General features: G+C 67.3%; 103 protein-coding genes and 1 pseudogene (1 of these 104 only partly in view). 54 read left to right on the top strand and 50 right to left on the bottom strand.

Features of this window, described 5'->3' with window-relative positions; genetic code table 11:
• Positions 1-302 precede the first annotated feature (302 nt).
• The gene (locus NS1_RS22820; RefSeq protein WP_170112103.1) at positions 303-719 is read right to left on the bottom strand and encodes a DUF5318 domain-containing protein; all 417 of its coding nucleotides are present in this window, start codon (positions 717-719) and stop codon (positions 303-305) included.
• Between the two features lie 123 nt (positions 720-842).
• Here NS1_RS22820 and NS1_RS40895 point away from each other — a divergent pair, with 123 nt between their 5' ends.
• From NS1_RS40895 to NS1_RS22840, 4 genes are all read left to right on the top strand, one after another.
• Positions 843-1901, top strand: coding sequence for a DUF1707 SHOCT-like domain-containing protein (locus NS1_RS40895; protein WP_062987604.1), 1059 nt, complete (start codon positions 843-845; stop codon positions 1899-1901).
• Positions 1902-1909: 8 nt separating this feature from the next.
• Positions 1910-2692, top strand: a complete 783-nt coding sequence (locus NS1_RS22830) for a DUF1707 SHOCT-like domain-containing protein (protein ID WP_063816237.1) — start codon at positions 1910-1912, stop codon at positions 2690-2692.
• A 147-nt stretch (positions 2693-2839) separates the two neighbouring features.
• Positions 2840-3397: a PadR family transcriptional regulator gene (locus NS1_RS22835; protein ID WP_056823890.1), complete on the top strand. Its 558-nt coding sequence runs from the start codon at positions 2840-2842 to the stop codon at positions 3395-3397.
• Complete coding sequence (locus NS1_RS22840) at positions 3390-4499, top strand: inositol-3-phosphate synthase (RefSeq protein ID WP_062987608.1); 1110 nt, start codon at positions 3390-3392, stop codon at positions 4497-4499. The genes NS1_RS22835 and NS1_RS22840 overlap by 8 nt, the downstream gene beginning before the upstream one ends.
• Positions 4500-4556: 57 nt before the next feature.
• On the opposite strand, the gene NS1_RS22845 is transcribed toward NS1_RS22840, so the two are convergent.
• The 6 genes from NS1_RS22845 to NS1_RS22870 form a co-directional block, all read right to left on the bottom strand.
• Positions 4557-4988 (bottom strand): GyrI-like domain-containing protein, encoded by a 432-nt coding sequence (locus NS1_RS22845; RefSeq protein WP_235569908.1) that lies wholly within the window; start codon positions 4986-4988, stop codon positions 4557-4559.
• On the bottom strand, positions 4988-5443 hold the full coding sequence (locus tag NS1_RS22850; protein WP_056823884.1) for a GyrI-like domain-containing protein: 456 nt from the start codon (positions 5441-5443) through the stop codon (positions 4988-4990). The genes NS1_RS22845 and NS1_RS22850 overlap by 1 nt, the downstream gene beginning before the upstream one ends.
• A 177-nt stretch (positions 5444-5620) precedes the next feature.
• Positions 5621-7942, bottom strand: a complete 2322-nt coding sequence (locus tag NS1_RS22855; RefSeq protein ID WP_062987610.1) for a transglycosylase domain-containing protein — start codon at positions 7940-7942, stop codon at positions 5621-5623.
• A 97-nt stretch (positions 7943-8039) separates the two neighbouring features.
• A complete protein-coding gene (locus tag NS1_RS22860; RefSeq protein ID WP_255284648.1) occupies positions 8040-8939 on the bottom strand; it encodes a carbohydrate ABC transporter permease in 900 nt (299 codons plus the stop codon).
• On the bottom strand, positions 8939-9916 hold the full coding sequence (locus NS1_RS22865) for a carbohydrate ABC transporter permease (protein WP_062987612.1): 978 nt from the start codon (positions 9914-9916) through the stop codon (positions 8939-8941). The genes NS1_RS22860 and NS1_RS22865 overlap by 1 nt, the downstream gene beginning before the upstream one ends.
• A 45-nt stretch (positions 9917-9961) precedes the next feature.
• Positions 9962-11239, bottom strand: coding sequence for an ABC transporter substrate-binding protein (locus tag NS1_RS22870; RefSeq protein WP_062987614.1), 1278 nt, complete (start codon positions 11237-11239; stop codon positions 9962-9964).
• Between the two features lie 197 nt (positions 11240-11436).
• Here NS1_RS22870 and NS1_RS22875 point away from each other — a divergent pair, with 197 nt between their 5' ends.
• Together NS1_RS22875 and NS1_RS22880 are read left to right on the top strand one after the other, a co-directional pair.
• Entirely contained in the window at positions 11437-12237 is an 801-nt protein-coding gene (locus NS1_RS22875; protein ID WP_062987616.1) for a DUF2786 domain-containing protein, read from the top strand.
• Positions 12238-12240: 3 nt separating this feature from the next.
• Positions 12241-12771, top strand: coding sequence for a TIGR04338 family metallohydrolase (locus NS1_RS22880; RefSeq protein ID WP_062987618.1), 531 nt, complete (start codon positions 12241-12243; stop codon positions 12769-12771).
• On the opposite strand, the gene NS1_RS22885 is transcribed toward NS1_RS22880, so the two are convergent.
• The gene (locus NS1_RS22885; protein ID WP_255284649.1) at positions 12768-13733 is read right to left on the bottom strand and encodes an o-succinylbenzoate synthase; all 966 of its coding nucleotides are present in this window, start codon (positions 13731-13733) and stop codon (positions 12768-12770) included. The two genes, NS1_RS22880 and NS1_RS22885, sit on opposite strands and share 4 nt — an antisense overlap.
• A gap of 80 nt (positions 13734-13813) precedes the next feature.
• Positions 13814-14983 carry a thiolase family protein gene (locus NS1_RS22890; RefSeq protein ID WP_062987620.1) on the bottom strand — a complete coding sequence of 390 codons (1170 nt, stop codon included), beginning with the start codon at positions 14981-14983 and terminating at the stop codon, positions 13814-13816.
• 84 nt (positions 14984-15067) lie between these two features.
• Between NS1_RS22890 and NS1_RS22895 the strand changes: the two genes are divergently transcribed.
• Positions 15068-15598: a winged helix-turn-helix transcriptional regulator gene (locus NS1_RS22895; RefSeq protein WP_062987622.1), complete on the top strand. Its 531-nt coding sequence runs from the start codon at positions 15068-15070 to the stop codon at positions 15596-15598.
• Here the strand turns inward: NS1_RS22895 and NS1_RS22900 are convergent.
• The gene (locus tag NS1_RS22900) at positions 15595-16242 is read right to left on the bottom strand and encodes an NADPH-dependent F420 reductase (RefSeq protein ID WP_062987624.1); all 648 of its coding nucleotides are present in this window, start codon (positions 16240-16242) and stop codon (positions 15595-15597) included. The two genes, NS1_RS22895 and NS1_RS22900, sit on opposite strands and share 4 nt — an antisense overlap.
• A 146-nt stretch (positions 16243-16388) precedes the next feature.
• The gene (locus tag NS1_RS22905; RefSeq protein WP_056823862.1) at positions 16389-17468 is read right to left on the bottom strand and encodes an ABC transporter ATP-binding protein; all 1080 of its coding nucleotides are present in this window, start codon (positions 17466-17468) and stop codon (positions 16389-16391) included.
• 136 nt (positions 17469-17604) lie between these two features.
• Between NS1_RS22905 and NS1_RS22910 the strand changes: the two genes are divergently transcribed.
• The 5 genes from NS1_RS22910 (at position 17605) to NS1_RS22930 (ending at position 22634) form a co-directional block, all read left to right on the top strand.
• Positions 17605-18399: an LLM class F420-dependent oxidoreductase gene (locus NS1_RS22910; RefSeq protein WP_062987626.1), complete on the top strand. Its 795-nt coding sequence runs from the start codon at positions 17605-17607 to the stop codon at positions 18397-18399.
• 114 nt (positions 18400-18513) lie between these two features.
• Entirely contained in the window at positions 18514-20295 is a 1782-nt protein-coding gene (locus NS1_RS22915; RefSeq protein ID WP_062987628.1) for an ABC transporter substrate-binding protein/permease, read from the top strand.
• Entirely contained in the window at positions 20292-21017 is a 726-nt protein-coding gene (locus NS1_RS22920) for an amino acid ABC transporter ATP-binding protein (RefSeq protein ID WP_056823853.1), read from the top strand. Before NS1_RS22915 ends, NS1_RS22920 begins: the two co-directional genes overlap by 4 nt.
• 111 nt (positions 21018-21128) lie before the next feature.
• On the top strand, positions 21129-21425 hold the full coding sequence (locus NS1_RS22925) for a hypothetical protein (RefSeq protein WP_056823850.1): 297 nt from the start codon (positions 21129-21131) through the stop codon (positions 21423-21425).
• Between the two features lie 141 nt (positions 21426-21566).
• Positions 21567-22634, top strand: coding sequence for an alpha/beta hydrolase (locus tag NS1_RS22930; RefSeq protein WP_084503926.1), 1068 nt, complete (start codon positions 21567-21569; stop codon positions 22632-22634).
• Between the two features lie 11 nt (positions 22635-22645).
• Here the strand turns inward: NS1_RS22930 and NS1_RS22935 are convergent, their stop codons facing one another.
• The 4 genes from NS1_RS22935 to NS1_RS22950 are packed head-to-tail and all read right to left on the bottom strand — an operon-like array spanning position 22646 to position 27760.
• On the bottom strand, positions 22646-23863 hold the full coding sequence (locus NS1_RS22935) for a CHAT domain-containing protein (protein WP_062987822.1): 1218 nt from the start codon (positions 23861-23863) through the stop codon (positions 22646-22648).
• Between the two features lie 35 nt (positions 23864-23898).
• Positions 23899-25413, bottom strand: coding sequence for a tetratricopeptide repeat protein (locus NS1_RS22940; RefSeq protein ID WP_062987632.1), 1515 nt, complete (start codon positions 25411-25413; stop codon positions 23899-23901).
• Positions 25413-26444 carry a hypothetical protein gene (locus NS1_RS22945; RefSeq protein WP_062987634.1) on the bottom strand — a complete coding sequence of 344 codons (1032 nt, stop codon included), beginning with the start codon at positions 26442-26444 and terminating at the stop codon, positions 25413-25415. The genes NS1_RS22940 and NS1_RS22945 overlap by 1 nt, the downstream gene beginning before the upstream one ends.
• Positions 26444-27760 carry a hypothetical protein gene (locus NS1_RS22950; protein WP_062987636.1) on the bottom strand — a complete coding sequence of 439 codons (1317 nt, stop codon included), beginning with the start codon at positions 27758-27760 and terminating at the stop codon, positions 26444-26446. The genes NS1_RS22945 and NS1_RS22950 overlap by 1 nt, the downstream gene beginning before the upstream one ends.
• Positions 27761-27917: 157 nt before the next feature.
• On the opposite strand from NS1_RS22950, the gene NS1_RS22955 reads away from it, so the two are divergent.
• The 3 genes from NS1_RS22955 (at position 27918) to NS1_RS22965 (ending at position 31486) form a co-directional block, all read left to right on the top strand.
• Positions 27918-28433, top strand: coding sequence for a lipoprotein LpqH (locus NS1_RS22955; protein ID WP_062987638.1), 516 nt, complete (start codon positions 27918-27920; stop codon positions 28431-28433).
• A 38-nt stretch (positions 28434-28471) separates the two neighbouring features.
• A complete protein-coding gene (locus NS1_RS22960) occupies positions 28472-29272 on the top strand; it encodes a hypothetical protein (RefSeq protein ID WP_062987640.1) in 801 nt (266 codons plus the stop codon).
• A gap of 156 nt (positions 29273-29428) precedes the next feature.
• Complete coding sequence (locus NS1_RS22965) at positions 29429-31486, top strand: PhoX family protein (protein ID WP_062987643.1); 2058 nt, start codon at positions 29429-29431, stop codon at positions 31484-31486.
• Positions 31487-31546: 60 nt separating this feature from the next.
• Here the strand turns inward: NS1_RS22965 and NS1_RS22970 are convergent, their stop codons facing one another.
• Positions 31547-32281, bottom strand: coding sequence for a glycoside hydrolase family 25 protein (locus NS1_RS22970; RefSeq protein ID WP_056823826.1), 735 nt, complete (start codon positions 32279-32281; stop codon positions 31547-31549).
• A 132-nt stretch (positions 32282-32413) separates the two neighbouring features.
• Here NS1_RS22970 and NS1_RS22975 point away from each other — a divergent pair, with 132 nt between their 5' ends.
• Entirely contained in the window at positions 32414-33100 is a 687-nt protein-coding gene (locus NS1_RS22975) for a pentapeptide repeat-containing protein (RefSeq protein WP_062987645.1), read from the top strand.
• Here the strand turns inward: NS1_RS22975 and ggh are convergent.
• Both ggh and NS1_RS22985 read right to left on the bottom strand, forming a co-directional pair.
• Positions 33097-34437, bottom strand: a complete 1341-nt coding sequence (ggh, locus tag NS1_RS22980; protein ID WP_056823820.1) for a glucosylglycerate hydrolase — start codon at positions 34435-34437, stop codon at positions 33097-33099. The genes NS1_RS22975 and ggh overlap by 4 nt on opposite strands.
• A 54-nt stretch (positions 34438-34491) precedes the next feature.
• Entirely contained in the window at positions 34492-35034 is a 543-nt protein-coding gene (locus NS1_RS22985) for a DUF6069 family protein (RefSeq protein WP_062987647.1), read from the bottom strand.
• An 85-nt stretch (positions 35035-35119) separates the two neighbouring features.
• Here NS1_RS22985 and NS1_RS22990 point away from each other — a divergent pair, with 85 nt between their 5' ends.
• Together NS1_RS22990 and NS1_RS22995 are read left to right on the top strand one after the other, a co-directional pair.
• Positions 35120-35809 (top strand): SDR family oxidoreductase, encoded by a 690-nt coding sequence (locus NS1_RS22990; RefSeq protein WP_062987649.1) that lies wholly within the window; start codon positions 35120-35122, stop codon positions 35807-35809.
• 193 nt (positions 35810-36002) lie between these two features.
• Positions 36003-36791 carry a polysaccharide deacetylase family protein gene (locus NS1_RS22995; protein ID WP_062987651.1) on the top strand — a complete coding sequence of 263 codons (789 nt, stop codon included), beginning with the start codon at positions 36003-36005 and terminating at the stop codon, positions 36789-36791.
• A 70-nt stretch (positions 36792-36861) separates the two neighbouring features.
• On the opposite strand, the gene leuS is transcribed toward NS1_RS22995, so the two are convergent.
• Positions 36862-39702: a leucine--tRNA ligase gene (leuS, locus tag NS1_RS23000; protein ID WP_062987653.1), complete on the bottom strand. Its 2841-nt coding sequence runs from the start codon at positions 39700-39702 to the stop codon at positions 36862-36864.
• Between the two features lie 95 nt (positions 39703-39797).
• On the opposite strand from leuS, the gene NS1_RS39225 reads away from it, so the two are divergent.
• The 3 genes from NS1_RS39225 (at position 39798) to NS1_RS40200 (ending at position 42180) form a co-directional block, all read left to right on the top strand.
• Positions 39798-41216, top strand: coding sequence for an RNA-guided endonuclease InsQ/TnpB family protein (locus tag NS1_RS39225; protein WP_084503937.1), 1419 nt, complete (start codon positions 39798-39800; stop codon positions 41214-41216).
• A 158-nt stretch (positions 41217-41374) separates the two neighbouring features.
• Entirely contained in the window at positions 41375-41782 is a 408-nt protein-coding gene (locus NS1_RS23005; protein WP_062987654.1) for an SdpI family protein, read from the top strand.
• Positions 41783-41844: 62 nt separating this feature from the next.
• Positions 41845-42180, top strand: a complete 336-nt coding sequence (locus NS1_RS40200) for a hypothetical protein (protein ID WP_176580391.1) — start codon at positions 41845-41847, stop codon at positions 42178-42180.
• Between the two features lie 260 nt (positions 42181-42440).
• Here NS1_RS40200 and NS1_RS41190 read toward each other — a convergent pair whose 3' ends face one another.
• From NS1_RS41190 to NS1_RS23035, 5 genes are all read right to left on the bottom strand, one after another.
• The gene (locus NS1_RS41190) at positions 42441-42671 is read right to left on the bottom strand and encodes a hypothetical protein (RefSeq protein ID WP_157125349.1); all 231 of its coding nucleotides are present in this window, start codon (positions 42669-42671) and stop codon (positions 42441-42443) included.
• 519 nt (positions 42672-43190) lie between these two features.
• Entirely contained in the window at positions 43191-44219 is a 1029-nt protein-coding gene (locus NS1_RS23020; RefSeq protein ID WP_062987658.1) for an aminotransferase class I/II-fold pyridoxal phosphate-dependent enzyme, read from the bottom strand.
• Positions 44216-45229, bottom strand: coding sequence for a 3-oxoacyl-ACP synthase III family protein (locus NS1_RS23025; RefSeq protein ID WP_062987660.1), 1014 nt, complete (start codon positions 45227-45229; stop codon positions 44216-44218). The genes NS1_RS23020 and NS1_RS23025 overlap by 4 nt, the downstream gene beginning before the upstream one ends.
• Positions 45230-45231: 2 nt before the next feature.
• Positions 45232-45891, bottom strand: coding sequence for a hypothetical protein (locus tag NS1_RS23030; RefSeq protein ID WP_062987662.1), 660 nt, complete (start codon positions 45889-45891; stop codon positions 45232-45234).
• A complete protein-coding gene (locus NS1_RS23035; protein WP_062987664.1) occupies positions 45888-47600 on the bottom strand; it encodes a thiamine pyrophosphate-binding protein in 1713 nt (570 codons plus the stop codon). Before NS1_RS23035 ends, NS1_RS23030 begins: the two co-directional genes overlap by 4 nt.
• A gap of 141 nt (positions 47601-47741) precedes the next feature.
• Between NS1_RS23035 and NS1_RS23040 the strand changes: the two genes are divergently transcribed.
• From NS1_RS23040 to NS1_RS23050, 3 genes are all read left to right on the top strand, one after another.
• Positions 47742-48269 carry an EXLDI protein gene (locus NS1_RS23040; RefSeq protein WP_062987666.1) on the top strand — a complete coding sequence of 176 codons (528 nt, stop codon included), beginning with the start codon at positions 47742-47744 and terminating at the stop codon, positions 48267-48269.
• Between the two features lie 81 nt (positions 48270-48350).
• Positions 48351-49415: an ATP-binding cassette domain-containing protein gene (locus NS1_RS23045; protein ID WP_255284650.1), complete on the top strand. Its 1065-nt coding sequence runs from the start codon at positions 48351-48353 to the stop codon at positions 49413-49415.
• Entirely contained in the window at positions 49412-50194 is a 783-nt protein-coding gene (locus NS1_RS23050; RefSeq protein WP_062987668.1) for an ABC transporter permease, read from the top strand. The genes NS1_RS23045 and NS1_RS23050 overlap by 4 nt, the downstream gene beginning before the upstream one ends.
• A 53-nt stretch (positions 50195-50247) precedes the next feature.
• Here the strand turns inward: NS1_RS23050 and NS1_RS23055 are convergent, their stop codons facing one another.
• From NS1_RS23055 to NS1_RS23065, 3 genes are all read right to left on the bottom strand, one after another.
• Entirely contained in the window at positions 50248-50946 is a 699-nt protein-coding gene (locus NS1_RS23055; protein ID WP_062987670.1) for an anti-sigma factor family protein, read from the bottom strand.
• Complete coding sequence (locus tag NS1_RS23060) at positions 50943-51452, bottom strand: sigma-70 family RNA polymerase sigma factor (protein ID WP_056823775.1); 510 nt, start codon at positions 51450-51452, stop codon at positions 50943-50945. The genes NS1_RS23055 and NS1_RS23060 overlap by 4 nt, the downstream gene beginning before the upstream one ends.
• Before the next feature lie 66 nt (positions 51453-51518).
• On the bottom strand, positions 51519-52157 hold the full coding sequence (locus NS1_RS23065; protein WP_084503928.1) for a YqgE/AlgH family protein: 639 nt from the start codon (positions 52155-52157) through the stop codon (positions 51519-51521).
• Between the two features lie 107 nt (positions 52158-52264).
• Here NS1_RS23065 and NS1_RS23070 point away from each other — a divergent pair, with 107 nt between their 5' ends.
• Positions 52265-53023 carry a lysophospholipid acyltransferase family protein gene (locus NS1_RS23070; protein WP_062987674.1) on the top strand — a complete coding sequence of 253 codons (759 nt, stop codon included), beginning with the start codon at positions 52265-52267 and terminating at the stop codon, positions 53021-53023.
• On the opposite strand, the gene NS1_RS23075 is transcribed toward NS1_RS23070, so the two are convergent.
• Entirely contained in the window at positions 53017-53328 is a 312-nt protein-coding gene (locus NS1_RS23075; RefSeq protein ID WP_062987677.1) for a GNAT family N-acetyltransferase, read from the bottom strand. The two genes, NS1_RS23070 and NS1_RS23075, sit on opposite strands and share 7 nt — an antisense overlap.
• Before the next feature lie 149 nt (positions 53329-53477).
• Between NS1_RS23075 and NS1_RS23080 the strand changes: the two genes are divergently transcribed.
• Positions 53478-54605, top strand: coding sequence for a glycerate kinase (locus NS1_RS23080; RefSeq protein WP_062987679.1), 1128 nt, complete (start codon positions 53478-53480; stop codon positions 54603-54605).
• Positions 54606-54642: 37 nt separating this feature from the next.
• Here NS1_RS23080 and NS1_RS23085 read toward each other — a convergent pair whose 3' ends face one another.
• On the bottom strand, positions 54643-55020 hold the full coding sequence (locus NS1_RS23085; protein ID WP_062987680.1) for a winged helix-turn-helix transcriptional regulator: 378 nt from the start codon (positions 55018-55020) through the stop codon (positions 54643-54645).
• Positions 55021-55163: 143 nt separating this feature from the next.
• Between NS1_RS23085 and NS1_RS23090 the strand changes: the two genes are divergently transcribed.
• A complete protein-coding gene (locus tag NS1_RS23090; protein WP_062987682.1) occupies positions 55164-56045 on the top strand; it encodes an NAD(P)-dependent oxidoreductase in 882 nt (293 codons plus the stop codon).
• 44 nt (positions 56046-56089) lie between these two features.
• Here the strand turns inward: NS1_RS23090 and NS1_RS23095 are convergent, their stop codons facing one another.
• The 3 genes from NS1_RS23095 to NS1_RS23105 are packed head-to-tail and all read right to left on the bottom strand — an operon-like array spanning position 56090 to position 58096.
• Complete coding sequence (locus NS1_RS23095; RefSeq protein WP_056823747.1) at positions 56090-56332, bottom strand: helix-turn-helix transcriptional regulator; 243 nt, start codon at positions 56330-56332, stop codon at positions 56090-56092.
• Positions 56322-57170: an ABC transporter permease gene (locus tag NS1_RS23100; RefSeq protein ID WP_062987684.1), complete on the bottom strand. Its 849-nt coding sequence runs from the start codon at positions 57168-57170 to the stop codon at positions 56322-56324. Before NS1_RS23100 ends, NS1_RS23095 begins: the two co-directional genes overlap by 11 nt.
• Positions 57167-58096, bottom strand: coding sequence for an ABC transporter ATP-binding protein (locus NS1_RS23105; RefSeq protein ID WP_062987686.1), 930 nt, complete (start codon positions 58094-58096; stop codon positions 57167-57169). Before NS1_RS23105 ends, NS1_RS23100 begins: the two co-directional genes overlap by 4 nt.
• A 180-nt stretch (positions 58097-58276) precedes the next feature.
• Between NS1_RS23105 and NS1_RS23110 the strand changes: the two genes are divergently transcribed.
• A complete protein-coding gene (locus NS1_RS23110) occupies positions 58277-58723 on the top strand; it encodes a nitroreductase/quinone reductase family protein (protein WP_062987827.1) in 447 nt (148 codons plus the stop codon).
• A 20-nt stretch (positions 58724-58743) separates the two neighbouring features.
• On the opposite strand, the gene aroQ is transcribed toward NS1_RS23110, so the two are convergent.
• Positions 58744-59190: a type II 3-dehydroquinate dehydratase gene (aroQ, locus tag NS1_RS23115; protein ID WP_062987688.1), complete on the bottom strand. Its 447-nt coding sequence runs from the start codon at positions 59188-59190 to the stop codon at positions 58744-58746.
• A gap of 15 nt (positions 59191-59205) precedes the next feature.
• Complete coding sequence (gene abmR, locus NS1_RS23120; RefSeq protein ID WP_062987691.1) at positions 59206-59766, bottom strand: ATP-binding transcription factor AbmR; 561 nt, start codon at positions 59764-59766, stop codon at positions 59206-59208.
• A 397-nt stretch (positions 59767-60163) separates the two neighbouring features.
• On the opposite strand from abmR, the gene NS1_RS23125 reads away from it, so the two are divergent.
• A complete protein-coding gene (locus NS1_RS23125) occupies positions 60164-61843 on the top strand; it encodes an NTF2-like N-terminal transpeptidase domain-containing protein (protein WP_245661674.1) in 1680 nt (559 codons plus the stop codon).
• 73 nt (positions 61844-61916) lie between these two features.
• A complete protein-coding gene (locus NS1_RS23130; RefSeq protein WP_062987695.1) occupies positions 61917-62273 on the top strand; it encodes a DUF3054 domain-containing protein in 357 nt (118 codons plus the stop codon).
• 43 nt (positions 62274-62316) lie between these two features.
• On the opposite strand, the gene NS1_RS23135 is transcribed toward NS1_RS23130, so the two are convergent.
• Both NS1_RS23135 and NS1_RS23140 read right to left on the bottom strand, forming a co-directional pair.
• Positions 62317-63450 carry a lysylphosphatidylglycerol synthase transmembrane domain-containing protein gene (locus NS1_RS23135; protein WP_062987697.1) on the bottom strand — a complete coding sequence of 378 codons (1134 nt, stop codon included), beginning with the start codon at positions 63448-63450 and terminating at the stop codon, positions 62317-62319.
• 4 nt (positions 63451-63454) lie between these two features.
• Positions 63455-65008 carry an adenylate/guanylate cyclase domain-containing protein gene (locus NS1_RS23140; RefSeq protein WP_444980734.1) on the bottom strand — a complete coding sequence of 518 codons (1554 nt, stop codon included), beginning with the start codon at positions 65006-65008 and terminating at the stop codon, positions 63455-63457.
• Between the two features lie 416 nt (positions 65009-65424).
• On the opposite strand from NS1_RS23140, the gene NS1_RS23145 reads away from it, so the two are divergent.
• The 5 genes from NS1_RS23145 to NS1_RS23165 all read left to right on the top strand — a co-directional run bounded on the left by NS1_RS23145 (position 65425) and on the right by NS1_RS23165 (position 71704).
• Entirely contained in the window at positions 65425-66666 is a 1242-nt protein-coding gene (locus tag NS1_RS23145) for an AI-2E family transporter (protein ID WP_062987699.1), read from the top strand.
• Positions 66647-67825, top strand: coding sequence for a MacS family sensor histidine kinase (macS, locus tag NS1_RS23150; protein ID WP_056823720.1), 1179 nt, complete (start codon positions 66647-66649; stop codon positions 67823-67825). Before NS1_RS23145 ends, macS begins: the two co-directional genes overlap by 20 nt.
• A gap of 16 nt (positions 67826-67841) precedes the next feature.
• A complete protein-coding gene (locus NS1_RS23155; protein ID WP_062987701.1) occupies positions 67842-68492 on the top strand; it encodes a response regulator in 651 nt (216 codons plus the stop codon).
• Positions 68493-68554: 62 nt separating this feature from the next.
• A complete protein-coding gene (locus NS1_RS23160; protein ID WP_062987703.1) occupies positions 68555-69226 on the top strand; it encodes a DUF1707 SHOCT-like domain-containing protein in 672 nt (223 codons plus the stop codon).
• A 651-nt stretch (positions 69227-69877) separates the two neighbouring features.
• Positions 69878-71704, top strand: coding sequence for a DUF2339 domain-containing protein (locus NS1_RS23165; protein WP_255284651.1), 1827 nt, complete (start codon positions 69878-69880; stop codon positions 71702-71704).
• Positions 71705-73364: 1660 nt separating this feature from the next.
• On the opposite strand, the pseudogene NS1_RS42655 reads toward NS1_RS23165, so the two are convergent.
• The 3 genes and pseudogenes from NS1_RS42655 to trmB all read right to left on the bottom strand — a co-directional run.
• Positions 73365-75953 (bottom strand): annotated as a pseudogene (locus NS1_RS42655) (MMPL family transporter); the annotation flags it as partial.
• Positions 75954-76670, bottom strand: a complete 717-nt coding sequence (locus NS1_RS23175; protein WP_082844190.1) for an NYN domain-containing protein — start codon at positions 76668-76670, stop codon at positions 75954-75956. It lies immediately after the preceding pseudogene.
• Positions 76667-77470, bottom strand: a complete 804-nt coding sequence (trmB, locus tag NS1_RS23180) for a tRNA (guanosine(46)-N7)-methyltransferase TrmB (protein WP_062987705.1) — start codon at positions 77468-77470, stop codon at positions 76667-76669. The genes NS1_RS23175 and trmB overlap by 4 nt, the downstream gene beginning before the upstream one ends.
• Before the next feature lie 133 nt (positions 77471-77603).
• Here trmB and NS1_RS23185 point away from each other — a divergent pair, with 133 nt between their 5' ends.
• From NS1_RS23185 to NS1_RS23200, 4 genes are all read left to right on the top strand, one after another.
• On the top strand, positions 77604-78713 hold the full coding sequence (locus NS1_RS23185) for a hypothetical protein (RefSeq protein ID WP_062987707.1): 1110 nt from the start codon (positions 77604-77606) through the stop codon (positions 78711-78713).
• Entirely contained in the window at positions 78700-80181 is a 1482-nt protein-coding gene (locus tag NS1_RS23190) for a hypothetical protein (protein ID WP_062987709.1), read from the top strand. Before NS1_RS23185 ends, NS1_RS23190 begins: the two co-directional genes overlap by 14 nt.
• Positions 80182-80430: 249 nt before the next feature.
• Positions 80431-82260, top strand: a complete 1830-nt coding sequence (locus tag NS1_RS23195) for a phosphoenolpyruvate carboxykinase (GTP) (protein ID WP_056823705.1) — start codon at positions 80431-80433, stop codon at positions 82258-82260.
• A 347-nt stretch (positions 82261-82607) separates the two neighbouring features.
• Entirely contained in the window at positions 82608-82787 is a 180-nt protein-coding gene (locus NS1_RS23200) for a hypothetical protein (RefSeq protein WP_062987711.1), read from the top strand.
• Between the two features lie 27 nt (positions 82788-82814).
• Here the strand turns inward: NS1_RS23200 and NS1_RS23205 are convergent, their stop codons facing one another.
• The gene (locus NS1_RS23205) at positions 82815-84263 is read right to left on the bottom strand and encodes an aldehyde dehydrogenase (RefSeq protein ID WP_056823700.1); all 1449 of its coding nucleotides are present in this window, start codon (positions 84261-84263) and stop codon (positions 82815-82817) included.
• A gap of 211 nt (positions 84264-84474) precedes the next feature.
• On the opposite strand from NS1_RS23205, the gene NS1_RS23210 reads away from it, so the two are divergent.
• Positions 84475-84771 carry a hypothetical protein gene (locus NS1_RS23210; protein ID WP_056823697.1) on the top strand — a complete coding sequence of 99 codons (297 nt, stop codon included), beginning with the start codon at positions 84475-84477 and terminating at the stop codon, positions 84769-84771.
• Here NS1_RS23210 and NS1_RS23215 read toward each other — a convergent pair whose 3' ends face one another.
• Positions 84772-85557, bottom strand: a complete 786-nt coding sequence (locus tag NS1_RS23215; protein WP_062987831.1) for a class I SAM-dependent methyltransferase — start codon at positions 85555-85557, stop codon at positions 84772-84774. It lies immediately after the preceding gene.
• Positions 85558-85864: 307 nt separating this feature from the next.
• Here NS1_RS23215 and NS1_RS23220 point away from each other — a divergent pair, with 307 nt between their 5' ends.
• A complete protein-coding gene (locus NS1_RS23220) occupies positions 85865-87028 on the top strand; it encodes a glycosyltransferase family 4 protein (protein WP_062987713.1) in 1164 nt (387 codons plus the stop codon).
• Positions 87029-87049: 21 nt separating this feature from the next.
• Here the strand turns inward: NS1_RS23220 and NS1_RS23225 are convergent, their stop codons facing one another.
• Positions 87050-88789: an MmpA family trehalose lipid delivery protein gene (locus tag NS1_RS23225; protein WP_062987833.1), complete on the bottom strand. Its 1740-nt coding sequence runs from the start codon at positions 88787-88789 to the stop codon at positions 87050-87052.
• 211 nt (positions 88790-89000) lie between these two features.
• Between NS1_RS23225 and NS1_RS23230 the strand changes: the two genes are divergently transcribed.
• The gene (locus NS1_RS23230; protein ID WP_062987715.1) at positions 89001-90209 is read left to right on the top strand and encodes a hypothetical protein; all 1209 of its coding nucleotides are present in this window, start codon (positions 89001-89003) and stop codon (positions 90207-90209) included.
• A gap of 90 nt (positions 90210-90299) precedes the next feature.
• Here the strand turns inward: NS1_RS23230 and pgfA are convergent, their stop codons facing one another.
• Complete coding sequence (gene pgfA, locus NS1_RS23235) at positions 90300-91490, bottom strand: cell envelope lipid trafficking protein PgfA (protein WP_062987717.1); 1191 nt, start codon at positions 91488-91490, stop codon at positions 90300-90302.
• Positions 91491-91636: 146 nt separating this feature from the next.
• On the opposite strand from pgfA, the gene NS1_RS23240 reads away from it, so the two are divergent.
• A complete protein-coding gene (locus NS1_RS23240) occupies positions 91637-92827 on the top strand; it encodes an acyltransferase family protein (protein ID WP_062987835.1) in 1191 nt (396 codons plus the stop codon).
• Between the two features lie 7 nt (positions 92828-92834).
• Here the strand turns inward: NS1_RS23240 and NS1_RS23245 are convergent, their stop codons facing one another.
• The 4 genes from NS1_RS23245 to NS1_RS23255 form a co-directional block, all read right to left on the bottom strand.
• On the bottom strand, positions 92835-97109 hold the full coding sequence (locus NS1_RS23245) for an alpha-(1->3)-arabinofuranosyltransferase (RefSeq protein ID WP_084503940.1): 4275 nt from the start codon (positions 97107-97109) through the stop codon (positions 92835-92837).
• Positions 97090-97260: a DUF2613 domain-containing protein gene (locus tag NS1_RS39240; RefSeq protein WP_022566695.1), complete on the bottom strand. Its 171-nt coding sequence runs from the start codon at positions 97258-97260 to the stop codon at positions 97090-97092. Before NS1_RS39240 ends, NS1_RS23245 begins: the two co-directional genes overlap by 20 nt.
• 67 nt (positions 97261-97327) lie before the next feature.
• A complete protein-coding gene (locus tag NS1_RS23250) occupies positions 97328-98425 on the bottom strand; it encodes an isochorismate synthase (RefSeq protein ID WP_062987721.1) in 1098 nt (365 codons plus the stop codon).
• A 57-nt stretch (positions 98426-98482) separates the two neighbouring features.
• On the bottom strand, positions 98483-98950 hold the full coding sequence (locus NS1_RS23255) for a universal stress protein (RefSeq protein ID WP_062987723.1): 468 nt from the start codon (positions 98948-98950) through the stop codon (positions 98483-98485).
• A gap of 114 nt (positions 98951-99064) precedes the next feature.
• On the opposite strand from NS1_RS23255, the gene NS1_RS23260 reads away from it, so the two are divergent.
• The 3 genes from NS1_RS23260 (at position 99065) to NS1_RS23270 (ending at position 102192) form a co-directional block, all read left to right on the top strand.
• Complete coding sequence (locus NS1_RS23260) at positions 99065-100243, top strand: glycoside hydrolase family 3 N-terminal domain-containing protein (RefSeq protein ID WP_062987725.1); 1179 nt, start codon at positions 99065-99067, stop codon at positions 100241-100243.
• A gap of 86 nt (positions 100244-100329) precedes the next feature.
• Entirely contained in the window at positions 100330-100929 is a 600-nt protein-coding gene (locus NS1_RS23265; RefSeq protein ID WP_056823668.1) for a TetR/AcrR family transcriptional regulator, read from the top strand.
• A gap of 60 nt (positions 100930-100989) precedes the next feature.
• The gene (locus NS1_RS23270; protein WP_255284652.1) at positions 100990-102192 is read left to right on the top strand and encodes a DUF5685 family protein; all 1203 of its coding nucleotides are present in this window, start codon (positions 100990-100992) and stop codon (positions 102190-102192) included.
• Between the two features lie 60 nt (positions 102193-102252).
• Here NS1_RS23270 and NS1_RS23275 read toward each other — a convergent pair whose 3' ends face one another.
• A complete protein-coding gene (locus NS1_RS23275) occupies positions 102253-104112 on the bottom strand; it encodes a VanW family protein (RefSeq protein WP_062987729.1) in 1860 nt (619 codons plus the stop codon).
• Positions 104113-104419: 307 nt separating this feature from the next.
• Here NS1_RS23275 and gnd point away from each other — a divergent pair, with 307 nt between their 5' ends.
• From gnd to NS1_RS23295, 4 genes are all read left to right on the top strand, one after another.
• Positions 104420-105451: a phosphogluconate dehydrogenase (NAD(+)-dependent, decarboxylating) gene (gnd, locus tag NS1_RS23280; RefSeq protein WP_062987732.1), complete on the top strand. Its 1032-nt coding sequence runs from the start codon at positions 104420-104422 to the stop codon at positions 105449-105451.
• 328 nt (positions 105452-105779) lie between these two features.
• On the top strand, positions 105780-106478 hold the full coding sequence (locus NS1_RS23285; protein WP_062987733.1) for a hypothetical protein: 699 nt from the start codon (positions 105780-105782) through the stop codon (positions 106476-106478).
• Between the two features lie 106 nt (positions 106479-106584).
• Positions 106585-107562 carry an alpha/beta hydrolase gene (locus NS1_RS23290; protein WP_062987735.1) on the top strand — a complete coding sequence of 326 codons (978 nt, stop codon included), beginning with the start codon at positions 106585-106587 and terminating at the stop codon, positions 107560-107562.
• Positions 107563-107713: 151 nt separating this feature from the next.
• Positions 107714-107929: a hypothetical protein gene (locus NS1_RS23295; protein WP_062987737.1), complete on the top strand. Its 216-nt coding sequence runs from the start codon at positions 107714-107716 to the stop codon at positions 107927-107929.
• Positions 107930-108002: 73 nt separating this feature from the next.
• On the opposite strand, the gene NS1_RS23300 is transcribed toward NS1_RS23295, so the two are convergent.
• A complete protein-coding gene (locus NS1_RS23300; RefSeq protein ID WP_056823644.1) occupies positions 108003-109349 on the bottom strand; it encodes an acetyl-CoA C-acetyltransferase in 1347 nt (448 codons plus the stop codon).
• A 205-nt stretch (positions 109350-109554) separates the two neighbouring features.
• Here NS1_RS23300 and NS1_RS23305 point away from each other — a divergent pair, with 205 nt between their 5' ends.
• From NS1_RS23305 to NS1_RS23315, 3 genes are all read left to right on the top strand, one after another.
• Positions 109555-110910: a 3-oxoacyl-ACP reductase gene (locus NS1_RS23305; protein ID WP_056823641.1), complete on the top strand. Its 1356-nt coding sequence runs from the start codon at positions 109555-109557 to the stop codon at positions 110908-110910.
• Positions 110910-111779: a MaoC family dehydratase gene (locus NS1_RS23310; protein ID WP_062987739.1), complete on the top strand. Its 870-nt coding sequence runs from the start codon at positions 110910-110912 to the stop codon at positions 111777-111779. Before NS1_RS23305 ends, NS1_RS23310 begins: the two co-directional genes overlap by 1 nt.
• A gap of 483 nt (positions 111780-112262) precedes the next feature.
• The gene (locus NS1_RS23315) at positions 112263-112790 is read left to right on the top strand and encodes a hypothetical protein (protein WP_062987741.1); all 528 of its coding nucleotides are present in this window, start codon (positions 112263-112265) and stop codon (positions 112788-112790) included.
• A gap of 177 nt (positions 112791-112967) precedes the next feature.
• On the opposite strand, the gene NS1_RS23320 is transcribed toward NS1_RS23315, so the two are convergent.
• Positions 112968-113549 carry a cysteine hydrolase family protein gene (locus NS1_RS23320; protein ID WP_062987743.1) on the bottom strand — a complete coding sequence of 194 codons (582 nt, stop codon included), beginning with the start codon at positions 113547-113549 and terminating at the stop codon, positions 112968-112970.
• A 74-nt stretch (positions 113550-113623) separates the two neighbouring features.
• Between NS1_RS23320 and NS1_RS23325 the strand changes: the two genes are divergently transcribed.
• On the top strand, positions 113624-114138 hold the 5' portion of the coding sequence (locus NS1_RS23325; RefSeq protein ID WP_255284653.1) for a GlxA family transcriptional regulator. Its footprint extends 460 nt past the window's final position; the window shows 515 of its 975 coding nt (coding positions 1-515); the start codon lies at positions 113624-113626; its stop codon lies off the right edge, out of view.

Below are 114138 nucleotides of genomic sequence, written 5' to 3' on the forward strand. Positions count from 1 at the left end.
CCGGCGGGCGGCATCGGCCGACGCGGCGGAGGACCGCCGGGGCGATCACCCGACTGCGGGGGGAGACCCGATTGCGCACCCCGAGCCGGACGACCGCCGCGCGGATCATCGCCGTGGGGGGAGGACTCGTAGGGCGAACTCACTGACCAGATCTCCATAACTTGTAAGGTTCGGACACACAACATCCGCGCCGGAGTACCGGCGCGGAGAGGGTGCACCCCGAACAGTGGCGCATCACGCGGTGGCCACCATTACTTGTGCGGGCAGCCCGTTACTCGGCAGCCCCGTCGCTCGACAAGCCATCATTCGGCAGCAGAGCGCCGGGCTCGCGAACTCGTCCGTCGCCTGGCAGGCGCGGGAGCCGTGCCGAGCACGTACGACTGCACCAGATGATTCCAGCTGCACGAGCGGCATACCTCGACGACATGCACCGAGAATTCTTCGTTCGACTCGGCCATCCGAATCAGTTCCTCGGGCGTCCGCGCCGACCCGGCCGCTTGGCCGAGCCCATCGCCGAACACCCACGAAACCAACGTCAGCTGCTCTTTTCGACAGATCGGACAGGTCGCCTCGCTGCCTCGGCCATGGAACTTCGCGGCCCTGAGCAGATAGGGATTCGCGTCGCACACCTCGGCGACGCCGACCCGCCCCGCGTAGACATCGGCCAGCAGGGACCTGCGCCGAAGCGCATAGTCCACCACCTGCCGCTGAATTCGCACGATCACCAGAGTAGCGGGGTTCGGATTCACGTGCCCACGGCATCGTTTGATCCGACTTTGCCGATTAAACTCCCGATACCGGGGTTCATCCGGATGTTTTCGCAGGTGAGGTGACCCACGGCCATGGCTGATTCCGGGCAGCGACGGGCCGCCGTCGATTCGGTGCTGCGCGCACGTGACATCGATCGCGCACAGGTGTCGACCGTGCTTGACGCGGCCTACGCCGAGGGCCAACTCGGCGCGCAGGAGCACCACGACCGCGTCGCGTCGGCGAGCAGCGCGCGCACCGTCGGCGAGCTCGCCCGCCTGACCGCAGACCTGCAATCACCTGCGGTTTTCGGCGAAGACGCCCCCGTCGAACGCCCCCGCCGCCGTACCCCCGACCAGTACCCGGCCCGCACCAGAGCGAGGTCGACCGATCGCGCGACGACCGTCGCCGCCCTCGACACCGCCCACGCCGACGGCCAACTGGATTCCGACGAACACGCCGCAATGGTCGAATTAGCCGCAGAAGCACGAACATTGGGCGATTTGTCCACCTTGGTGGCCGAACTCCACCAGCGCCCGGCCGCGCCGGCCAAACCGCGCGCCCGCCGAGACCGCACCCGCACGGTCGTCATCGCGCTCGCGGTGGTCACCGCGACAGCCGGATTCGCCGTCACTGTTCGCGATCGTGCCGAGGCCCGTCCGGTGACCGTCTTCGACACCGCCGCCCCCCTGGTCATCCCGACCCCCGCCCCGACGACCATCGCGGGATTCCTCCATATCCGTGCTCTGCTCGAAGCGAAGTTCGGCAACGCTGTGGTCGATCAGATCTCTTTCCATCCAGACAGCGCCGACCTGCGTCGCGAAGTCACCGGCCAAGGCGCGTTCTCGGCCGACTACCAGTACCGCGGCGGCATAGAGCCCAAGTCGGCGGTGATCACCGCTCGCAAGCGCGACACCGTCGCGATCGACCTCGGCCAGGTGAACACCGACGCCCTCGGCTCGGCGCTGGCGAAGGCGGTGACCGAATTGCGCGTCCCCGACGGCAAGATCCAGCACTTCTCGATCGACGCCGACACCTCGACCAAGCAACCGACCATCAGCATCTATGTGGGCAACGAGCGCTCCCAGTCCGGGTGGTCGACGATGACGCTGTCGGGCGAACTGATCCGCGCCCACCCCTACGAAGAGAAGTAGCCGCGGCGATGTCGAAGAAACCAGCTCCATTGCGCGCCCGTGACAGCGACCGCGCCGACGTCTGCGCCGTGATCGACGCGGCACTCGCCGACGGCCAACTCACCGCGAGCGAACACCTCGCGCGCTCCGACAAAGCCATGCGCGCCGAAACGTTCGCAGTCCTCGACCGCCTGATCGATGATCTGCAAACTACCGACGACTTCGCCGCCACGCCCATCGCCCGCGGCGTCGACGGCGCGGCACGTCGCAGGTGGATTCCGGTGGCCGCGATCCTCGCCGCGGGAGTCGTCGGCCTAGCCACCGGCTTGCTCGGCCGCACGATCCTCGACGCGTCCGAACCGCTGCCCGACCTCACCACCGCCGACGGCCTCGCCTACTTCGTCGCCGAATACCACGCCGAGTTCGGCACCACTGTCATCGACGAAGCCACCGTGCACCCCGGCCACGTCTCGGTCTCGCGCGCCGGCGCTCCCGGAAGCAGGGACAGCTACACCTTCCGCGGCGATTTCGACGCTGGAAACTCCCCTCGTGCACGCCCCGTCGATGCCCCCACTCTCGACCTCGCGACGCTCGACCTGGCTCGCTATGCCCGGATCATCGCAGGTGCCCCGCAGACGATCCGCCTCCCCGACGGCCGGATCTCCCACGTTCTCATCGACTTCCGCGCGGGAACGACAAAGGATGCGGTGCCTGAGGTCACCATCTACGTCAGTAACGACCGCAACCAGTCCGGGCACCTCAAAATCGCCCTCGACGGCGAACCTCTCTCGGTCTACCCCTACAGGCCCTAGCTCGGACATATCCCTGACCTGCGTCGATGACGCATGCGTCACATTCGACTGTGCGTAGATGTATCGCTCCGATATAGTTGGAACTCGCATCCACGGTTAGGTCCGTTCGGCCTGTCAGGTCGACATAGTCAGGGAGTGAGGTCGGCAGTGCTCGAATTGGCGATTCTCGGCCTGCTCCTCGACGCGCCCATGCACGGTTACGAGCTGCGCAAGCGGTTGACGGGCCTGCTCGGAGCGTTCCGGGCCTTCTCCTACGGTTCGCTCTACCCGACGCTGCGCAGGATGCAGGCCGACGGGTTGATCGCCGAGGAGCTTCCGGACGGCGCGCTCGCGCGTCGTGCGCGCCGCGTCTACCGGCTCACACCGGTAGGCCGGGAACGGTTCTCCGAACTCCTTGCCGACACCGGTCCGCAGAACTACACCGATGACGGCTTCGGCGTTCACCTCGCCTTCTTCAGCCGCACTCCCGCCGAGGCGAGAATGCGGATCCTGGAGGGCAGGCGTCGTCAGGTCGAGGAGCGCCGAGAGGGTCTGCGGGAAGCGATCAAGAAGGCCAGCGGGTCACTGGATCGCTATACCAAGCAGCTCCACCAGCTCGGATTGGAATCAAGCGAGCGCGAAGTGCGCTGGCTCAACGAGTTGATTGCGGCGGAGCAATCGACGAAGGCGGCACCACAGAAAGAGGGAAAGAGCGGCCATGAGTGATGTCAACAAGGTTGGATCCGGCGAAGTTCGCGTCGCGATCGTCGGTGTGGGCAACTGCGCATCGTCGCTGGTGCAGGGCGTGCAGTACTACAAGGATGCCGACGAGAACCAGGTCGTTCCCGGCCTCATGCACGTCAAGTTCGGTACCTATCACGTACGCGACGTGAAGTTCGTGGCCGCGTTCGATGTCGACGCCAAGAAGGTCGGCTTCGACCTGGCCGAGGCCATCTTCGCCAGCGAGAACAACACCATCAAGATCTCCGACGTGCCGCCGACCGATGTGACGGTCCTGCGTGGCCCGACCCTCGACGGCATCGGCAAGTACTACGCCGAGACCATCGAGCAGTCCGAGGCGCCCGCGGTCGACGTGGTCAAGGCGCTCGAGGATGCTCAGGTCGACGTGCTGGTCTCGTACCTGCCCGTCGGTTCCGAAGAGGCCGACAAGTTCTACGCGCAGTGCGCGATCGACGCGAACGTCGCCTTCGTCAACGCGCTGCCGGTCTTCATCGCCTCAGACCCGGTCTGGGCGCAGAAGTTCGTCGACGCCGGTGTGCCGATCGTCGGCGACGACATCAAGTCGCAGGTCGGCGCGACCATCACCCACCGGGTGATGGCCAAGCTGTTCGAAGACCGCGGCGTGGTGCTCGACCGCACCTACCAGCTCAATGTCGGCGGCAACATGGACTTCAAGAACATGCTCGAGCGTGAGCGTCTCGAGTCGAAGAAGGTCTCCAAGACCCAGGCCGTCACGTCGAACCTCACCGGTGCGCTCGCGGGCAAGGTCCACGACCGCAACGTCCACATCGGTCCCTCGGACTACGTGGAGTGGCTCGACGACCGCAAGTGGGCCTACGTGCGTCTCGAGGGTCGTGCGTTCGGCGATGCTCCGCTGAACCTGGAGTACAAGCTCGAGGTGTGGGACTCGCCGAACTCGGCGGGCATCATCATCGACGCTGTCCGCGCGGCGAAGATCGCCAAGGACCGCGGCATCGGCGGACCCGTCATCCCGGCCTCGGCCTACCTGATGAAGTCCCCGCCGGTGCAGATCGCCGACGATGTCGCGCGCACTCAGCTCGAGGCGTTCATCATCGGTGCCGAGTAGTCACTGAACGAAAAGAGCCGGTGCGCACGAACTTCGTGCACACCGGCTCTTCTTGTCTCAGTCCAGGGAGACGTAGACCTCGACCGAGGTCGGACCGGTGTAGCGCTCCAACTCCGCCGTGTGCGAGCGGGTGATGGTGCCCGCGTTCTCGGCTTTGATCACCTGTGCCCACGCGGTGCGCAGCAGATCGTAGGGCTTGTCCGAGACCACGAACTTGGCGTAGCGGCCCGCGGGAATGCGGGTGAGCACGTCACCTTCGTCGATGTCCTCCAGCCCGGCCACCTCGTAGCCGAGCACGGCCACCGCGTGATCGTTCTGGCCGATATAGGCAGCCGCGCGGGGAACCGTCTTCTCCCGCGACAGATACCGATCCCAGGTGAAATTCACCAGATCAAGATCACGAGCGGTCACCTCACGGCCGGCCAACGGCACGGTGAGACCCGCGACCAAGCCGTCGTCGAGGGTGACGATTTCGAAATCCACGGCCATCAGCTGTCCTTCTCCTCGGTCAGCGAAACGAAGATCTCGACCGTGCGCTCGTCGGGATACTGCTCGCAATCGCCGGTATAGGCGCGCACGAATTCGCCCGCGGCCTCCGCGTCCCACACCTGGCGCCACAGCCCGACGATGGTGTCGCCGAGGTTGTCGCCGCTGGCCACGAATCGCGCGTAGCGCCCCGCCGGAATCCGGCCGAGCACGTCGCCTGGCTGCAGGTCGGCGAGGGTTTTGCACTCGTATCCGACGATGTGAGTCAGGTAGGAGTTGATCTCCGGCGCGAAATCGACATAGCCCGTCGCGACCGGCCCCGGTAACGTCCTCGCCCGCAGGTGCGCCCACGCCTCGACCACTTTGGCGCGGCGCGGCCCCTCGACGGCGAGCGCCGGGCTGCGAAGCACCGTGCCCGCGATCAGCGTCTCGGGACGGTCAACGACATTGAAATCCACCTGCGTAGCCCCTATGTCTAGTGTCGTCGCATGTCGGTACCGACCGCACATCCTCCCGTATCGGTCCGACAGGTTCCGCGCCGGGATCATTCGACCCCTGGTCGGGCGGTTCGCGCTCTGGGCAACGATGTTGCCATGTCGCCAGGGTAGTCGGGTCCGGGTGCGCCAACTCGTGATCTAGCGCGGCCCTTGGCCACCGAGCCCGGGGAACAATTCACCCGATGTCGACGGGTTCGGCGCGGGCGGAATGACGATCAACGGCGGCGGCGCGGGGCGCGGTGAGCTCGTCGGCGGACCGAAGATGTCGAAGCCGCCGCCCGGCGTCGGCGCCACACCGGTACCCGGGGTCGGTATCAGCGGCGGATTGGACAGCGGTGGCACCTCGAATTGTTCGACCGGCGTTCCGGCCAGCGCCGTGTCCATCGTCTGCTTCCAGATGTCGGCGGGCAGCCCCGAACCCCAGACGGCCCCACCGCGTCCCGTGCGCAACGGCTGCGGGTGCTCGGTGCCCACCCACACCGCGGTGGACAGGGAGGGCGTGTACCCGACCATCCACGCGTCCTTGTTGTCCTTGCTCTCGCCGAGCTGAGTGGTTCCCGTCTTGCTCGCCGACTGCCTGCCGCCTGCGAGCCCGTGGCCGTTGGAGTAGTTGGCGATCGGCACCATCGCCGACGTGGTGGCATCGGCGATCTCGGCGGAGATCCGCTGCTCGGGCTCTGAATGTCTCTTGCCCGTCGCGGTTTCCCAGCTGCGGTCGAGCAACACCCGCCCGTCCCCGGTGCTCACCTTCTGCACGAAGTACGGCTGGTGGTAAACCCCGGACGCGGCCAGCGTCGCGTACGCCGACGCCATGTCGAGGGGGCGCACCAGATACTGGCCGAGCACGATGCCGTTGAGCGGATAACCGTCCGGCTCCGCGAGGCTCACGCCGTCGACGCCGGGAATGTACTCGGGGATGCCGGCCAGGTGCGCGGCCTCGGCGATCGAGCGCGGACCGTCGGCCATCGTCATGGTGAGCCGGTAGAAGCTGGTGTTCAGCGAGCGTTTGAGCGCCTCGGCGAGCGAGCATCGCCCGCACGAGTCGCCCTCGACATTGGTGATCTCGGTTCCGCGGTCGGTGATGGGTGCGCTGTCGATCGCCCGCGAGATGGGAATGCCTTGCAGTTGGGCGGCGACGAGGGCGAAAACCTTGAACGCGGAGCCTGTCTGGAGCGGCGCCTGCGCGAAATCGAACCCGGTCCCGTCCTCACCGCCGTAATAGGCGCGCACCGCCCCGCTGCGCGGATCGATCGACACCACCGCCGAGCGCAGTTCCGGCGGCTGCCACGACAACCGCTCACGCACCGAATCCACCGCGCCCGCCTGCGCCGCGGCATCGATGGTGGTGGTGATCTGCAGTGCGCCCGTATTGATGTCGGCGTCGTCGAGACCGGCGGCGCGCAATTCGCGCAGTACCTGGGTGCGGATATGCCCTTCCGGTCCGAGCGCGACGGCTTCGGCGGGCACATCGTCGAGCGGGATGATCGCCGGGAACTCCGTCGCGTCGCGGTCGCCCGGCGCGAGCGCGGTCATCTCGACCATCCCGTTGAGCACGTACTGCCAGCGCGCCCGCAACTGATCGAGATGGTTCTCCGGATCCAGCACCGAGGGTGAGCGGATCACCGCCGCGAGCACCGCGCCCTCGGCGAGGGTCAACTCCGGCACCGGCTTGTCGAAATAGGCCTTCGACGCGGCGGCGATCCCGTATGCCCCACGCCCGAAGTAGATGGTGTTGAGATAGGCGGACAGGATCTCGTCCTTGCTCCACTGCCGTGCCATCTTGGCCGCGATGATCAGCTCCCGCATCTTGCGGGTGACGGTGCGTTCAGAACTGAGGAAGGCGTTCTTCACGTACTGCTGGGTGATCGTCGAGCCGCCGCCCGCGTTGTCCTGTCCGCTCACATTGTCGCGAGCGGCCCGCAGGAAGCCGCTGGTCGAGTACCCGGCGTTGGTATAGAAGGTGCGGTCTTCGGCCGCCAGCACGGCGTCGCGCACCGGATACGGCACATCGGTGAGCGGAATGGGAATCCGATTGCCCTGTGGCGGAATGAATTTCGTCAGCACCGTGGTGCCGTCGGCGGCCAGCACGGTGGCGGGCTGCTCGACCGCGACCTCGGCCGGTTCGGGGATCTCCGAACTCCAGTACACCGCGACGAACAGCAGCGCGGGCACACACACGAAGATCACGAACAACGCGAGCAGCAGCCGCCGGATGCGTTGACCCCTGGTGCGCGGCTTACGTTCCGAGGGCTGTTCGTCGGTGCCGAGCCGGGCGGCCTGTTCCCGTCGTGCGCGACCCTTGTCGCTGGGCCCGTCGGTCTCGGCCAATCGTGCTGCCTGTGCCCGTCGCGCCGCACCCTTGCTCGGCTTCTGGTCCTTCGCCAGTGGATCGCGGAACCCGGCTATCGAGGTATACGGCACGTCATCATCGGAACGCCCGCGCCCGCGCTGGGAGGCCACACCATCTCCTTTCGGAGCGAGGACAAGAACTCACCTGCACCGATGTCGATATCGGTGCAGGCGACTCTACCCGGCGGTGGCGGCAGAACCCGGCAGGTCAGCTCTTGACGCCGCCCGCGGTGAGACCGGAGATGATGCGACGCTGGAAAATCAGCACCATGATCACCAGCGGCACGGTGACGATCACGCCCGCCGCCATGATGGCCGCGTACGGCTGCACCAGCGGGTCGTTGCCCGAGAAGCTCGCGATCGCGACCGTCACCGGTTTGGTGTCGTCGCCCGACAGCAACCTGGCCAGCAGGTACTCGTTGATCGAGGCGATGAAGGCCAGGATCGCGGTGGTGAACACCGCGGGCGCGGCCAGCGGCAGCATGATCAACCGGAAGGCCTGGAACTTGCTCGCGCCGTCGATGCGCGCGGCCTCTTCGAGCTCCCACGGCAGTTCGGCGAAGAACGAGGCCAGGATGTAGACCGTCATCGGCAGCACGAACGAGATGTTCGGGATGATCATCGCCTGGTACTGGCCGATCCAGCCGATATCGGTGAACAGCTGGAACAGCGGCGTCACCAGCACGACGGCCGGGAACATCGACGCCGACAGGATCAGCCCCGAGACCAGGTACTTGCCCGCGAAGGCCATCCGCGCCAGCGCGTAGGCCGCGAGGACACCGAGGATCAGCGCCACGGCGGTGGTCGCCGATCCGATGATCACGCTGTTGAGCAGTGCCTTGCCGAAGTTGTTGCCGCGGCTGGTGTCGAAGGCGTTGCGGAAGTTCTCCAGCGTCACGTGGGTCGGCCACGGGGTGCTGTCGAAGGTGTGGGCCGGGTCGCGGAACGCCACCACGGCCATCCAGTAGAACGGGCCGAGGCCCCACACCAGCACGATGGCGACACCGAGGTAGAGCCGCACCGTGCCGATCCGCTTGCGCCACGACACCGGCTGCACCGGCAGTGTCTTCGACTCGACGGCAGGTTCTTTCATCGTCGAAATGCTCATCAGTTCGCCTTCCGCTGATCTTCTTGCGTGCGAACAGCGTTGGCGCCCAGCACCTTCACCAGGATGAACGCGATCGCGAAGACGAGCAGGAAGGTGATCACCGACAGTGCCGCGGCGCTGTTGGGACCTTGGCGCACCTGCTCGACCACCAGGATCGACAGCGTGTTCGTCGACGGGTTGCCCAGCGTCATGATCGCGGGCAGGTCGTAGATGCGCAGCGTGTCCATGGTGCGGAACAGGACCGCGACCAGCAGTGCGGGCTTGAGCAGCGGCAACGTGATGTGGAGGAACCGCTGCCAGGCGGTCGCGCCGTCGACTTTGGCTGCCTCGTACACGTCGGCCGGAATCACTTGCAGCCCAGCCAGAATCAACAAGGCCATGAACGGCGTCGTCTTCCACACATCGGCCGCGATCACCGCGAACCGCGAGGCCCACATGTCCGAGGTCCACAGGATGTGCGTGCCGAGCACCCGGTTCACCACGCCGTCGTACTGGAACATGAACTCCCACAACCGCGCTGTGACCGCGGTGGGAATCGCCCACGGGATCAGCACGGCGGCGCGCAACAGCGCCCGACCGCGGAAGGTCTTGCCCATCACCATGGCCATGCCGAGCCCGAGCAGGGCCTCGATCGACACCATCACCACGGTGAAGAACAGGGTGATCCCGACCGCCGACCAGAACTGCGAGCCGAGGGTGCCGGTGGGGCACGACACCGTGCCGCTCAGCGACCCACACTGCTGCAGCAGCCAGTGCGTGTAGTTGCTGAATCCGGCGCTGCCGCCCTCGACGAACATCCCGGTGGCCGGGTCGATGCCGGAGTCCTTCGAGAAGGACATCCAGATCGCCTCGACCACCGGATATCCGATGACCACGGCCAGTGCGACGAGCACGGGCGCGACGAACAGCCACGCCTTGCCGGATTGTCGCAGTTCCAGCGCTAGCCCGCGCTGCTTGGCTCCCGAAGGATCCGACACCGTTACTACTCTCCTACGGTCTGGTCGGGTCCGCTGCGCGTACCGCTACGAACCGGCGGTCTCGATGCCCTTTTGCATGCCGGCGACTGCGTCGTCGACGGACTTCGTGCCGTTGAGGGCAGCATAGGCGTTGTCCTGGATAGCCTTCGACACCGCGGGATAGAACGGGGTCACCGGACGCGGCACGGCGCTGGCGATGGATTCCTTCAGCGTGGGCAGGTACGGCATCTTCGCGATCAGGGCCGGGTCGTCGTAGAGCGAGGAGCGCACCGAGGGCAGCGAGCCCGAGGCGATGATCTGCTGCGCCTCTTCGCTGATCAGGTAGCGAACGAAATCGGCGGCAGTGGCCTTGTTCTTGGAGAACGCGCTGATCGCGGCGTTGTAGCCACCGAGGGTGGAGGCGCCGACGCCTTTGTCGCCCGGCAGCGGGGCGACGCCGAACTTGTCCTTCACCGCGGAGCCCTCGGCGGATGCCTGGGCGAACAGGTAGGGCCAGTTGCGCAGGAACAGCAGCTTGCCCGACTCGAACGCGCTGGCGCTCTCGCCTTCCTTGAAGGTGATGGCTTCCTTGGGGATGTCACCGTTCTTGTAGGCGTCGACGAGGACCTTCAGGCCCGCCTTGGACTCCGGGCTGTTCACGGTGGGGGTCTTGCCGTCGGCACCGACGAAGCTGCCGCCGAAGGCGTTGATGACCTCGGAGGTGTTCACGGTCAGGCCCTCGTAGGGGGCGAGCTGACCGGCGTAGCAACCGATGTTGTTGTCCCGAGCCACCTGGCACTGACCGAGCATCTCGCCCCAAGTCTTCGGCGGGTTGGGCACCAGGTCCTTGCGGTAGTACAGCAGGCCGCCGTTGGTGTTCTTCGGTGCCGCGTACAGCTTGCCGTTGTAGGTGGCGCTGGCCACGGTCGGCGCGAGCAGCGGCGCGGTGTCGATCGCGAAGCTGTCCTCGAGCGGCTGGATCCAGCCCTTGGCCGCGAACTCGGCGGTGTTCGGCACGTCGAGGGCGACCACGTCGTAGCCGTCCTGCTTGGCGCGGAAGTGCTCGGCGAGGTCGTCGTGCTGCTGGGTGCCGTCGGCGGACTGCTCCTTGAACGTCACCTGCTCGTTCGGGTGCGCGGCGTTCCAGCGGTCGATGAGCTGTTTGACCACACCGGTCTCGGTGGTGTCCTTGCCTTCGACGTAGGTGATCGGGCCGCGGCCCGTCAGGTTCTGGTCGAGTGCGTTGCCACCGCTGTCACTGGAGCAACCACTGGCGAACGTTGCGGTGAGCAATGCGATCGAGGCAGCAGCCATCGTCGCTCTGGGGACAAACTTCAAGGCCATCGCAGACACTCCAGGGTCAAGACGTGAGCAGCAGCACACCGTGCGGTGCAACAGGCAACATACATGGTGAGAGGTCCCCGCGTCCGATCGTCCTGGTCTTGGGCTTACTTCCCGGTCAGTTCGCTTACGATTCGCTGTCGGTGCCGTGCCCTACCCTCGACACTGTGACCAGTCCACCGCCGTCGACGCCCGATCGGATGCTCACCCGCATCGGTGGTTTGCTGCGTAAAGCCGAGTCCACCGACAATGCTCACGAGGCCGAAGCCTTCCTCGCCGCGGCACAACGGCTGGCGACGAAATCTTCGATCGATCTGGCCGTGGCGCGCTCGCATGTGGCCTCGCGTGAGCGCAGGTCGGTCCCTGTTCAGCGGATTGTTCCGATCGGCGAACCGGGCCGAAAGGGCCTGCGCACCTACGTTCAGCTGTTCGTCGCGATCGCGGGCGCCAACGACGTTCGCTGCGATGTCGCCCGTACCTCCGCCCAGGTCTACGCCTACGGCTTCGCCGCCGACATCGATACCTGCGAAGCGCTCTACGCGAGCCTGCTCATCCAGATGGTCCGGGCGTCGGACCACTACATCAAATCCGGCTCCTACCGCGAGGCGACGGTCAGCAAGATCGTCACCGAGAAGCGCCTCGGTCGTACCGTGCGCCGCAAGGTGGAGGTCCCGGTGGCAGGCGTCACCGCCCGCCTGAACTTCCAGATGGCCTTCGCCGCCCGGATCGGCGCCCGCCTGGCCGAGGTGAAAGCCGAGGTCGTCGCCGAGGAATCGGTCGTCGAATCGACGGGAACCGCCCTGGCCTTGCGCGACAAAGAGGTCGCGCTCACCGATTTCTACACAGCCACCTCCGAGGCTCGCGGAACCTGGCGAGGCCCGCAAACCTCCACCGGTCACTCCGCGGCGGCGCGGCGGGCAGGCGACCGAGCGGGCCGTACCGCCCGCCTCGGCACCGCACCGGAACTCCCTGCCGCACGCGGGAAGCTGTCGGGTCGATGAGCTGTGTCGCCGGGTAGTTCTGAACGGCCGCGGCGTGACAGTCAGCGCGCCAAGGTCTACGACGGTGAGCAGTTGGTGCGTGGGGTGTTCGATCGTGCCGACGAGTTCGGGCATCGGACGGTCGATGTCTACGGCTCGCAACTGACCTTGCCGGTGGAGCGGCGCTTCGCCTCTGTGGAGTCGGTGCAGAGTTATGCCGACAAGGTGCTGGCGCTGAATTGGGTTCGCGCGAAATGGGAGCGGGCCGCGGTATCGATCAGGGTCCGCGCCCGTGGTGGTGCCGCGGCCGCGCACTACGAGCCGGAGACCGCCGTCCTCGCCGTCCCGCTGCACACCGGTTCCACCGCATGGGCGCTTCGCGAATTGGTGGTCCTGCACGAACTCGCCCACCACCTGTCGCCCGATTCGGCGGCAGCACCGCACGGGCCCGAATTCTGTAGCCGCTATGTCGAATTGGTCGACGGTGTGATCGGCCCGGAGGCCGCCTTGCTGATTCGAACTACGTTGACCGGGTGCGGTGTTCGTTTCGGCTAGCCGCGCTCGAGCAGTGCGCTGACTCGCTCGTAGCGCCGCAACCACCAGTCGACCCGCTCGGGATCGGGGTGTCGGTACTTGTCCAGCAATGCGAGGTCGGGCTCCGGCGGCGAAGTCGGGACCGGCAACCAGCCGTCGACCGGCAGCAACGACTCCGCGACGAGATCACCTTCGAACAGTGCGAGCGTGCCAAGACCACAGGCGAATTCGAGCTCGGGCAGCGCGCCCGCCAGCGCCAGCTGCGCCGCCAAGCCGACGCTGGTCTCGAGCGCCGACGAGACCACAGTCGGCAGCCCGGCCGCCCCGGCGACCGCCAACGCTCGTCGTACCCCGCCCAACGGCGTGCACTTGAGCACCGCCACATCAGCGGCCCCCGCCACCGCCACCCGCATCGGATCCTCGGCCCGCCGAATCGACTCGTCTGCCGCGATCGGCACCGAAACGCGGCGGCGTACCTCGGCCAATTCCGCGACGGTCCGGCACGGCTGTTCTACGTATTCCAAACCCCCGGCGGCCTTATCGATCTCCTCGATATGCCGAACAGCGGTCTCCACGTCCCACACCGCGTTCGCGTCGACCCGCACAGCCCCGGATTCCCCGATCGCCTCCCGCACCGCCGCCACCCGAGCCACATCCTCGGCCAGCGAGTCGGGGTGATCCGCCACCTTCACTTTCGCGGTCGCACAACCGGATTCCCGAACGATCCGGCCAGCTCGCTCGGCATCCACCGCGGGCACAGTGCAATTCACGGGAATGTGATCGCGCACCGGCGCCGGCCACCCCACTGTCACCTGCTCGACAGCGGTAGCCAACCACCCAGCCGCTTCGCGATCGTCATACTCGGGAAACGCGCAGAATTCCCCCCAGCCCAACTCCCCGCGAATCAACATCCCCTCGCGCACGGTGATCCCCCGAAACCGTGTCCGCAACGGAATCGCATAGACAAAGAGGTCGGCGCTCACCGGACCGATCGTAGAGGTTGCGGCCCGGCCCGAGGCTCGAGCCGGACGGCGGCGCTCGCGGTGAGCGCCGCCGTCGCGCGTCACAGCCGTTCGATGATGGTGGCGTTGGCCAGGCCACCCGCTTCGCACATGGTCTGCAAACCGTAGCGCGCCCCACGCTGCTGCATCGCGTGCACCAGCGTGGTCATCAACCGCGCCCCGGACGCGCCGAGCGGATGCCCGAGCGCGATCGCCCCACCGTTGACGTTGACCCGGCTCATATCCACACCGGTCTCCTTCGCCCATGCCAGCACAACCGGCGAAAACGCCTCGTTGATCTCGAACAGGTCGATGTCGGCGATCTCCAGACCCGCCCGTCGCAGCACCTTCTCGGTGGCCGGGATGACCGCGGTGAGCATCAGCAACGGGTCGTCGCCCGCGACGGAGAAGCTGTGGAGCCGGGCCAACGGCCGCAGCCCGAGTTGCTCGGCGCGTTCGCCGGACATGATCAGCACCGCGGAACTTCCGTCGCTGACCTGGCTGGCCGAGGCGGCGGTGATCTCCCAGCCGATCTGCGGGAACCGCGCCGCCATCGCGGGGTCGTAATAGGCGGGCTTCAGTTTCGCGAGGGTGTCGATGGTGCTGCCGACCCTGATTCCCTCGTCGGTGTTCAATCCGTTGATCGGCGCGAGTTCATCGGCGAAGAGTCCGTCTTTGGTTGCCCGAGCGGCCTTTTCATGACTGCCGAGGGCGAATTCGTCGAGCTGGGTTCGCGTCAGGCCCCACTTCGCGGCGATGAGCTCGGCGCTGATTCCCTGCGGGACGAGATCGTCGGGATAGCGCTGCGCGAAGGCGATGCCGGACAGATCGGTGGCACCGAGCACGCTGGCGCCCATGGGAACTCGTCCCATCGATTCCACGCCCGCTGCCACGACGATGTCATAGGCCCCTGCGATCACCCCCTGCGCCGCGAAGTGGATCGCCTGCTGGCTGCTGCCGCACTGCCGGTCCACCGTCGTGGCGGGCACAGATTCCGGATACCCGGCGGCCAGTGCGGCCCGCCGGGTCATGTTCGCCCCTTGTTCGCCGACCTGGGTGACGATGCCGCCGATCACATCGTCGATCAGCACCGGATCGATCCCGCTGCGCTCGACCACCGCGCGCAGGCTGTGCGCCAGCAGATCAACCGGATGAACGTCGTGAAGTGCGCCGTTCGGCTTACCCCGCCCGATCGGGGTGCGTACCGCTTCGACGATGACCGCGTCTCGCATGGGAGTCCTCTTTCGACAACGCTGGCTCTATCTAACAATAGCCAGCGTAGCTGCTAACTATCATCGACTCAAGTCAGATTCGCTATGATGTCCCTCATGGCAGCCGTGATGGAAGGACCCCTGGCCGATCTCAGCAAATGGGAAACGGCAGGCTGTTCCATCGCCAGGGCCATGGACCTCATCGGCACCCGCTCCGCGATGCTCATCCTGCGCGAGGCCTACTACGGCACCCGCCGCTTCGACGGCTTCGCCCGCCGCGTCGGCATCACCGACGCCGCCGCTGCGGGCCAACTCCGCAAACTCACCGCCGCCGGCCTCCTGGAAAAACGCCCCTACCAGGAAGAAGGCAAGCGGACCCGGCACGAGTACGTCCTCACCCAGATGGGCCGAGACCTACTCCCCGCGGTAGTGGCCCTCTGGCAGTGGGGCGACGCCTACCTCCAGCCCGGCCCCGCGCCCTTGCTTCGGGTGGACACCGAGACCGGCGAGCCGGTCCGCGTCGACCTCCGCACCCCCGACGGCACCGAGATCCCCCTCGAGCGCCTGGCTGTCCGGGTCAATGAGGACTATCTCCGAGACCGCGCCGAGCGCCGGAAGAAGAAGTCGGACGACTAGGCGCTGAACACGCCGATGGTCACGTCCTCGGTGCCGAGGGCTTGGAACAGGCTGACCCACAGCAGGACGACCGGTTCGGTGCTGCGAGCGGTGTTCAGGGCGCCGAGGTCGACCAGCTGCTCGTCGGCCCAGCCGAAGGAGTTCAGCAACTGCGCCACCTCCTTCTTGGCGTCGGTGTCGTCGCCGCTGAGGAAGATATTGTGCTGTCCGGGAATTCGGGTCGGGTCGACCATCACCTGATTGTTGGTGGTGTTGAGCGTCTTCACCACGCGGGTTGTGGGGAAGGCCTGCTGGATTTCCTCGGCGACGCTGCCCGCTTCGGGGACAACGAGTTTCGGCGGGAAGCCCTGCGAGAAGTCGAGTGCGTTGGAGACGTCGACAATGATCTTGCCCGCGAGGTTGTCCGTGCCTGCCGCGGTGAGGGCGGCCACCGAGACCGTGCCCGACGTGGCGTTCACGATCAGCTCGGCAGCGCCCGCCGCATCGGCGAAAGTGCCGTGTGTTCCCCCGGTTTCGGCGGCCCAGGCTGCCGCGTCGGCATTGTCGGCGGTTCGCGACCCCATCGTCACCGTGTGCCCGACCTCGATGAGCTTGCTCGCCAGCCGTCGACCCACCTGGCCGGTGCCGAGTACTGCTATGCGCATGTCACTACCTCATGTCGACAGATCTGCCCGGCGATCACCGGCGGTGAGCATCAGCATAGGCCGGACCAGGCATCGAGCCGAGCGTCTACGCGCACAGCGCAATCGGGCGCGGGCGACTCGATCGACGAGCCGCCCGCGCATCCGAATCAGCGCAGGCGGCGGCCGTCGACGCTGAAGAAGTACACGTGTTCGGAGTCGGTGGTGAGGCGGAGACGATCGCCCCTGCGCGGCGGGTTTCGCCAATCTACGCGCGCCACAATGGTTTCGCCGGTCTGACCGTTGATGCCGGTGGACAGGGCGCGGCCGTACACGTACGCGTCGGAGCCGAGTTCCTCCACCACGTCGACCTCCATCTCGAGGCCGCCGTCGCCCACCTCGAGGTGTTCGGGGCGGATGCCGAGCACCACGAAACCCTCACCCGCGTCGGACACCGCACGCGGCACCCGGACGGGATACCCACCGATGGTGACGGTTCCGTTCTCGACGGGCAGCGTGAACAGGTTCATCGCGGGCGAACCCATGAACCCGGCCACGAACATGTTCGCCGGATCGCGGTAGAGGTCGCGCGGCGACGCGCACTGCTGGAGCAGGCCGTCCTTGAGGACAGCGACCCGGTCGCCCATCGTCATCGCCTCGACCTGGTCGTGGGTGACGTAGACCGTGGTGGTCCCGAGCCGCCGCTGCAACTGCGCGATCTGGGTACGGGTCTGCACGCGCAGCTTGGCGTCGAGGTTCGACAGCGGCTCGTCCATCAGGAACACCCGCGGCTGCCGCACGATCGCGCGGCCCATCGCCACGCGCTGCCGCTGCCCGCCCGACAGCGCCTTCGGCTTGCGGTCGAGGTACTGCTCGAGGTCGAGGAGCTTGGCCGCCTCGAGCACCCGCTCGTCGCGCTCGGCCTTGGACACTTTGGCCAGTTTCAGCGCGAAGCCCATGTTCTCCGCGACCGACATGTGCGGGTAGAGCGCGTAGTTCTGGAACACCATCGCGATATCGCGATCCTTGGGTTCGGCGTTGGTCACGTCTTTGTCGCCGATCCGGATGCACCCGCCGTTGACCTCCTCGAGGCCGGCCAGCATCCGCAGCGAGGTCGATTTGCCACACCCGGAGGGTCCGACGAGCACCAGGAATTCGCCGTCGGCGATCTCCAGGTCGAGTGCGTCGACCGCGGGTTTGGTGGCGCCGGCGTAGAGCCGGGTAGCGCGGTCGAAAGTCACGGTAGCCATGCGTAGATCAACTTCCCATCCCGGCAGGAACGTGCCGGACGATCCGAGTAGTGGGTCGCTGGGGATCGTAGCGGCCGACAACGGCGCCGGGTAGCCTCGGTCGCGGAGCCAACCGAGCTATCGAGGAGCCAACGATATGAGTCGTCCGGTCCGTATCGGAGTCCAGCTTCAACCGCAGCACGCGCCCGATTACGGACTCATCCGTGACGCGGTGTTGCGGGCAGAGGACGCCGGGGTCGACATCGTCTTCAACTGGGACCACTTCTATCCGCTCACCGGCGACCCGGCGGGCGCGCATTTCGAATGCTGGACGATGCTCGGCGCGTGGGCGGAGCAGACCGAGCGGGTCGAGCTCGGCGCGCTGGTCACCGGCGGCGGCTACCGCAATCCCGACCTGCTCGCCGATATGGCGCGCACGGTCGACAACATCAGCGGCGGCAGGCTGATCCTCGGCATCGGCGCGGGCTGGTTCGAGCGTGACTACGACGAGTACGGCTACGAGTTCGGCACGCCGGGCACCAGGCTGAACTTGTTGAAGGACAGCATGTCTCGCCTCACCTCCCGGCTGGCGAAGCTGAACCCGCCGCCGGTGCGGGAGCTTCCGATTCTCATCGGCGGTGGTGGGGAGCGCAAGACGCTGCGCCTGGTCGCCGAGTACGCCGACATCTGGCACTCCTTCGCCGACGTGTCGACGCTGGCGCACAAGAACAAGGTGCTGGCAGAGCATGCGGCGGCGGTCGGCACCGACGAGTCGCGGATCGAACGCTCGGTGCAGTGGCAGGGGCGCGACAACGCGAAGGCGCTGCACGACGCGGGTGTGACTCTGTTCACCGTGGGCGTCTCCGGTCCCGCTTACGACCTGACCGAAGTGCGTCGCGCGATCGAATGGCGCGATGAGGTGAACCCCGAGGTGCTCGAAGGTCTCGCCTGAGTCCGGCGCGGCGACCCGGTGTAGCCGCCGCAGTGCCACGTCGCACGGTCGACGGCGGATACGCCTCGCGTGCGTAATCCTCGGTATGCAAGGTTGCGGCTAGGGTCTATCGGCATGGCAGGTGTACGAACTCGAGCGCGGATCGCTGCCCTCTTGCTCCTCGTCGGCGTCGCGGCGACCGGGTGCGGTGGCTCGGACACCAGCACCGCGAGCGATCTGTGTTCCCCACCGGGGCCATCGGCCGCCGCCGCCGCGCCCACCAACTTGGCCGCGGGCGAGACCGCGGGCGCCGATCGCTACACCACCGCGACGACGGCGCCGGTCGACTCGATCGACACCACGAAACTCGGCCTGCTCAATCCGGGCACCCTGAGCGTCGGCACCTTGTCCGACGCCCCGCCGAGCATCTGCGTCAACAGCGAGGGCGACTTCACCGGCTTCGACAACGAACTCCTCACCGCGATCGCCGAGAAACTCGGTTTGCGCGTGGAGTTCTCCGGCACCGAGTTCGCCGGCCTGCTCGCCCAGGTATCGGGCAAGCGCTTCGATGTGGGCTCGTCAAACATCACCACCACCGATGCCCGCCGCGAACTCGTCGGCTTCACCAACGGCTACGACTTCGGCTACTTCTCCCTTGTCGTTCCGCAGGGCAGCGCGGTGAAGGGCTTCGGCGATCTGAACCAGAGCTCGCGCATCGCGGTGGTGCAGGGCACCGTGCAGGACGAATTCGTGGTGAACCAGCTGAAGCTGGATCCGGTGAAATTCCCCGACTACAACACCGCCTACGCGAATCTGAAGTCCGGCCAGGTCGACGCCTGGGTGGCGCCGTCGGCCCAGGCCGAGGGCGCGATCAAGCCCGGTGACGGAATGGTGATCTCACAGAACACCTTCAGCCTCGACAACTTCGTCGGCTACGCGGTGGCGAAGAACAACCAGCCGCTGATCGACGCGCTCAACTCCGGCCTCGACGCGGTGATCGCCGACGGCACCTACGCTCGTCTCTACGCCGACTGGGTGCCACGCGAACTCCCGCCTGGCTGGAAGCCCGGTTCGAAAGCCGCACCCACACCCCAACTTCCGGACTTCAAGGCGCTCGCGGCCGAGAACCAGCCGGGAGAGACCGAACAGGTCGCGCAGAAATCGACCCTGCAGCAGTTGAAGGACACCTTCTTCGACTGGTCGTTGTACCGCAAGGCTTTTCCCGACCTGATCAAGGTCGGCCTGCCGAATACCCTGATCCTGGCCTTGGTTTCGGGTGTCCTCGGCACCGTGATCGGCATGTTGCTCGCGGTGATGGGCATCTCCCGCACCCGCTGGTTGCGCTGGCCCGCCCGCGTCTACACCGACATCTTCCGCGGCCTGCCCGCCGTGGTGATCATCTTGCTGATCGGCCTCGGCGTCGGCCCGGTGGTCCGGAATATCACCGGCGGCAACCCGTACTGGCTCGGCGCGGTGGCGCTGGCGCTGCTCTCGTCGGCCTATATCGGTGAGATCTTCCGCTCGGGTATCCAGTCGGTGGAGCCCGGTCAGCTCGAGGCCGCGCGCGCCATCGGCTTCGGGTACCGGCAGTCGATGACGCTGGTGGTGATTCCGCAGGGTGTGCGCCGGGTGCTGCCCGCGCTGATGAACCAGTTCATCGCGCTGATCAAGGACTCGTCGCTGATCTACTTCCTCGGCCTGCTCGCCTCCCAGCGCGAGCTGTTCGCCGTCGGCCGCGACCTCAACGCCCAGACCGGCAACCTGTCCCCGCTGGTGGCCGCGGGCCTGATGTATCTGGTGCTCACCATCCCGCTCACCCACCTGGTCAACTACATCGACCAGCGCATGCGCACCGGCAAACCCACCCCCGCCGACCCGATCGAGCAGGCGGTCATCACAGAAGGGCGAGGCGCGTGAGTGCATCGTTGACCGGCACCGGGCTCAACCTGACGCTCGGCAACAACCACATCCTGCGCGGTGTCGACATCCACGTCGAGGCAGGCCACGCCACCACCGTCATCGGCCCGTCCGGCTCCGGCAAATCGACCCTGCTGCGGGTGCTCAACCGCCTGCACGAGCCCGATTCCGGCGACGTGCTCCTCGACGGTAAGTCGGTGCTGAAGGACAACCCCGACAAGCTGCGCCAGCGCATCGGCATGGTCTTCCAGCAGTTCAACCTGTTCCCCCACAAGACCGTCGCCGACAACATCGTCCTCGGCCCCCGCAAACTGCGTGGCCTGTCCGCCGACGAGGCCCGTGCGCTGGCGATCGAACAGCTCGAGATCGTCGGCTTGGCCGACAAGGCCGACGCCAGGCCCGCGTCGCTGTCGGGCGGTCAGCAGCAGCGCGTCGCCATCGCCCGCGCACTGGCCATGAAACCGGAGCTGATGTTCTTCGACGAGGCCACCTCCGCGCTCGACCCGGAGCTGGTCAAGGGCGTGCTCGCACTGATGGCCGACCTCGCCTCGGGCGGTATGTCGATGATCGTGGTGACCCACGAGATGGGGTTCGCGCGCGAGGTCTCCGACAGTGTCGTGTTCATGGATCAGGGCGTCGTCGTGGAGACCGGTACCCCCGACGCCCTGTTCGACGACGCCGAGACCCCACGCCTGCGTCGCTTCCTCGATCAGGTCCTCTGACCAGGTTCGGGGGGTCGCAGCAACCCATGCGCAACTGCTAATGTCGGAAGTGCTTCAGCTCCATTCGATCAGTACCGGACCGAGTTCCGGGAAACCGGAAAGAGAGAGCCGATGACCACCACGCACGCCGAACATCCGCAGCACACCCACGTCCACGGGCCCACCTGCGGCCACGTCGCCGTTCCGCACGAGGACCACGTCGACTACGTCCACGACGGCCATCTGCACCGCGAACACGAGGGCCACTTCGACGAGTGCGAGACCTCAGCACACGTCGAGCACACCGCCCACACCCACGAGCACGGCCCCGGCTGCGGGCACGTCGCCGTGCCGCACGGCGACCACGTCGACTACATCCACGACGGTCACCGCCACGCTGCCCACGCGGACCACTACGACGACCACTGACCACCAGGCGCCGACACCACCTCGGGTGGGGTCGGCAGCCCGCAATACCTCTGGCTCGACGATCGATCGGTTCCCCGGATACTGTCTGTGCCTGCGGCCTGCGTCATGCCTGCCGATTCATGGATGGGGAATTCTCGGCCGATGGGCAAAACAATCAGACGCACAATGGCTTTCGGTGTCGTCGGCAGTGTGCTGGCCGCGTGCGTCGCTACCTTCGGCGCGGGCAACGGCCTAGCCGACGAGCGCGATCCGATCGTCGAATCCAAGAAACTCCTCGCGACGCCGACCACCGCGAACGGCTCGAACATCATCTCGAGCAGGGTCGATGGCCGAAATCTGACCATGCTGGTCTTCTCCGCCGCGATGAACAAAGCCATCACCGTGAAGGTGCAGCGGCCTGAGGACGCCTCCGTGCCGCGCCCGGCGCTCTACCTCCTCAACGGCGCAGGCGGCGGCGAGGACCGCGCGACCTGGTGGCAGAACACCGATGTCGGCGACTTCCTCGCGACCAAGGACGTCAATGTGGTGATGCCGATCGGCGGCGCCTGGGCGTACTACACCGACTGGCAACAGGACGACCCCGCGCTGGGTCGCAACAAATGGCGCACCTTCCTCCTCGACGAACTCCCGCCCCTGGTCGACGCGGCGCTGGGCACCAATGGCGTCAACGCCATCGCCGCCAACTCGATGACCGCCACGGCCGTTCTGCAATTGGCGGAGGCCAGGCCGGGCTTCTATCAGTCCGTGGCCGGCTACAGCGGCTGCGCGCAGATCGCCGACCCGATCGGCAAGCAGTTCACCAAGCTGGTCGTGGAGACCTACGGTGGCGGCGATGTCACCAATATGTACGGTGCCGACGACGACCCGGCCTGGACCGCCAACGATCCCGTCATCCACGCCGAGAAGTTGCGCGGCACACGGCTGTTCGTCTCGGACGCCTCCGGTCTGCCCGGCCCGCACGACCGCGTCGACGACCCGTACATGATGAATCCGACGCCGGTCGGCCTGGCCAATCAGGTCGTCGTCGGCGGCATCATCGAGGCGGCGGTCAACTGGTGCACCCGCAATCTCGAGTCCCGGCTGGACGAGTTGGGGATTCCCGCGACCTTCGATCGTCAATCGAGCGGCACGCACTCCTGGGGCTACTGGCGCGATGCCTTCTATCGGTCGTGGCCGGTTCTCGCCGCGGGCTTGGGACTGCCCGAATAGTCGTACGCGAGTCAGCCGGTGACGGTGGCGAAGGCGGCCCAGAGCAGCGGTGAGTTCTCGGGCGTCGGCGCGTCACGCCAGGCGGCCAGTCGCGACCTTTGCCAGGTCAGCAGGGTGGGGACGGGTGTGGGTGAATCGTGGGCGGCGTCCACGGCGCAGATGGCGGATTGCAAGGGGTAGGTCGTGGTGGGGATGAGGGTGTGGAAGGCGTGGTCGGTGGGCAGGGGCCAGCGGGTGGCCGTCACCAGTTCCGCGCCCGCTGCCAGGGCCGCGGTGGTGAGGCCGAGGGCCTCGGTGAAGCGCAGGTCGCCGCCGCTTTCGCAGGCGATCAGGGCTACCCGGCTCGGCATCGGCCAGAGGTCGCGGCCGGGGATCGGGTGCGAGTCGAGCGAATGGGTGCCGAGTAGGAGGTCTTTCGCGGAGAGGGGGCGGTGGGTGCGGTTCGTCGCCGCGAAGCCGCGCGTATCGGCGGTGCAGCTGAGGTGCAGTTCGGCGTGTTCGCTCTGCCCGGATTCCGGTGCGGGGGCGGTGACATGGCCGACGTAGACGAGTCGGCTCGCACCGGCCCGGAGAACTTCGGAGAGCCAGTCACGGTCGGTGTCGGCGCGGCGGAACAGCTCTACGGGATCGTCGGCACGGGGCACGACGCGCTTGCCGTACCGGCCGAAATGCCGGGCCACCAGGGTTTCCGGGCTCGGTCGACCGAGTACCGATCCGAGCTCTGAGTCGGCACGGAATCCGGGCACCCGAGGATCGAGCACCGCGACGACGGGCAGATCGTGAGTGTCGTTCCAGTGGTGCACGATTCGTTGCGGCGCGTGAACCACCGACACCGGCGCGAGCAGGCTCACATCGGCGATATCGAGCAGCCGGAGCGCGGGATCGGGAGCGATGAGCTCCCACGGAACCTGCGCCAGCCGTGGCGAAGGCTGAATCCGCAGATGCGGCCGAACCCCGCGCTGCGAGAGTTCGTAGAGCTGCACAGCCAATCCATAGGGCAACAGGGTGCGCGACAATGCTTGCGCCAGCGCGCTTTCCGCAGCGGGATCGACCAGCGCGCCCTCGGTCATCACACGCCGCAGATCCTCGGGCCGGGCGGGATCGGGCACCGCCTCGGTCAGCAGCCGCAGCGTCTCGCGCACCTGGTCGCGGGGCAGTGTGGCGACCCCGCGTGCGAGCGCGTCGTCGACCCATCGCCACGACACGTAGACATCGCCCGCGTCAGCCATCCTGATGAGCGCGGTCGGGGATGGCGGTAGCGCGTTCACAGCGCGAGTACCCGCTGGTCGCGGACCGAACGGCCGTAGCGATGTTCGGCGTAGGTGATGAAGTCCGCCAGCACTATTCGATCACCGTCGGTGAGTCGAGGGGGGAGTGCGACGGGGATCCCGGCCGCTGCCGCCACGTCGGCGAGCGCGGCGCCGAGTTGCAGTGCGGGAGTAGTTATCTGCTCGGCGGCCGCCGGCTCGAGCAGCTCGAAATCGAGGATGAGCGTCTCGGAGTCTTTGTAGGAGTTCAGATCGAGAGTCGTTCCCGCGCATTGGGTGTCGATCAGATCGCTGACCAGTTGGCCGTTGCCGGAGAGGGCGGCGCAGCGGAAGGCCAGGCGCATGGCCGGTTCGGCGACGGTGCGGTGCCAGTGCTCACGCTGGTTGCCGTTGGGGAGGGTGTGGCGGACGGCGTCGATGGCGAGGGCGGCGGGGACCGCCAGCGAGACCGCGCGGCCCAAGAGTTCCGGATCAGGTTGTGGCGCTTGCTCGATCGAGGCGTGGAGGAGTTCGGCGTGCCAGTAGTCGAGTTGAGCGCAGTGCATCCCGAGTCCGTGGGCGGCGTAGACCGAGAACGACGCGTCGAGGAGCTCCTCGGCGAGCGCGAGATCGCCTTCCGCGCAGGCGAGGGTGGCGAGTCGCAGTCGAACATCCGCCGCGTCCACCACCGCACCGGCGGCGTCGAACCCATCCAGTGCGCGCTCGTAATGCGCACGTGCCGTAGCGAAGTCATTTCGACGTTCGGCGAGAAAGCCCATCGTCTTGGCCCCGATCCCGGACCAATGGCCCAACCCGCCCGCTTCGAAGAACTTCTGACTGGCCCGCAACGGCTCCTCGGCCTCGTCGAATTGCCCCGCACGTATCAGCATGGTGGCCAGATTCTGCTGCGACTCGGCGACCGAGGCGTCCTCACCCGCCGCGGCGAAAGCGGCCACTCCCTGCCGGGCGAAGTCGATGGCCAGTTCCCATCGCCCGGTCTCGAACGAGCAGGCGGCCAGGTTCATCAACGGGTGCCCGGCCATCTCGGGCGCGAAACGTTCTGTCACCCCGAGGGATTCGGTGGCCAACTCACCTGCGCGCGCCCACTGCTGCCGGTGCAACGCCACCGCTGTCAGCGACAGCAGGCACGCCACCCGCAACAGTCCCTGATCGGTGCTGTCGGCGAGCAGCGTGCGTGCTTCCTCGAGCACATCCTGTGCGGCATCGAACTCGCCCAGATGCTGGAAAGCCTGCGACAGGTTCACCAACGCGGCAGGTCGCTGATGCGCGGCGTCCTCGGGCATTTCGGCGAGTGCCGTCCGGAACAGCACCACCGACCGCCGGTGATCGCCGAGCTCATCGGCCATACTCGCGGCATTGATCAGGGCCGCACTCCGCAGCCGCGGCGTCGCACCCTCGGCCGCTTTCTCGAACATCTCCAGTGCCGCGACCACATCGCCACGTTGATAGGCCGCATACCCCGCGGTGAGCTGTGCGTCGTCGCGATCCGAGGTTCTACCCGTGGCTGCCATCAGAAGTCCTCGTCTGTCTCGGCGGCCGCTGTCTCTGTGGTCAGGCGTTGGTCGCCGGTGTGTTCAGTGAGCCGTGCTCGGATGAATCGGCGAATCCGATCCCGAACGGCCGACTCGTCTTCGGGCTGATCGACCGGACCGACACCGGGCACGAAAACGGTGATCTCCGGCGATTTTTCAGGTGTGCCGGGGAGCGTGGCCGAGCCCGTCCAGGCATCACCACGCAGCTGCAAGGGCATCTCCACGTCGGTCGAGGGCAGCTGCGCTCGCACCCGTGCGTACGGTCGAAGATGTTCGGGAACGAGTTGTCTACAGTCCGGCGCGGCAACCACGTTGACCTGTACCGTCGATACCCCGGCCGTCCGGGACACCTGCCACGACACAGCCTGCTCACCCGCGTCCAGAATGCCGGGCGGGCACAGTCGCCAATCCCATCCGCCGCTGCCGCGCGCGACGATCAGCCCGTCGGCCGAATCGGCGCCACCGGCCGCCAGGGCGTAATCCTCCGCACGGCCGCTGATCGACGCTGCGCTGTCGTCTGAGGTCTGCGCGGCGCCGAGCTCGTGCTCACGGAACAGCTCGTCGGCATCTTCGTCGATCACCATCTCGCATGTCACGGTGAGCAACTCGATCTCCTCGAGCAGCAGCCGCTGATCCAAGGCGGGTATCCCGTCGACGGTCGACGCGGGCCACCACCGACTTGCCCAGTGCGCGTAGGCGAGTCGCCGCAGGGCCGCCGCCGTCTCCCCCCGGGCGGGCGCGGCTGTCACCGCGCGGGGACGGTTGTCCGCGACCGCCAAGGCGACTTCCTCGCCGTAGACCGCCCACACCCATTCCTGCGCCGCCTCGACGTCGTCGAGCACAGCGGCGGGTACCACGTCGCTGTCGAACAGGCGCCAACTCAGGTGTCCCCCGAGCACTTCGAGGACCAGCACATCGAGCCCCGGCGCGGGATCGGTGACCAGGGGCGCGCCGTCCGCAGCGATCACGAGCAGGCCGGGCTCCGCATGGCGAAGACGGACGACGGTCATCAGCTGGCCCTCGCTTCCCTGTCGGCCACGGTGTCGGCGGTCAGCGCCTGTTTGACCCGGGTGCGGTGGTCCAGGATCACCGACCGGGCGACACCGTCGAGCAGATCCCACAGCTCGCCGGGATCGAACACGGGCATCTCACGCACATCCCGACCGTGCAACCGCACCCACAACCTGCGCGAATACGGCCGCCACGGCGTACGCAACTCGGCGGCCACCGCCGCGAGCGGCCCCGTCTGTCCGTCGACCACATGCACCGCGTACCGACGCGCCTGCAGCACATACCCTTCACGGCGCCAGCGACCGTTGACCACCTCGTGCGCACGCGACGACGGCACTCGCCGGTGAAATTCTTCGACGGCCGTTCCGATCGGTGAAAGACCGAGGGCCAGTTCGGAACCCGCCGCCGCGGCGACCCGCAGGGATTCCTCGAGCAATCCCCACGGAGAACAGCTCCGCGAGATCTCCCGCGTCACCAGCTCCGGGATCTCGGGCAGATCGGTGCGATCGATGCTGCCCTGCAACACCGTGAAGACCCGTTCGTAGACGGTCCGGTCGAAGGGCAGACCGAGACTCGCGGTCGACGCGGACGCGCCGAGCTCGGGTCGCTGTGGGCTGGAAAACGTGGTGAGCCCCAGGTCATCGGCACCGGCCTCGGGATGCTCGAGCCACAGGGCGATCCCGCGGTGTGTGCCCGCGCGGTTGTCGAGAAGGTCGTCGAACAGGGGACCGGCGTCGGCCGGATCGCCGGAGTGGGCGAGCGTGCAGGCTTCGAGCAGCTCGGTCAGTTCCGCTGCCAGGTCGCGGGCCGCGTAGGGGGCGAGCGGGCGTCGCGCCCAGGCGATACCCAGCAGTTCCGCCAGCTCGGCGGCTCGACGAGGCTCGGTGACATGGCGTTTGAGCGCTGCGGTGGTGCGCCCACCGGTGCTGTCGTGGACTTCCCGCAGCGTCGCCTCGGCCCGCGCGTGCCCGCTGTCGCCCTCCGGCGCACCGGCTACGGTCGCCAGCTCGAAACAGCGCTGGAAGTAGAGGTCCTGTGCGTTGCCCTCGGTGATCCGCAGCCGACGCCGCACCTGCTTCAGCACGACGAACCACGCCGCGCAGGCCCGAAGCGAATCGGACTGCGCGTGCACCAGGGCCGTGAGCAGCGCGATCCCGTCCTCGTCGAGCACGCTCGACGCCAACACCGGATGCTGCATCGGCCGAAGCACCAGCGGATCCAGAATCAACTTCACCGTCCGGCGCAGCGGTCCGCCGTCGGCCCCACTCAGCGCGTCGACACCATCGATCTCCCGCCACACCTCATCGAGCACCATGGCGCGCGGTCTCCGCATCCGACCAGGTTATAGGTATTTTCGGCGGCCGGTGCGGTGGTTACCCAGGGCGAAAGTTGGGATCGGTAGGCGGGAAAAGATTTCTACCTTTCTCTCAACGGGTTACCAGCCCGGTCACACCGAGAGAAACGGAAACACCATGAACACCAAGCTGATCGCCGCCCTCGCCGCTTCCGCCGCCGCCACCGCGCTGTTCGTCACCGGTTGTAGCGACGATGCGGGCACCACCTCCCCGAGCACCGCCGGATCGGCTGCCCCGGCCCCGGCCGCGGGCAAATCCACCGCCACTGTCGACGGCAAGGAGTTCACCGCGAAGTTCGATACGACCTGCGCCAAGCAGGGTGGCACCCTCGCACTGGCGCTCACCGACACGGCCAACGCCACCTACGGCAGCCTCTCGGTCAGCGCGTCGGTCGAAGGCGAGAAAGTCCAGGCGGTCGCCATCGGTGGTAGCCAGGGCGGCGCCAACGGCCTGCCCTACGCCGTGGGCTACGGCAACGGCCAGCCCGGCGGTTCCGCGACCCTGGCCAAGGACGGCAACACCTACCGCATCACCGGCGAGGGCATCAGCGCCGACATGACCAACCCGCTGGCAGGCCCGTCGACGGCGAAGTTCGACATCACCTTCGCCTGCTCCACCATCGTCGGCGCCTGATCCCTCGCGACCCGGTCGCATCCATTCAAGGAGAAATCATGAAATCCAAGCTGCGTGCGGCCGCGGTCGCCTTCGGAATCCTGGCCATCGGCTACTACCTCTTCTACGGCCTCACCTACACCCCCGACGAATACACCGGCGCGATGCTCGGCTGGGTCGGTCCCCAGATGGCCCTGCCGATCATCGCGCTCACCATCGTCCCGATCGTCTTCGCCTTCACCGGCGACGGCATTCTCGAAGCCTTCACCGGCCGCAACAGCAGCGAGTTCCGCGACGCCGCGGTCGGCATCGGCACCATCACCTCGTTCCGCCAGACCGGTGTCTCGGTGAACGACCAACCACAGGTCAAGATCGCCTTTCGAGTCGAAGGCGCCGACGGCAAGGTCTTCGATTCACACGCCAAGATGATCGTCCCGCTCACCGAACTCGCCCTGCTGCAGCCGGGCGTCGTCCTGCCGGTCCGGTACCTGCCGGGCCGCACCGACAAGGTCGAGGTCGACCGCTCCGGCGACAACGGCGCCGCCCAGCGCGCGATGAACGAATCCCTCATCCGCAAGGGCATCACCACTCGCGGCAAGCTCGACATCGCCGATCGCGGCATCGCCGCCCAGGCGGTGGTTCGCAGCCTGGACGTGCCCGGCCGGATCCGCGGCGGCTACACCGAGATCGCCCTCGGCCTGGTGGTCACCCGCCCCGACGGCACCACCTTCGAGACCCGCGCCGAGAAGTACCTGCCGCCCACCGCGGTCGGGCACGTACAGGTCGGCCGGATCGTCCAGGTGCACTACCTGCCCGGCAACGAGCAGGAGGTGGTGATCTCGCTTCCGGTCAACGCCTGATGACAACTCCCTTCACACTCGGTGCGCGCTGTGGCTGATCCCTTCGTGATCGGTCACAGCGCGCGCCGAGTTTTGGTCGTCCGTTCATCTTCGCGTTCCCGATGGCTCGCTTGGGCTGCTTACGGTGCCCGGAGTCCGTTCTACTCAGGAGTCACCGTGAGTCCGAAACCGCTCGCCCTGTTCGTCAAGCACGACGGTCAGTCGGCACGCGCCGCCCTGACCTGTGAATACAAGTGCGGCAACGCCTGCTTCCACGAGCCCCCGAATACCTCAGCGGGTGCCTACTTCGGTGACATCGTCAGCGGCCTCAACCGCCGTGGCCTGATCAAGGGCGGTGCGGCCGCGGTGCTGGCCGTCGGTGCGGCGAGCGCGCTGGCCGCCTGCGGTGACGACTCCGAGGCCGCGAAGACCCCGGCCCCGACTCCGGCCGGAACACCCGGCACCGGAACGACTTTCACGGCCGTGGCGCCGAACAAGGAAGACGCGCTGACCATTCCGGAAGGCTACGACCAGCAGGTCGTGATCCGCTGGGGTGACCCGATCTTCGCCGACGCTCCCGCGTTCGACTTCGACAAGCAGACGGTCGCCGCGCAGCTGAAGCAGTTCGGGTACAACAACGACTTCGCCGCGCTGCTGCCGATCGAGGGCCAGGCCAACAGCTACCTGCTCGTGGTCAACCACGAGTACACCACCGGCCCGATGATGTTCCGCGGCTACGACAAGGCCAAGCCGACCGACGAGCAGATCGCGATCACCAAGGCCGCGCACGGCATGGCCGTGGTCGAGGTCAAGGGCGAAGCGGGCTCCGGCAAGCTGACTCCGGCCTTCGGTAAGTACAACCGCCGCATCACCGCCGACACCGAGTTCCTGCTCACCGGGCCCGCCGCGGGCAGCGCGTTCACCGTTACCAGCGCGGACCCCTCCGGCACCAAGGTGCTCGGCACCTTCGCCAACTGCGCGGGCGGTGTGACCCCTTGGGGCACAGTTCTTTCCGGTGAGGAGAACTTCAACGGCTACTTCGCCAACGGTGACCTGGCCTCCGACCCGCAGGGTCGGGTCAAGCGCTACGGCTTCGCCAAGGGCGGCACCCCGAACCAGTGGGAGCGCACCGACAAGCGCTTCGATCTGAGCAAGGAACCCAACGAGGCCAACCGTTTCGGTTACGTCGTCGAGGTCAACCCGTGGGATGCCTCGTCCACGCCGATCAAGCACTCCGCAATGGGTCGCCTCAAGCACGAGGGCGCGTCGATCTACGTCACCGATTCCGGTGACGTCGTCTCCTACACCGGCGACGACGAGAAGTTCGACTACATGTACAAGTTCGTGTCCTCGCGCAAGATCCAGTCCGGCACCGGCGCTTCCGCGATGCGACACAACCTGACCATCCTCGATGCGGGCACCCTCTACGTCGCCAAGCTCACCGGCGACCACGCTGCCGAGATCGACGGCTCCGGCAACGTCCCCACCGGCGGCTTCACCGGCAAGGGCCAGTGGATCCCGATCCTGGAGACCGGCGACGACGGCAAGGGCAAGTCCCTGGTCGACGGCATGACCGCCGCCGAGGTGGCGGTGTTCACCCGTCTGGCAGGCGACAAGGTGGGCGCCACCAAGATGGACCGCCCCGAGGACTTCGAGGCCAACCCGTTCACCGGCAAGGTCTACGTGGCGCTGACCAACAACGACAACCGCGCCAAGGACGACAAGCCGGGCGTCGACGAGGCCAACCCGCGCAAGCTGAACAAGAACGGCCAGGTTCTCGAGCTCACCGACAACCACACCGGCACCGACTTCACCTGGTCGCTGCTGCTGGTCTGCGGTGACCCCGCCGCCGCCGACACCTATTTCGCCGGTTTCGACAAGACCAAGGTCAGCCCGATCTCCTGCCCGGACAATCTGGCCTTCGACCCGTACGGCAACCTGTGGATCTCCACCGACGGCAACGCCCTCAAGACCAACGACGGCCTGTTCTCGGTGATCCTCGACGGCCCCAACCGCGGCGAGACCAAGCAGTTCCTCACCGTTCCCAAGGGTGCGGAGACCTGCGGCCCGATCGTCACCGAATCCCACGTCATCGTCTCGGTCCAGCACCCCGGCGAAGCCGATGACGCCACCCCCGACAACCCGCAGTCCCACTGGCCCGACGGCGGCACCTCGCAGCCCCGTCCCGCCGTAGCGGTCGTCTGGAAGAAGAACGGCGGACGAATCGGCATCTAGCCGACCCCCGATCCGCTGACGAAACCGCTACCCGGCTGGGCGAGTAGCGGTTTTGTCATGTCAGCTGCTGCCGAACAAACCGGACATGTTGGCGAAGCGGGCGAAATCGCCATGGGCGGCGTTGAAACGGTTGACGTCGGTGCCGCCATGGATGCCGGGAACGACGCCACGGTCGGTGGTCTGCCAGAACGTCCAGGTCGGCCAGTTGCCGGGGACTTCGGGCTGGTCGTTGCCGCTGTAGTCGGCGATCCAGAGGGGATACCTGGTGAAGGCGCTGGTGTCGGCCATCGCGGTCTTCCAGAAGTTCGGATACGTGTAGATGATCGGGGTGCGGCCGGTGAGCGTCTGCACAGTGTTGAGGTAGCGGTGGGTCCAGTCGATGAGGGCGGCGGGTGCCAGGCCGCCGGAGGTTTCCAGATCGAGGACCGGCGGGAGGTCGAGGGGGCCGTTCTGGCCGAGGACCGTCGCCGCGTACATCGCGGCCTGCGGTTCGGGCGGCAGTTCGGGACGGGCGAAATGATAGGTGCCGCGCGCTACACCGGCGGTTCGCATCAGAATGCTGTCCTGCACGAAGTACGGGTTGAAGTAGTGCAGACCCTCGGTGGCCTTCACCATCGCGAACTGGTGTCCGGCCGCGCGCACCGCGTGCCAGTCGATCATCCGGCCGTCCACATGCTGCCAGGACGACACATCCGGCCCGCTGGGCTCCGCCTGCGCGGTGGCGGGAAGCACGCAGGCCAGGGCGACGAGCGCAACACAACCACGAACCGTCGAACTCCAGCGCTTGGTGTCCATGGCCGTCGACCGTAGTGGCTTGTTGCTCGTGTGACCAGTGGTGTTGGTGGGTGTCTTAGAATAGTTACGACAAAGCCTGTCGGCCCGTGCCCGTATCTTGGTGCGGACATCGGCTGACAGGGAGTGGTGGGCATGGCGCGCAAGCGTGAGGTGCGGTTCGAACCGGCGGTGGCGAAGCCGGGGGCGCTGCGACCGGCGGTCTCGCCGGGCGACGATCCGACCGACGAACTGACCGTCACCGACGTCGAATATCGCGACGCGGATTTCGCCGAGAGTCACGTTTCCGGGATGAGCGTCGAGGCCTGCCTGTTCGACAGTGTGCGATTTCCGAGCACCCTGCGCCACAGCACCATCGCCGAATCCACCCTGCGGGTCTGCGATCTGGCCAACGTGCAGGCCGACGACTCCTCGCTGATCGAATCCCTGATCGAGCACGGTCGCCTCACCGGATTGTCCTGGACCGCAGGCGTTCTCCGCGACGTACTGATCGACTCCACGCGCGCCGACCTGTCCTCGTTCGCTCAATCCCGCATGCGCACAGTAGTTTTTCGCGACTGCGACCTTCGTCAAGCCGACTTCCAGAGCGTCGAGTTCCGCAATGTGCGCTTCGAGCGCTGCAACCTCGTCGGCGCACGCTTCGCCGGCGCGCGCATCCAGCAGAACCTCCGCTTCGAAGACTGCGACCTCACCGGCATCTACGGCATCACCGCGCTGCGCGGCGCCACCATCAACGGCGGCGACCCGGAAGGGCTGGCATCAACTCTGGCGCGCGAACTCGGCATCGTTGTCGAATGGCACACCGCTATCGCTGAGAACTAGCCCAACCAGTCGAGAACCGAAGCGGCAGTCCAGGATTGCTGCATACTGCCCAGCGGCGCACCGGTGAACGGCTCGTAGTACTCGGCGAAGCTGCCGTCGCTGGCCTGGCGCAGACCTTCGGCCCGGAGCATGTAGGAGCGCTCGGCCCAGCCTCGGCGGGCGAAGGCCCAGGAGAACAGCCAGCTCATGACCGGCCAGACGGGGCCACGCCAGTACTCGCGGGGACGGAAGTCCTTGGATACGGGGGAGGTCGACGGTGGCAGGGCGTAGCGCAGGTCGGGGTGTCCGCAGAAGCGAGGGCCCTCGAAGGTATTGAGCAGGGCCCGCTCGGCGTGGCGGGACAGGCCGCCCGAGATCAGCGGCGCGAACATGGCGAGGGTCTCGGTGCTGATCCAGCGCTGCAAGCGGGAATCGTAATCCCGTGCGGCGCCGGTGCGTTCGTCGGTGGTGGCGACCACGCCCTTGCGGAAACGTTCGGCCCAGCCGTGCAGTTCGCGGACGTCGGCGTGGGGTTGCTTGTACTCCTCGCCGATATCGGCCAGCACCTCGCAGGCCAGCGCGAAGATCGCGGAGACGAACACGTCCTCCACGGCGAAACTCATCACCGAGGTGAGCTGGAAATCGTCATAGTTCGCGCGCCGCATCTGCTCGACCAGCCACAGGTAGCGGTCGTATTCGCGGTCGCTGGGGCGCTGGGTCGGGTCGGAGACGATCGAGGTGTCCGCGCGCCGATACGGCGGAAGGTCCTTCCCTGGAACAACATTGGCGTAGGCGCGGTCCCAGCGCGGGGAGTTGTCCATGCCGGATTCCCAGCCGTGGTACAGCGTGATCCGCCCGGTTTCCTTGGGGTCGCGGGCGTGCGCGAGCCAGCGGTGCCAGCGCACCAGATCCGGCCAGCGGCGGTTCAGGAATTCCTCGGCCACGGCGCGGGTGGAGCGGCCGTGCCTGCGGGAATGGTCGAGGATGCGCTGCACGGCGATGGCGTGCACCGGCGGCTGTGTGATGCCGGAGGTGTCGGGGCCGTCGGGCGCGTTCGTCGCCAGCTTGCGACATTCCCACCGCGCGGGCCCGGGGAAGTACCCGTCCACACCGTTGGCGAAGACGATGTGCGGGATCATCCCGTTCTTCCACTGCGCCGACAGCAGCGTGTCGAGTTCGACCACGGCCCGCTCCACGCTCAACGGAGCCAGCCCCACCGCGACGAACGCCGCGTCCCAGCTCCACATGTGTGGGTAGAGACGGGGCGCGGCGCTGGTCATCGTGCCCAGGTCGTTGCCGCGCAGGAGGTAGGCGGCGCGGGCCGCGAGCTGCGTCGAGGTGAAACCTGGGTCGGTCATCTGTCTATTCTGCGGCGGAGCAGGCCCTATGGCATCTCGACAGCACTGTGACGATCAGTACCCGGCTTGACGCGGCGTGTTCTGGGCGGCCGATCCGACCGAGCTGAGCATGGTGGTGATGCACAGCCCCACCACCAGGTTCACCGCCGCGGTCGCGATCTTGGCGTCCAGATCGGCGACCAGCGTGAACGGCAGGATCACCGCGACGGCGGTGAGGAGCAGACAGATCCAGGTGAAGAACGTGAGCGGGCTCGGCATGGCGAGCAACAACACCATCAGCAGGGCCGTGGCCAGCAGCGCGGCGGCCGCGGCGGCGATGGCGTAGGAGGTGGTGGAGACGGTGCCGTACGCGCCCGCGCCTTCCGGCGAGAGGATCGCGATGCCGAGCACGCCCCGGATCAGCATGATCGCGACGACCACCAGCAGGGCGGCGACGACCGCCGTGCCGATACCGCCCGCCCACAGCTTGCCCACATTGACCTTGGGCTCCGGCTCGCCCTGAGGATAGGGGGGCTGGCCCTGGCCGTACTGAGGCTGGCCCTGGTTCTGGGGGTACTGCGGGTCCGCTGGTCCGTAGTTGTACCGGGGATCGGTCATAGTCCGACGGTACTAGCCGGTGCTGTCATCCGCTGGGGGAAACGGCCAGGGTGTCTAGATCTCTGTGCCCGCTAGCGTGGGATGTATGACGGTGACCAGTACTCCCGCCCAGACCGCCCTCATCACCGGCGCGAGCCGCGGACTCGGTGCCGCGATCGCCCGCGAGCTCTCGCCCACCCACGACCTGCTGCTCGGTGCCCGCTCTGCCGACGCGCTGAAGCCGATTCTCACCGAGTTGCCCGATGCGACGGGCTGGCCGGTCGCGCTCACCGACTACCCCGCGGTGGCGGCGGCCGCCGAGCAGATCTCGCGGCTCGATGTCCTTGTGCACAACGCGGGGATCGCCGACCTCGGAACGGTCGCCGAGTCCTCGGTCGAGCAGTGGCGCGAGACTCTCGAGGTCAATCTGATCGCCGTTGTCGAGTTGACGCGGGTGCTGTTGCCCGCGCTGCGCGCCGCGAACGGGCATGTGGTGTTGATCAATTCGGGAGCCGGGCTGCGCGCGCATCCCGGTTGGGGTTCCTATGCGGCGAGCAAATTCGGGCTGCGCGCCTTCGCCGACGCGCTGCGCCAGGAGGAGCCCTCGCTGCGCGTGACCTCGCTGTTCCCTGGCCGCATCGACACGGATATGCAGCGCGCGATCGTCGCCGACGAGGGTCGCGAGTACCGGGCGGAGGAATTCCTCACCGCCGAGACGGTGGCCGGTGCTGTGCGGAACGCTCTCGACACACCGCGTGACGGACATCCCACCGAGATCGTGCTGCGCCCCCGCTGACCGAAATCGCGTGATTCGGTGTGGTCGCCGATGGCTGCGTCCAGGGGGTCGGCGCTGGAATTCGCGCAGAGGTATCCGCTGGTTCAGACGTTTGACGGATTCGACGGGTACCGTCCCGCTGATTTGATCGTGCCCTGGCCAGCGGCCAGGCGCACCCGGTTCGAGTAGGGGTTCGTAAGTGGATAGACGTCGAATGCTGGCGCTGTTGGCCGCGGGTACCGCTGTGGCGCTGACCGGTTGTGCGACCGCCGGGGGCGAGACCGTCGAGGCGGGTTCCGCCGGCGAGATCCCCACGCCGCCGCCCGCTCCGACCCCTGTCCAGCCCCTGCTCCCGCCCCCGCCGGGCGGCCCGAAGTCGATCATCCCCCCGAAGCCCATCACCGCGCTCCCTGGTCAGGGCCGTTCCATGGCGCTCACCGTCGATGACGGCGCCAGTCCCGAAGTCGTCGGCGCCTACGTGAAATGGGCGAAGGACACCGGCGCCCGCTTCACCTTCTTCGTCACCGGCTACTACGAATCCTGGACCATCCATCGCGACGCGCTACGCCCGCTGGTGGAATCGGGTCAGATCCAACTCGGCAACCACACCTGGGACCACGCCGCTCTGACCAAGATCAGCACCACCGAGGTGGCCGACCAGCTCAGCCGCACGAAAACGTTCCTGCGCAACAACTTCGGCGTCGACGGCACGCCGTACTATCGCCCGCCGTTCGGATATCACAACGCCACCGTCGACAAGGTGGCCGCCGATCTCGGCTACACCGTCCCCACCATGTGGTACGGCTCGCTCTCCGACTCCGGCCTCATCACCGAGGAATACCTGATCGAATGCGCCCACAAGTATTTCGCCGCCCAGACCATCATCATCGGCCACGCCAATTTCCCCCCGGTCACCCACTGCTACGGCCAACTGGTCGACATCATCAGGGAACGCAACCTGGCCTTGGTCACGCTGAATGATGTTCTCCAGGTACAGGCCTGACGGAAAAGCCCCGGCGATGTGACTTTCGTCAGAGATCGTTCCGGGGCTTCACCGTAGGTGTTATCGCAGGTCAGGGGACGATATTGACCATCTTGCCCGGCACCACGATGATCTTGCGCGGTGCTTGACCCTCGAGCAGGGCGATGACCTTCTCGTCGGCCAGGGCGGCAGCTTCGATCGCCGCTGAATCGGCATCGGCCGGGACCTGGATTCGGCTGCGTACCTTCCCCTTCACCTGGATCGGGTATTCCACCGAGTCGGCGACCAGCAGCGCCGGGTCGGCGGCGGGGAAGGGTCCGTGGGCCAGGGATGCGTTGTGGCCCAGGCGTTCCCACAGTTCCTCGGCGATGTGGGGAGCCAGCGGGGCGAGCATCAGCACCAGGGGTTCCACGGCGGCGCGGGGGGCGCCGGTGGGGTAGTTCTTGGTGAGGTGGTTGGTGAGCTCGATCAGCTTGGCGCCGGCGGTGTTGTCGCGCAACGCGGCCAGGTCCTCGTCGACACCGGCGATGGTGCGATGCACCAGGCGCAGGGTCTCGTCCGAGGGTGCGGCGTCGGTGGCCTTCACCGTGCCGGTTTCCTCGTCGACCACCAGGCGCCACACCCGCTGCAGGAAGCGGTGCGCGCCGACGACGTCCTTGGTCGCCCACGGGCGCGAGGTGTCCAGCGGACCCATCGACATCTCGTAGAAGCGGAAGGTGTCGGCGCCGTAGAGATCGCACATCTCGTCGGGCGAGATAGCGTTCTTCAGCGACTTGCCGATCTTGCCGTACTCCTGGAAGACCTCGATCTCCACGCCGTCGGCGCCGGTCCAGAAGAACTTCGCGTCACGCTCGACGATCTCGGCGGCGGGCACATACGCGCCGCGGGAGTCGGTGTAGGCGTAACCCTGCACGTAGCCCTGGTTGTACAGGCGGCGGTAGGGCTCGCTGCCCGACACATCGCCCAGGTCGAAGAGCACTTTCTGCCAGAACCGCGCGTACAGCAGGTGCAGCACCGCGTGCTCCACACCGCCCACGTACAGGTCGACGCCGCCCGGGTCGTTCGGGCCGTGCTCGGCCGTGCGCGGGCCCAGCCAGTACTTCTCGTTCTCCTCGGCGCAGAACGTCTCGGCGTTGGTCGGGTCGGCGTAGCGCAGCTGGTACCACGACGATCCGGCCCAGTTGGGCATGACATTGGTGTCGCGGCGGTACTGCTTGGGTCCGTCGCCCAGATCCAGCTCGACGTTCACCCAATCGGTGGCCTTGGCCAGCGGCGGCGACGGCTCGGAGTTCGCGTCGTCGGCGTCGAAGGTGACCGGCGCGAAGTCTTCCATCTCTGGAAGTTCCACGGGCAGCATGGATTCCGGCAGCGCGTGTGCCACACCGTCGGCGTCGTAGACGATCGGGAACGGCTCGCCCCAGTACCGCTGACGGGCGAACAGCCAGTCGCGCAGCTTGTACTGGACGGTGCCGGTGCCATGGCCCTCGGCTTCGAGGTGACCGATCATGGTCGCCTTGGCCTCGTCGACCGGAAGTCCGTTCAGGAAGCCGGAATTCACCAGAGCGCCGTCGCCGGAGTAAGCGGCCTCACTCACGTCGCCGCCCGCGATCACCTCGACGATGGGCAGGCCCAGCGTGGTCGCGAAATCCCAGTCGCGGCCGTCGTGGCCGGGGACCGCCATGATGGCGCCGGTACCGTAGCCGCTCAGCACGTAGTCGGCGATGAAGATCGGCACCTGCGTGCCGTCGGCCGGGTTGGTGGCGTAGGAGCCGAGGAAGACGCCGCTCTTCTCCTTGTTCTCCTGACGTTCCAGATCCGACTTCGCCGCGATCGACTTGCGGTATGCGGCAACGGCTTCCGCGGGAGTGGCGCTGTCGTTGGTCCAGCGGGCGTCAGTGTCGGCGGGCCATGCTCCGGCGGTCAGCTTGTCGACCAGCTCGTGCTCGGGGGCCAGCACCACATACGTCGCGCCGAACAGGGTGTCGGGTCGGGTGGTGAACACCTCGATGGTCTCGCCATCGGCGTCGAACCGCACCTGTGCGCCACGCGAGCGCCCGATCCAGTTGCGCTGCATGGACTTCACGTTGTCGGGCCAGTCCAGTGTGTCCAGATCGTCGACCAAGCGATCGGAGTAGGCGGTGATGCGCATCATCCACTGCCACATGCGCTTACGGAACACGGGGAAGTTCCCGCGCTCGCTGCGCCCATCGGTGGTGACTTCTTCGTTCGACAGCACCGTACCCAACCCCGGGCACCAGTTGACGATCGAATCCGACTGGTACACAAGGCGATACGAGTCGATCAGCGCGCCGCGTCCGGCGGTCGACATGGTGTTCCAGTCACCGTCGGGAACCGGACGCGCACCCGTGGCGAACTGCTCTTCCAGCTCCGCGATGGGGCGGGCGCGACCGGCTTCCTGGTCGTACCAGGCGTTGTAGATGCGCAGGAAGATCCACTGCGTCCACCGGTAGTACTCGGGGTCGGTGGTGGCGAACGAACGCCGCGGGTCGTGGCCCAGGCCCAACCGGTCCAGCTGACGCTGCATCGTGGCGATATTGGCCTCGGTGGTCACCCGCGGGTGCGCGCCGGTCTGCACGGCGTACTGCTCGGCGGGCAGACCGAACGCGTCGTAACCGAGCGCGTGCAGCACGTTGCGGCCGCGCATGCGGTGGTAGCGGCCGAACACATCGGTGGCGATATAGCCGAGCGGGTGACCCACGTGCAGGCCCGCGCCCGAGGGGAACGGGAACATGTCCTGGATGAACAGCTTGTCCGGCGGCGTCTCACCAGCCAGCGGGCCGACCGGGTTCGGCGCGTTGAAGGTGCCGCGCTCGGTCCAGTTCTGCTGCCAGCGGCGCTCGATCCGCCCAGCCAGCTCGGCGTTGTACCGGTGCTGAGGTACGTCAGTCTCGGTTGCACGAGTGTCCTGCACGGTCCTGCCTTCTTGTTCTCGCCGATCCCCGGTAAACATCGTCTAACAGAGTATCGGAGCAGTTATTGTCGGTACTTCCTGGCAGACTCCAGCGAATGGCACGGCACACGACGTTCCGATATCGCCTCGACCCAACGGTCGAACAGCGATCGGCTCTGTCGCGACATGCCGGCGCTGCGCGGTTTGCGTACAACCATTGCCTGGCCGGGGTGAAGGCAGGCATGGACAGGCGCAGTCGTGATCCGGCTGTGAAAGTGCCTTGGTCAGGGTTCGACCAGATCAACGCCTTCAATACGTTCAAACGGTCCGTGCAGGCCGGACGGACGATCGCAGTGGATACTGTCGGCACAGCCAAGGTTGTAGAAACAGGATTGGCTTGGCGAACTGCGGTTTGCCAGCAAGTGTTCGAGGAAGCTGCAGTAGACCTCGGTCGTGGACTGACCGCGTGGGCGACGGCCCACTCCGGTACCGGCAACGATAGGGTCGGTTTTCCTCGGTTCAAGAAGAAGTCCGGGAAGCGATCGTTTCGCCTGCGCAACAAGTACACCAGCAGTACTCGTCCTCCGATCCGTGTCGGTGAGGACAGCACAGCGCGGTCGGTGCGATTGCCTGGGATCGGGGTCGTCGAGGTATCCGATGACACCAGGCCGTTGCGGCGGATGCTGGCCAAGAACCGGGCGAAGATTCTGTACGCGACTGTCGTTGAGAAGGTCGGTCGGTGGTGGGTCTCACTCACTGTCGAAGCCTGCGACCGGCACGTCGCACTCAGGCATTTGGCTCGTGACCAGAATGATGCTGGTGGATGGGTTGGGGTCGATCGGGGATTGTCGGCGTTGATCGTCGCGGCTGCCGCCGATGGCATCGAGGTGGCGCGGGTCGTCGGCCGACCCGCTCGCCTTGCGATAGGGGCTCGAAAACAGCGGAAACTGGCTCGCGATGTAAATCGCCGGATCAAAGGATCACAACGCCGCCGAAAAGCTGTCGCATGCCTTGCGCAGCATCATCGCCGTGTCCGTGACGCGCGCATCCATACGCTGCATCAGGTGTCACACGATCTGGTCAAAACCCACGACCGAATTGTGTTGGAAAACTTGAACATCGAAGGGATGCGTAGCAACCGCCACCTCGCTCGCGCCATCAGTGACGCCGGATGGGGTGAGTTCGCCCGTCAAATCCAGTACAAGCAACAGTGGTACGGCGGGCAAGTATCGATCGCCGACCGATGGTTTGCTTCCAGCAAAACCTGCTCGGGCTGCGGATCTCGTGTAGCTGCGTTGTCGCTGGCCCAGCGGGTTTTTATCTGCGCCGATTGCGGACACAGTCTTGATCGCGATCTCAACGCCGCGGTCAATCTCGCCGCCTGGGGCGAAAGACATCACCAGGCTCGGGAGCCCGAAGCGCGAGCCCCGATTATCAATGTCCGTGGACGGGAAGGCTCTGGCCGACGCTCCGGTGTCGGCGAAACCAGCCCGGAAGAAGCGGAAACCGACACTCACGCGGGATCAGCCGCGTAGGCCGAGGACGTCCGAGAAGGACGGTGTCCGAGAATCCACACCGGTGGATTCTCGGACATGCTGGAACAGCGTAGAACGTCGTCGGCGGACTGTGTGGGCCGTCACCTCGTTGGGGAGGGCTCGAGCAGCCATTCTCACGGGTGCGCTAGCCTGCATGAATGGTCGTCGTCGCTCTCCTGTTGTTCGCGCTGGCCGCGGTCGCCATCGCGACCGGCGTGCTCGGACTGCTCGGCAAACTGCCCCGCAACCGCTTCCTCGGTGTCACGACGGAAGCCGCGCTGCACAGCGACGACAATTTCCGCATCGCCAACCGCATCGCCGCCCCCACCTCCGTAGGCGCGGGCGCCCTGCTGTTCGCCGGCGGTCTCGTCGTCCTCGGAGCCGGTGGTTTCGCGGGCCTCGGCGTAGCCGCGCTGGTCGCGGTGATCGCGGTCTTCACCCTCGGCGCGGGCGCCAACGCCGCGGCACGCACAGTCGAACCCCTTATGCCTCCCGCTCCGGTGGGCGGCTGCGGCTCCTCCTGCGGCGGCTGCTCCATCCGCGACACCTGCGCCCCCGCGAACTAACCCCCTGGCGGCGGGTCTCGCACTCCGGTACAACAGGAGGCAGGACCTTGATCGGGGGAATCATGAAGGTTGTCGGGGCGGGGCTCGTTCTTGCGTTGATCGGTGCGATCACTACCAGCTATTCGACGAGCACGGGGATCGTCGTGCTCGTGATCGCGGCGGTCGTCGTCGTGGTCGGCGGCATTCTCGCCGTTCGCGATCCCGGCGGATCACGGAAATCGAAGCGGTGGTGGGCCGCGGGGACGTCTACGGCCGGGGTCAGCTGGTTCGGTGACGGTGGCGGGCAGCATCACGGCGGCAGCGGAAACGGCGGCAGCGGTGGACATGGCGGGGGCGGCTGTGGGGGTGGCAGCAGCAGCTGTGGAGGCGGTGGCTGTGGGGGTGGCGGCGGCGAGTGATCGCTGACCGCGGCCTCGACGGTGGTTGAGCCACAAGGAGATTGCAAGGACGCGCGGTTACGGTCGCCCTCTACATACCGGTCCAGGTAGGAGGGGTCCATGAGTATCAGCGATGTAGTCACCACTGTTCTCGCGCTTCTTGTCGGAATGATCGGCGTGGTGGGAATCGTGACCGTGCCGGTCATGGCCATTCTGGCGATAGTTCAGCAGGTCTCCGATCCGGCGGGGCGACCGGAAAGGCGCGCGCGGATCGCGGCGAATCAACAGGCACGGGAGCTGGCGCGGGCGCGGAATCGGCAACGGGGACACCGCTCGGGGGCGAGCAGCAGTTGGAGTTCGGCCGGTACGAGCTGGTCCAGCGGCGGAAGCAGTAGTAGCGACAGCGGCGGTAGCGGCTGGTCGGGGAGTTGCGATTCCGGGTCGAGCAGTAGCTGTGGCGGCGGTAGCAGCAGTAGTTGTGGTGGTGGCGGCGGCTGCTGAGTGAAAGTCATCGGGGCGGGTCAGTAAGCAATTCGGTGTCGTCGGTAGGCGGCGATGCTCATCTCGGGGAGGAACCATGGTCTTTGTCTTGGCGTTCATCGTCGCGGTAGTCGGGCTGTTGCTCGGAGGCGGTACCGGAGCCGTCCTGTTGGCGACCACGGTCGTGATGGTGTTGTTCGGGCTCGTGATGCTCGGTGCCAGCCCGGAAGCCAGAAACGAACGGCAGGCTGCTGCTGTTCGCAGGGCGCGCGGTCGGGCGGTGTCGGAGCGGGGTAATAGCGGTAAAGCGCGCAGGTCGGGATGGATTGCCGGGGGTAGTGTCGGTGCCGGTTTCGCCGGAACCGGTGATGGTGGCAGTGGTGACGGTGGCAGTGGGGGAAACTGCGGTGGCGGGAGTGGTTGTGGTGGCGGGGGCGGTTGTGGTGGCGGTGGTGGGTGTTGAGCCGCGAATGACCGGGACCTGGTGGAGGGTCCGGGTCCCGGTCGTGCTGACCCGGTGCGCACCGGGTCGGGTTCCGTTGTCGAACTGACTACCGCAGGTCGACGAGGGCGGCGTGGACTGCCCGGCCTGCGACGGGGTCGCCGACCGCGATGCGGGCGCTACCGTCGGGGTAGGCCTTTGCTTTGATGCCGGCGCGGCGCAGGGCGGTGGCTACTCCGGGTCCGGGCAGGTAGAGGAAGTTCGCGTGACTGCGGGGGACATCGATTCCGCAGGCCAGCAGGGTCATTCGCAGGAGATCGCGTTCGCCGTTGATGCGGTCGACGCGGTCGCGAAGTTCCTTGCCTGCCGCGTAGGCGGCGCGCACCGCGGCGACGGACGCGGTGGGGGTGCCGAAGGGCAACTGCTGGTGGCGGATTCGTTCGATCAGCTTTCCACGGCCCACGCAGTAGCCGATCCGCAGCCCGGCCAATCCGTACGCCTTGGAGAAGGTGCGCAGGATCAGCAGATTCGGGTGGCGGTGCAGCAGGGTGCGAATGTCGAGACGGTCTGCCGGGTCGAGGAATTCGACGTAGGCCTCGTCGAGCAGGACCGGCACCCGGCGGGGAACCGCGGCGAGAAAGGATCGGACGGCCGCCGCGTCGAGCACGGTGCCGGTGGGGTTGTGGGGGCGGCACAGCACGACCAGGGCGGTGCGCCGGTTCACCGAGCGGCGCATGGCGGTGAGGTCCTGGTTGCCGCCGACGTCGAGGGGGATCGGGACCAGCGTCATCCCGGCCATGTCGGCCATGATCGGGTAGCCGTCGAAAGTCGGTGTACTGGTGAGCAGTTCACCGCTACCGAGCGTCCGCATCACCTGCATCGCGACACCGGTGGCCCCCGCACCGACCACCACGTCGTCGGGCGAGACCCCGAGGTGATCGGCGATGACCCGCGGCAGTTCTTCCGGAAGGAACTCCGGATACCGGTTGGCCTGAGTCAGTGCGGTATTCACCGCCGACAGCACGGAAGGCAACGGTGGGAACGGATTCTCGCTGAGACCGAGGTCGAACAGCGTCGGGGTCGCAGTGGTGTGGAACCGACGGGAGGGGATCGTCGGTTCCACCAGCCGCACAGTCATCGCGCAGCGCCCCAGCGAATAGCCGCCGCACCGGCGAAGTCGCCCGCGTGCGCGAACGCCGACAGCAACACCACCGACCCGTTGCGCAATCGGCCCGCCCGGTTCTCCGCGTCGAGTGTCACGGGAATCCCTGCGGCGAAGAGGTTTCCGCACTGGTCGAACGTATCGGGATGACGTTCGGCGGGCAGTTCCAGCGCATCGTGCCAGTTGCGCAGGAACAGCCGATTGGGCTGATTGGTGACGAAGGTGTCGATATCGCTGCTCTTCACCCCGATCCGCTTGCAGACCTCCAGCGCCACCTCGGGTACCAATCGATTGCCGCGCGCGAACACTTTGGTGATCTTGGATTCGGAAAAGCTCACGCAGCCCTGGCCCTCGCCCGGCTCCCAGTACTTGCGTGTGCCGTTCGTGGAGAAGTCCATGTCACCGGCGAATTCAGGATAGGTGCGGGTTTCGATATCGAGGATCGGGCCCGAATCGTCCTTGCGCAGCAGGCCGATTCCGCACCCGTCACCCGGCACCGGCGCCTGCGCCAGCTTCCGGATATCGGGCTGGGTGAACACCGGGCCCGCGCAATTCTGCGCGGCGACGATCAGCGCGGTCTTGGCGTCGCTGGTCGCCATCATCATCCGGGCCATCGACATCATCTGGACGAACGCCGCGCAACCGCTGTTGTGCACATCGAGCACCTGCGAGGGTTTCGCCCCGAGCCGGCGCGCCAGTTCGGGCCCGGCGCCGAGCACCGGATTATCGGGCAGTTGGGTGTGGGTGATGATGATGTCGATCTCGTCGGCGAGATCGGCGCCGTGGCGTTCGCGCAGCTGGGCGAAAGCCTGCTCGGCCATGTCGACGGCGGTTTCGTCGCGTCCGATGTGATGGCGACCGGTCGGTGAACGGAACATCACGTTCTTCGCCATCCGCTCCGAACGCGAGAACTGGGTGAAGTAGTCGGTCGGGACGGGGTCGCCGGGCAGATAGCTCGCGACATCGACCAGACTCACCTGCGGCATATTCACTGCATCCACTCCGGCTTGATGGGCAGCCCGTTGGCCGCGCGGTATTCACAAATGGCTTTGAGGTTGTCCAGCTCGAGCTGGTGTCCGGCGGAGAACATCTCCCAGAAATCGCCGACCCAGACCGGGCGTTTCGGCGGAGCTGTTTCGGGATAGCCGTTTTCGTCGTAGAAGGGGTGCTTGCAGTTGACCCACGTCACCACCGAACCCGGCTTGTTGAACACCACCTGGGCGTCGACCACCCGCATCAGATAGATCATCCAGAGGTGCTCGGACTGGTCCCACGCGCAGTGATAGTCGACGGTCATCGCGTCGGGATGGGCGACGGTGCGGGTGAAACACTTGGTCGCGTCACCGAGGCGGTCGTAGGACAGCCACAGGCCGGGTTCGGCGGTTTCGACGAATCCCCGCAGGCTGTAGGTCCATTCCTCGAGTGAGCGGGTGTCGGCGAGGTACTCGTAGACCTCACGCGGCGGCGCCGCGATGTAGGTCTGCACGGGGCAGTAGTCGCCGAAGATCTGGTCGTGCGGATACACCGACCGCAGCATGTCCATGATGATCGGCGTGGTGGTCTCCCGATCGGAGTTCTCGATGCGGATGACGCCGGGCACCACCTCATCGGGGATGTCGGACAGGGCAGGCAGGGCGCTGGTGGTCACGGGGTGCTCCTGGAGGATTCGAGGGCGGACAGGAAGGGCAGAAACGGCGGGACTTCGTCGGGGTCGCAGAGGATTTCGAGAAACGCGGGTCCGGCGGCGGCGAAGCTGTGGTCGAGTGCGTCGGACAACCGGTGCGGGTCGGAGACGGTGCGGGCCGGCAGCCCGGGGAACATGGCCGCGATGCCCGCTCCCAGATGTGACGGTTGAAAACGGTTGAAGCTGTAGCGATCCCGGTAGTAGATCTGCTCCCGGGTGACGCACATGGCGTGCGCGTTGTTGTTGAACACCACGAAGGTGATGGGCAGGTCGTGTTCGATCGCGGTGTGAATCTCCATGCCGTGCATGAAGAAGGAGCCGTCACCTGCGATGACGACGGTGCGGTGCGAGCCGTCGGGCGCGGCGCGGCGGGCGAACGCGGAGCCGATGCCCGCGCCGAAGGCGTAACCCATTCCGCCCATCCCGAGTGCGACAGTGAACCGTCCGCCCTCGGGTACCCGTAGGTAATGCACCGCCGAGGCGCCGGTGTTACCCGCGTCGGCGAAAATATCCGCGCCATCGGGCAGCGCGCGCTGAATCGCCTCGATGACGGTGCGATAGCGCAGCCCGGGGCCCGCCGCTTCGGGGACTGCCATCGGCGTGAGCTCGGCGGAACGAGGGCTCGTCGTCGACCCCGCGCCGATGTCGGCCAGCAGCGTGGTGATGGTTTCCGCGAGGTCCGCGCTGGTGGCGTGGGACGCCGCGAGGTACGGCGCACGTGCGCCGATGCTGAGTACCGGGAGGTCGGCGAGGGCGGCGTCGAGCCCGGCGCGGGCAGTGACCGGCAGGCGGGTGCCGACCAGCAGGCAGGCGCTTGCCGCCGAGAGGGCCTCGACCAGCTCGGCATGGCCCATGCTGCCCGCGACCCCGCAGTAACCGGGGCCCGTGTTGGAGTACACGTCCTTGGCGTCGGGGGCCAAGCCGATGGCGGCGTCGAGCGTGGCGACCAGTTCGGCGAGTTCAGCGCGGGCATCGTCGCGGGCGACCTGATCACCGGCGATGATCACCACCTTGCCTGTGCGCCGGGCGGCGGCGAGTTCGACGGCGATGGCGTGTGGGGACGTCGCTGCAGGGAAGCTCGGCGAGGCTCGATCGAGCTGTGTTCCGGCCGCGGCGGTGTCGAACTGCCGCACGAGGGTGGAATCCGGCATCGCCTGCTGCTGTACATCTTTCGGGATCAGCAGCACCGCCGGTCCGCCGCCTTCCGCGGCCGTGATCGCCGCAGCGAGCTGATCGGGCAGCTCGATCGGGTCGGTCACGCGAGCGCAGTACCTAGTGATCGTCGCGAACAGCGCTGTCGCGTCGATGGAGTCGGCCAGACCGCTCGAATCCTGGAACGCGCCGAGACCTTCCAGGCTGGTCGGCGGCTGTCCGATCAACGCCAGCACCGGAACTCGGGAGGTGAACGATTCGGCCAGTCCGGCAACAAGGTTCACCGCTCCACCACCCGAAGTGGCAGCCACGACACCCATCCCGCCGGTGCTGCGCGCATATCCGTCAGCCATCGTCGCCGCGGAGAACTCGTGTTTGGCGACGATTCCGGCGGGCGAACCGCCCGCGTCGAAGATCGCGTCGTAGAGGTCCTCGATATTGGCGCCGTCGACGCCGAAGATCTGGGTGATTCCCCGGTCGGCTACCGTTCGTACCAGGTAGTCGACCACTCTGTCCGGCATCGGCCCTCCTTCTCCGCGACGAAAATGTGACGCCGCTGTGCACCGCGTCTGATGTGGTTACGAGGCGCGCCGACGGGGAGTTCAGAGGGTGGGTGAAAACCACCCCTTGTGTGTACGTACACATATACGTATAGTGAGTTCATGCCCAACAAGACGATCTACGTAGCCGACGACGATCTCCCCGTGTTCCAGCGGGCTCAGGAGCTTGTCGGCGGAAACCTCTCCAGCACCGTGGTCAGCGCGCTGCGCAGGCTCATCGAGCTGGAAGAAGGACGTGAGGCCGGCTTCGAGGAGGTCGTGCTGCAGGTGGGTCGCGACGGCGTCCGGCAGGTGCGCTTCCAAGGCGTGCTGCTGGGTGAATGGCGCGATGTCGGCGACAAGCAGGTGCTGCACCAGCAGGTTTACCGCAGCCGCAAGGGCAAGCTCGTGCTCCACACGCACTCGGCGCTGTGGTCGGAATATCCGACCGGGGACGCCGCGGGCGACATGAAGGACTGGAAATACTGGCGCCGCATGTTCGGCATCGGTGACCGGGCGTGGGACTGGGGCGACTACGAGTACGAGGTCCTCGACGACCTGAAAGACCTGAAGGATCGCGTGCCCGACAAGCTCTACCGCAAGGTCGAAGACATCACCGCGCACCCGCAGATCGAGGAGCTCGACATCTAACTCCTCGACTACAACCGCACATCACACCCGAACCGCAGCCCCTGGGGGCTGTGTCGATAATTCATGCATATATACGCAGTAATGAATGCAATCCTGTGGAAAGGGACGATCATGGTCAACTCGGCCATCACCGCACGCGGCCTGCGCAAGGCCTACGGCGACAAGACTGTTCTCGACGGCATCGACATCACCGTCGCCGAGGGCACTGTCTTCTCCCTGCTCGGCCCCAACGGCGCGGGCAAGACCACCACCGTGCAGATCCTCACCACGCTGATCGCAGGCGATGCGGGGGAGTGCACCGTCGGCGGCCACGATGTGGTGACCGACCGAGGCGGAGTGCGCGAGCTGATCGGCGTCACCGGGCAGTTCGCCGCCGTCGACGAGCTGCTGACCGGCCGCGAGAACCTGCACATGATGGGCGACCTGAACCACCTGCCGCGCCGCGAGACCCGCGCTCTGGCAGAGGAACTGCTGCAAAGATTCGACCTGGTCGCGGCCGCCGACCAGCCCGCGAGTACCTACTCCGGCGGCATGACCCGCAGGCTCGACCTGGCGATGACGCTGGTCGGCAATCCACGGGTGATCTTCCTCGACGAACCGACCACCGGCCTCGACCCGCGCAGTCGCCGCTCGATCTGGGAGATCATCCGCGGCCTGGTCGACGATCTCGGCGTCACCGTCTTTCTCACCACTCAGTACCTCGAGGAGGCCGACCAGCTGGCCGATCGCATCGCGGTGCTCGACAACGGCCGGATCGTCGCGGAAGGTACCGCGGCAGAACTGAAGCGATTGATCCCGGGCGGCCACATCCGCATCGATTTCGCCGATCAGCCCGACGTGGTCGCCGCCCAGCGTGCGTTCGGGTCGACGGCGAAGGTGGTCGAGGGCACCGACGGCCTGACCCTCGCCGTGCCGAGCGACGGCGGCGTGCGTTCCCTGCGCTCCGTGCTCGACCTGCTCGATGCCGAGAACATCGAAGCGGGCGGCATTTCGGTGCACACCCCCAACCTCGACGACGTCTTCCTCACCCTCACCGGCATGAGCGGTCAGCGGCCGGAGGCGGAAGCGGAGCGTGACCACGCAGGCCGCCCGAGCATGCCCAATGTCAACAGCCGCGCCACCATCGAGCAGGAGTCACTGCGATGACCACACTGACCGAATCCAAGTCCTACGCCTTCGCCGACACGATGACGATGCTGCGGCGCAACATGATTCACGTCAAGCGCTACCCCAGCATGACGTTCAGCATCATCATCATGCCGATCGTGCTGATGCTGGTGTTCAAGTACGTCTTCGGCGGGGCGCTCGAGAAGTCCTCGGGCGGTAGCTATATCGACTATCTGGCGCCGGGCATGATGTTGCTGTTGCCCGCCTATCTGACGGTGTCGGTGGCAGTGTCGATCGCCACCGACGCGAGCAAGGGGATCGTGAATCGCTTTCGGGTGATGGCGATTTCGCAGTCGTCGGTGCTCACCGGCCATGTGCTGGGTGCGCTCGTCCAGGCGATGGCGGGCGTTGTCGCGATGACCGCCGTGGCGATGCTGGTCGGCTTCCGGCCGAACGCGAACGTCGTCGAGTGGCTCGCCGCGCTCGGGCTGCTGGCGCTGGTGACGTTCGCCTTCACCTGGCTCGCCATCGCGCTCGGCCTGCTCTCGCCGACTCCCGAAAGTGCCAGCAACGCACCGTTTCCCATCGTGCTGCTGCCCTTCCTCGGCAGCGGCCTCGTGGCCACCGACACGATGCCGGTCGGGATGCGCCAGTTCGCCGAGTACCAGCCCTTCACTCCCATCACCGAGACACTGCGCGGACTGCTGATGGGCACCGAGGTCGGCGCCAACGGCTGGATCTCGCTGGTCTGGTGCGCGGTGATCGCCGGTGGCGGCTTCCTCTGGTCGAAGTCGATCTTCGCCAAGCAGTCGAAGTAGCCTGTCGCGCAAACGGTCCGGTCTCCATCAGGAGGCCGGACCGTTTCGCGCGTTCAGACCTGGGCGACCAAGACGGTCCGGCCGGAATCGACGGAGGTGATCTCCACCTTGCTGATCGAATCCGGTGGGGCGTCGATGGTGCGAGCCACCGTCAGTTCGGTGCCGGGGCCCGCGGGCCACTGGTCGAGTTCGTAGCGCTGCTCACCCGCGGTCACCACCAGCCCGTAGGTGCGGGTGTAGCCGGAGCCGTAAGCGCTCGGGGCGTAGCGGCAGGTCATCACCAGGCGGGTGCGTTCGCCGTCGCGCACCAGCTTCACCTGCGCGCTCACCGGCGTCTGCTCCACCGCCTGCATCTGCTGTTCGGCGACGACCTGTTCGGTCGGCGTCTCCGAGCGCGCCACGGTGACCGTCACCGGAATCGCTATCGCCACCGCCGCCGCGGCAGCCGCCACCGCACTTCCGACACCCATCCAGCGCCGCCGCCTCCGGCGCCGCTCGGCGGCCGCGGCCAGCGACGGAATCAGGTCGGGAACCTGCGGCGCGTCCGGCTCCGGCGATGCGATCATCGACAGCGCGGTATCGCGGTCCACCAGACCGAGCATGCCCGGCATCCCGGACAGTTCGGCGACCGCCTGCTGGCAGTGCGCGCAACCGAGCAGGTGTGTCTCGTATTCGCGCCGCTCGGCGGCACCCAGCGAACCGAGGACATAGGCAGCGTCCCAGGTGCTGTACCCGTCGGCGAGGTCGGTCATCGGTTCGTCACCCCCATCTCCTGTAACGCCAGCCGCATCGCGCGCATGCCGTAGTGCAGGCGCGACTTCACCGTTCCCGGTGGGATACCCAATTCGTCGGCGATCTGGGCCATGCCGAGGCCGCGATAGTAGGCCCGCACGATCACCTCGCGATGATCCGGGCTCAATGTGCTCAGCGCGTCGGCGACCAGCCAGCCGTCGAGCGCGCGATCGGACTGGTCGGGGCTCACCTGCTCCGGCGGGGTGTCGGTACCGAACTCGCGACGGTGCCTTGCGCTGCGATGCTCGTCGACCGCGAGATTACGAGCCACGGTGAACAACCATGCGCGCGGCGAGGTTTCGGTCTGTTCCAGCACGGTGGGGCGTTGCCAGGCGCGCAGCAGCGTCTCCTGCACGATGTCCTCGGCCCGGCCGGGATCGCGCACCAGCCCGAGGGTGAAACGCCACAGGGCCGGTGCGTGCTCGGCGTAGAGCGCACGCATCAATTCGTCGCGACCATCGTTCATCGGCGGCCCTGATCACTGCTCGTCGTAATTCATGTGTCACTCCTGCTCGTCGAAGGAGTAACGGTGTCAGTTGCGTTCGAGTTCAATCGGGTGTGTCGCCAGCAGGGCCAGCGGCAACGGCTGACGCCGCAACACCGCGGCCCACAGATCGTGGCGGTCGGTGGCGATCGGGTCCGACGGCAGCGCCGAGACCACGATCCAGTCGTCGTTGTCGAGTTCGCCGTCGAGCTGGCCCATCGACCAGCCCGCGTATCCGGCGAAGACCCGGATCTGCTCGATGAGCGGGCCGATCTCGGCGGGGTCGGCGTCCAGATCGACCAGCACCACGCGGCCGTCGACCCGGCGCAGCCCGCGGATATCGGAGATGTCGACGCCTGTGCGCAGCACCGCCAGGCACAGCGCCGCATCGCGTTTGACCGGCCCACCGATGTAGAGGTCGGTCGGGCTGGCGGCCAGGTCGGCCCAGGCGGGCAGCACATCGACGACCGGGGTCTCGCTCGGCCGGTTCAGCACCACGCCGAGGCTGCCCGCGTCGTTGTGCTCGATCACATACACGACGGTACGCCGGAAAGTAGGTTCCACCAGGTCTGTCGCGGACACCAGCAGGTTGCCCGCGCGGACGCTCACCGCGGGCTGACCGCGCCGCCGATCGTCACCGTGTCCGTCGCGAGTCCGCCGCTCGTCCGGGTCGTCTCCGCCTGCCACCGAGTCATCATCGCATTTTCAGCGCCAGTGCGCGCTTCCCGTGGACCGGATCGAAATCGGAAATCCTCGCGCGCGGCGCCGCTGGGATCGCCCGGTAGGGTCGCGCTATGCCTTTGCCCGAAGTCCTGCTCGACGACAACGACGCCGTGTACGACTACTACCTGCGCCATCAGCAGAACAGGTGGAAGGCGCTTGCCTCGTATGCGGTGCTGGCCCGGCGGTTCCGGCCGCGCGTGGTGTTCGCCGAGGGTGCGAAGCAGCAGTTGAAGGCCCTGATTCGCAGTGGGCGGCCGGTCATTTACGCGATCAACCATCTGTCGACCAGCGACCCGTACACGGTCGCGGCCACGGCGTGGCGGTCACCGTTGCGCTCGAAGATCGGGCGGGTGCGGGTGCTGGCCAAGGACGAGCTCTTTCTCGATCCCGAGCAGCGCCGCAAGGTGGACATGATGGGCGGGATCCCGGTGTTCCGCGGCAAGGATCATGGGATCCGGGCGGTCAATGCCGCAGGTCAGCGGATGATGGACGTGTGCGCGCAGCGGTTGGCCGCCGGTGATCATCTCGCGATCTTCCCCGAGGGCACCTGCAATGAGGTAGATCACACCAAGGTGCAGGCGGTCGGAAGCGGGATCGGGCACATCGCGTTCCGTGCGGCCAAACTGGGCGCCGCGCCCGCGCTGATCGCCATCGGGATGAACTACGGAGACCGCGACGCGTCCGCCGAAACGACTGCTGCCGACGTGGTGTCGGGGGTCGCCTACTTCCGTGCGCCGATCCTCGAGGTGCCGCAGCGGCCCGCCGACATCGCCAGGCTCGTCAAAGAAGAGCTGCAACTGGCTGTCGACGGGGCCGTCGCGCACTACTGAGGTAGGCCGAACAGCTCCCTGGCCCGCTGCGGGACGTAGGCGATGTAGTCGGGATGGGTGTTGATGAAATGCAGCACCACCGGGCACATCGGTAGCACGCTGAAGCCTTGGTCACGGCTGGCGTCGAGTGCGGACTCGACCAGGATGTTCGCCAGGCCGCGGCCTTCGAATCGGGAATAGATCTCGGTGTGGACGAGCGCGCGTTCGTCGCCGGTGTCCTGGTATTCGATGTAGCCGGCGGGTTGACCGTCGGCGGTGAGTTCGAACCGCTCTAGCGCGGTGTTGTTGCGGACCTCGGTCGCCATAGGTCGACGCTACCGTGTTGTTCGGCGTCGGCCCTTGTCGATCGGTGGTCCCAGGAGGTTCGGTAGTGCGGTTAGGGCGGACTCAGGGCGTTGAGGATGGCTGGAACTGCGGGGATGCGGGTTTTGGTCTCAGGGCGGAAGATGTCGGGATGACTCGTGGACCGCTTGTTGTGCTTGCACCGGACAAGTTCAAGGGTTCGCTTTCGGCACCGGAGGTTGCCGAGGCGTTGGGACGGGGGATTGCTCGGCGGGCGCCGGGGGCGCAGGTGCGGTGTGTGCCGGTGGCCGACGGCGGCGACGGGATGGTCGACGCCTTCGTGGCGTCGGGGTGGAAGCGAGTGGAGCTGGCCGCGCCCGGGCCGACGGGGGAGGCTTCGACGGCGGTGTACGCGGTGCGCGGAGATGTCGCGGTGGTGGAGTTGGCGGCGGCCGTCGGGCTGGTGAAGTTGCCCGGTGGGCGGCTCGACCCGCTCCGGGCCGACACGTTCGGGTTGGGGGTGGCCATCGCGCACGCGCTCGACGCGGGGGCTCGGGAGATCGTGCTCGGGCTCGGCGGGAGTGCGTCTACCGACGGCGGGTCGGGTCTGTTGCGGGCGCTCGGGTTGCGGCTGCTCGATCGGGAGGGGCGGGAATTGGCGGGGGTCGCGGACGTGGCCGCGATGCTCACGCAGGTGGCCTCGGTGGATCGAGCCGGGTTGCATCCGGCGGTCTCGACGGCGCTGTTCACCCTTGCCTGCGATGTGGACAATCCGTTGCTCGGACCGGCCGGTGCCGTCGCGGTGTACTCGCCACAGAAGGGGGCCAACGCCCGGCAGATGGTGAAACTCGAAGCAGGGCTGACCAATTGGGCAGCGGTGCTGGGTACGGGGTATGCCGAGATCGGTGGGGCAGGGGCGGCCGGTGGTACCGGGTTCGGGGCGCTCGCGGTGCTGGGGGCGCAGGTGCGCAGCGGGATCGATGTGCTGCTCGAGCTGCTGGAATTCACGGACTTGGTCGACGGGGCCACGCTGGTAGTCACCGGTGAGGGCTCGCTGGATCACCAGAGCATGCACGGGAAGGCGCCGGTCGGGGTCGCGGCCGCGGCCAAGAAGGCGGGGGTTCCGGTGGTCGCAGCGGTAGGTCGAACCCTGTTGTCACCCGGTGAGATTCGAGCCGCGGGTTTCGCCGCGTGCTATCCGCTCAGTGACCTGGAGCCCGATCCCGCACGCTCGATCATGGCCGCGGCGCGCCTACTCGAACGAATCGGCGAGCGAATCGCCATGGAGCACTTGAAATGACAGCGCTCGTGCGCGAAGCACGGTGAAGCGCGGGTAGTTACAGCGCGATCGGGGAGGGCGAAGACGCCGCGGCGGTGGGCCGGGTAGCGGTGGCGAGCACCGCGCGGTGCTCGTCGCCCCAGCTTTCGAGCGGTGCCAAGGCGAGGCGCAGGGTCTCGCCGAGCGGGGTGAGCGAGTACTCCACGCGCGGGGGGATCTCGGGGAAGATCTCGCGGTGCACCACGCCGGAGCTCTCCAGATGACGCAGGTTCTCGGCGAGCACCTTCTCGCTCACGCCGTCGAGCAGCCGCCGGATCTGGCCGAATCGCTGCGGCCCGGCGTCGAGCACCCACATCAGGTGCAGCTTCCATTTACCGCCGACGACGTCGATGGCCAGGCTCATGCCGCATACATCGTGATCTGCGTCACTACTCATCTTCGGCGCACCCTTCTGACCGTATTTCGAACCTCTAGGTAAGCAACCGCACCCGAACGTTCGGTCTTCCCGGACGATACCCGCGCGGACACCATGGAAAGCGGCGCCGAACCAACCCGTAGCGAGAATCGAAGGGCCACACAATGTCCGAGCAGACCACCTCCCGTTCCGTTTCCGTTCTCGGCCTCGGCCCGATGGGTCAGGCCATGGTCGAGGCCTTCCTCGAAGCAGGTGTCGAGGTGACGGTATGGAATCGCAGCACCGCCAAGGTCGACGCGCTGGTGGCGCTCGGCGCCGAGCGCGCCGACACCGTGGCCGAGGCGCTGGCGGCCAACGAGGTCTCCGTGCTCAGCCTCACCCACTACGACGCCATGTACGACGTGCTCGGCCAAGCCGTCGACCAGCTGTCCGGCAAGGTCATCGCCAATCTGTCCTCCGATTCACCGGCCAAGGCACGGGCAGGCGCGACCTGGGTTCGTGAGCGCGGCGCCGAATTCCTCTCCGGCGGCGTGATGTCGGCGGGCGACAATATCGTCCATCCCTCGTCCTACATCTTCTACAGCGGTCCGAAGGCGGTCTTCGACGCGCACGCCGAACTGCTGCGCCCGCTCAGCCCGCAAGAATACCTCGGCGCCGACGACGGCTTGGCCCAGATCTTCTACCAGGCCCTGCTGATCACCTTCCACCCCTGGTTGCTGGCGTTCGACCAGGCGTCGGCGATGATCGCGAACTCCGGCCACAGCATCGACCAGTTCGTACCGTTCGCCGTCCGCTCCGCCGGCGCCTACCCGTTCTTCATCGAACAGTTCGCCGAGGCGAACAAGGAAGGCGGCTTCGCCGACCTCGCGCACCTGAAGATGATGGACGCCGGCGCCCAGCACATCATCGACGCCAGCGAAGAAGCAGGCGTCGACGCGAGCCTGTCCCTCCTCGCCCAGTCGTTCTGGCGCAAGGCCGTCACCGCCTCCGAGGCGACAGGCGAGCAGATCTCGCCGTACGCGCTGTTCCGCGGCGAACGCGCCTGACGCGGAAACCGTCCAGCACAACGGTGCCGGACGGTTTCCGGTGTTCACGCGGTCTCGGCGCCCGATCCCAGTCTCGGGAACGGCTCGGTGGAGAACACCACCTCCACCGCTACCTCGAAATAGGCCGCGAGCCGCAGGGCCAGGTGCAGGCTGGGGCTGTATTCGCCGCGTTCGAGGTAGCCGACGGTTTGGTAGTGCACGCCGAGTGCTTCGGCCAGGTCCCGTCGCGAGATGCCGCGCTCGGCACGCAACATCGCGATGCGGTTGTAGATGACCTCAGAAGGCACGCTGCATCGCTTTCTCGCGGCGGACGGCCACGCTGGATCCCGACTCATGGCGGGCCGCTCGCCGCAGCACGATCGGCGCGAGCAACAACCCGACGATCGACCATACGCCGAGCACCGCTGCGGTCTCGAGGTGCCGCCAGGACCCGTCGATCTCGATGGCCGCCGCCTCGGCGGGCAGCAGTGCGGAGCGCATGCCGAGGCCGAGCCAATACATCGGGAAGAGCTGGGCCAGGCCCTGTATCCAGCCGGGGAGCGCGGTGATCGGGTACCAGATGCCGGAGATGGCGATGAGTCCCATCAGCGGCAAGGTCAGCAGGAAGATGTCGCGGGCGCCGACGATCAACCCGCCCAGGATGGCGCCGATCGGCAAGGTGGCCAGTAGGCCGAGCACGATCACCCACGTCAGCGTGATCACGGCGCCGCCGGGCGTCGACAATCCGCCGACGATCACGGCGCCGATGGTCAGCACCACCACCAGCTGTATGAGTACCGCGCCCGCGGTGGTACCGATCTTGCCGATGAAGTAGCCCAGGATGCCGTTCGGAATTGTCTTGGCGCGCAACAGGGTTCCGTCCTCCCGGTCGAGGGCGAGGACTTCGGCGATGCCGTACAGGCCGTTGAACGCGATGATGCTGCCGAGCAGGCCGGGCACCGCGAGTTGGCCGAGTGACAGCCCGGTGTCCTGGTAGGTCCGGTCGCGCAGGAAGAAGATCGCGATCAGAAACAGTGTGGGAGTGAGGAACTGGGCCATCAGGCTCGCCCCGTTGGTGTACAGCTGCCGCAGTTCGATCCACATCGCCGCCAGGCCGCCCCTGACCGCTACCAGCGTGGGATTCATCGCGTGACCTCCTGCAGTGAACGAACGGGTTCGGCGGCCGTGTCGGATTCGAAACGGCGGACCAGTGCCATGTAGGTGTCCTCCAGCGACGCGCGCTGTACCTCGAGGTCCTCGATCAGTTCGCCGTGCTGTTTGAACAGTTCGTGGACGTATTTCGTCGACTCGGTCGTCGTGTGGACGAAGCGTTGACCCTCGTGGGTCCAGCGCACTTCGGCCTCGCCCGCGGTGGCGGCGCTGAGCTCCTCCGGAGAGCCGTCGGCGATGATCCGGCCACCGGCCAGGATCAGGATCCGGTCGGCCAGTTTCGCGGCTTCGTCCAGGTCGTGGGTGGTGAGTAGGACGGTGGTCTCGTCCAGATCGGACAGGCGATGCACCAGGTCGTGGAAGTCGCGGCGGGCGGCGGGGTCGAAGCCTGCGGTCGGTTCGTCCATGAACAGCAGTTCCGGTCGGCCGACGATGCCGATCGCCACGTCGAGTCTGCGTCGCTGTCCCCCGGACAGGGTCGCGATCTTCGCGTCGCGCTGCTCGGTGAGCCCGACCAGCGCGATGAGTTCATCGGTGTCCCACGGTCGGGTGATCCGTGCCGTGGAGTACGGGCTGTAATACCCACCGAGGTGGCCGAGCAGCTCGCGCACTCGCCATTTCGCGTGGTCACGCCAGGATTGGAGCACGACGCCGATGCGGGCGCGCCAGAGTTCGTCACCGTGTTCGGGATCGGCCCCCAGCACCTCGACCTGGCCGGCCGACCTCCTGCGAAACCCCTCGAGGATCTCGATCGTGGTGGTTTTGCCCGCGCCGTTGGGCCCGAGCATGACGAGCACTTCCCCGCGCTTCGCGTGAAAAGTCACATCGTGCAGGACGTCTGTCTCGTCGTATCGCATCCGTAGTTGCGCGACATCGAGAACGACGTTGTTGTTCGAAGTCATGAGTCCTCCCAGTCATCGACCTTCGATGATATGTAGCATACGTACTACATATCATCGCGGCAATGCTTCGCTGAAAAGGATATTTCGAAAACTGTGAGCACTGCTCTTGACTTCGGGTCGGGCGGGGTGCATGCTTGTACTCAACAGAGAGCAGTGCTCACAGTTTCAGGAGTGATCAACATGGACAACGCGACTCGCCACCTCCCCCCGACCGGCATCGATCCGATCGTGAACAAGATCGCCAACCTGCTGCCCAAGCTGGGGATCAGCATCATGGGTTCGCGGCTGCTGGCCGTGCGCGGCCGCAAGAGCGGTGAATGGCGCACCACCATGGTCAACGTGATGACGGCCGCCGACGGCGAGCGCTACCTGGTCGCGCCGCGCGGGCACGTGCAGTGGGTGCGCAATCTGCGCGTGGCAGGCGGCGGCGAACTGCGCCTCGGCCGCAAGACCGAACAGTTCACCGCCACCGAGGTCGCCGACGCCGACAAGGTGCCGCTGCTTCGGCTGTACCTGGAGAAGTGGGGCTGGGAGGTCGGCAAGTTCTTCGAGGGCCTCACCAAGGACGCGACAGACGAACAACTCGTCGCCATCGCCCCCGGATTCCCGGTCTTCCGTCTCGCGTGATCACGCCGAAGCCGACCGGCCTATGGCTTGCTCAAGAATTCGATGGCCGCGGCGTAGCCGTGGATGCCCAGCCCGGCGATCACCGCGGTGGCGATCGGGGAGACGAACGAGTGGTGCCGGAACTCCTCGCGCGCGTGCACATTGCTGATGTGCACCTCGACGATCGGCACCTCCGGGATCGCCAGGGCGTCGCGCAGTGCGACCGAGGTGTGGGTGAGGCCGCCGGGGTTGATGACGATGGCCGACACCTCGCCGCGGGCCTGCTGGATCCGGTCGATCAGCGCGCCTTCGTGATTGGACTGGAAGGCGATGACCTTGCGGTCGAACCGGGCGGCGGTGTGTTCGCAGAGTGCGACGACATCGTCGAGGGTGTCGGCGCCGTAGATCTCGGGCTGGCGGGTCCCGAGCATGTTCAGGTTCGGTCCGTTGATTACCAGGATCGGACCAGTGGCCTGCGCGGATTCCATGCAGGCCACTGTAAGTCACAAGCCGGTCGGGCCCTCTGAGCGCAGGTCGTCGACCTTGCGCATGGCTTCGCGGAGTTCGGCGAGCCAGGTTTCGGCGTGCTTGCCCGCGAGTTTGACCGTCCAGGCCAAGGCGTCGGCGCGGGAGCGGGCTATGCCTGCGTCGATGAGGGTGTCGAGGACCTGGCGTTCGGGCTGGCGTAGGCGGGTCATCACGGGCACGGCCAGGTGGGTGAACAGGATTCGTTCACCGTCTACTCGCACGCCCCAGGCGACGCTGCGGCCGTAACGGCGCTGGGCCTCGTCGGCGATCTGCATGCGGGCCGGGCGGGTCGACTCGCGGAAGCGGGCGAGTGCGCCTTCTTTGGTGGCGGTCGAGGTGCTCGCGTCGCCGGGGACGGGCAGTTCGCCGACCACGACGATCTCGTCGCGGTCGATCTCGATGTCCACCGGCCCGGTGAACCAGTCGGCGGGCAACCGTCCGGCGAACCAGTCGGGGGCGTCGGCCGGATCGGGAAGGTCGGCTTGCTGCCAACCGCCGGGTCGGCCGAATCCGCGCTCGCGTCGATCGTTCCGCATGGAAATCACCTGCTGTCTCTGTTGTGCGTGTTGCGTTGATTACAAGATTACGCCGATATCCGCGCACTGAATTCCGCTCTGCGTGAACGGGTGCGTACCGACTCGGTAAAGCCCATGCCGCGCGGTTGGATGGAGACGGGCTTGGGTACCCTCGCGTTGAATCGCCGGACAATTGCGAGATCCGCGCGACCTGGCGCGGCTGTCGGTACGGTTGACACAGCAGTTGTTGCCGCTTACTGGGCGAGGTTGGAAAACGGACCCTCATCAGGGCGAGATTTCCGGCACAATCGAGGTGTCGAGGTCGGGGAGTATCCCGACTGGCCGGGGCATTGGAGACAGGTCAACTTCCGGTACGGTGTATTTGTTACCGGAGTGGCAAGAGTGAAGAGTGGGCGATATGGATGTGTGGGGATCCCGCCGCTTTCGCGTCCGGGGCGCTATGGCGATCGCGGGGGTTGCGACCCTCGCCATCGCGCTGTGCTCGTGCGGAGTGGGTGGGAAGACGAGCGAGTCGGAGACGGTGGTTCAACGGTTCACCGAGCTCCTCGATGAGAAGGACTACGGCAAGGCCGCCGACCTGACCTCGTACCCCGCTGCCGCTTCGGCAACCATGAAGCAAATGTTCGAGGGCCTGCAATCGGGCACCGTCGACTACGAAGCCTCCCAGGTGATCGACCTCGACAAGCAGTCGGCGATCTTCAGCATGGAGGTCGCCTGGAACTTCGGTGAGAAGAAGGACTGGACCTACACACTGCAGGGCACCGTTCGCAAGCTCGCCATCGGCTGGCGGATCTCCTGGGAGCCCGCGGTGGTGATGCCGCAGTTGACGGACAACCGCACCGTCAAGCTCGTGCGCACGACCGCGAAGCCGCCGCCGAAGGTCGTCGATCTGCCGGGTGAGGCGCTGATGACCGAACAGACGCTCAATGTCATCAAGATCGACCCGAGCCGCACCGGCGATCTCGTCGGTACCACCAACGCCCTCGCCGACGCCATCGAACCGGTGGCGCCGCTGATCACCGGGCCGTCGCTGATGCAGCAGCTGGCGGGCTCGCAGGGTCAGCCGATCGTCGCGGTGAACCTGCGCGACGGGGATTTCGCGATCCTGGAACCGCGGATGGCCAAGGTGCCCGGCGTGGTGATGGAGAAGCAGCCCAAACTGATCTCGGCCGACCGGCGCACGCGCTCGCCGATGCTCGACGCGCTGCGCAAGGTGTGGCAGGACAGTCTCGAGGCCACCGCGGGCTGGGGTGTGCAGATCTTCGAGGCCGATGGCAGATTCGTCAACCAGGTGGCCGGATATCAGGGACCTTCCGGGCCGGATATCGCCGCGACGATGGACCAGCGTCTACAGCGCGCGGCCGAAGACGCGGTGGTGAGCGCGGGGACCCCGGCCACGGTCGTGGCCATCCAGCCCTCGACCGGCGCGGTCGTCGCGGTGGCACAGAACTCCTACGCCACCGAGAAGGGTCCGATCGCCTTCACCGGGCTGTTCCCGGCGGGCGGCACGATGGAACTGTTCCGTACCGTCGCCGCGGCGACCAAGAACAAGCCGCCGCAGGACGTCACCGTGCAGGAAGCGGCCGAGGCGGCCACCGCGCTGGGTGTCGGCGTCGACTTCAAAGTGGCCGGGCTCGACGAGGTGACCGGGCGGATCAGCGCACCCGGCCGCAGCACCGAACAGGTGCGCCAAGGCGCGGGCGCCGACGCCGTGCAGGTCAGCCCCTTCGGGATGGCCATCGCGGCCGCCGCGATCTCACGTGGCTCGGTGGTGCCGCCGATGATCGTGGCAGGCAATCCGGGCACCACCGATACGCCTGTTCCCGCGCTGCCACAGCCGGCGGTCGACCGGTTGCGCGCAATGATGAACGACGGCATCAACAAGCCGGAAACCACCGCACTGCGCGGATTCCGCGATGTCACCGCGTTCGCCGCGACGGGTGGCGCCGACGGGTGGCTGCTGGCGACGATGGGCGATCTGGTCTTCGCGGTGCACATCGCCGATGTCGACAGTGGTGACGCCACTTCACGTCTCGCGGCCGTTTTGCTGAAATCACTGGCGACGCCGGAGCCGTAAGCACAGGGTTACCACTGATCAGTGGGCATGAACCCGGTCTCGAAGTCGATCTTGAGCGGTTACGCTGCTTTCCGTGAAGAGATACGCGCCGTTCGGTATCGATGCTTTATTGGTGATCATTTTCTGCGCGATCGGGAGGCGCAGTCACGACGAAGCTGTCATCGCCGGTCTGCTGAAAACCGTGTGGCCCTTCGGGGTAGGGCTGATTCTCGGCTGGGTGTTGGCGGTGTACGCCGCGCGGGATACACGATTCGACGCAACGGCGTTGTGGCCCACCGGAATCCTGATCTGGGCGAGCACGCTCGTCGGCGGGATGGCGTTGCGCGCCATCAGCGGTCAGGGCGTCGCACTGAGTTTCATGATCGTCGCGGCCTGCGTTCTCGTGCTTTTTCTCTTGGGCTGGCGCGCCGCGATCCGCGCGCTGCGGTGACGCCGATCGATGGTGAGGACATGGGTAACTCACCGGGTACGGGCTAACCCGACTCCATTGCTCCGCCGGCCGCCTCCCCGGATTCCCCGCGCCTACGTCTGGCTTGAATACGCGGAGAGGCGGAATAGAATTCCTGCTCGTACTCGTGGTCGTCGGCCTGCGGTGTGCGGAACAGGAAGGCGAAGACGATCCAGCCGACCACGGCGACCAGGATGAAGCTGACCAGCCGGTAGACGAACGCGGCCGCCACGGCCTGTGCGGCGGGCAGCCCCGCGCCCGCGGTGAGACCGTAGATCAACGTGGCATCCACATAGACGATGCCGCCAGGGGCGAACGGAATGGACCCCACCGCCTTGCCCGCCGCGAACGCGATGAGCAGCCCGGACAGCTTGGGGTCGGCACCGACCGCGAAACAGGCGGCGCCCAGACACGCCACGTCGGCGAACCGGTGCACCAGCGCCCACACCCCGACGAGCGCCCCGTCCTTCTTCCCCAGCTCGACCGACTCGAGCTGGGCCCGGATCTCGGCCAGCTTGGCGATGCCGTGGTCGGCGGGCTTCTTGCGCAGCCGATTGATCAGCGCGAGCACCCGCCGCAGGATGGCCTCCAGCATGCCGGGATGGCGGGCCAGATAGTTGCCGATGAACAGGACCAGGCCGAGCACCACCAGCGAGCCGACGAATTTGAAGCCGATACCCTGCCCGACCAGCGCGGCGCCGGTGATTCCGATCAGCGCCAGGCCGGCCGCGGCGACCACGCCCGAGAAAACCAGCTGCCAGGAGGCCACGATCGGGCTCGCGCCCCAGCGCCGGGTCTGGCGGTAGGTGAACGCGGTGGAGAAGACCTGGCCCGCGGGCAGCGTCAGCGACATCGCGGTCGCGCCGTAGACCACCGACACCGATTTCCCCTGGCTGACGTCCACCCCGCCCGCGTGCAGCAGTTGCTTCTGCACCCGCCCGAATCCACTCATCGACATCGCCTGCAACACGATGCACAGGAACAGCCAGCCCCAGTGGATCTCGGTGAGCGTGCGCCAGGATTCGTGCAGGCGGGGCCACAGATACAAGCCTTCGCCGACGAGCAGCGCGAGGATCACCGCGCCGAGCACCCACTTGACCCACCGGAAGCGGCGGCGGCGCCCGGCCGGTGCGCCTGCTAGGTCGCCGTCGGCCGTCACGGTCTCAGCCTAACGAACGTATCTGTTCTTCCTCGTCCATGCGCGGCGCGGCGATCGCGGACTTCGGCCAGGCCAGGCGGGTTTTTCTGCGTCTGCCTCGCAATTGGACCTCGTCTCCGGTTATCCAATGTTCCTGCTCGCTTTCGTCGGCGAAGTAGAGCGCGCTGCCCGAAGCGAGAACGCGGCCGGGATGATCTTTGGCCAATTCGGTGAGCCGCGACGCCTCGTTGACGGGGTCGCCGATCACGGTGTATTCGAATCGATTTGCGGCGCCGATGTTTCCGGCGACCGCCAGGCCCGCCGAAACGCCGATGCCGATGTCGAGGCTGGTCACCTCGCGCAGCGCCTCGCGCAGATCGCGGGCCGCGGCCAGCGCGGCACTCGGCGCGTCGGGGCGATCCAGCGGGGCGCCGAAGATGGCGAGCGCCGCGTCGCCGACGAACTTGTTGACGAAACCGTGGTGGCTGTCGATCACGTCGACCACCACCCGGAAGAACTCGTTGAGCAGGCTGACCACCTCGGTCGGCGGGCGCTCGGCCGCGGCGGCGGTTGAGCCGACCATGTCCACGAACAACACCGCAACGAATCGGGTCTCACCGCCCAGTTCGGTGCCGTAGTCCAGTGCCCGCTGCGCCACGTCCTCACCGACGTGCTGGCCGAACAGTTCCTGCAGCTTGCGCCGCTTGGCGGCCTCGTCCATCATCCGGTTGAAGCCGACCTGCAGCAGCCCGATCTCGCTGCCGTCGTAGACCTCCACCTGCACATCGCGCGAGCCGGACTGCACCCTGTTGATGGCTTGGGACAGCTGACGCACCGGGTCGGAGATCGAGGATCCGGTCAGCATCGACAAGGCCAGCGCCTGCAGGATCACCACGCCGCACAGCAGCAGGATCGAGATCGCGAGGGACTTCGCCGAGAACTTCACATCCGAGGAGATCTGGGTGACGCACAGCAGCACGATCGCGATGGTCGGTGCGAAGGTACCCATGCCCCAGGTCATCGCCATGCGCGTGCCGACACCAGGGGTGAGCGTGTGGTCGAAGGTGCCCTCGGTCAGCGCCTCGGCGGCGACCGGGCGCAGAATGCGCTCACCCAGCATGTAGGTGAAGCCGAACACGATGGTGGCGGCCATGCACTCGGTGACGATCACCGCACCCGCCAGTTCGGGCGATTCGGAGATGATCAGCGCGGCCAGGATCCCGCCGCCGATGACCCACAGCACCAGGTGCACGATCGACTGCCGCAGCGGCACATGCAGCGCCGCCATCTGCTCACGTCGGCTCGGCGGCCCGCCGCGCATCTGCCAGCGCATCACCGGCCGCAACATGAGCGCGGCGGCGAAGATGCTCAACACCGCGGCGACACCGAAAACGAGCAGCGGTGCGAGCAGACCGGTCTGGCGCACCCCACCCGGATCGCCCTCGGGAACCGGCAGGCCGTATTGGATGAAGGCCCACACCAGCACCGCGCCGAAGGCGTTGGCCAGCAGCACAGACGTCAGGTACAGCGGCCAGCGCGTTCGCATGGTCTGTTTGACCGCTTCAAGTGGCGCTGACACGCTAGCCAATCTATCCGACCACGTGCCCAGGTGATCAGGACAGGCGACCGGGTGTGCATTATCGCACCTACGCTCGACCGTTACCGGGTGGAAACCGAGGAAACCCCTGCGCGATTTCACAGTAATTCGCTCCGGCTATATGTGAAAGACACTGGCTTACAGGGTAATTCGCGCTATTCGTGCAGTTGTGCGGCGGGTAGACCTCCGAGGTTGCCGGCCAGCTGGCCGGATCACCGCCGATCTACCCCCTGGCGGGCTTGTTCGGGCACTGACATGCGGGTTTGTCGTCGACAGGCAGGCGATCGCCGGATCCCGTCGGCCGGGCGATCACCGCAGGGGGAACTGTGGTCAGAACCTCTTTCCGAGGCACCCGACGCGAGCACCGATCCAGCGTTCGGACCGATAGGCTCTGTCGAGTGACCGACCAGCAGGTAGATTCCGGGACCGCGTCGACACCGTGGCGTTCGGACGCCGAGGCAGTTCATCCCGTAGTCCGGAAAGCCGCGGCGTGGAGCTGGCGGCTGCTGATCATCTTCGGGGCGCTGCTCGCGGTAGGGATGCTCGTGCAGAAGTTCGCCACGGTGGTGATTCCGCTGGCCATCGCGTTGCTCGCCGCCGCGTTGCTCGCGCCGCTGGTCGATTGGATGCAGCGGGTGGGGATCCCGCGCTCGCTCGGCGTGTTCGTCGCGCTGCTGGGGTCGATCGGGCTGCTCGCCGGGGTGTTGACCTTTGTCGTCGAACAGTTCGTCGACGGTGTGCCGGGGCTGTCCAACGAGGTCACCAACAGCGTGCACAAGGTGCAGGACTGGTTGATCAACGGTCCGCCACACCTGAGCGATCAGCAGATCCGCAGCGCGGGCGACACCATCGTGCGCACCATTCAGGACAACCGCGAGAGCCTGACCAGCGGCGCGCTCACCACCGCCACTGCCATCGGACATATCCTCACCGGCGCGTTCCTGATCCTGTTCATCCTCATCTTCTTCCTCTACGGCGGGGATCAGATCTGGAACTTCGTCACCCGGATCATCCCCACCGTGCACCGCGAGAAGGTTCGCACCGCCGGTGAATTGGGCTTCGGGACGCTGGTCGGGTTCGTGCGCGCCACCGTGGTGGTGGCCGCGGTCGACGCCATCGGTATAGGGGCCGGGCTCGCGATTCTGCATGTGCCGTTGGCCTTGCCGTTGGCCTCGCTGGTGTTCATCAGCGCCTTCATCCCGATTATCGGCGCGTTCTTCGCCGGGTTCGTCGCGGTGTTCATCGCGCTGGTCACCAAGGGTCTGGTGACCGCGCTGATCGTGCTCGGCATCATCATCGCGGTGATGCAGCTGGAAGGCCATGTGCTGCAGCCGCTGCTGCTCGGGCGGGCCGTGAGCATCCATCCGCTGGCCGTGGTGCTCGCCATCACCGCCGGTCTGGTCGTCGGTGGGATCGCGGGGGCGCTGCTCGCGGTGCCGTTGATCGCGGTGGGCAACACCGCGATTCGATACCTGCTCGCCGACAGCCCGGCGGAGGCGTTCGGCGAACTAGTGGGCACCGAAGAGCGAAAACGGTTCACCGCCGAGCCCGACAAACCCGAACCGCCGGGCCGCTTCGACGTGGCGACGCGGCTGCGCATGGAAGAAGCCGAGTTAGGCGATGCGGACCCACACCGCTGAGTTGAGCTCGGCCGACGCCGCGACCGCGCCACTGTGGCGGGCCGCGCAGGCGTTTCGGCTGGTCACGCTGCTGTACGCGATCGGCCAGCAGATCGCGTCGGTGCCGTATTACGACCATCCGCGACTGAGCTGGATGCTGATCGCGGTGATGGCGATCTGGTCGGGGAGTTCGGCGCTGTTGCTGTCGCAGTGGTACTTCCCCGAGGCGACCGGGAAGATCCGCGGCTGGGTGGTGTTCGGCGATCAGGTGGTGACGATCGCGCTGATCGCCTCGACTCGGCTTGTCGCGGATTACGACTGGTACCACGGCCATCAGACTCTGCCCACGACGTTGTGGATCGCGAACTCGGTGATCTCCATGGCGATTCTGCGCGGTCCCGTCGCGGGTGTCGTCGCGGGGCTTGTGATGTCGGCAGTCGTGGTGACGGTGCGGGATCAGTGGGGGCAGGACGTCTGGGGTGACGCGACCGCACCGGTGCTCGTTTCGGTGGGGTTGGCGCTCGGACTCGCGGCCAATACCGCTCGGCGGGCGCAGGGTCAGCTCGAGCGGGCCCTGCGGATCACGGCGGCGGCGCAGGAGCGGGAGCGATTGGCTCGCGAGGTACACGACGGGGTGCTGCAGGTACTGGCCTTCATCAAGCGGCGCGGCGGCGAGATAGGCGGTCCCGCTGCGGAACTCGCGCAGCGAGCCGGGGAGCAGGAGGTGGCGTTGCGGGTGCTGCTTTCCGAACAGGCGGAGCTGCCCGACCCCGATTCGGGCGAGGTGGATCTGCGGCCGTTGCTGACCGCACGCGCCACCCCGGAGGTGTCGGTGGCCACGCCGGGTGATCCGGTGCTCGTCGGGCGGGTGGTAGCGCAGGAGATCGCGGCGGCGGTGACCACCGCGCTGTCGAATGTCTCGCTGCACGCCGGGGCCGACGCGAAAGCCTATGTGCTGCTGGAAGACACCGGTGACATGCTGGTGGTGAGCGTGCGTGACGACGGGGTCGGGATCGCGACGGGGCGCCTACGAGCGGCCGAAGCCGAAGGGCGGATGGGGGTTTCGCGGTCGATCGTCGGGCGGGTCGAGGCGCTCGGCGGTAGCGCCGAGTTGCTGACCGAGGGGCAGGACCTCGGTACCGAGTGGGAATTCCGGATTCCGCGCCACCCGGCGCGCTGAGAAGAGGAGCTGGGCGATGCCGGTCATTACGGTGATGGTGGTCGATGACCATCCGATGTGGCGTGAGGGGGTTTCTCGTGATCTCGCCGAAGCCGGTTTCGAGGTGCTGGCCACCGCGGACGGTGTCGGCACCGCTTCTCGGCGCGCCGCGGCCGTGCGGCCGGATGTGGTGTTGATGGATATGCAGCTCACCGATGGCACCGGGGTCGCGGCTACCGCCGAGGTGTTGCGGGTTTCGCCCCATAGCCGGGTGCTGGTGCTGTCGGCTTCGGCCGAGCGCGACGACGTGCTCGACGCGATCAAGGCAGGGGCGAGCGGGTACCTGGTGAAGAGCGCGTCGGCTGCCGAGTTGATCGATGCTGTCAAGGCCACCGCCGCAGGTCAGCCGGTGTTCACGCCCGGATTGGCCGGGTTGGTACTCGGGGAGTATCGGCGAATGGCGACCGCGCCGGCGGCCGCCGATCAGCCGCACCGGCCGTCGTTGACCGACCGGGAGACCGAGGTGTTGCGGATGGTGGCCAAGGGATTGTCGGCCAAACAGATCGCTACCCGATTGAACCTTTCGCATCGGACGGTGGAGAACCATGTGCAGGCGACACTGCGCAAGTTGCAGCTGGCGAATCGGGTCGAGCTCACGCGCTACGCGATCGAACAGGGGCTCGAGTAGTCGCAGTGATTAGGGGTTTGCCCTGATGCGCTACGTGGGTGTGGCTGGTTACCCTCGATGGCATGGGCGGTCCTGAATCCCTCTTCGTACCCGGTGCCGCGACGGCTGGTCCCGTCGGTGACCGTGAGCTGCGTGTTTCCGATGCCGAACGAGAACATGTCGGGCAGTTGCTGCAGCGAGCTGTCGGGCTCGGCATGCTCTCGCTCGGGGAGTTCACCGAGCGGATGGATACCGCGCTGGCCGCCAAGACCCGTGGTGAACTCAACGCCGTGCTGGTCGACCTGCCCGGTATGCGGGTGGCGGGTACTCCGCAGCCTGCCGCTATGCCGCGTCCACGACACGTTCCGGTTCCGGCCGGTGGGTCCAATCCGAGCGCGATCCGTAGTCGGTTGTCTGGGGTCAATCGGCGCGGGCCGTGGCAGGTACCGCCGGTGCTGCATCTCAACAACCTGATGTCCAGTGTGACCTTGGACTTCACCGAGGCGGTCATGCAGACGCAGATCGTTGAAGTCCAGGTCGACGATTACTGCACGAGTTTGACTTTGCTTGTGCCGGCGGCCGCGACTGTTGACCTCAACGGGTTGGATTTGGTGGGGTCTTCGGCTAATAACAAGGTCCGTACGGGGCCGCCGATCGGGCCGCTGCATCTTGTCGTGCACGGGCGTATCCGGTTCGGCTCTGTCACGGCGAAGTATCCGTTGATGGTGCAGTGGAGACGGTTCTTGGGGTCGTGACCCGGCCCTCGGCTGGTCGGCGGTTCACAGGTTGAGGTGTGAATTCGGGTAGGAACAGTGGGTAGGGCGGGGGTTTCTACTCATGTTCGGTGGTCCCTCCGGGCCGACTATGGGGTTATGAGTACCGCTATCGATCCCGCGCTGGTTGCGCGGCTCTCGGGGGAGTTCACCGCGCTCGGCGTCCGGATGGGGCAGCTCGGGGGCGATCTGGAGATGCTGTCCGCGCAGTTGCGGGGGGAGGTGTCGCGCGCGGGGAGTTCGGAGGCGACGTCCTCGGGTTCGGATGCTGAGCAAGCTGATTCGGATGCGGTTTCCGGGGTGCCTGGGATTGGTGTGGGCGAGGTCGGTCGAGTCGGCGTGGCGCCGGAGCCGCATGCTGTATCAGCTGCTGGGGGTGCGCAAAGTGTTGCGGGGCAAGCAGTTACGGGTACAGGGCACGGTTACGTAGGTCCGGTTGGTGGTGTGGCGTACGGGCCGGCGGGATGGCCGGTGGGTGCGCGGTACGGCGGGCAGGTAGGCGCTGGGCCGAGTGGGGTGGCTCCGAACTGGGTGGGTTCGAACGGGATGCCCGGTGGACCCGCCACGTCTTACCGCGCGGCGGGGCCGCCGCCGAAATGGGTTGGCCCGGCTGGGCCGCAGGGTGGGCGAGCTGTGCCATCCGGGCAGGTCGGGCAGCCGGGCAGTTGGGCGGGGGCGGCCGGGCACGGCGCTCCGGGGTGGGTCGGGAGTTCGGGGCGTGGCGGGCAATTCGAGCCGGGGCGCGCCGCTCGGGTGCCCTGGTGGCAGCGGGAAGGCGTCATTTCTCGGGTGCTCGCGGTGGCCGGGGTCGGGGTGACCTTGGTCGGTGTGCTGATGCTGTTGGTGTTGGCCGCGCAGGCGGGGTTCTTCGGGCCGGTGGCGAGAGTTGTTGCCGGGGCCGCACTGTCGGTGGTTCTGGTCGGGCTCGGGTGGCGGGTCTTCGGGCGGCCTGGTGGTCGTGTCGGCGGAATTGCGCTGGTGGCCACGGGTATTGCCGGGTTGTATCTGGATGTTGTCGCGGTGACCGGGTATTACCGGTGGGTTCCTGGTGGTGTGGGGCTCGCGGTGGCGCTCGGGGTGGCGTTGGTCGGGTTGGGGATCGCGGTGCGGTGGCAGTCTCAGCCGTTGGCGGTGGGGGTGGTGTTGGGTGCAGCGGTGTTGTCACCGGCGTTGACGACCGAACTGATGCTGCTCGGGTTCCTGGTGGTGTTGCAGGCGGCCGGGGTTCCGGTGCAGATGCGCAGGAACTGGCCCGTGCTGCACGTGGCGCGAACCTTGCCGGTGGTGCTCGCTGTGCTGGGGATGGTGGCATTGAGCGGGATCGAAGGGGCGATCTCCGGTGCCGAGGCGGAGCAGCGGCAGGGACTGCTGATCGCGGCGATCGCCTGCGCGGTGGTCGGGCTGGTCGGCGCCCTGCTCGCGGTGCGACGCAGGTCCGGCGACATCACCGCGAGCATCACGATCGCGCTGACCGCACTTCCGGTGCTCGCCGCCGCCGTACTGTTCGACCGGGTGGTGAGCGCTTCGATCACCGCCGTGCTAGCCGCCGTCCTCCTCAGCCTGGCGGCCACGGTGCTGATCCCGCTTCGTACGGCGACAGCCGAGATTCGTGGGCACGGGGATTCGGCAGTGGACACCGCGAAGGTAGATCCCGGCTCCGCGAGTGCCGCGGTCGTTCCGGACGGGCTGGTCGGCCGGTTGCGGATTGCCCGGCACACGGCGCTGGTGGCGGGATTGACCGGTGCTGTCGCCCTGTTGCAGACCTGCACGATCGCGACGGGCGGTCACCCTCGACTGCTGCCGACCATGTTGTTCGCGGTCGGTCTCGCGTTCCTCGCGGTTGCCGCGGCGAGTCGCACGCGGGTGGCCGCGGGGCTCGGTATCGCGTTCGCCCTGCTGGGCGGGCTGGTAATGCTGGCGATCGCTACGCCGGAAACGCTGGCACTGCAACGACTCGCGGACCAAAACCTCGATACCTCGACGGCGGTGGCCGCGGTGGTCGGGTCGGGCGTGGCGGTGATGGTGGCGTGGACCGTGCCGCGGTTGCCACGGTGCGACGATCCCGCACTCGTCACCGGAGTGTGGATCTCGGTGAGCATCGCCGGGCTGTACTACGTGCTGGTCGCCGCGGTATCCCTCGGCGTATCTCTCGGCGGCGCAGACGGTTTCATCGTCGGCCACAGCCTCGCGACCATCGTGTGGATGGTCGCGGCGACCGGCTCGCTGTTCTACGGTCTGCGCCGACTGTCCAGCTCGCCCGCCGTCGCGAAAGTCTGCCTGGTCTCCGGCCTGTTGGTGGCCGCGGCCGCACTGGCGAAACTGTTCCTGTTCGACCTCGCGACACTGTCCGGCCTGATCCGCGTCACCGCGTTCCTGGCGGTCGGAATCCTGTTGCTACTCACCGGAACCCGCTACGCCCGCGCCTTCGCCGACGCGGCGCAGCCTCGCCAGGCTCGCTGAGACGACCCGACCCTCAGTCATCCTCGCGTCGACGCAGAAGTTCGTTCACGCTGACGGTCCGGCCTTCATTGCCATGATGGCGACCCTCGTCCTCAGCCGTACCGCGGCGCGACGAGCGCAACTGAGCCATCCAGTTCTCGATCTCGTTGCGAGTGTCGGCCGGGGGTTCGCCGGATTCCGGCGCGGTGGAATCGGCTTCCGCCGCAGGTGCGGCAGTCTCCGACGACACCTCGGTGGACGGCTCCGAGGGTGAGGCGGCGGGGGACGGGACGGCGGTGAAACCCGAAGGGGCCTGCCACCGACCGGCGATGTCGGTCGTCGGTGCCTCGTCGGCTGCTTCCCGACCTGCCGTCGGCGTTTCACCGTTGCCGCCCTGGATCGGCGAACTCGCCGGTGAATCCGGCTGCCGGGGTGAAGGAGCGGTATCGCGCGTGACCTCGGTGAACCCCGGCGGCGCCACCTGCGGGCGCACGATGTCTGCCTGGCGAGCCGAGTCCGGCTGGTCGCCGGACGGATTCGACGAACCGGAGAAGTCGGCGGGGTGATCGACGGCGGGGCGGGTGCGGTCGCTCGCACTGTCCTGCGAGGAGGGCGTGACCGGCGAGAACCGTGGTCCGCTGTCCTGATCGGACGTGTTGAAACCGCGCGGCGTGCCCGGGCTGGTCATGCCGTTGTTCCACGGGGTGCTCGGCTGCGGTTCGACGGGCACCGCAGTGCCGAAAACGCTCTGCGGCGGGATCGGCGAATCGGGTTCGGTCTCCGCACGCGCCGCATCGCCCTGGGGCGGCTCGGCACGATGCGTGCCGGGCGCCGCCGAGAGGTCGGGACTCGGTGATGCGAATCCGTGCGGGCGCGAATCCACTTCGCGCACTGCGGCATCGGCCTGGTCGGACGAACGGCTCGGCTCTGCCGTGGTGCCCGAATCAGGTGCGGGGGAGTTGGGCGTGACGGGGCGCAGATTCGACGCCGTCACAGGGCTGAACCCGTTGAAGGTTCCGCTCGACGGAGTTTCGCCCGTGCGAGAAGGCGTGTCGCCCGTGTGAGGTGCCGGTGTGGGCTCGCCCGCGCGAGGTGCGGTGTCGCCCGCGCGAGGTGCGGAGGTCGGTGCGCTCGGCGGCGTGTTGACGATCCTCGGTGCGGCCGGCGGGACGATTCCGCGAGGCGGCGGGGTCGCCGTGCTCGGCCGGGCCGGGGGGACGATGCTCGGCCGCTGCGGCAAATCCGCCGGGGGCGTACCGAATCCGGCGCCGTCGCCGGTCTCGTTCGGCGTCGACACCCGAGGCGTCGGCGGAGTTTCGCCGATCACGCCCGGGGTGTACCCCGTAGGTGGCTGCACGCGCGAGGAGCCACGCGGCGCGGCCCCGGTGACGATGCCGGGCAGGTCGAGGTCGGACCCGCTGTCGCCGGCCGGACGGGAAATCGAAGGGCCACCGGTGGTTTCGGTGATACCGAAGGCAGTGTCCGGCGTAGCGGTGCGGGACGGCGAGTCGGCGGCGCCGTTGGTCTGTCCGAGCCCGTTGGTGGAGCGAGTGGCCCCACCGGGTCCGGTTTCGGGGTCGCCGAGGTCGGTGTGGGGTGCGGGGGGCGTGCCGAAGCTGGGGCCCGAATAGCCACGGTCTTCGTCCGCGGCAGGATCCGGGGTCGAATCACCGTGTCCCTGAGCGGGATTCGGCGTACCCGGCTTCACGATCGGGAGTACCTGAGTCGGCTCGCCGGACACGTACTTCGGCAGCTCGAACTCGGCGTCTTCCTGCTTCGCGGCGCCTTCGGCATCAGGTTTCGCGGGCGTACCCTGCTTCACCACCGGCAATTCCCGCGTCGGCTCACCCGAGGACAACATCGAGGCACGGGGGCGCGTCGGATCGGGCGACATCGGCTGGCGCGCGCGTGCGGGCTCAGCGGATTCGGCATCGGTGATCTTGTCGATGCGCTGGGTCGGTGCCTCTGCCTCGATCTCGGCGACCGTGCGCGGCCTGCGGGGCGTACGCGCCAGCTTGGAGTCGGGGACCGCCGTCATCTGCATGGTCGGCGGGTCGGTGATCGGGGTGGTCTTCACCAGGTCGACCACGCCACCGTGCTCCGGGCGTTCGTCGTCGAGGATGGGTTCGCCAAGGCCGATCTTCTCCTGGATGCGCTTCATCCACTTCGGCGCCCACCAGCAGTCGTCGCCGAGCAGCTTCATGATCGCGGGGACCAGCAGCATGCGCAGCACGGTGGCGTCGATGAACAGCGCCGCGATCATGCCGTAGGCGATGTACTGCATCATCACCAGATCGGAGAACGCGAACGCGCCGGTCACCACGAGCAGGATCAGGGCGGCGGCGGTGATGATCCGCCCGGTCTGCGCGGTGCCGATCCGCACGGCTTCGGTGGTCGACGCGCCTTGGGCGCGCGCCTCCACCATGCGCGAGAGCAGGAAGACCTCGTAGTCGGTCGACAGGCCGTAGATGATCGCGATGATCAACATCAAGACCGGCGCACTGATCGGCTGTGGCGTGAAGTTCAGCAGCCCGGCACCGTTGCCGTCGATGAAGATCCAGGTCAGGATGCCCAGCGTCGCGCCGAGACCGAGCGCGCTCATCAACGCGGCCTTGATCGGCAGCACCAGCGAACCGAACGTCAGGAACATCAGCACGGTGGTGGTGACCAGCACGAGCAAGATCATCCACGGCATCAGTTCCAGCAGCGTGTCGATGCTGTCGGCCATGAGCGCGGGCTGACCGGTGACGTACATCGTGACGCCGTCGGGCACTTCGATCGAACGGAGATAGTCGATCGTCGGTTCGGCGTTGCCGGTGGGATCGACCAGGGTCGCCGAGGTGCGGAACACCTCAGGGTTGGTCGGCGACTTGGTCGGCACGGCGAACGGGCCGACCATTCCGGGAGCCTGGTTGGCTTCCTTCCAGACCTGACCGATCGCGTTCGTGTCGTCGGAGACGAAGACCAGCTGGATCGGGTCGGTCTTGCTCTGTGGGAAGACCTCGTAGAAGTGCTCGAGCGCGGATCGGGCCTTGTTGTCCGGCGGCAGGTACTTCTCGTTGATACCGCCGAACGCCAGATCCTTGACCGGGATGATCAGCAACAGCAGACCGACGGTGATCGGAATGGCGATCTTGAGCGGGTGTTTCATGACCCAGCGGGTCGTGTTGCCCCAGAAGCCGTTCTCGATCTGCTCGGCGGTCTTGGTCTTGCGGAACCGCTTGAGACCGAACATGTCGACGCGCGGGCCGAGCACGGCGAGCATCGCGGGCAGGATCGTCACCGCGGTCAGTGCGGCCAGGGAGACGGTGGCGATGGTGCCGTAGGCGACCGATCGCAGGAAGCCCTGTGGGAACAGCAGGATGCCGCCAAGACTGGCGATGATCATCGTGGCGGAGAACACGACTGTTCGTCCAGCGGTCATCACCGACCGCCGGACGGCGGCGCGCGTGGAGTAACCCTCCGCCAGTTCTTCGCGGAAACGACTGACTATGAACAGGCCGTAGTCGATCGCGAGGCCGAGGCCGATCATCGACACAACGCCGCTGACGAAGGAGTTGACCTCGGTGAAATTGGTCAGCGCCATGACGATGCCGTTGGCGCCGAGGATCGTCAGACCGCCGATGACCAGCGGCAGCGCGGCCGCGACGATGCCGCCGAAGATGAAGAACAGCAGCACTGCCACCGCCGGGATGGCCAGCACTTCCATCCGTTTGGTGTCGTGCGCGATCGTGTCGTTGAGGGTGACCGCGATCGCTTGGAGGCCCGAGACCTCCACGTCGACGCCGGGAATATAGAAGACGTCCTGCACGGCGCGGTAGTTGGCCATGATGACGGTGTCGTCGTTGCCGACGATGGCGATCGAGGCGAACGCGTGCTTCTTGTCCTTGGAGCCGAACGCCGACGGCACGGCGGGCGCGTCGCCCACCTTCCAATAGGTGCCGTTGATCTTGTCGATCTGATCAGGGTGTTCGGCCAGGGCCGTGGTCAGGCTGCCGACGACCTTCTGCTGGAACTCCGGGTCATCGATCGTTTTGCCCTCGGGGGCGTTGTACATGACGATGACGTCGGCCATGTGGTCGCGTCCGTAGGAGCCGTCGGCGATCTGCGCGCCCGCCACCGATTCCGAGCCGGGATCGAACCACCCGCTCGATGTCAGGCGAGGGCCGAGGCCCATGCCGTAAGCGCCCAACGCCAACAACGCCGCACCGACGACAGCGATGACGGCGAAGCGGAACCGGAAGACCAGATCGCCCCAGCGGGTGAACACTTAAGCGACTCCTTGACCAGGGCGAGAAGTGAGTAGTGCCGACAGCGGCCGGAAAGGCTGCAGCCAGGCACCCTCGTCGGGCAGCGACTCGAGACTCACCCGCGGTAGCGGTTCACGGAACACGCCGGGGATGTCCTCGAGGTCGACGAACCCGAGGGTATCCGAAGTGACGGCCCAACTCGCGTGCTCACGGAATCCGAGCACCTGAGCTGGGATTCCCTTGGCCGCGATGGCCTCCAGCGGTTCACGGAACGCCTGACCGTCGGCCGAGGCGACCATGATGCCGGCTAAACCGCCGTCGCGTTGACGGGTCGCGATGTGCGCGAGCATGTCGGCGTCGACATCGGAGTCTTCGTCGATCTTGGGCTTGGCGAACACCGCGAAACCGACATTGCGCAGCGCTTCCACCCAGGGGCGGACCACGTCGGCGGTGCCGGGCGCGATATTGGTGAAGACGGTGGCCTCGGCCTCGATGCGGCCCTTGGAGGCCACCGAGATCTCGGCGGTGCGGGCCAGCAACCAGCGGCCGAGCGCGTCGAAGCGGGGGCGATAAGCGGCAGTGGGCCGTCCACCGAGGATGGCGCCGAGCCCCATGTCGAGGTTCGGCGCGTCCCAGACCAGCAGCACACGTCGAACATCGGAACCGCTCAACGCCTCGGAACCGGAGCCTGCCTGGGCGGGCACCGGCATCTCGGGGGCGATCTCACTCACGCTCATCTGTCGATCTTCCCCCATATGAACTCGTTGATGGCGCTACCGGCACGCAGGCCTTTGCCTTCGAACTTGGTGACGGGCCGTTCGAAACCGATCGGCGCGGTAGTGCGGTTGACGGCGCTGTCGCCACCGGTGGTGTCGTTCAGGCCGGTGAACAGCGGTTCCTTGGAGCCTACTTCGAGAATATGCTCGGCGTAATCCGCGTGGTCGGTGGCCACATGCAGCACTCCGCCCGGCTTCAATCTGCTGGCGATCAGGGCGAAAGTCGGCGCCTGTAGCAGTCTGCGCTTGTGGTGGCGGGCCTTCGGCCACGGGTCGGGGAAGAACACCCGAACGCCGATCAGCGATTCCGGGGCAACCATGTTCTCCAGTACGTCGACGGCATCGCCGCGCAGCAATCGGATGTTCTCGATCTGTTCGCGCTCGATCTGCTGAACCAGCTGGGCAAGGCCGGGCTGGTACACCTCGATGCCGATGAGATTCAGGTGCGGTTCGGCCTTGGCCATGGCGGCCGTCGCGGTGCCGGTGCCGGTGCCGATCTCGATCACCAGCGGCGCTTCGCGCCCGAACCAGGCGTCGGCGTCGACCGGATCATTGGACACATTGCGCCCGATCTTCGGCCACGTGTTGTCCCACGAGGCCTGCTGGTTCGGCGTCAGCGCGCCTCGCCGCGTGCGGAAGCTCGTCACGCGCGGGTACAGCCTGGAGCCGGTGAGCGAGCGTCGGCCCGCGTCGTTCGGCATCTCCGACAGCTTGTGGCTGGTCGGCTCGGCGTGGTCGGCGGCGTCGTTCACGTCGTCCATTGTCCAGCATGCGCGCGGGTGCGTCGCAGGCGAGTTCATGGGACCGCTGATCCGCCCAGGTCGGCCGAAGGTTCGCCCGGCCCCGGCTCGGCGCGGATCTGACACAATGCCCTCCGAAAAGGGGGTGTGCAGAATGTCGACAGCCACCGAATTCGCACAGACACGGCCCGCGGATCAGCTCGACGAGCTGATCTCGGCTCTAGGTGCAGGTCGCGGGGGTGATCCGGGGATCGCCGAACAGCTCGCGACAGCGGCGGCGAGCCGTCGTCGTCCGCTGCACATCCAGATCACGGGGCGTGCGCTCAGCGGGCGCACGACCGTGATGGCCGCGCTGGCGTTGTTGTCGGCGCAGGAGACCGCGCCCGTCGATCAACCCGAACTGCCCGATCCCGTCCTCGACGGCGATCTGGTCATCTATGTACTGGCCGGTGCGCCGCAGGCCGCCGACTACCGCCTGCTCGCCACCGTGCCGCCGGGTCGCGGGGTGGTGGTGCTCAACAAGGCCGACGCGGTGGGCGCGCGCTGGGGTGAGGCCGTGGCCGCGGCGCAGCGGCACGCACAGGAACTCGGGATGCCGATCGTGCCGATCATCGCCTCGGTCGCCGCCCGCACGAGGGCGGGAGCGGTGAGCGCCGCCGATCTGAGCGATCTGCGCAGGCTCGCGGTCGGCCCCGATGTGCCCTCGGTACTCGCGGCCGATCTGTTCATCGGCGACGGCTCCGACCAGGAAGCTCGTCGGCGGCTGATCGCCAACTGGGACCTCTACGGTGTGGACTGCGCGCTGACGGCTCTGCGCGCCGACCCGGATCTGCCCGCGTCGGCGATCATCCAGATCCTGCACTCGGCCAGCGGGATCGATCCGCTGCACAAGCTGGTCCACCGCCGGTACGAGCAGGTGGAAGCGGTACGTGGCGGCGAACTGCTCGACGAGCTGACCCGGCTGGCCGCCCGCGCGGTCCCCGGCGACGGCGGACGCGCCCGCGAACTGATCGAGCACTATCTCGCCGGCGACGAAGCGCTCTGGGCCGGCTTGTGCGCCGGATTGGCCTGCCCGCAGGTCTCGCATCTGGCCGCCGGCTATCCGTCGCCCGCGCCCGGCGACGCCGACGAAGCGCTCGCGCGCGCCACCCGCTGGCGTGCCGTCGTGTCCAGCGACATGCCGCCCGCCGCCCGGCGCGCCGCGCTGCGCGTCCACAACGGCTATGTCAGAGCCTGGGAGCGGATGTCCAGTGCAGGCCTCTGAGGTCCCGTCCGACCGAGGAACGGCCGATGATCCCGGCGCCCTCCCGCCTGCGGTGGTCGCGGTGATCGACCGGTGGAACCCGCAGGGCGGCGCGCTACTGCGGGCGATGGCCGAGGCGGGCGAGGGCGCCAGCATCACCTTCTACGCCGCCGACGACGCCAACACCACCCTCCTTCGCACCGAACTCGCCCGCTTCGAACCTCATATCGACCTGGCCGACCCGGCGGCGCTCACCCCCGAGAACGAACCCGCCGCGGCCCTCATCCTCTTCGACGCGGGCAGTGTCCTCGGCGCCGACATGTTCGCCCTGATCGATCGGCTCCGCGCTGCCGACCAGCGAATCCTGCTCGCCATGAACGGCTTTCACGCCTATCAGGACTGGCGCGCGACCCGCGTCCGCAACCTCGAACTGCTCGCCGCGCGCGGCATCACCGACCTGGACATCGTCGCCGTCTCGGCCCGGCTGGCCGCCGCGGCCCGCGCGACCGACGACTCGGCGCTGCTCGATCGCTCCGGCGTGGCCGGCCTGCACGCCACCCTCGCCGCGGCCACCGCGCGGCGCCCGACCGACGGCGCCCAGCGTCGAACCGCCGTCCGCACCCGCGTACTCGCCGACACCAGGGCGAGAATCGACGAACAGATCACCGCGCTGCGCTCCGGCACCGACACCGAGCGGATCAGAGAGGAGCGCATCGGACTGGTCGCCGAGCGCGACGGCGGCCGCCAGACCGGCCTGGCCGCCGTGCGCAGCCAGGTCCAGCTCTCCCGCGTGGATCTGACCACCGAGCTCGGCGCCATGGTGCGCGCCCTGCACACCCGTTCCCGCGCCGAACTCGACCGCTGCGACCGCGCCGAACTGCGCGCCTATCCCCAGCGCCTGCAGCAGGCCGCCGGTGAACTGTCGGCCTCGGTCGACGCTGTCATCGACGAACGGGTGATCGAAGCCGCCCGCCGGATCGGCACGACCGCTCCGACCACTCGTCGCCGTGATCCGGCCCCGCGGGTGGGTCCCGATCCCGACAAGAGACACCGGGGTGTCGAAGATCACCTCATGATCGCGCTCGGCGCGTCGGCGGGTGTCGGGCTCGGCAGGTTGGTCGTGGCGCCGCTGTCGCTGGTGCCGACTCTCGACGTGGCGAGCGTCCCGGTGACCTTGCTGCTCGGCGCGGGCGCGGCCGCCTGGGTCGTGCGCGCCCGCGGTCAACTCGCCGAGCGCAATCACATTGCCCAGTGGGTCTCCGAAGCGCTGGTGAATATCAAAGCCCAGCTCGAACAGCGTGTCGCCGCGGTGCTGGTGGATATCGAGGCCGAATTGGCCGAGCACGTGGTCCGGGAATCGACCGCGCGGGCGATCGCCGTCGACCGGCGTGTCACCGAACTCGACGCGCTCGCGCGCAGGCTCGTCGCGGAGCGTCCGGCACAGCTGACCGCCTGTGAGCGCGACATCGCCACCCTCGATCGACTGTGAGCGCGGGATTGACCGATACACCTGTGGGTACCTGTAATGGAGCCCGATGCCATATCGGTCGTCATATCGCGTTAACCTGGAGGCAGGAACCTGGGCGTCCGCTCTTGCCAGTCGATGCGCGGCCACCGTCCGTGTACGGCCTTCCTAGCCGTCTATCGGGGTTGTGCGACGGTTGGTCACTGCGGACGCCTTACCCGCCCATGGTGGCGATCGATGGATCGAACAACCGCCCATCTCAGGAGAGTTTTCATGACCTCAGCGACCATTCCTGGTCTTCGTGGATCCGACGGCAAGGCGCCGACCGAGCACAGTGAACTGCTCGCCTGGGTACAGGAAGTCGCAGAGCTCACTCAGCCCGATCGCGTGGTCTGGGCCGATGGCTCCGACGCGGAATGGGATCGCCTGACCACTCAGCTGGTCGAGGCAGGCACCTTCAAGCAGCTGGACGAGAAGAAGAAGCCGAACTCCTTCCTCGCGCTGTCCGATCCCTCCGATGTGGCTCGCGTCGAATCGCGCACCTACATCTGTTCCGCCACCGAGGCCGATGCGGGCCCGACCAACAACTGGGTCGACCCCGCCGAGATGCGCGCCACCATGACCGAGCTGTACCGCGGCTCGATGAAGGGCCGCACCATGTACGTGGTGCCGTTCTGCATGGGCCCGCTCGGCGCCGAGGACCCCAAGCTGGGCGTGGAGATCACCGACTCCGAGTACGTGGTCGTCTCGATGCGCGTGATGACCCGCATGGGCGCCGCCGCGCTGGAGAAGCTGGGCACCGACCGCCCGTTCGTGAAGGCGCTGCACTCCGTGGGCGCGCCGCTCGCCGAGGGCCAGGCCGACGTGCCGTGGCCGTGCAGCGACACCAAGTACATCACCCACTTCCCCGAGGACCGTGAGATCTGGTCCTTCGGTTCCGGCTACGGCGGCAACGCGCTGCTCGGCAAGAAGTGCTACTCGCTGCGCATCGCCTCGGCGATGGCCCACGACGAGGGCTGGCTGGCCGAGCACATGCTGATCCTCAAGCTGATCTCGCCCGAGAACAAGAACTACTACGTCGCCGCCGCGTTCCCGAGCGCCTGTGGCAAGACCAACCTCGCGATGATCCAGCCGACCATCCCGGGCTGGCGCGCGGAGACCCTGGGCGACGACATCGCCTGGATGCGTTTCGGCAAGGACGGCCAGCTCTACGCCGTGAACCCGGAGTTCGGCTTCTTCGGCGTCGCGCCGGGCACCAACCACAGCTCCAACCCCAACGCGATGGCCACCATCGACGCGGGCAACACCGTCTACACCAACGTCGCCCAGACCGACGACAACGATGTGTGGTGGGAGGGTCTCGAAGGCGACCCGCAGCACCTGATCGACTGGAAGGGCAACGACTGGACCCCCGAGTCGGAGGGCCACGCCGCGCACCCGAACTCGCGCTACTGCACCCCGATGTCGCAGTGCCCGACCCTGGCGCCGGAGTGGGACGACCCGCAGGGCGTGCCGATCTCGGCCATCCTGTTCGGCGGTCGCCGCAAGACCACCGTTCCGCTGGTGACCGAGTCGTTCGGCTGGGAGCACGGCGTGTTCATGGGCGCCACGATGGGCTCCGAGCAGACCGCCGCCGCCGAGGGCAAGGTCGGCACCGTGCGCCGCGACCCGATGGCGATGCTGCCGTTCCTCGGCTACCACGTGGGCGACTACCTCAACCACTGGATCGACCTCGGCAAGAACGCCGACTCGAACAAGCTGCCGAAGATCTTCTACGTCAACTGGTTCCGTCGTGGCGACGACGGCCGCTTCCTGTGGCCCGGATTCGGTGAGAACTCCCGCGTGCTGGAGTGGATCGTCGGCCGCATCGAGGGTCGCTCGGGCGCCACGGCCACCGCGGTCGGCAACGTGCCTTCGGCTGCCGATCTCGACCTGGACGGCCTCGACGTGGTCGCCGCCGACGTCGACGAGGCACTCTCGGTGAACGCCGACGAGTGGCGCAAGGAGATCCCGTCGATCGAGGAATGGTTCGAGTTCGTCGGCGACAAGCTGCCTTCGGGCGTGCGCGACGAGTTCGAGGCCCTCAAGGAGCGCCTGGGCTAGTCGCCCGAGCAGTCCCGAATGCGCACGCACGCCAACGCGTGCGCATCACACTGCTAGTCGCCCGAGCAGTCCAGAATGCGCACGCACACCAAGGCGTGCGCATCACACTGCTAGTCGCCCGCAAACACTGAACCGCCCGTACCGAATCGGTACGGGCGGTTCTGTTCGTCCGGGTTCGTCGGACGATTTCCGCGGTCTCTTTCTGGGTACATCTTTCGGTGTCAGAGAGTCGCGTGAGGCGGCAGCGTTACCTTCGCCTATATTTCCTCTCGAGCTGATACCCCTGCGAGACTCCTGCACCGCCATGCGGTCAACGACGAGATCGACGCTGAGAGGTGGTTTGACGCATGACCGATCTGGTGACCGGATTCGAGGCCGACACCTATTCGAGCACGCCCATGCAGCGCGTAGCGGGCCGGCTGGAACGAGTCCTGCCCCCGGGCTGGCGCGTCGAGGTCGTCGATCTACCTGCCCGGGGTGAGGTGGCCGCCCAACCGGTTCTCCGGGTCCATATGCCGGACCTCTGAGCCGACTACTCGGCGGTCCAGCACGGATTACTCGGCGGTCCAACCCATCGGCATCAGGACGGACTTCTGTTCGCAGAACGCGTCGAGGCCCTCCGGGCCGTTCTCGCGGCCGATACCCGAGTTCTTGTAGCCGCCGAACGGTGCCGTCGGGTCGAAGGCGTACCAGTTGATCGCGAAGGTGCCGGTGCGAATCCGGGCCGCGACCTCGACGCCGTGCTCGATATCGGTGGTCCACACCGAACCGGCGAGACCGTAATCGGAGTCGTTGGCGATGGCGATGGCCTCGTCCTCGGTCTCGTACGGGATCACCGAGAGCACCGGGCCGAAGATCTCCTCCTGGGCGATGGTGCTGGCGTTGTCTACGTCGGCGAAGATCGTCGGCTCCACGAACCACCCGCGCTCCACGCCTTCGGGCCTGCCGCCGCCGAGCACCAGTCGAGCGCCCTCGGCCTTGCCCTTGGCGATGTAGCCCTCCACGCGATCGCGCTGCTTTTCGCTGATCAGGGGGCCGAGCTGGGTCGCGGGATCGGTCGGATCGCCGGTCTGCATGGTCTTGACGTGCGCGACCAGCGCGTCGACGATCTCGTCATAGCGACTGCGCGGCGCGAGAATTCGCGTCTGCGCGACGCAGCCCTGCCCACTGTTCATCAGCCCGGAGAACGCGAGCACGGGAATGCTCGCGGCCAGGTCGACGTCGGGCAGCACGATCGCGGCCGACTTACCGCCGAGCTCCAGCGATACGGTCTTGAGCTGCTCACCGGCCAGCGCGGCCAGCTTCCTGCCGACGGGGGTGCTGCCGGTGAAGGTCACCTTGTCGACGCCGGGGTGGCTCGCGAGATACTCGCTGGCCTCGGCCTCGGCGGGCAGCACCGAGAGCACGCCGTCGGGCAGGCCCGCTTCGGTGAACAGGTCGGCGAGGATATTCGCGGTCAGCGGAGTCAGCGGCGACGGCTTGAGCACCACCGTGCAGCCGGCCAGCAGCGCGGGTCCGAGCTTGTTCGCGGCGAGGAACAACGGGACGTTCCATGCGGTGATCGCGGCGACGACACCGCGCGGTTCCCGTGAGACACGCGAGGTTCCGAACAGGCCGACTCGAGTCTCGTTCCAGGCGAACGTCTTCGCGAGCTCGGCGAGTGCGTCCAATGCCGCGACGGCCGGAATCTGGTTGAGTGTCAAGGCGGCTAACGGCGGCGCACCCATCTCCGCGGTGAGCGCGGCGACCAATTCTGGCGAACGCTGCTCGATCAGCCGGGCAACCTTGGTGAGTACCTCGGCTCGTTCCAGTGGGGGCGTCGATGGCCACGGCCCGCTGTCGAACGCGTCGCGCGCCGCGGCGACCGCCGCGTCGACATCGGCGTTCGTTACCGCGGGCACGCTGCCGACGGTCTCCTCCGTTGCCGGGGAGACTACCGAAATGCGGTCACTACCGGCCGGGGTGGTCCACTTCCCGCCGATGAACAGACTGTCGTAGTGCATGAGAACACGTTACAGTTTTGCGGGCGAATTGTCTGCAACCTGTTCTAATTCGCTGTGGCGCAACGACTGTGAAGATTGCGAATTCCAACCTGTCGGTTCGCTTTTCGGGGAAACGCACTATTGCGTTCCGGTGGTGAAAAGGGGATGCTTTAGCTACTGATCAGCTCGCTCGATTCATCGGACATTAACAGCGAATTGGGGAGACCGACTCATGGCTGTGCAAGTGATCGGCCGATCGTTGATGACCAGCGACCAGACCGACCATCAAGCGAAAAGTGTGGGCAGTGGCGGATGGGTTGTCTCATTCCTGCCGGGCCGCACACTCACGATCGAGCAGGCGACTGCCGCTATCCAGGCCGCTGAGGCGGTCGCGATGGTCGGCGCGCTGGCCGATCAGGTCGGCCTGACCACATTGGAGACCGTAGGCCTGGCGATTCAGGAGTCGCCGTGGGTCAGGGTGTTGCCCGAGCCGATGCGGAGGTCGCGGCGCTTGAGCTGGCTGGCGTGATCACGCTTTGGTGGCAACCACGACCAAGTTGCTGACCAGTAGCTCTCGGATCACCGGAACTCGGACGAGCCACCAGGCCCAGCGCGGGTGATAACGCGGAAAAATAGTGCGCACATCGGCTGATGTCGTTGCCGCCCAGCGCAACCCATCCGCTGCCGTCACCGTGAACAGTGATCGGCCGAACCTGTTCTTGGGTTCGTGTCCGTGCTTGCGCCGGTATCGGCGCGCCGCGTACTCGCCACCGAGGTAGTGCCAGAGGCCGGTTTCGTGACCACCGAAAGGCCCGTGCCACACCGTGTACGAGTACACGATGAGGCCGCCTGGCTTGGTCACCCGCACCATCTCGTCGGCCATCAGCCACGGCTGCGGCACGTGCTCGGCGACGTTGGAGGAGAAGCAGACGTCGAAGGCGTTGTCGCGGAACGGCAATGCCATCCCCGATCCGCGCACCGAACCCGACACCCGCAGTCCGGCCGCGTGCATCTCCGACGGGTCCGGCTCCACCGAGACGTAGCGCGCGCCCACCGCGGTGAACTCGTCGGCGAAGTACCCGGGGCCGCCGCCGACGTCGAGGATCACGGTGCCGGTGAGGTCGCGGCCGGTGATGTCGGCGTAGAAGTCGCCGATCAGCTCGGCGCTGTCGGTGGCGATGCCGCCGTAGAAGCGGGCCGGGTCGGACTGCTCGAAGCGGAAGCTGGTGAGCAGGCGCAGCGAGCGGCGCAGGCTCGCCCGGCGCGCGAACCTGGATCGGTCACGTCGCGCGACGGGCTGCTCGGTTCTCGGCATGGTGGCGGTCGACACGGGCTGGAGTTTATGGGCAGACCCTTCGGTCGCGGCTGGTGGTGGGTGGGTTGGGTCGGTGGGTTTGGGTCGGGCGGTGTGAACGGGGTGGGGTTCGGCGCGGTTGAGTGGGGGCGGTCGGTGAGGGTTTGGGGTGGGGTTCGGTGCGGGTGAGGGGGTGTGGCCGGTGAGGGGTTGGGGTGGATCGCGCGGTTTGGGCGGACACTGTCGATCCTTCCGTGTTACGCAGAGCACACCCGCTAGGGTGGGGTCCGACGTTTGTCTTCCTCCGAACCGATTGCGAGCCCCGACCGTGCGTGAAGTCCTCCTACTCTGCTGGCGTGACACCGGGCACCCACAGGGTGGCGGCAGCGAGCGGTATCTGGAGCAGGTCGGCGCGCAGCTGGCCGCGCGCGGCATCAAGGTCACCCTGCGTACGGCCGGGTATCCGGGCGCTCCCGAGCGCGAGCGGATCGATGGGATCGACATCAGTCGCGCGGGTGGGCGCTTTACCGTCTACCCCCGTGCGCTGGCCGCCATCGTGGCTGGTCGGCTCGGTTTCGGTCCGCTGCGCGGCCTGCGCCCCGACGTCGTGATCGACACCCAGAACGGGATCCCCTTCTTCGCCACGGCCACGGGCGTGCCCTCGGTGGTGCTGGTGCATCACGGGCACCGTGAGCAGTGGCCGGTCGCCGGTCGCCTGGTCGGGCGGATCGGCTGGTGGATCGAATCCACGCTGTCCCCGCGCGTGCACCGCGATAATCAGTACCTCACCGTGTCGCTGCCCTCCGCCGAGGAGCTGTCGGTGCTCGGGGTGGGCCGTGAGCGCATCGCCGTGGTCCGCAACGGTGCCGAACCGGTCCCCGCCGAGGTCGTCCCCGGCGACGACGACACCCGCGCCACGCACCCGCGCGTCGCGGTGCTGTCGCGCCTTGTCCCGCACAAGCAGATCGAAGACGCCCTCACCGCCGTGGCCCACCTGCGCGAACGCTTCCCCGACGTGCACCTCGACGTCATCGGCGACGGCTGGTGGGCCCCCAACCTGCGCGCCTGCGCCGACGACCTCGGCATCGCCGACGCTGTCACCTTCCACGGGCACGTCGACGAACGCCGCAAGCACGAGATCCTCTCGACCGCCTGGGTCCACGTGATGCCCTCGCGCAAGGAAGGCTGGGGCCTGGCCGTCATCGAAGCCGCCCAGCACGGCGTTCCCACCATCGGCTACCGCAGCTCTCGCGGCCTCACCGACTCGATCGTCGACGGCGTCACCGGCCTCCTGGTCGACGACGCGCCCGCGCTCGCCTCAGCCGCCGCCGACCTCCTCGCCGATCCCGAGATCAGACTGGTGATGGGCGAAAAAGCCCGAGCCCGCGCCAACGAGTTCTCCTGGGAGCAGACCGGCGCCGGAGTACACACGGTTCTCGCCGCCGCGGCTCGCGGAGAACGGGTCTCCGGGTTGGTCGCGTCGCGCGACTGAGCGCGACGATTCTCAGCAGCGCTAAGTGACGCTCCGGCTCGCCGGACGACGCTCCAGTGGTGTGCGGTAGGGGCGTAGCGCGGCGGCGATCAGTCCTGCGAGCAGGAGTCCGGCCCAGAGAAGGTGGGCTGCGGCGGAGATTCTGCGTTGGGCCGGGGTGGCGGTGTCGAGGGAGGCGGGGGAGGGGACTCGGTACAGGGAGAGGTTGGAGTCCTGGTATTCGAGTTCGGCTGTGGCAAGCGTGTTATCGGAGGTGCCGAGGGGGCCGGGAGTGGTGCGTTCGATGAGGATCCAGCCGACGCCGAGGGCTGCCAGGTCTGCGGCCGGGGCGCCTCGGAGCAGCGCTTCCTCGACTGTGCGGGCGCGGTTGCCTTCGCCGGTGACCGCGTAGCCGCGGACGCGGAGTTCGCCGGTTTGTAGGACGTCGTGGGGGAGAATCCGCGGCGCGGGGTCGAGGACGGGAGCTGTTCCGCTGTAAGGGAATCGGCGGAACATCCCCCCGGGGAGTACGGCTATGTCACCGGGGGCATCGATATGGTCGATGACCTGCTGCCAGCCCGCGGGGTAGTGGACGGGACGCATCGCGCCGCTGACTCCCCAGGCCAGGTCGGCCATGGGGAGGGCGATGAGAAGTATGAAAAGCGCTGCGGTCAGCAGTCGGCGGCTCGCCGCGGCGACGGTTCGACACGCGGCCGCGGCGCACAGCGCGTACGCGGGCATCGCCAAGGCGACGTACTTCTGCGTATCCCGCAGCAGCCCGGCCCCCGGAACATGCACCATCAACCATTCCCCGGCCCCGAGCCCCCAACTGGTCGCGCCGAGGGCGGGCAGCACGATCGCCACCGCCGCGATCACCAGCAGTGCCCGCCCGTCACGGCTGAGCGCCCACACCGCCCGCACTCCGAGGGCGACGATGCTGAGTAGCAAGAGCGTGCCGATCAGGGCGAGCGGAGTCGTGCGGCTCGCCGGTACCGCCTCGCCGTTCCAGATCCCACCGAGCCCGGCGAGGCTGCCGAGCGTGCCGAGCCACGGTTCGGCACGGGCCGCGAACGCCGAGACCCCGGCCGGGTCCGACGGCTCGGCCCCCGATCCGAGCGCGGTCGCGGTCAGCCAGGGCGCGCAGGTGGCGACCCAGAGAACAGTGGCGGGGAGAAGAGCCCGCCGCCCGATCAGCGCCAGCCCGATCACAGCGGCCAGCAACGAACCGGTCGGCGTCAACCCGGCCGCGGCGAAACTCGCGGTCAGCGCGGCCCACCCCCCGAGCGAGCCGAAGCGTTGGGTCGTACTGGATTCTGTTGCACCCGTGGCTGTTCTGATACGCGCGGCGGCCAGCGCGGTCCACGGGAGGGCGGCGTAGCCGGCGAGCAGACTCCAGTGACCCTGCAGAAGTCGTTCGGCGACATACGGATTCCACAACGCGAGCGTCGCGGCGACCAATTGTGCTCCGGTAGAGGCGGAGACGAATCGCCGGGCGAGGACCGCCGCGCCGTATCCGGCCGACCACAGCGCGACGATCAGGATCGCCTTCACGAGAATCCCGCCGTCGACAACCGGCGAGAACACCGCGAGCAAGGCGTCTTGCGGAACGGCGCGTGGTGCGGCGGCGCCCAAGCCGAGTGCCGAATCGGTGAGGTACGAGCGCGGGGTACTCACCGCGTCCCGCAGCAGCAGATAGCCTGATCCGGCCAATGGTCCGACGATGATCATCGTGAGTAGAGCGCAGTATCCGGCCACCATGGCCCTTGCACGCCCGCTACTCATCACGTCCACGCACCTTACGTCCCGTCGCGCGTCGCCGTGGCCGGGGTCGTATCGGCGCTGTTCGGGGCGGAATCGCTCGAGGTGAGTCCGCTCGGACTCACATTTTCGGGGTAGGCGTGATGGCGAACACAGGCAGGTGCGACGATGAGGCGTGTCCTCAGTCCGCCGCCCTCCCGTTGTCGCCGACCTGACCTGGGTGACGGCTGGCGCGATGACCGCCAACGTCGCCGGCTACCTGCTGCAACTGCTGGCGGCGAGCTGGTTGGGGGTCGAGGGGTACAGCGAGTTCGCGAGCCTGCTCGCGGTGCAGTTGTTGTGCGCGGTCCCCGCCCTGGCCATGCAGAACGTGGTCGCCCGAGAGGTGGTGCGCGGGGCGTCGCTGCGGGCCGTGCGGGCGATGATGTGGCGGTGCGCGGCGATGGTCGCCGCGGTCGCGGTGGTGCTGATTCCGGTGGTGGCCGGCGTGCTGAACGTCGGAGTGTGGGCCGCGGCCGCTGCGCTCGGTGCGGCACCCGCGTTGGTGATCCTCTCCGGTGAACAGGGAATCCTGCAGGGCGGCAACCACTTCCGTGCGCTTGCGACGGTACTCGCGATGGCCGGTACGGCCCGGGTGGTGCCCGCGCTGCTCGCGCTCGCGCTGGGCGGCGGTGCCGCCGGTGCGCTGTGGGCGGGTGCGGCGGGCATCGTCGGCGCGGCGATCGTCGCTGGTCGAATCGCTCGTTCGACGGCCTCGACCGAGGGCAGCGGCGGCGGTGAGGACAGCCGAGAATCGGCCGCCGTCGGCGTCGTGCCGGTGCTGCGTGCTGTCCAGGTGCAAGCGGCGCTGATGGCACTGTCCTCGGTCGACCTGATCGTGGTCCGCATCGTCCTCGACGAGGTCGACGCGAGCCGCTATTCGCTGGGCACCATCGCCACCAAGATCGCGTTCTGGCTGCCGCAAGCAGTCGGCGTTGTGCTGTATCCCCGCATGGCCAAGCCCACCCAGTCGGCCCGTGCGATCCGCGACGCGCTCTCGGTGTTATCGGTGATCGGCGTCGTCGCGGTGATCGGCGCCGCTTTGGCCGCCCCCCTTGCCCCCCTGTTCGCCGGTGCCGATTACGCGCCCATTCAGGGTCTGCTGTGGCTGTTCGCCCTGCACGGCGCGATCCTGGCGGTACTACAGGGTGCCCTGCTCTCCGCGATCGCCGTCGAACGCACCGCCCTGGCGGCCGTCACCTGGATCGGCCTGGCCATCGAGATAACCCTGATGTTGGCCTTCGCCCGCACCATCGAATCCCTGATCGGCACAGCCGTCTCCGTAGCCGCCGTCACCACCACGATCGTCGCCGTCGTGGTCCTACGAGCCGCCCGCACCACACCCCGAGCCGCGGAATGCCCCGAAGTGCCCCTGTCCGGCGCGACGCGCCCTGACCTGGACTGAGAGCGCCCAGGTAGCCCACCCGCCCCGACGTCTCCCCGCAGAGAACAACGGCCCCGGTCAATGACCGGGGCCGTCGAACAGCATCAGAACTCAGGGACGCTTGTCGATATCAATCTGCTCGGTGGGAGTGTCGTAGTCCCCACGAGGGAACTGCGTGGTCGGCGCGTCGTCGCCGTCCCACCGAGTGGCCGCACTGTCATCCGGTGCCGTAGTAGGCGCGGGCGTCGGGCGGGTCCGACGAGGACTCGCATGAGCCGGAGTGCCACCACCGCGCAGCCCGAGGAACAACCCCGCCAGCAACGCCAGCACACCGAGCACGCCGAACACGATCGGCACCACGCGGCCGAACAGCGACAGCTTGTCGGTGTTCTCCTTGGCGATGGCGATCTGCGACTCGACGGTGGCCTCGTCGAACACCAGGTGCGACTTCAGCGCGGTGACCTCGGGCTTGTCCCCGGACCGCGCGTAGTACAGGTGGATCGACTCCCCACCCTTGATCACGGTGCCGGTCTCCGGCTCGACCCACAGGTCACGCACGTTGGTGTAGTAACGCGTCATGGTGACGGGGGTGTCGCCGCCCTCGACGCCCCACTTGGAGGCGGGCAGGGTGAGCCGGTTGGTCGGCGACTGCACGACGTCCCAGGTGCTGGTGACCGGCGCGGTCATCTGGAAGTGGTACACCTTCGTGTTGTTGATCTCGGTCTCTTCGATGAAGTTCGCGTCGAAGGACTTTCGCACATTGATGTCGAAGTACGGGTAGGTCTTCTTCTCGGTGCCGATCGGGAATCGGTAGCCGATGCCGGTGTGCTGCACCGGCTCCATGACGCTGCCTTCCTTGTCCACGGTCACCGCGATCGACCCGTTGGGGTTCGTCTCCACCGGCATGCCGGTGGTGCGCGAGATGGTGACGCGGTCGATGACGGCGGTGAGCAGGCCGGTGTCGCCCTGCACGTCGGTGCGCCGCAGCGTCTGACCCGCCTGCAGCGTCATATCGTCGGCGTCGGAGGGCTCCTCGACGGTGACGAAACGCTGGGAGACCAGCGGCACATCCTTGTTCACCACGGCGGCACCCTCACCGGAGGTCAACGACTTGGAGTCGAGGACGAGACTTTCCTCGCCCTTCTGGTTCTCCGCGATCGTGGTGATCTCGAGATCGAGTGGAGTCTTGGCGACTTTGCTCACCGTGTAGGTGGGGATCATCAGCGCGGCGACGAGTAATGCCGCGCCCAGACCCACGAGCACACAGGCGACCGTTCTTCTGGTACCGGCACTCAGTGCCATGCAAACTCTCCTCGTCGTTCGAACACGGATGGCCCGGTGGTCTGGTATTGCACCACAGGCACTCGTGAGCCCCGACACTAACAGCCCGGACTCCGAAGGTGCGGCGCTGTGCCGTGGAAATCGCCGACACGGCAGACTGGACCGCGATGACGACCGCCACCGCCCCCGTTTCGCCCCCGCGCGCCTTCATTCCCGCCCTCGAAGGAATGCGCGGGATGGCGGCGCTCGGTGTGTTGGTCACCCACGTGGCTTTCCAGACCGGAACGAGTGGGATATCGGTCCTCGGCCCGCTCCTGGAACGCTTCGATATGGCGGTCGCGGTGTTCTTCGCGCTGTCGGGTTTCCTGTTGTGGCGCCCACACGCGGCGGCCGCGCACGGTCTCGGCCGCGCGCCGAAGACCGCCCGCTACCTGTTGCACCGGGTGGTCAGGGTCATGCCCGCGTACTGGGTCGTTGTGGTGTTCGTCCTGCTGTTGCTGCCCGGCGCCGCGCATTCGGCGAACCTGCGGGTGTGGGTATCGAATCTGTTTCTGTTGCAGGTGTTCGTGCCGTTGACGTTGACCGATGGGCTCACGCAGATGTGGAGCCTGTCGGTGGAGATGGCCTTCTACCTGGTGTTGCCGCTGTTGGCCTGGCTGGTCGTGCGCCTGCGCGGCCCTGCGGCCCGGTGGCGGGTGCCGGTGCTGTGCGGGCTGATCGCGGTGTGTCTGACCTGGAACCTGTGGCCGGTCCCGACGCCGGACGCGATCCACTCCGACAACTGGCTGCCCGCCTACCTGCCGTGGTTCGCGGCGGGCATGCTCCAAGCGGAATTGATCCACCTCGCGCGACCGGATGTCCGGTGGGCCCGAATTCTGTCGAGTCAGCCCCTGATGTGGGCGTTCGCGCTCGCAGCGTTCCTGCTCTCGGCGACCGAGTACGGCGGCCCGGCCGGTCTGGAACGCGCGCAGCCGTGGCAGTACGCGATGAAGATGGTGCTCGGCATGATCCTCGGCTTCTGTCTGCTCGCGCCCCTGGTACTACGCCGGTCCGGCGCACCGCACCGCTGGCTGGAATCGCGAACGGCTTCGATCTTCGGCCGCTGGTCCTACGGCATCTTCGTGTGGCACCTGGTGGTGCTCACCGTGGTCTTCCCGGTCTTCGGCATCATGCCTTTCCACGGACACTTCCTCTACGTGCTCATCCTGACCACCGCCCTCACCCTCCCGCTGGCCGCCGCCAGTTTCGCCCTGATCGAAGAACCCGCGCGCCGCTGGGCGGCCCGCTGGGACAAGCGGACCGCGGCCGCGCGCGTCGAACCCGGGGCGGAATCGGTCGAGACCTCGGCGGTGCGCTGACTCGCGGTCAGCGACGGCGTGGGAGTGCCGCCACCCCCACTGCGACGACCGCGACAACCGCCGGTGCCTGGGCCCACAGCGAGCCGCCCATGTATTCGGTGCCGGAGCGCCAGGTCCCGGTCGACAGGGCCGCCGCGGAGATCAACGTCCCGAGGCCCGCGAGCCAGGGCAGTGTCCGAGCCGTCACCGCGGGCCGGAAGTAGTTGCAGCCCAACGTGATCAGCGTGAATCCCGCACCGAACGGCCCGGAGATGACAGCGATCACGCCGGTCAGCCCGATCGCCGCGACCCAGCCGGCCCCCCAGGTGCCCGGTGCCGGATCGACGTCGGGAGCCGCACGTCGACGCGGAATCGCCAGCAGAACAAGGGGAATCAGCAACAGCAGTCCGCCGAAGATCGCCAGCCGATACCAGCGGTCCGCCGGGAACGACACCGTGATCTCTCCGCTGGTCCCAGGCGGAACGAGCCAAGCCTGCTGCCAACCGTCGACAACGATGGGCGACAGTTCCCGCCCGTCCGCGGTGTGCGCCTGCCAGCCGACATTGGTGCTCAGCGGCAGGACCAGCAGCTGAGTACCCGAAGCCGGATCCGGGACATCGGCGGGAGGCGCCGGCGCGGGTTCGGCGGGGTCTTCCGGTGTGGCGTCGGTAGGGGTGACGGCTTTGCCGGGGTAGGGGTCGGTGCGCGGCAGGCGAAGCCGGTCGACGGTGAACAGTTCGGTCGGTGCGACGGTGAGGTCGGGGTGGCCGGGCAGGAGTTCGATGTCGGCCGCGTCCTCGGGGCACGGCTGCGCGGAAACCGGTGCGCCGGAGCGGAGTTCGTCGGCAGTGGCGGTGATCGTCGTGTGGACGGCGCGCCCACCGATGGCGATCACCGGCCCCGCGTCGCAGCCGATGGTGACGAGCCGGTCGCCCGGCGCGTGCGCGGGGTACTCGGGGCCGAGCACTTCCACTTCGGCCAGGCCCGCGGGCTGGGTGAGGACGAAGCCGAGCGCGGTGCGGTCCAGAACCTCGTTCCAGCTCTGGATGCTGATCTCTACGCGATCGGTTTCGGTGGGATACAGCGAGATCCGTGCCGGTTCACCGTGTTCGCGTTCGGGCAGTTCGCGGATCTGCGGACCGTTGCCCAGGTTCACCGCCACGGAGGTGGCGGTGGCGGGTAGCCCGCCGAGGGCGGTGGTGATGTCGAGTCCGGTCACCATCGTCGGTTCCGGAAGTTCCAGTACCAGTGTGGGTCTGCCGCCCGCGAGCTCGCGCACGGTGGATTCCGGTGCGGTCCAGGTGGTCTTCGGGTCGCCGTCGGTGGCCGCGAAGGCGGCGCCGCGCAGATCGGCGACATCGGCCTTGCCGCGCGCCACCGGCCTGGTCGGGTCGGTGAGCAACCCCTCCAGCGCGGGACCGGGTCGGGTGCGCACGGTGAGGTCGGTGCCTACGGTGAGCGGCTCCGGCACCGAGAGGGTGCGGCCGAAGATGCCGGGTTCCTCGGCGGGCAAGCCGAGTCCCTTACTGCAGTGCACGCGGTCGGGACCGTCGAAACAGTTACCGCGACCGGGGAATTCCTGTCCGAGATCCCATCCGCTGACAATCGTTCCCGCGGCGACATCGGGCAGCACCACCCGGTGCCGGATGTCGACGCGCACCGGGTCTTCCCGATTCGAATAGTCATCGAGCGTGAGTTCGCTGATCCCGAATTGCCCACCACGGGTGCCGGTTTCGGTGCGCGCCGCGGAGATCATCACCCAGTCGGACTTGCCCGCGGGCAGTGCGACGGACACGGGCTCACCGGGTTCGGTGATCCGCGCCGAGACCGTGCCGCGTTGGGTGCGCACCTCGACCCACTTCACCGGATCGCCCAGCGCCGCCGCCGCGGTGGTGAACCGCAGCGATCCGTTGGCGATCGGCTTGTCCAGATCGAGCCGAATCCATTGCCCGAGAGCGAATTCGGAGCCATTGCTGATCCACGCGGTGCTCGGATCGCCGTCCACGGCGGCCGCGGTGGAGCTACCGGGCGCCGCCCCGCCGATCTGGGTGGCGTCGGCGGCGGAGCTGGAGGCGGTGACCTTCGCGCCCGACCACTCGCCCTGCACGAGTTCGGTGCCTTCGACGGGATAGTCGGAGACCAGATTGTGGGTGCGCCGAGCATCGTCGGCGGCGCGCACCGCGGAGTTGTGATTGTCGACCCGGCCGAAGTCGGACTCTCGATCCATCGGAGTGTCGGTCAGCAATACGGGCCGCGGCGGCAACCCGGCACGCTGCGCGTCCGCTTCGAGAAGCACCGGCGCCGTGGGGTTCTCGCTGTCTCGACGCACCCGCTCCAGAACCTCGGGACCGCCTCGGACTACGGGGATCGAATCCAGCGGGGTGGTGTACGCGCCGGGGAATCCGGGCGGTGCCCCGGTACCGCTGCGCACGTCGACGGGCGTGCCGGGCGGCGGCACGTCGACCCGGTAGATCTCGACCGCCGGATAGGCGGGCAGCAGATCGTTGTCGACCACCAGTCCCGCATCCGCCGCGCGCGGCCCGATCTTCGCGCCGAACGAGGTCACCTTGGTCAACCCCGGCGAGCCCTCGATCGCGCGGTGCGCCAGGATCGGGCGGGTGGAACGCGACGTCTCGGGGTCGAGGTCGTTGCGCAACACCAGGATTCCGATGCCCTGGTCGGCGAGGGTCGCGGCGAGACCGGTCGAGGGCCTGCCGTCGGCGATCAGCCGCTGCACCGAATCCATCGCGCGAATCGTGCCCGGCGGATTCAGCGGAACCGAATCACGTACGGCCCATGGGGTACTCGCCAAGGCTTGCAACGGTTCGTCGCGGGTGAGTCCCCAGATCTGACTGCCGAACGGCGCGCCGGGCACCACGAGCGCGCGGGTGTCGGCGGCATTGTCGGCCAGCCAGTCGGCGGTATCGGTCCAGTAGGCGGGCACCCGGTCGTAGGCGCCGCGCGGGGCGAGTCGACCGGTCCACGCCAGTGAGGTCGCGAGGGTGAGCGCGGCCAGGACCAGCGCGGCGACCGCGACGAGCCGATCCCGCTCGGGATGGGCGAAAGAGCTGCGCCACACCGGCATCGGCACGGAGGCGGGCAGGGCGACGCGACCGAGCAGGTGCGCCAGCCCCACGACCAGCGGCAGCCGGATCAGCGGTTCGAGTTTGTGCACATTCCGCAGCGGCGCACCGCCGGAGTCGAGGAAGATCCGCACCGATTCGGCGAACGGCCCACCGAGCGTCCCGACATACCCGGCACAGATTCCCGCCAGCCCCACACACAGGATCAGCGCGAATCTGCCCCGAAACGGCATCGTCGACCGGGCGAGTCCGGCCATGCCTGCCGCCGCGAGCAGACCGGTCGCCAGAACCGCGGCAGGCTGGGTCACCAGGACCGCGCCGGCGATCCGCTCCGGCGAGACGAACGGCGTCCAACTATCGGTCCCGCGTAGCACCTCGCTCAGCGCGGCCCACTGCGTCGTCACTCCCGAGGACTCGATGAAATCGAGGAACGGCGGACTCACCTTGCCGAGCAGCAGCAGCGGCACCACCCACCACAAAGTGGCGAGTACCAGCAGCGGAATCCACGCCCGCGTAAACCGCCACCACTGCCGATTCGGCCGATAGGAAGCCCACCACAGCGCCGCGGGCAGGAACGCCGCCACGGTCGCCACGGCATTGACCGATCCCATCAGCGCCAACGCCAACGCACTGCCCGCGGGAGAGAGCGGGCCGCCGCGCCGTCGTTTGATCGCCGTGCCGAGTGCCGCGGGCGCGAGCAGAACCCACGGGGCCAGCATCATGGGCAGGGTTTCCGAGGAGATCGAGCCGAGCGTGGTGAGCACTCGCGGCGACAACGCGAAGGCGATGCCCGCGATCACGCGTGACCCGCGCGAGCCGATGCCGAGCGTTTCGCACAGCTTGACGATGCCCCAGAACCCGGCGAGCAGGAGCAGCGCCCACCAGACGCGCTGGGTGACCCACGCGGGCAGGTGCAGCAGGTGCCCGGCCGAGAAGAACGCGCCGTGCGGGAAGAAGTAGCCGTAGGCCTGGTTCTGGACCTGGCCCATCGGGGCCTGGCTGCTCCACAGGTGCGATGCCCGCGCGAGGAAGCCGAGCGGGTTCTGCGCGAGGTCGTATTTGGTGTCGGCGACGGTGAGGCCGGGCGCCTGCGCGAAGGTCAGTACGAAGGCGGCTACTACCGAGCCGACGAGCCAGCGCCAACCCAGTGGCGCCCTGTCCGGTTGCCCCGATGCGGGGCGCGACGCGCGGGCGTCAGCCTCAGCGGCTGCCGTATTCAGGTGCGTTGAGCAGCGAGGAGTCTTTGTCACCGCTGCGGTCGATCGAGGGCGCCGTGTTCTGCTGCACCGCCGCCGTGATGGCGAAGACGGCGATCGCGCTCAGCAAGGCGCCGCCGACCGCGCTGGCAACAGCCGGAACAGCAAACTTCATCGCGCACTCCAATACGCTCGGCGTCGGGGCCTGTCTCCGGCAAACCTAGCAGGTCTATCGGGCTCGGTCAGTCGTTGGGCAGCTCGCAACGCAGGGCGCCGAGCAGGGTGCGAAGTTTGGCGGTCGTCTCGGCCAGCTCCGCCATGGGGTCGGAGGCCGCCACGATCCCGCCGCCCGCACTGGCTCGCAGGACGCGCTGATCGGCGGATAGTTCGCCGCCGCGAATCGCCACGACCCATTCGCCGTCGCCGTCGTCGTCACACCAGCCCACCGCCCCGCCGTAGAACCCGCGCCACGGTTCGTCGGAGGTGATGGCGTCGAGCGCGGCGGCGAAGGGCGTGCCGTTGACAGCGGGGGTCGGGTGCAGCAGCAGCGCCAGGTCGAGTGCGGTGGTCGACGAATCGCGCAGCACGCCGTGGATGGGCGTGGCGAGGTGCCAGACCTGTTCGGTGCTGAGGAGTTCGGGCGCGTCGGGGATGTGGAGCTTCGCGCAGACCGGCGCCAGTTGCGCACGGATCCAATCGATCACGAAGGCGTGCTCGTCGTGATTCTTGGTGCTGGACAACAGCGCTGCGGCCTGCTTCGCGTCATCGGCGGGGTCGGCGAGGCGGGGGAGGGTGCCTGCCAGCGGATGCAGGCTCACGCGATCGCCGCGCCGTGCGACCAGTACTTCGGGCGTCGCGCCGATCAGCGTCTCGCCCGCTCGCCCTGCCGCGGACAGATCTACCGCGTACACCGCGGCGTTCGGATGCCTGGTCAGCAGGTGACCGGCCAGCACCTCCGGTTCCAGCGGCGCGTCGGCCGCCAGCACCATCGACCGCGCGGCCACCACTTTGCGCAGTTCGTTCGCGGGGTCGCCGAGTAGCTCGACCAGCTTCGTCACCCGGGCTACATGCTCTGGTGCACTGGGTATCTCGGCCACCACCCGCACGCCGGGCAACGCGGGCAGCGCGGCGGGCCGCCACGGACCCGCAGTGTGCAGCACGCTCTCGGGCTCCCAGAGCGCGGCCGCCGTGCGCGGATCGAACGGCAGCGCACCGACGATGAACCTCGGCGCAGTCGTCCGACGCAATGCCGCGACCGCCTGCCGGGGATCCGAATAGGTCGCGCGCACGCCCGAAGTCCGCAACACCGCGTCGGGTCGAGCGAGCAGGAATTCGTTCATGGTGTCTCGACCATAGCTCCGAGACCGTGGCATCGATTCGGGAGAGCGATCGAACTCTCACTGGTCGGGCGGCACCAGGAAGACCGGCCGGTGGCCGTGCTTGAGCACCGCCTCGGCGACACTGCTGTGCAACAGCGCGCGCAACCCCGTTGAACCGCGCGTACCGGCGACGATGATGTCGACGTCGAGCTCATCGGCGCAGGCCACGATGGCGTTCCAGACCGTGGTCGTGCACTCGGCGGTGCGCGGTTCGGCGTCGATCCCGGCCAGTTTCGCCAGGTGCACACCCTCGGCGTTGATCTTGCGGGCGTCGGAGTAGGCGATGTCCTCCACCTCCTCGTCGGGCACCCAGTCCGGCTGCATCACCCCGGAGATCCCGGAGATGCGCGCGGCCTGGCGCACCATCGGTTCCCATGCGGTGAGCAGAATCGCGCGTTCGGCGGTCAGGAACCGCCCGGCGTACTCGATGGCTCGTTTGGCGTGTTCGGACCCGTCGTAGGCGATGAGCATCCGATCGCATGCCATGACGACCTCCTGCGCTGGTCGGAGCGGCTTTTCCTCAGGTTACCCCCGGGCGGAGGGTATCTATCCGAACCAGCGTTGTGGGGTTCGCGACCCGGGCGGGCTAACGTGGAGCGCATGCGGAAATCGCCTGTGGTCGTGTTCGCAGTCCTCGCCGCCGTTGCCACCGCTTGTTCGGGAGGATCATCGAACGAGACGACGCCCGCGGCCAGTAGCAGCGGAGTGGCCGCCCCCTCTGTCGCTGGGGAGTCGAGTGCGCCCGCGTCGGCGACGCCGATCCAAAGCAATTGCGGCGCAGACTATCTCGCCAAACTCTCCCAGCGGGAGAAGCTCGCCCAGCTGCTGACCGTCGGCATCACCGGTTCGGCGGATGCCTCGAATGTGGTGAGTTCGGAGCAGGTGGGCGGCATCTTCGTCGGCAGCTGGACCGATCCGAGCCTGCTCGACCGTGCCGCGCTCGACGCGGTGAAAGCTCAGGCCAAGGTGCCCCTGATGGTGACGATCGACGAAGAGGGCGGGCGTGTCTCGCGCGCGAAGAACGTGATCGGCGCCGTGCCGTCGGCCCGCGATATCGCGCAGACCCAGACCCCTGAGCAGTTCTACCAGCTCACCCTGACCAGGTCGAAGGCGCTGAAGGACGTCGGCATCACGGTCGATTTCGCGCCCGATGTCGATGTCAGCAGCCAGCCCGACGACAGCGTGATCGGCGACCGCTCCTTCAGCGACGATCCGAAGGTCGTCTCCGAATTCGCGGGGGCCTACATCCGCGCGTCCAACGAGGTGGGCCTCGGTTCGGTGATCAAGCACTTCCCCGGCCACGGTTCTGGCTCGGGCGACTCGCACACCGGCGCCGTGACCACCCCGCCGCTGGATCAGTTGCAGAACACCGACCTGGTGCCGTTCCGCGATCTGGTGAACTCCGGCGCGGCGGTGATGGTCGGTCACCTCGACGTCCCCGGCCTTACCGCGCCCGGTGTGCCCGCCAGCATCAGCCCGGCTGCGATGACGCTGCTGCGTGAGGGCACCGGCTACGGCGCTCCGCCGTTCAACGGTCCGATCTTCACCGACGATCTCAGCGGCATGGCCGCCATCACCGCCCGCATGTCCATCGTCGACGCGGTCGAGGCCACCCTCCTCGCGGGCGCCGACAACGCGCTGTGGATCAGCAGCGACGCGGTGCCGCAGGTACTCGACCGTTTGGAACAGTCGGTCTCTAGTGGCAAACTGCCCGCCGACCGGGTCGACACTTCCGTACTGCGGATGGCGCGCTACAAGGGCGTAGCGCTGGGCTGCTGATCGTGCCCGGCGACTGTGCGGCAAATGAGCGCGGGTGAACTTACCTTGAAGTAAGATAGGTGGTTCACCCTGCGGTAGGAGAGTGGATGGCAGGCGGGACCAAGCGACTTCCCCGGGCGGTTCGTGAGCAGCAGATGCTCGATGCCGCCGTCGAGGTGTTCGCGCGAAAAGGCTTCCACGACACATCGATGGATGCCATCGCCGCCGAGGCGAAGATCTCCAAACCGATGCTCTACCTGTACTACGGCTCCAAGGACGAGCTGTTTCGCGCCTGCATCCAGCGCGAGGGGCTACGTTTCATCGAAGCCGTCGCGCCCGCGGGCAACCCGCAACTGACCCCCCACGAACAGGTCCGCACCGCGCTGGAGGGCTTCCTCGATTTCGTCGACCGCAATCGGCAGTCCTGGCAGGTTCTCTACCGACAGGCTATCGGTCAGCAAACTTTCGCCTCCGAAATCGACAATGCCCGTGAGCGCGTCATCGAGCTCACCGCGAAACTGCTGGAATCCAGTGCCAAGAACGCCGACCCCGGCACCAATTTCGAGGTCGTCGCGGCGGCGGTGATCGGCGCGGGTGAGGCCATCGCCGACCGGGTCGCGAGCGGGCGGATCGAAGTGGCCGAGGCGGTCGACCTGCTCGACGATCTCGCCTGGCGCGGTCTGGCAGGTCGGAAGAAGACCGACTAGCGGTTGCGCTGCGCCCCGTCGGCTGCGATCGTGCACGGTTGACGTTTCACGAAAGACGGGGTGGCAGTGTTCGGTGTGTTGAAGCCGTGTGCGCACGGCGCGGCGAAATATGGCATCGATCCGGGGCAGTGGCAGGCACACATGTGCGGGCTGTGTCTGGGTCTGCGTGACGGGCACGGCCAGCTGGCCCGTGCGGCAACCAATACCGATGCGATCGTGCTCAGTGTGCTCACCGAGGCGCAGTCGGGTGCCGGTGCGCGCACGACCGCGGGACCGTGTCCGCTGCGCGGAATGAAGCGCGCTTCGGTGGTCGCCTCGAGCGCGCCGGGCGTGCGCTTGGCCGCCACTGCGTCACTGCTGTTGGGCGCGGCCAAGATTGGCGATCACGTCGACGACGGTGATGCGTCCGCTGTTGCCCGTGGTCCGATGCGCAGGGTGTCGAACTCCTGGGCGGCACGAGCCGAACAGCAGGCAGACCTGATCGGGCTCGATGTGCGGCCGATGCTGAACGCGATCGGCACCCAGTCCGCGCTGGAGTCCCGCGCGGCGGCCTTCAGCGCGCAAGGGCATGCGGGCGGTCCGGGTTCGATCTCGCTCGACGAACTCACCGGGCCGACTCAACTCTGTGCCGCCACCCTCTTCGGGCATACCGCCACGCTGGCCGGTCGCCCGGAAAACGTTGCCGCTCTCCAGGAGATCGGTCGGCACGTCGGTCGTATCGCGCATCTGGCCGATGCCATCGAAGACCTCGAACGCGACCGTGCCCGCGGCCGTTTCAATCCACTGGAGGCCACCGGCACGGATATGCCCCGGGCCTACGATCTGCTGCGCGAGAGCGAATCCCACATCCGTCGGGCCGCGGCCGAGGCCGAACTCGATCAGCTGCCGACCGTGCGCTGGGCGCTGCTCGATCCGCTGGCGAGCCTGCTGCGAAGCCTCGGCCGTGGTCTCGGCATCGCGGTCGGACATGCCTGTCGTACTTCCGTTACGGCTCAACAGCATTCGCCGTACGAGTTTCCGTCGTCGCCGAGTCGCCGCCCGGGTCGTCCTGGTCCGTTCAAGGCCAGTGGGCTGATCCTGGGCGTCTATTGCACCGGCATGGCCTGCTGTGTCGATCACACCAGTCCGTGCACCGGCGAACAGAAGGACGCCTGGGCCAAGAACTGCGACTGCGACAGTTGCTGCGATTGCGGTGACTGCTGCGGTAACTGCTGCGGCGAGGACTGCGGCTGCGGCGACTGCAGTTGCGATTGCGGCTGCTGACGAAAAAAAACTCGCGTGGTGGCGAATCGCCGACCGCGCGAGCCTTTTACCGTCGAACCCCTACTCGCACTTCACAATCGGGATCGGGTCGTACTTCACGGTCCGCGTATGCCGCGACACCTGGGCGCCGGACTTCGCGTCGGTGATCACCCTGGTGTCGGAGATGGTGAAGCCGGGCGCACCCTCGGAGGCGATGCAGTCCTTACCCTTGGGCAGGACGACCTCGTTGGGCTCGGTCGGCTTCGACTTCTCACCCGTAATCGATTCCACGTTCACGGTTTTGGTGCCCCACAACCGCACGGTGATGTCGGATCCGGTGGCGACCGCCTGAATGTAGACACCAGTCGTGCCGGTGTTGCGGAATGCCAGGTCGATCGCACCGTCGAACACGGTCGCCTCGCGCGCGGCCGGGTAGCGCGAGATGTAGTAGCTGTGCTCGGTGTGTCCGCCGTCTTCCATCCCGGCGAAGTAGGCCGCGTTGTAGAGCGTGGTGGCGAACTGGCTGATGCCGCCGCCCACCGCGGTACTAGGCCTGCCCTTGTCGATGATGCCCGACTCCACATAGCCTTCCGCGGCGGTGCGCGGACCGGTGAACTCGTTGAGCGAGAACGTATCTCCCGGCTTGATCACCGCCCCGTCGACCTTGGCGGCGACGGTGCGGATGTTCACTCCGGAGGGGCCGCTGAAGCCGCCGGTGGTGAACTGGCCGATCGTCTCGTTCACCCCGAGCGCGTTCGCGGCCTCGGTGGTGAGCTTGGGCTCGACGCGCTGATACACCACCGGGGTGGTGCGCGGACCCGGCTGCGTGAGCAGGGCGGGCAGCTTCTCCAGCGTCTTGGGCCAGTCGATCTTCTCGCCGACCACAGCGGGCACGACGGTCGGCTTACCCGCACCGACCGTGAAGGTGGCGTCCTTGGGTTCCATCTCGGACTTCGCCAATTGCGTTGCGAGCAACGCGATTACGGCGTCGTTGTTGATCTGGGGCGCCAGTCCGCCATTGCCGTCGGGGACGAAACCGAGCACGTCAGCGATCTGGCCGGTGGTCAGCGAGGCTTGAACGTCCTTGCCGGACAAGGTGATCGGTGAGGCGACAGCCGGCGTCGCGATCTCGCGCAACGCCGCCTGTACGGCATCGGTGCGCACGGCGACGGGTGCGGCCACCACGGGCAGATCCAGTTGGCTGCTGGCGGCCCAGCGGTCGGTGATGGTGGTGCGCGCGGCCTCGGTGTCGAGCACCCGGCCGGGCACCGGCGCGACCGCGACGGGTCTGCCGTTCTCGAACCGCACCGTGCCTTCGACAGTCGGATTGTCGTGGACGCGGAAATCAGCGAGCTGTGCGTCGAGAGCCGCGGTGTCGACGGTGCTCGACACCGGTACCTCGCGGGTGCCGAACAGGGAGATCAGTCGGCTCACCGGGTTCAACGGCTGACCGCCGACGGCGTCCCAGGTGCGGTCGTAGTCCACCGACAGACCGGCTGCGGCAGGCACCATGCTCGCCTGCACGTCACCGATCCGTACGGGGAGCGGTCGTTCGGCCTTGGGTCCGAGCTCGGTGTGCAGCAGCGCGTCGGCTTCGGCCTGGTCCATCCCGCCGATGTCGATACCGGCGACGACGACGCCGCGCGCCACCTCACCCGAGCTCAACGCGAGGTCGGCCAGGTAGGCGGCGGTTCCGACGGCCAGCACGGCGCCGACCGCGATTCCGATGCGCTTGACCAGCTGCTGGTTGCCCGGCGGGGTCGGCGGCTGGTTGCCCGCCGGGCCGGGAGTGGGTGACCAGCGATCGCGGGTCACGGTGTTCAGGGGCTGGGTGAGGGCGGTGGTGTCCGGATCGAAAGTGCGATTTGATTCGAGCAGCTTGCGTAATCCGACCTCGCCCCTTCGGTCGGCCGGTTGTCCGGCGGTCGACTCGCTGGGCACGGAGGTCCTTCCGTTAGGTTGGCCCCGAATGTTTGCGGGGTCCGGCCCGAGGGTAACGCGCTTCGGCGCGCTCGGCAGCTCGGCACCGGGTCGGGGGCAGCAGAAAGGCTCCGTGTAGTTGCCGGGTCGGGGGTCTGGCAACTACACGGAGCCGATCTGTTTATCGTGGCCCGGAGCGGGGCGTTACAGCCCATTCGGAAGAATTTCGGCGCGCGGGGCGACGCCCCCACGGCCGAGGTCGCTGCGGCGCGAGACAATCGAGGTGAGAAGTATCTCGACACCACGGACCGGACAACGAGGAGAACTGATGCAGCTGGGAATGATCGGCCTCGGCCGGATGGGTGCCAACATCGTGCGCCGTATCGTGCGCGACGGGCACACCGCCGTGGGGTACGAGCGCCACCCAGGGCCCCTCGCCGACCTGGAATCCGAGCTCGGTGACAAGTTCAGCGGCACGACCGACCTGGCCGATTTCATCGGCAGGCTCGAGGTTCCCCGCGTGGTGTGGGTGATGATCCCCGCAGGCGCCACCGGTGCGGTGATCGAGAACGTCGCCGAGCTGCTCGAGCCGGGCGACATCATCATCGACGGCGGTAACAGTCGCTACCACGAGGACATCAAACGCGCGAAGGCGCTGGAGCCCAAGGGCATTCATTATCTGGACATCGGCACCTCGGGTGGCGTTTTCGGCCTACAGCGCGGCTACTGCCTGATGATCGGCGGGAACCAGGCCCAGGTCGACTACCTGGAGCCGCTGCTGAAGACCATCGCTCCGGGCTACGAGTCGGCCCCGCGCACCCCTGGCCGCACCGGTGAGCCGTCGCAGGCGGAGAAGGGCTATCTGCTGTGCGGTCCGCACGGTGCGGGCCACTTCGTGAAGATGGTGCACAACGGCATCGAGTACGGCGCGATGGGCGCCTACGCCGAGGGTCTCAACATTCTCGAGCACGCCAACGCGGGCTCGGAGTACCTGCACGGTGAGCACTCCGCCGAGGAGACGCCGATGGAGCACCCCGAGTACTACATGTACGACCTGGACATTCCGGCCATCACCGAGGTGTGGCGCCGCGGTTCGGTCGTCGCCTCCTGGCTCCTCGATCTCACCGCATCGGCGCTGGTCGCCGACCCCGACCTGGACTCCTACAGTGGTCGAGTCTCCGACTCCGGCGAAGGCCGCTGGACCGTCGACGCCGCCATCGACACCGCGGTCCCCGTCCCGATCCTCTCCGCAGCCCTCTATCAGCGCTTCTCCTCCCGCGGCCAGGCCCTCTACGCCGACAAGATGCTCTCGGCCATGAGAAAGGCGTTCGGCGGCCACAACGAGCTGCCGCAGAAGTAGCCAGACGCGCATATCCCGAAAGGCGTTCGGCGGCCACAACGAGCTGCCGCAGAAGTAGGCGATAAGCCCCCTTGACGCCCGCAACCGGCCCTTCGTCGCCAGACGGAGGGCCGGTTGTCGCGTTTTCGGAGGGATTCCGGCGGAGCGAAAATTCTCGGATCCTACCCGCGCCACAGAGTAAAACGATGATGTTCCACAAAATAAGAACACGTTCCTATTTTCCAGGACAATCGTCCAATCCGACCTATACCTTGTGGTCAGAGGGGGGAAAGCCCACCTGATGAGGAATTCGCCCCGGCCGTGTTCGCCGGGGCTATGGAGGAAAAACATGTTCCGGACTTCGCGTATCGCCGCGGGCGTCGCCACCACCGCTCTGGTCGTCGCCGGTGTCGGTGTCGGCCTTGGATCCGGCGTCGCCGCCGCCGCCACCTGCGCGGTGAGCAGTCACGACACCAAGCAGGACTGGAGCACCGTCGGTGTCACCCACGTCTACGACAAGATCGCCAGCGCCGAGCAGATCGGCGTCGGCACCTCGGTCACCTACAAGGTGATCGTCGGCACCACCGGGATCGGCAACCCGTACGTCAACACCATCACCGACTTCCCGCCGGTCGGCTTCGGTGCGCCGACCAAGGCCACCATCACCGCCTATCACGCGGTCGGCGGCCAGGTCACCGAGGACGTCACCGCCGAGCCCAACGCGGGCGGCTGGAAGGTGACGAGCACCGGCTGGTTCGTCAACTCCGGCAACCCGGTCACCTTGACCATCACCTACCCGGTGCCCAGCGGCATCAAGGTGGGCCAGATGGTCACCAGCGGTGGCGTCGGCGTCGCCGGCACCGTGGGCGTGAGCAATGAAATGCCCGGCCTCACCGCCTGTTTCACCGCGCGCGGCGCCAACGCGGGTGAGACCGTGATCGGCAGCCTCGGCGACAACGGGCTGGGTTCCGATGATGGCCAGCTGAGCTCCACCGGCTCGCTGAGCGACATCATCTCCGACGTGCTGGGCGATCTGATCGGTAGTTGATCGCGTAGCACCTGGTCGCCGGGACGGACTCGCGCTGCCGTCCCGGCGACCATTCTCCTTGTGGCGCAATTCGATTCGAACTCTGTGAGGACTCTTGTTCACCTGTATGCGGACGGTACTGACCGCGCTCGCTGTCACCGCGCTGTCGGTCGCGTCGATCGGGACCGCCGACGCGGACGGATCGAGGCTGGATCGGATCGAACGGCCAGGCCAGCGGCAGCAGATGCTGCACGTGTACTCCGCGTCGATGGACCGGGTGATCCCGCTGCAGGTCATCACCCCGCACGACACCAGCGCGCCACGGCCGACGCTGTATCTGCTCAACGGCGCGGGTGGTGGGGAGGACATCGCGAACTGGTACAACCAGACTGACATCGTGCAGTTCTTCGCCGACAAGAACGTCAACGTGGTCACGCCGGCGGCAGGCGCGTTCTCGTACTACACCGACTGGCAGCGCGACGATCCGAAGCTCGGCCGCAACAAGTGGCAGACCTTCCTCACCGAGGAACTCCCGCCGATCATCGACGCCACCATGAACACCACCGGTGTGAATGCCATCGCGGGCCTGTCGATGTCGGCCACCGCGGTGCTCAACCTGGCCATCGCCGCCCCCGACCGCTACCGCGCGGTCGGCGCCTACAGCGGCTGCGCCTCGGTGGATGACCCGGTGAGTCGTGCCTATATCGATTTCGTCCTGGCCCGTGGCGGAGCCGACCCGGCCAACATGTGGGGCCCGCCCGGCGATCCCGCCTGGCGCGCGAACGACGCCTACCTCAACGCGGAACGCCTGCGCGGCAAGGCGATCTACCTCTCCAGCGCGAACGGCCTGCCCGGCGCCGCCGAAACCCTCCCGCCCGGTGCTACGCCCGGAAAAGTCATCGGCATGACCGACCAGATCCTCCTCGGTGGCGCCATCGAGGCCGCCGCCAACCTGTGCACCCAGCGACTCGCCGCCCGCCTCGCGGAACTGAACATTCCCGCCCACGCCGAATTCCGGCCCGCGGGCACCCACACCTGGCAGTACTGGGAACAAGACCTGCACAAATCCTGGCCACTTCTCGCCGCTGCTATCGACGCGAACTGACGGTGGTTCGCCCAACGTGAATGGCTTGTAGCACTGGGCAATTCGAGGGTCAAGCCCATGAAAGTTATGGATAACGCTCGCCTCGGGGCACCCGATGTGGTTATCAGCTTCGTTCAGTTCGTCCTTTGAAAGGCTTGTCATGCATCGTCGAATGATCCGAGTCCTTGTTGCCACCGCGGCTGTCGCCGGAATCGCCGCAGGCGCGCCTGCCGCGCTCGCCGCCCCCGCGCAACCGGCTGTGGTAGCCGAATCGGGTTCCGCCGGAACCGGTTCCGCCGCGATCGATATTCCCCTCGGCTTCATCAAGCTCCTCATCTGCGGACCCTGGGGTTCCTCGCAGCCGCACCCGAACCCGATGTGCCGCTGAGGTCTGACAACGAACGGCGGGTGGTCTCCGAAGAATCGGAGACCACCCGCCGTCGCTGTGTGATCGGCGCGGACTAGCGCTCGATGATCGCCACCACGCCCTGGCCGCCCGCGGCGCAGATGGAAACCAGCGCGCGGCCGGATCCCTTCTCCGCCAGCAGCTTCGCGGTCGAGGCGACGATGCGTCCGCCGGTCGCGGCGAACGGGTGGCCCGCGGCGAGCGAGGAGCCGTTCACGTTGAGCTTGCTGCGGTCGATGGAGCCGAGCGCGCCGTCGAGGCCGAGGCGCTCCTTGCAGTAGGCGTCGGACTCCCACGCGGCCAGGGTGGCAAGCACCACGGAGGCGAAGGCCTCGTGGATCTCGTAGTAGTCGAAGTCCTGCAGGGTCAGGCCGTTGCGGGCCAGCAGGCGCGCCACCGCGTAGGTGGGCGCCATCAGCAGGCCGTCGGGGCCGTGGATGTAATCCACCGCGGCGACCTCGGAGTCCACCAGGTGCGCGAGCACCGGCAGCTTGTGCTCGGCGGCCCACTCGTCGGTGGACAGCAGCACCGCCGACGCGCCGTCGGTGAGCGGGGTCGAATTGCCCGCGGTCATGGTGGCGTCGCCCGCCTTGACGCCGAACACCGGCTTCAGGGTGGACAGCTTCTCCACGGTCGAGCCGGGACGCAGGTTGTCGTCACGGGTCAGGCCGAGGAACGGGGTGACCAGATCGTCGAAGAAGCCACGGTCGTAGGCGGCCGCCATGTTCTTGTGCGAGAGGTAGGCCAGCTCGTCCTGAGCCTCGCGGGCCACGCCGAATTCCTTGGCGGTGATGGCGGCGTGTTCACCCATCGACAGCCCGGTGCGCGGCTCGGCGTTCTTGGGGATCTCGATGCCGAGCATCGAGGGGCGCAGCTGGCCGACCAGCTTGAGCTTGTCTTTGTTGGTCCTGGCGCGGTTGGCGGTGAGCATCCACTCACGCATGTCCTCGCTCACGCCGATCGGCGCGTCGGAGGTGGTGTCGGCGCCGCCGCCGATGCCGGACTCGATACGGCCGAGGGCGATCGCGTCGCCGACGGTCACGATCGACTGCAGGCCGGTGCCACAGGCGAGCTGCAGGTCGTGGGCCGGGGTGTAGGGCGAGAGCTTCGAGCCGAGCACGCTTTCGCGGATCAGGCTGTGCTCGCCGACCTTCTTGAGCACGGCGCCGCCGACGACCATGCCGAGGCGCTCGCCCTGCAGCCCGAACCGGCTGACCAGCCCGTCGAGGGCAGCGGTGAACATGTCCTGGTTGGACGCCTTGGCGTAGGCCTTGTCCGAGCGAGCGAAGGGGATTCGGTTGCCGCCAACGATGGCGACCGGGCGCTGGGTCTTCGCGGCCTTGGCAGTGCTGGTCTCAGCAGTGCTGTCCTTGGCCGTCGCCGAGCGGGCTTTGCTTGTCACTCGAGTTCTCCATGGTCTCGTCGGTTCCGGGTAACGCCGGCCGGTGGAATAGGCCCCCGTGCGGTCGCGGCGTCGTATCGGTTTACATTAAACTTACTCCGGAGTAAGTTCGTTGTCGACACCGTACCCGCAAGTGTGCGCTCACACGGGGGACACTGGGCGGAGCACGGTCACACACTCGTCGAGCACAGAGAAGGTAGGAACAGTGGCAGCCAAGAGCAAGGGTGCACCGAACCTCTACGGATCTTTCATCCACTCCGCCCCCGGCGCGTTCCTCGCGAGCAAACTGGGCCTCCCGCAGCCGGCTGAGCTGCGCCGATACAAGGCGGGCGAGCCCGCCCTGCCCGGCCCGGTGCTGCTCGGTGGCAAGGGCCGCCTGGCTGAGCCGGTCCGCGCGCTGCTGTCGGACTACACCGTCGCGGACTCGCTCGACTCGGGCACCAAGTACGGCGCGCTGGTCTTCGACGCCACCGGCATCGACTCGATCGACAAGCTCGCGCAGCTGTTCGAATTCTTCCAGCCCGCCATGCGCAACCTCGCTCCTTCGGGGCGTGTCGTGGTTCTCGGCACCACCCCCGAACTGGCCGGCTCGGTCGATGAGCAGATCGCCCAGCGCGCGCTCGAGGGCTTCTCGCGTTCGGTCGCCAAGGAGCTGCTGCGCGGCGCGACCGGCCAGCTCGTCTACGTGCACCCCGAAGCGGGCGCCGCCGCGACCGGCCTCGAGTCGACCCTGCGCTTCCTGCTCTCGGGCAAGTCGGCCTTCGTCGACGGTCAGGTCATCCGCGTCGGCTCCGCCGATTCGGTCGCCCCGGCTTCGTGGGACAAGCCGCTCGCCGGCAAGGTCGCTGTCGTGACCGGTGCCGCACGCGGTATCGGCGCCACCATCGCCGAGGTGTTCGCCCGTGACGGCGCCACCGTGATCGTCGCCGACATCCCCGCCGCGGGCGAGGCCCTGTCCGACACCGCGAACAAGATCGGCGCCACCGCGCTGGCCCTCGATGTCACCGCGCCCGACGCCGCCGAGCGGCTGGCCGACTTCGCCACCGAGCGTTTCGGCGGCATCGACATCGTGGTGCACAACGCAGGCATCACCCGCGACAAGCTGCTCGCCAACATGGACGAGGGTCGCTGGAGCTCGGTGATCAACGTCAATCTCGCTGCCCCGCACCGCATCACCTCCGGCCTCGTCGCCAAGGGCGTGCTCAAGGAAGGCGGCCGCGTGATCGATGTGTCCTCCATCGCGGGCATCGCGGGCAACCGTGGTCAGACCAACTACGGCGCGTCCAAGGCGGGCGTCATCGGTATGGTCGACGCCGAGTCCCCGCTGCTGGCCGAGAAGGGCATCACCATCAACGCGGTGGCGCCCGGCTTCATCGAGACCGCGATGACCGCCGCCATCCCCGTCGGCACCAGGGAGGCCGGTCGCCTGATGAGCTCGCTGCTGCAGGGCGGCCAGACCGTCGACGTCGCCGAGACCATCGCCTACTTCGCGAGTCCCGCGTCGAACGCGGTGAGCGGCAACGTGGTTCGCGTCTGCGGTCAGAGCCTGATCGGCGCCTGATGACCCAGACGATCACCCTCACCGAGGTTCCCAAGAACGGCGGCCTGTACGCGAAGGCGGCGCTGGGCGCCATCCCGCTGCCCGCCGCGCTGTCGGGGCGTAAGCCGACCCTGCCCGACCGTCGCGTCGTCGTCGACGGCGTGCGTGTCGATCCCGACCACCTGGCCGCCTACTGCCACGCCACCGGCCTGCGTTTCAGCGACACCCTGCCGCTGACGTACCCCTTCATCCTCGCGTTTCCGTTGATGATGGAACTGATGGTGGCGCGGGACTTCCCGTTCACGGCGGTCGGCGCGGTGCACTTCGAGAACGTCATCGAGCGCACCCGGGAGATCTCCGCCGCCGAGCCTCTCGACTTCTCCGCACACATCGAGAACCTTCGCGAACACCCGAAAGGTCTTCTGGTCGACGCGATCACGGAGATCCGGGTAGGCCGCGAGCTCGTCTGGCGGCAGGTATCGACTCTCCTGCACCAGCAGCGCACCTCCCTCTCCGGCGGTCCCAAATCGGAACCTCCGGCCGACGAGGTGCCGCCGCCTCCGCTGCGCGTGCAGCGCGTCGATCAGAAATTGATCAACCGCTACGCCGCGGCCTCGGGCGACCGCAATCCGATCCATGTCTCCGGAATCGGCGCCAAGGCAATGGGTTTCCCGCAAACCATCGCCCACGGCATGTGGTCCGCCGCCGCGATCCTCAGCACCATCGAGGGCCGTGTTCCCGAAAAGACCACCTACGCGGTCAAATTCGGTAAGCCGATCTTCCTTCCGTCCTCGGTGAACATCTACGCCGACCAGGTCGGATCCGGCTGGGATCTCTCCATCCTGCACCCCAAAAAGGGCTACCCCCACCTCACCGCCACCGTGCGCTGAGTCTCCAGCCACAAGGGCCGCACGCTCCAGGGGGGTGTGCGGCCCTCGTGGTATCCGGACGCGGTGGATAGGTCCCTACTGCGGAATATGTTCGGGGACTTGCGCTTCGGGCGATCGTCATCGCGATAGGCGTCGTTACCGGGAATTGCTGTGACTTTACTCATCGGCCTGAATTGATTCGCTGCGCAGTAGCCAGGTGGCAGCGAAATGCCAATTTTGGTCTACCGTCCGGTGTTTTCTTCTGCGTGCTAAGAAATTGCTCGAGGCGCGGTGGGCTGCGTTCGTGGTGTTGCCCGATTGCCAATATCGAGTGCTCGCCTACCGGGCAACTATTCGGCATCTGAACACGGCGATGGCCGAATTTCGAGCCCTCCGGATCCTCTGCAACGCGTGTAGAACTTCTCTTGCCCAGCGATCGTTCGGTCGCGTCGGCGGCTTCACCTGATCCAGATCCGTGGCGAGAAGTGTTGTGGAGGAAGCGTTATGAACAAGATCAGTCTTTCGAATCGGGGGATTCTTCGGACGGTGGCCGTGGTGGGAGCGGCGCTGTCGCTTGTCGCCGGCGCCGGGGTGGCCGGCGCGGACACCGGCAGCGGCGAGACCGGCAGCGGGGTGATCGACACGGGCAGTGGGATTCTGGGGGATCTGCTCGATACCGGCAGCGGAATCCTCGGCGGTAGCTCGAGCGGCGGGTCCTCCGAGACCGTGCAGCAGTGCAACCGCTCGACCAAGTCGGGTGGGGCGGGCGTCACCAACACCACGCACCAGCTCGGCGTCACCGGACCCACCTCGTTCGTCCTGACCTACGAAACCCTCAACATTCCCGACCGTATTCAGGTCTTCTACGAAGGCGGGCAGGTGCTCGACACCGGCTACGTCGGCGACAATGCCAACCAGGGCACCGGATCTCGAGTCGTCTCGTTGCCCGCGGGGTCGTCATCGACGGTGAGCGTTCGGGTCACGGGCCCGAATGACACCCAGTGGGAGTACACGGTCAACTGCCCGTCGTAGCGTTCCGGTCCGCTCGAAGCTGAGATCGGATGCGTGGGGCCGCATGCTCGAAAAGGTATGCGGCCCTGCGCAACAGTGATTCACCAGGCTACCGGCAGTACGCTCTCCGTCCAGATCCGTAGGTCATGAATGCGATTGCGCTGCAATCGTCTTCCGACTGGGTGAGCAGCCTGCGGATCAGGCGTTGAGGTCGTTGGGGGTGGGGACGACGACGCCGTAGAGGTCGGTGATGGTGGCCAAGGCACTGGTGTGGAGTTGAGTTGCGGAGACCTGGCCGAGGGGGCGGGTGGCGCAGGCGTTGGCGACGACTGTGGGGGTGTTGCCTCGGAGGAAGGCTCCTTCGGTGGTGAAAGTGACGCACATGTGGGTCATGAAGCCGGCGATGATGAGGTTGGTGTTGCCTGTGGCGTCGACCAATTCGGCGAGGTCGGTGTTCACGAAGGCGTTGGGGGCGGATTTGACGACGGTGGGTTCGTCGGGGGTTGGGGATAGCTGGGGATGGATTCGGCCGATGTCGGTGGTGATGTCGTAAGGGGTGTCCTTGCCGCCGTCGTTGATGACGTGGATGACGGGGGTGCCTGCCGCCCTGGCCGCGGTGAGGAGTTCGGCGGCTGCGTCGAGGGCGGGTTCCCAGCCGGTCAGCTCCATGACGCCCTGGGTGTAGGTGTTCTGGTAGTCGATCAGGACAAGGGTGGAGTTGGTCAGGGAAGCGGGGGTTTCGTCGAAGCCGTTGAGTTCGCGCAGGGTCGTGGAGGTCATGGGATCCACGGTATGGACGCCGTGTTGTGTCGGCAATGTCATGTAACCTGCAGATTCAGACATGGAGGTTGTGGGTGACTGAGCGGCTCGTGGTGATCGTGTTGTTCGATCGGGTGGATCTGCTGGATGTCACAGGCCCGCCGGAGGCGTTCTCGCTGCTGCAGCGGGAGATGGACGAGCCGACGGGGTATCGGGTGGTGTTGGCCGCCGAGTCGATGGAGGCGGTGACCACCTCGGCGGGGGTGCGGATTCTGCCGGATGTGACGTTCTCCGAGTTGGGGCGGGTGGACACGGTGGTGGTGCCGGGGGCGGTGGAGACGGACAGTCGCCGGCGGGTCAGCGCGGTGGTCGATCCGGGGGTAGTCGCGGCGGTGGCGCGGTTGGCCGAGGGGGCTCGGCGGGTGGCTTCGGTGTGTGTCGGTGCGCATATTCTGGCGGCCGCGGGGCTGCTCGATGGGAAGCGGGCGACCACGCATTGGTCGACGGCGCAGCAGTTGGCCGCCGAGCATCCGGAGGTCATCGTCGATGCGGATCCGATCTACATTCGCGACGAAAACATCTGGACGGGTGCGGGACTCACCGCTTGCCT

It is taken from the genome of Nocardia salmonicida NBRC 13393, assembly GCF_001613085.1.
GTDB classification, from domain to species: domain Bacteria; phylum Actinomycetota; class Actinomycetes; order Mycobacteriales; family Mycobacteriaceae; genus Nocardia; species Nocardia salmonicida.

Excerpts from the sequence above, each read along its gene's own strand:
- NS1_RS23100 (WP_062987684.1), bottom strand. The coding sequence starts at position 57,170 with ATGAATCCCACGCTGGTAGCGGTCAGGGGCGGCCTGGCGGCGATGTGG.
- NS1_RS22975 (WP_062987645.1), top strand. The coding sequence starts at position 32,414 with ATGGCGCGCAAGCGTGAGGTGCGGTTCGAACCGGCGGTGGCGAAGCCG.
- NS1_RS22860 (WP_255284648.1), bottom strand. The coding sequence starts at position 8,939 with ATGAGCATTTCGACGATGAAAGAACCTGCCGTCGAGTCGAAGACACTG.
- NS1_RS23055 (WP_062987670.1), bottom strand. The coding sequence starts at position 50,946 with ATGACCGACCTCGCCGACGGGTACAGCACCTGGGACGCTGCCTATGTC.
- NS1_RS23160 (WP_062987703.1), top strand. The coding sequence starts at position 68,555 with ATGGGCGGTCCTGAATCCCTCTTCGTACCCGGTGCCGCGACGGCTGGT.
- NS1_RS23185 (WP_062987707.1), top strand. The coding sequence starts at position 77,604 with ATGTCGACAGCCACCGAATTCGCACAGACACGGCCCGCGGATCAGCTC.
- NS1_RS23215 (WP_062987831.1), bottom strand. The coding sequence starts at position 85,557 with ATGCCGAGAACCGAGCAGCCCGTCGCGCGACGTGACCGATCCAGGTTC.
- NS1_RS22935 (WP_062987822.1), bottom strand. The coding sequence starts at position 23,863 with ATGGCTGACGCGGGCGATGTCTACGTGTCGTGGCGATGGGTCGACGAC.
- NS1_RS23310 (WP_062987739.1), top strand. The coding sequence starts at position 110,910 with ATGACCCAGACGATCACCCTCACCGAGGTTCCCAAGAACGGCGGCCTG.
- NS1_RS22955 (WP_062987638.1), top strand. The coding sequence starts at position 27,918 with ATGAACACCAAGCTGATCGCCGCCCTCGCCGCTTCCGCCGCCGCCACC.
- NS1_RS22945 (WP_062987634.1), bottom strand. The coding sequence starts at position 26,444 with ATGACCGTCGTCCGTCTTCGCCATGCGGAGCCCGGCCTGCTCGTGATC.
- NS1_RS22840 (WP_062987608.1), top strand. The coding sequence starts at position 3,390 with ATGAGTGATGTCAACAAGGTTGGATCCGGCGAAGTTCGCGTCGCGATC.
- NS1_RS23045 (WP_255284650.1), top strand. The coding sequence starts at position 48,351 with ATGAATGCAATCCTGTGGAAAGGGACGATCATGGTCAACTCGGCCATC.
- NS1_RS22890 (WP_062987620.1), bottom strand. The coding sequence starts at position 14,983 with ATGCGAGACGCGGTCATCGTCGAAGCGGTACGCACCCCGATCGGGCGG.
- NS1_RS22830 (WP_063816237.1), top strand. The coding sequence starts at position 1,910 with ATGTCGAAGAAACCAGCTCCATTGCGCGCCCGTGACAGCGACCGCGCC.
- NS1_RS22925 (WP_056823850.1), top strand. The coding sequence starts at position 21,129 with ATGACCACCACGCACGCCGAACATCCGCAGCACACCCACGTCCACGGG.
- NS1_RS23285 (WP_062987733.1), top strand. The coding sequence starts at position 105,780 with ATGTTCCGGACTTCGCGTATCGCCGCGGGCGTCGCCACCACCGCTCTG.
- NS1_RS23060 (WP_056823775.1), bottom strand. The coding sequence starts at position 51,452 with ATGAACGATGGTCGCGACGAATTGATGCGTGCGCTCTACGCCGAGCAC.
- NS1_RS23295 (WP_062987737.1), top strand. The coding sequence starts at position 107,714 with ATGATCCGAGTCCTTGTTGCCACCGCGGCTGTCGCCGGAATCGCCGCA.
- NS1_RS23050 (WP_062987668.1), top strand. The coding sequence starts at position 49,412 with ATGACCACACTGACCGAATCCAAGTCCTACGCCTTCGCCGACACGATG.
- NS1_RS23085 (WP_062987680.1), bottom strand. The coding sequence starts at position 55,020 with ATGAGTAGTGACGCAGATCACGATGTATGCGGCATGAGCCTGGCCATC.
- NS1_RS22985 (WP_062987647.1), bottom strand. The coding sequence starts at position 35,034 with ATGACCGATCCCCGGTACAACTACGGACCAGCGGACCCGCAGTACCCC.
- NS1_RS23025 (WP_062987660.1), bottom strand. The coding sequence starts at position 45,229 with ATGCCGCAGGTGAGTCTGGTCGATGTCGCGAGCTATCTGCCCGGCGAC.
- NS1_RS23110 (WP_062987827.1), top strand. The coding sequence starts at position 58,277 with ATGGACAACGCGACTCGCCACCTCCCCCCGACCGGCATCGATCCGATC.
- NS1_RS23020 (WP_062987658.1), bottom strand. The coding sequence starts at position 44,219 with ATGACTGTGCGGCTGGTGGAACCGACGATCCCCTCCCGTCGGTTCCAC.
- aroQ (WP_062987688.1), bottom strand. The coding sequence starts at position 59,190 with ATGGAATCCGCGCAGGCCACTGGTCCGATCCTGGTAATCAACGGACCG.
- NS1_RS22950 (WP_062987636.1), bottom strand. The coding sequence starts at position 27,760 with ATGGTGCTCGATGAGGTGTGGCGGGAGATCGATGGTGTCGACGCGCTG.
- trmB (WP_062987705.1), bottom strand. The coding sequence starts at position 77,470 with ATGGACGACGTGAACGACGCCGCCGACCACGCCGAGCCGACCAGCCAC.
- NS1_RS22995 (WP_062987651.1), top strand. The coding sequence starts at position 36,003 with ATGCTGGCGCTGTTGGCCGCGGGTACCGCTGTGGCGCTGACCGGTTGT.
- NS1_RS23240 (WP_062987835.1), top strand. The coding sequence starts at position 91,637 with ATGACGACCGCCACCGCCCCCGTTTCGCCCCCGCGCGCCTTCATTCCC.
- NS1_RS22900 (WP_062987624.1), bottom strand. The coding sequence starts at position 16,242 with ATGCGCATAGCAGTACTCGGCACCGGCCAGGTGGGTCGACGGCTGGCG.
- NS1_RS23125 (WP_245661674.1), top strand. The coding sequence starts at position 60,164 with ATGGATGTGTGGGGATCCCGCCGCTTTCGCGTCCGGGGCGCTATGGCG.
- NS1_RS22990 (WP_062987649.1), top strand. The coding sequence starts at position 35,120 with ATGACGGTGACCAGTACTCCCGCCCAGACCGCCCTCATCACCGGCGCG.
- NS1_RS22940 (WP_062987632.1), bottom strand. The coding sequence starts at position 25,413 with ATGGCAGCCACGGGTAGAACCTCGGATCGCGACGACGCACAGCTCACC.
- NS1_RS22910 (WP_062987626.1), top strand. The coding sequence starts at position 17,605 with ATGAGTCGTCCGGTCCGTATCGGAGTCCAGCTTCAACCGCAGCACGCG.
- NS1_RS39225 (WP_084503937.1), top strand. The coding sequence starts at position 39,798 with ATGGCACGGCACACGACGTTCCGATATCGCCTCGACCCAACGGTCGAA.
- NS1_RS23195 (WP_056823705.1), top strand. The coding sequence starts at position 80,431 with ATGACCTCAGCGACCATTCCTGGTCTTCGTGGATCCGACGGCAAGGCG.
- NS1_RS23080 (WP_062987679.1), top strand. The coding sequence starts at position 53,478 with ATGACTCGTGGACCGCTTGTTGTGCTTGCACCGGACAAGTTCAAGGGT.
- NS1_RS40895 (WP_062987604.1), top strand. The coding sequence starts at position 843 with ATGGCTGATTCCGGGCAGCGACGGGCCGCCGTCGATTCGGTGCTGCGC.
- NS1_RS39240 (WP_022566695.1), bottom strand. The coding sequence starts at position 97,260 with ATGAAGTTTGCTGTTCCGGCTGTTGCCAGCGCGGTCGGCGGCGCCTTG.
- NS1_RS23070 (WP_062987674.1), top strand. The coding sequence starts at position 52,265 with ATGCCTTTGCCCGAAGTCCTGCTCGACGACAACGACGCCGTGTACGAC.
- pgfA (WP_062987717.1), bottom strand. The coding sequence starts at position 91,490 with ATGGCACTGAGTGCCGGTACCAGAAGAACGGTCGCCTGTGTGCTCGTG.
- NS1_RS23320 (WP_062987743.1), bottom strand. The coding sequence starts at position 113,549 with ATGACCTCCACGACCCTGCGCGAACTCAACGGCTTCGACGAAACCCCC.
- NS1_RS22895 (WP_062987622.1), top strand. The coding sequence starts at position 15,068 with ATGATGTCCCTCATGGCAGCCGTGATGGAAGGACCCCTGGCCGATCTC.
- NS1_RS23090 (WP_062987682.1), top strand. The coding sequence starts at position 55,164 with ATGTCCGAGCAGACCACCTCCCGTTCCGTTTCCGTTCTCGGCCTCGGC.
- NS1_RS23265 (WP_056823668.1), top strand. The coding sequence starts at position 100,330 with ATGGCAGGCGGGACCAAGCGACTTCCCCGGGCGGTTCGTGAGCAGCAG.
- NS1_RS40200 (WP_176580391.1), top strand. The coding sequence starts at position 41,845 with ATGAAGGTTGTCGGGGCGGGGCTCGTTCTTGCGTTGATCGGTGCGATC.
- NS1_RS23040 (WP_062987666.1), top strand. The coding sequence starts at position 47,742 with ATGCCCAACAAGACGATCTACGTAGCCGACGACGATCTCCCCGTGTTC.
- NS1_RS23105 (WP_062987686.1), bottom strand. The coding sequence starts at position 58,096 with ATGACTTCGAACAACAACGTCGTTCTCGATGTCGCGCAACTACGGATG.
- abmR (WP_062987691.1), bottom strand. The coding sequence starts at position 59,766 with ATGCGGAACGATCGACGCGAGCGCGGATTCGGCCGACCCGGCGGTTGG.
- NS1_RS22930 (WP_084503926.1), top strand. The coding sequence starts at position 21,567 with ATGGGCAAAACAATCAGACGCACAATGGCTTTCGGTGTCGTCGGCAGT.
- NS1_RS22875 (WP_062987616.1), top strand. The coding sequence starts at position 11,437 with ATGCTCACCCGCATCGGTGGTTTGCTGCGTAAAGCCGAGTCCACCGAC.
- macS (WP_056823720.1), top strand. The coding sequence starts at position 66,647 with ATGCGGACCCACACCGCTGAGTTGAGCTCGGCCGACGCCGCGACCGCG.
- NS1_RS23035 (WP_062987664.1), bottom strand. The coding sequence starts at position 47,600 with ATGCCGGACAGAGTGGTCGACTACCTGGTACGAACGGTAGCCGACCGG.
- NS1_RS23290 (WP_062987735.1), top strand. The coding sequence starts at position 106,585 with ATGCGGACGGTACTGACCGCGCTCGCTGTCACCGCGCTGTCGGTCGCG.
- NS1_RS23230 (WP_062987715.1), top strand. The coding sequence starts at position 89,001 with ATGACCGCCAACGTCGCCGGCTACCTGCTGCAACTGCTGGCGGCGAGC.
- NS1_RS23255 (WP_062987723.1), bottom strand. The coding sequence starts at position 98,950 with ATGGCATGCGATCGGATGCTCATCGCCTACGACGGGTCCGAACACGCC.
- NS1_RS23225 (WP_062987833.1), bottom strand. The coding sequence starts at position 88,789 with ATGAGTAGCGGGCGTGCAAGGGCCATGGTGGCCGGATACTGCGCTCTA.
- gnd (WP_062987732.1), top strand. The coding sequence starts at position 104,420 with ATGCAGCTGGGAATGATCGGCCTCGGCCGGATGGGTGCCAACATCGTG.
- NS1_RS23155 (WP_062987701.1), top strand. The coding sequence starts at position 67,842 with ATGCCGGTCATTACGGTGATGGTGGTCGATGACCATCCGATGTGGCGT.
- NS1_RS23200 (WP_062987711.1), top strand. The coding sequence starts at position 82,608 with ATGACCGATCTGGTGACCGGATTCGAGGCCGACACCTATTCGAGCACG.
- NS1_RS22970 (WP_056823826.1), bottom strand. The coding sequence starts at position 32,281 with ATGGACACCAAGCGCTGGAGTTCGACGGTTCGTGGTTGTGTTGCGCTC.
- NS1_RS23250 (WP_062987721.1), bottom strand. The coding sequence starts at position 98,425 with ATGAACGAATTCCTGCTCGCTCGACCCGACGCGGTGTTGCGGACTTCG.
- NS1_RS22960 (WP_062987640.1), top strand. The coding sequence starts at position 28,472 with ATGAAATCCAAGCTGCGTGCGGCCGCGGTCGCCTTCGGAATCCTGGCC.
- NS1_RS22845 (WP_235569908.1), bottom strand. The coding sequence starts at position 4,988 with ATGGCCGTGGATTTCGAAATCGTCACCCTCGACGACGGCTTGGTCGCG.
- ggh (WP_056823820.1), bottom strand. The coding sequence starts at position 34,437 with ATGACCGACCCAGGTTTCACCTCGACGCAGCTCGCGGCCCGCGCCGCC.
- NS1_RS22905 (WP_056823862.1), bottom strand. The coding sequence starts at position 17,468 with ATGGCTACCGTGACTTTCGACCGCGCTACCCGGCTCTACGCCGGCGCC.
- NS1_RS23260 (WP_062987725.1), top strand. The coding sequence starts at position 99,065 with ATGCGGAAATCGCCTGTGGTCGTGTTCGCAGTCCTCGCCGCCGTTGCC.
- NS1_RS22915 (WP_062987628.1), top strand. The coding sequence starts at position 18,514 with ATGGCAGGTGTACGAACTCGAGCGCGGATCGCTGCCCTCTTGCTCCTC.
- NS1_RS41190 (WP_157125349.1), bottom strand. The coding sequence starts at position 42,671 with ATGACTTTCACTCAGCAGCCGCCGCCACCACCACAACTACTGCTGCTA.
- NS1_RS23205 (WP_056823700.1), bottom strand. The coding sequence starts at position 84,263 with ATGCACTACGACAGTCTGTTCATCGGCGGGAAGTGGACCACCCCGGCC.
- NS1_RS23315 (WP_062987741.1), top strand. The coding sequence starts at position 112,263 with ATGAACAAGATCAGTCTTTCGAATCGGGGGATTCTTCGGACGGTGGCC.
- NS1_RS23175 (WP_082844190.1), bottom strand. The coding sequence starts at position 76,670 with ATGAGCGTGAGTGAGATCGCCCCCGAGATGCCGGTGCCCGCCCAGGCA.
- NS1_RS22870 (WP_062987614.1), bottom strand. The coding sequence starts at position 11,239 with ATGGCCTTGAAGTTTGTCCCCAGAGCGACGATGGCTGCTGCCTCGATC.
- NS1_RS23005 (WP_062987654.1), top strand. The coding sequence starts at position 41,375 with ATGGTCGTCGTCGCTCTCCTGTTGTTCGCGCTGGCCGCGGTCGCCATC.
- NS1_RS23075 (WP_062987677.1), bottom strand. The coding sequence starts at position 53,328 with ATGGCGACCGAGGTCCGCAACAACACCGCGCTAGAGCGGTTCGAACTC.
- NS1_RS23210 (WP_056823697.1), top strand. The coding sequence starts at position 84,475 with ATGGCTGTGCAAGTGATCGGCCGATCGTTGATGACCAGCGACCAGACC.